The organism is Pseudomonas shirazensis (assembly GCF_014268785.2).
GTDB classification, from domain to species: Bacteria; Pseudomonadota; Gammaproteobacteria; order Pseudomonadales; family Pseudomonadaceae; genus Aquipseudomonas; species Aquipseudomonas shirazensis.
This window is the reverse complement of sequence record NZ_JABWRD020000005.1, coordinates 1-115,343: the sequence shown is the minus strand read 5'-3', so window position 1 is coordinate 115,343 and position 115,343 is coordinate 1. Positions and strand designations below refer to the sequence as shown.

Annotated in this window: 99 protein-coding genes (1 of these 99 running past the window's edge); 39 read left to right on the top strand and 60 right to left on the bottom strand. The window is 62.0% G+C overall.

The genetic code is table 11. The annotated features are described in order from the left end of the window. The 7 genes from HU736_RS21240 to pdxJ all read left to right on the top strand — a co-directional run. Positions 1–1,199: the 3' portion of a DegQ family serine endoprotease gene (locus HU736_RS21240; protein WP_371411620.1), read on the top strand. Its footprint begins 202 nt before the window's first position; only the last 1,199 of its 1,401 coding nucleotides appear in the window; its start codon lies beyond the left edge, outside the window; it ends in the stop codon at positions 1,197–1,199. Positions 1,200–1,391: 192 nt separating this feature from the next. Next, entirely contained in the window at positions 1,392–3,191 is a 1,800-nt protein-coding gene (gene lepA, locus HU736_RS21235) for a translation elongation factor 4 (RefSeq protein WP_103438390.1), read from the top strand. Between the two features lie 5 nt (positions 3,192–3,196). Further along, complete coding sequence (gene lepB / locus HU736_RS21230; RefSeq protein ID WP_186700786.1) at positions 3,197–4,051, top strand: signal peptidase I; 855 nt, start codon at positions 3,197–3,199, stop codon at positions 4,049–4,051. Between the two features lie 176 nt (positions 4,052–4,227). Next, the gene (gene rnc / locus HU736_RS21225; protein ID WP_103438388.1) at positions 4,228–4,917 is read left to right on the top strand and encodes a ribonuclease III; all 690 of its coding nucleotides are present in this window, start codon (positions 4,228–4,230) and stop codon (positions 4,915–4,917) included. After that, positions 4,910–5,812 carry a GTPase Era gene (era, locus tag HU736_RS21220; protein ID WP_101321882.1) on the top strand — a complete coding sequence of 301 codons (903 nt, stop codon included), beginning with the start codon at positions 4,910–4,912 and terminating at the stop codon, positions 5,810–5,812. The genes rnc and era overlap by 8 nt, the downstream gene beginning before the upstream one ends. 54 nt (positions 5,813–5,866) lie before the next feature. Next, the gene (gene recO, locus HU736_RS21215) at positions 5,867–6,550 is read left to right on the top strand and encodes a DNA repair protein RecO (RefSeq protein WP_103438387.1); all 684 of its coding nucleotides are present in this window, start codon (positions 5,867–5,869) and stop codon (positions 6,548–6,550) included. A gap of 61 nt (positions 6,551–6,611) precedes the next feature. Next, positions 6,612–7,334 carry a pyridoxine 5'-phosphate synthase gene (pdxJ, locus tag HU736_RS21210; protein ID WP_189691783.1) on the top strand — a complete coding sequence of 241 codons (723 nt, stop codon included), beginning with the start codon at positions 6,612–6,614 and terminating at the stop codon, positions 7,332–7,334. Positions 7,335–7,340: 6 nt separating this feature from the next. Here the strand turns inward: pdxJ and HU736_RS21205 are convergent, their stop codons facing one another. The 9 genes from HU736_RS21205 to HU736_RS21165 all read right to left on the bottom strand — a co-directional run bounded on the left by HU736_RS21205 (position 7,341) and on the right by HU736_RS21165 (position 20,553). Beyond that, positions 7,341–8,726: a heavy metal sensor histidine kinase gene (locus HU736_RS21205; protein ID WP_103438386.1), complete on the bottom strand. Its 1,386-nt coding sequence runs from the start codon at positions 8,724–8,726 to the stop codon at positions 7,341–7,343. Further along, positions 8,723–9,397, bottom strand: a complete 675-nt coding sequence (locus HU736_RS21200) for a heavy metal response regulator transcription factor (RefSeq protein ID WP_101321878.1) — start codon at positions 9,395–9,397, stop codon at positions 8,723–8,725. The genes HU736_RS21205 and HU736_RS21200 overlap by 4 nt, the downstream gene beginning before the upstream one ends. 180 nt (positions 9,398–9,577) lie before the next feature. Next, positions 9,578–10,534 carry a tRNA 5-methoxyuridine(34)/uridine 5-oxyacetic acid(34) synthase CmoB gene (gene cmoB, locus HU736_RS21195; protein WP_103438385.1) on the bottom strand — a complete coding sequence of 319 codons (957 nt, stop codon included), beginning with the start codon at positions 10,532–10,534 and terminating at the stop codon, positions 9,578–9,580. Continuing rightward, a complete protein-coding gene (cmoA, locus tag HU736_RS21190; protein WP_103438842.1) occupies positions 10,531–11,274 on the bottom strand; it encodes a carboxy-S-adenosyl-L-methionine synthase CmoA in 744 nt (247 codons plus the stop codon). Before cmoA ends, cmoB begins: the two co-directional genes overlap by 4 nt. A 119-nt stretch (positions 11,275–11,393) precedes the next feature. Next, the gene (locus tag HU736_RS21185) at positions 11,394–11,783 is read right to left on the bottom strand and encodes a protease inhibitor I42 family protein (RefSeq protein WP_103438384.1); all 390 of its coding nucleotides are present in this window, start codon (positions 11,781–11,783) and stop codon (positions 11,394–11,396) included. Positions 11,784–11,889: 106 nt separating this feature from the next. Further along, the gene (gene lon / locus HU736_RS21180) at positions 11,890–14,310 is read right to left on the bottom strand and encodes an endopeptidase La (protein WP_103438383.1); all 2,421 of its coding nucleotides are present in this window, start codon (positions 14,308–14,310) and stop codon (positions 11,890–11,892) included. Between the two features lie 161 nt (positions 14,311–14,471). Then, positions 14,472–16,883, bottom strand: a complete 2,412-nt coding sequence (locus HU736_RS21175; protein ID WP_186700784.1) for a glucose/quinate/shikimate family membrane-bound PQQ-dependent dehydrogenase — start codon at positions 16,881–16,883, stop codon at positions 14,472–14,474. A gap of 25 nt (positions 16,884–16,908) precedes the next feature. Continuing rightward, complete coding sequence (locus HU736_RS21170) at positions 16,909–18,255, bottom strand: carbohydrate porin (RefSeq protein WP_186700783.1); 1,347 nt, start codon at positions 18,253–18,255, stop codon at positions 16,909–16,911. A 255-nt stretch (positions 18,256–18,510) separates the two neighbouring features. Next, on the bottom strand, positions 18,511–20,553 hold the full coding sequence (locus HU736_RS21165; protein ID WP_186700781.1) for a TonB-dependent receptor: 2,043 nt from the start codon (positions 20,551–20,553) through the stop codon (positions 18,511–18,513). A 128-nt stretch (positions 20,554–20,681) separates the two neighbouring features. Here HU736_RS21165 and HU736_RS21160 point away from each other — a divergent pair, with 128 nt between their 5' ends. Both HU736_RS21160 and HU736_RS21155 read left to right on the top strand, forming a co-directional pair. After that, entirely contained in the window at positions 20,682–20,903 is a 222-nt protein-coding gene (locus tag HU736_RS21160) for a VF530 family protein (RefSeq protein WP_101321868.1), read from the top strand. Beyond that, a complete protein-coding gene (locus tag HU736_RS21155) occupies positions 20,904–21,548 on the top strand; it encodes a Pr6Pr family membrane protein (protein WP_186700779.1) in 645 nt (214 codons plus the stop codon). Between the two features lie 186 nt (positions 21,549–21,734). On the opposite strand, the gene HU736_RS21150 is transcribed toward HU736_RS21155, so the two are convergent. The 5 genes from HU736_RS21150 to HU736_RS21130 all read right to left on the bottom strand — a co-directional run bounded on the left by HU736_RS21150 (position 21,735) and on the right by HU736_RS21130 (position 32,400). Then, the gene (locus HU736_RS21150; protein WP_186700778.1) at positions 21,735–22,496 is read right to left on the bottom strand and encodes a siderophore-interacting protein; all 762 of its coding nucleotides are present in this window, start codon (positions 22,494–22,496) and stop codon (positions 21,735–21,737) included. Continuing rightward, positions 22,496–23,026: a PadR family transcriptional regulator gene (locus HU736_RS21145; RefSeq protein WP_186700777.1), complete on the bottom strand. Its 531-nt coding sequence runs from the start codon at positions 23,024–23,026 to the stop codon at positions 22,496–22,498. The genes HU736_RS21150 and HU736_RS21145 overlap by 1 nt, the downstream gene beginning before the upstream one ends. Before the next feature lie 136 nt (positions 23,027–23,162). After that, on the bottom strand, positions 23,163–26,282 hold the full coding sequence (locus HU736_RS21140) for a transglycosylase domain-containing protein (protein WP_103438376.1): 3,120 nt from the start codon (positions 26,280–26,282) through the stop codon (positions 23,163–23,165). 130 nt (positions 26,283–26,412) lie between these two features. Further along, positions 26,413–28,032 carry an FMN-binding glutamate synthase family protein gene (locus HU736_RS21135; RefSeq protein ID WP_103438375.1) on the bottom strand — a complete coding sequence of 540 codons (1,620 nt, stop codon included), beginning with the start codon at positions 28,030–28,032 and terminating at the stop codon, positions 26,413–26,415. Positions 28,033–28,119: 87 nt separating this feature from the next. Then, positions 28,120–32,400: a DEAD/DEAH box helicase gene (locus HU736_RS21130; protein ID WP_186700776.1), complete on the bottom strand. Its 4,281-nt coding sequence runs from the start codon at positions 32,398–32,400 to the stop codon at positions 28,120–28,122. A 122-nt stretch (positions 32,401–32,522) separates the two neighbouring features. Between HU736_RS21130 and HU736_RS21125 the strand changes: the two genes are divergently transcribed. After that, positions 32,523–32,936: an NUDIX hydrolase gene (locus HU736_RS21125; protein WP_186700775.1), complete on the top strand. Its 414-nt coding sequence runs from the start codon at positions 32,523–32,525 to the stop codon at positions 32,934–32,936. Here HU736_RS21125 and metR read toward each other — a convergent pair. Next, on the bottom strand, positions 32,920–33,837 hold the full coding sequence (metR, locus tag HU736_RS21120) for a transcriptional regulator MetR (RefSeq protein WP_101321860.1): 918 nt from the start codon (positions 33,835–33,837) through the stop codon (positions 32,920–32,922). The two genes, HU736_RS21125 and metR, sit on opposite strands and share 17 nt — an antisense overlap. A gap of 207 nt (positions 33,838–34,044) precedes the next feature. Here metR and HU736_RS21115 point away from each other — a divergent pair, with 207 nt between their 5' ends. After that, positions 34,045–35,043: an alpha/beta fold hydrolase gene (locus HU736_RS21115; protein WP_186700773.1), complete on the top strand. Its 999-nt coding sequence runs from the start codon at positions 34,045–34,047 to the stop codon at positions 35,041–35,043. A gap of 13 nt (positions 35,044–35,056) precedes the next feature. Here the strand turns inward: HU736_RS21115 and HU736_RS21110 are convergent, their stop codons facing one another. From HU736_RS21110 to HU736_RS21080, 7 genes are all read right to left on the bottom strand, one after another. Next, complete coding sequence (locus HU736_RS21110; RefSeq protein ID WP_186700771.1) at positions 35,057–35,392, bottom strand: GlpM family protein; 336 nt, start codon at positions 35,390–35,392, stop codon at positions 35,057–35,059. A 24-nt stretch (positions 35,393–35,416) separates the two neighbouring features. Further along, positions 35,417–36,745 carry a two-component response regulator AauR gene (aauR, locus tag HU736_RS21105; protein WP_101321857.1) on the bottom strand — a complete coding sequence of 443 codons (1,329 nt, stop codon included), beginning with the start codon at positions 36,743–36,745 and terminating at the stop codon, positions 35,417–35,419. 13 nt (positions 36,746–36,758) lie between these two features. Beyond that, on the bottom strand, positions 36,759–38,663 hold the full coding sequence (gene aauS / locus HU736_RS21100) for a two-component sensor histidine kinase AauS (RefSeq protein ID WP_103438370.1): 1,905 nt from the start codon (positions 38,661–38,663) through the stop codon (positions 36,759–36,761). Between the two features lie 68 nt (positions 38,664–38,731). After that, positions 38,732–39,466 (bottom strand): amino acid ABC transporter ATP-binding protein, encoded by a 735-nt coding sequence (locus HU736_RS21095; RefSeq protein ID WP_101321855.1) that lies wholly within the window; start codon positions 39,464–39,466, stop codon positions 38,732–38,734. Then, positions 39,463–40,134 carry an amino acid ABC transporter permease gene (locus HU736_RS21090; protein WP_101321854.1) on the bottom strand — a complete coding sequence of 224 codons (672 nt, stop codon included), beginning with the start codon at positions 40,132–40,134 and terminating at the stop codon, positions 39,463–39,465. Before HU736_RS21090 ends, HU736_RS21095 begins: the two co-directional genes overlap by 4 nt. After that, positions 40,134–40,880 carry an amino acid ABC transporter permease gene (locus HU736_RS21085; protein WP_103438369.1) on the bottom strand — a complete coding sequence of 249 codons (747 nt, stop codon included), beginning with the start codon at positions 40,878–40,880 and terminating at the stop codon, positions 40,134–40,136. The genes HU736_RS21090 and HU736_RS21085 overlap by 1 nt, the downstream gene beginning before the upstream one ends. Positions 40,881–40,977: 97 nt before the next feature. Beyond that, the gene (locus HU736_RS21080) at positions 40,978–41,892 is read right to left on the bottom strand and encodes a glutamate/aspartate ABC transporter substrate-binding protein (RefSeq protein ID WP_101321852.1); all 915 of its coding nucleotides are present in this window, start codon (positions 41,890–41,892) and stop codon (positions 40,978–40,980) included. A gap of 324 nt (positions 41,893–42,216) precedes the next feature. Here HU736_RS21080 and HU736_RS21075 point away from each other — a divergent pair, with 324 nt between their 5' ends. Beyond that, complete coding sequence (locus HU736_RS21075; RefSeq protein WP_186700769.1) at positions 42,217–46,524, top strand: NEL-type E3 ubiquitin ligase domain-containing protein; 4,308 nt, start codon at positions 42,217–42,219, stop codon at positions 46,522–46,524. Positions 46,525–46,569: 45 nt separating this feature from the next. Here HU736_RS21075 and glpD read toward each other — a convergent pair whose 3' ends face one another. From glpD to HU736_RS21055, 4 genes are all read right to left on the bottom strand, one after another. Further along, the gene (gene glpD, locus HU736_RS21070) at positions 46,570–48,108 is read right to left on the bottom strand and encodes a glycerol-3-phosphate dehydrogenase (RefSeq protein ID WP_186700767.1); all 1,539 of its coding nucleotides are present in this window, start codon (positions 48,106–48,108) and stop codon (positions 46,570–46,572) included. Between the two features lie 175 nt (positions 48,109–48,283). Then, the gene (glpR, locus tag HU736_RS21065; protein ID WP_101321849.1) at positions 48,284–49,039 is read right to left on the bottom strand and encodes a DNA-binding transcriptional repressor GlpR; all 756 of its coding nucleotides are present in this window, start codon (positions 49,037–49,039) and stop codon (positions 48,284–48,286) included. Positions 49,040–49,186: 147 nt separating this feature from the next. Then, the gene (glpK, locus tag HU736_RS21060) at positions 49,187–50,686 is read right to left on the bottom strand and encodes a glycerol kinase GlpK (protein WP_101321848.1); all 1,500 of its coding nucleotides are present in this window, start codon (positions 50,684–50,686) and stop codon (positions 49,187–49,189) included. A gap of 68 nt (positions 50,687–50,754) precedes the next feature. Then, positions 50,755–51,606, bottom strand: a complete 852-nt coding sequence (locus tag HU736_RS21055; RefSeq protein WP_103438365.1) for an MIP/aquaporin family protein — start codon at positions 51,604–51,606, stop codon at positions 50,755–50,757. Between the two features lie 304 nt (positions 51,607–51,910). Here HU736_RS21055 and ybaK point away from each other — a divergent pair, with 304 nt between their 5' ends. After that, complete coding sequence (gene ybaK, locus HU736_RS21050) at positions 51,911–52,381, top strand: Cys-tRNA(Pro) deacylase (protein WP_186700765.1); 471 nt, start codon at positions 51,911–51,913, stop codon at positions 52,379–52,381. Between the two features lie 49 nt (positions 52,382–52,430). Here ybaK and HU736_RS21045 read toward each other — a convergent pair whose 3' ends face one another. Both HU736_RS21045 and argF read right to left on the bottom strand, forming a co-directional pair. Continuing rightward, complete coding sequence (locus HU736_RS21045; RefSeq protein WP_186700764.1) at positions 52,431–53,540, bottom strand: ABC transporter ATP-binding protein; 1,110 nt, start codon at positions 53,538–53,540, stop codon at positions 52,431–52,433. After that, complete coding sequence (gene argF, locus HU736_RS21040; RefSeq protein ID WP_103438362.1) at positions 53,537–54,457, bottom strand: ornithine carbamoyltransferase; 921 nt, start codon at positions 54,455–54,457, stop codon at positions 53,537–53,539. Before argF ends, HU736_RS21045 begins: the two co-directional genes overlap by 4 nt. 362 nt (positions 54,458–54,819) lie before the next feature. Between argF and HU736_RS21035 the strand changes: the two genes are divergently transcribed. After that, complete coding sequence (locus HU736_RS21035; RefSeq protein WP_186700763.1) at positions 54,820–56,928, top strand: molybdopterin-dependent oxidoreductase; 2,109 nt, start codon at positions 54,820–54,822, stop codon at positions 56,926–56,928. A 108-nt stretch (positions 56,929–57,036) separates the two neighbouring features. After that, complete coding sequence (grxD, locus tag HU736_RS21030; protein ID WP_101321842.1) at positions 57,037–57,375, top strand: Grx4 family monothiol glutaredoxin; 339 nt, start codon at positions 57,037–57,039, stop codon at positions 57,373–57,375. An 88-nt stretch (positions 57,376–57,463) separates the two neighbouring features. Here grxD and bfr read toward each other — a convergent pair whose 3' ends face one another. Both bfr and HU736_RS21020 read right to left on the bottom strand, forming a co-directional pair. After that, positions 57,464–57,937: a bacterioferritin gene (bfr, locus tag HU736_RS21025; protein ID WP_103438360.1), complete on the bottom strand. Its 474-nt coding sequence runs from the start codon at positions 57,935–57,937 to the stop codon at positions 57,464–57,466. Positions 57,938–58,140: 203 nt separating this feature from the next. Continuing rightward, positions 58,141–58,362: a bacterioferritin-associated ferredoxin gene (locus HU736_RS21020; protein ID WP_101321840.1), complete on the bottom strand. Its 222-nt coding sequence runs from the start codon at positions 58,360–58,362 to the stop codon at positions 58,141–58,143. A gap of 210 nt (positions 58,363–58,572) precedes the next feature. Between HU736_RS21020 and HU736_RS21015 the strand changes: the two genes are divergently transcribed. Beyond that, positions 58,573–59,175 (top strand): peroxiredoxin, encoded by a 603-nt coding sequence (locus HU736_RS21015; protein WP_101321839.1) that lies wholly within the window; start codon positions 58,573–58,575, stop codon positions 59,173–59,175. Between the two features lie 238 nt (positions 59,176–59,413). Here HU736_RS21015 and rnt read toward each other — a convergent pair whose 3' ends face one another. Together rnt and pyrC are read right to left on the bottom strand one after the other, a co-directional pair. Next, positions 59,414–60,016 (bottom strand): ribonuclease T, encoded by a 603-nt coding sequence (gene rnt, locus HU736_RS21010; protein ID WP_189691781.1) that lies wholly within the window; start codon positions 60,014–60,016, stop codon positions 59,414–59,416. A 56-nt stretch (positions 60,017–60,072) separates the two neighbouring features. Then, positions 60,073–61,119, bottom strand: a complete 1,047-nt coding sequence (gene pyrC, locus HU736_RS21005; protein ID WP_101321837.1) for a dihydroorotase — start codon at positions 61,117–61,119, stop codon at positions 60,073–60,075. Between the two features lie 130 nt (positions 61,120–61,249). Between pyrC and HU736_RS21000 the strand changes: the two genes are divergently transcribed. Continuing rightward, the gene (locus HU736_RS21000; protein WP_186700761.1) at positions 61,250–62,185 is read left to right on the top strand and encodes a flagellar protein MotY; all 936 of its coding nucleotides are present in this window, start codon (positions 61,250–61,252) and stop codon (positions 62,183–62,185) included. A gap of 137 nt (positions 62,186–62,322) precedes the next feature. Continuing rightward, positions 62,323–63,540, top strand: coding sequence for an argininosuccinate synthase (locus HU736_RS20995; RefSeq protein ID WP_101321835.1), 1,218 nt, complete (start codon positions 62,323–62,325; stop codon positions 63,538–63,540). Between the two features lie 31 nt (positions 63,541–63,571). Here the strand turns inward: HU736_RS20995 and HU736_RS20990 are convergent, their stop codons facing one another. Beyond that, complete coding sequence (locus HU736_RS20990) at positions 63,572–64,054, bottom strand: hypothetical protein (protein ID WP_186700759.1); 483 nt, start codon at positions 64,052–64,054, stop codon at positions 63,572–63,574. Between the two features lie 371 nt (positions 64,055–64,425). Here HU736_RS20990 and HU736_RS20985 point away from each other — a divergent pair, with 371 nt between their 5' ends. Then, on the top strand, positions 64,426–65,052 hold the full coding sequence (locus HU736_RS20985; RefSeq protein WP_186700757.1) for a response regulator transcription factor: 627 nt from the start codon (positions 64,426–64,428) through the stop codon (positions 65,050–65,052). Positions 65,053–65,088: 36 nt separating this feature from the next. On the opposite strand, the gene HU736_RS20980 is transcribed toward HU736_RS20985, so the two are convergent. The 3 genes from HU736_RS20980 to metG form a co-directional block, all read right to left on the bottom strand. Further along, entirely contained in the window at positions 65,089–65,268 is a 180-nt protein-coding gene (locus HU736_RS20980) for a PA3496 family putative envelope integrity protein (protein ID WP_101321832.1), read from the bottom strand. 104 nt (positions 65,269–65,372) lie between these two features. Then, positions 65,373–66,011, bottom strand: a complete 639-nt coding sequence (nth, locus tag HU736_RS20975; RefSeq protein WP_103438356.1) for an endonuclease III — start codon at positions 66,009–66,011, stop codon at positions 65,373–65,375. Positions 66,012–66,108: 97 nt separating this feature from the next. Then, complete coding sequence (gene metG, locus HU736_RS20970; RefSeq protein ID WP_186700756.1) at positions 66,109–68,151, bottom strand: methionine--tRNA ligase; 2,043 nt, start codon at positions 68,149–68,151, stop codon at positions 66,109–66,111. A gap of 158 nt (positions 68,152–68,309) precedes the next feature. On the opposite strand from metG, the gene apbC reads away from it, so the two are divergent. Further along, positions 68,310–69,404 carry an iron-sulfur cluster carrier protein ApbC gene (gene apbC / locus HU736_RS20965; RefSeq protein ID WP_186700754.1) on the top strand — a complete coding sequence of 365 codons (1,095 nt, stop codon included), beginning with the start codon at positions 68,310–68,312 and terminating at the stop codon, positions 69,402–69,404. Between the two features lie 107 nt (positions 69,405–69,511). On the opposite strand, the gene HU736_RS20960 is transcribed toward apbC, so the two are convergent. After that, positions 69,512–69,721, bottom strand: a complete 210-nt coding sequence (locus tag HU736_RS20960) for a cold-shock protein (RefSeq protein WP_101321828.1) — start codon at positions 69,719–69,721, stop codon at positions 69,512–69,514. A 325-nt stretch (positions 69,722–70,046) separates the two neighbouring features. Between HU736_RS20960 and dcd the strand changes: the two genes are divergently transcribed. Together dcd and HU736_RS20950 are read left to right on the top strand one after the other, a co-directional pair. Next, positions 70,047–70,613 carry a dCTP deaminase gene (dcd, locus tag HU736_RS20955; RefSeq protein ID WP_101321827.1) on the top strand — a complete coding sequence of 189 codons (567 nt, stop codon included), beginning with the start codon at positions 70,047–70,049 and terminating at the stop codon, positions 70,611–70,613. 97 nt (positions 70,614–70,710) lie between these two features. After that, positions 70,711–70,941 (top strand): hypothetical protein, encoded by a 231-nt coding sequence (locus HU736_RS20950; protein ID WP_103438353.1) that lies wholly within the window; start codon positions 70,711–70,713, stop codon positions 70,939–70,941. Here the strand turns inward: HU736_RS20950 and pdeM are convergent, their stop codons facing one another. From pdeM to HU736_RS20900, 10 genes are all read right to left on the bottom strand, one after another. Further along, positions 70,942–71,598, bottom strand: a complete 657-nt coding sequence (gene pdeM, locus HU736_RS20945) for a ligase-associated DNA damage response endonuclease PdeM (RefSeq protein WP_186700753.1) — start codon at positions 71,596–71,598, stop codon at positions 70,942–70,944. Positions 71,599–71,624: 26 nt separating this feature from the next. Next, a complete protein-coding gene (locus HU736_RS20940) occupies positions 71,625–74,102 on the bottom strand; it encodes a ligase-associated DNA damage response DEXH box helicase (protein ID WP_186700750.1) in 2,478 nt (825 codons plus the stop codon). 61 nt (positions 74,103–74,163) lie between these two features. Beyond that, positions 74,164–75,279, bottom strand: a complete 1,116-nt coding sequence (locus tag HU736_RS20935; protein ID WP_186700749.1) for a succinylglutamate desuccinylase/aspartoacylase family protein — start codon at positions 75,277–75,279, stop codon at positions 74,164–74,166. Positions 75,280–75,378: 99 nt separating this feature from the next. Beyond that, positions 75,379–77,037, bottom strand: coding sequence for an ATP-dependent DNA ligase (locus HU736_RS20930; RefSeq protein ID WP_186700748.1), 1,659 nt, complete (start codon positions 77,035–77,037; stop codon positions 75,379–75,381). Next, positions 77,034–78,044, bottom strand: a complete 1,011-nt coding sequence (locus tag HU736_RS20925) for a ligase-associated DNA damage response exonuclease (protein ID WP_186700747.1) — start codon at positions 78,042–78,044, stop codon at positions 77,034–77,036. Before HU736_RS20925 ends, HU736_RS20930 begins: the two co-directional genes overlap by 4 nt. A 115-nt stretch (positions 78,045–78,159) precedes the next feature. Further along, positions 78,160–80,598, bottom strand: coding sequence for a penicillin acylase family protein (locus HU736_RS20920; RefSeq protein WP_186700741.1), 2,439 nt, complete (start codon positions 80,596–80,598; stop codon positions 78,160–78,162). A gap of 118 nt (positions 80,599–80,716) precedes the next feature. Next, positions 80,717–80,920, bottom strand: a complete 204-nt coding sequence (locus tag HU736_RS20915) for an SEC-C metal-binding domain-containing protein (protein ID WP_101321819.1) — start codon at positions 80,918–80,920, stop codon at positions 80,717–80,719. A 6-nt stretch (positions 80,921–80,926) separates the two neighbouring features. Continuing rightward, positions 80,927–81,400, bottom strand: coding sequence for an LEA/WHy family protein (locus HU736_RS20910; RefSeq protein WP_103438346.1), 474 nt, complete (start codon positions 81,398–81,400; stop codon positions 80,927–80,929). A gap of 2 nt (positions 81,401–81,402) precedes the next feature. Continuing rightward, entirely contained in the window at positions 81,403–81,879 is a 477-nt protein-coding gene (locus HU736_RS20905; RefSeq protein WP_103438345.1) for a YchJ family protein, read from the bottom strand. A 4-nt stretch (positions 81,880–81,883) separates the two neighbouring features. Continuing rightward, the gene (locus tag HU736_RS20900; protein WP_186700740.1) at positions 81,884–82,378 is read right to left on the bottom strand and encodes a DUF6231 family protein; all 495 of its coding nucleotides are present in this window, start codon (positions 82,376–82,378) and stop codon (positions 81,884–81,886) included. 158 nt (positions 82,379–82,536) lie between these two features. On the opposite strand from HU736_RS20900, the gene HU736_RS20895 reads away from it, so the two are divergent. From HU736_RS20895 to HU736_RS20885, 3 genes are all read left to right on the top strand, one after another. Then, the gene (locus tag HU736_RS20895) at positions 82,537–83,229 is read left to right on the top strand and encodes a PA1041 family peptidoglycan-binding anchor lipoprotein (RefSeq protein WP_103438335.1); all 693 of its coding nucleotides are present in this window, start codon (positions 82,537–82,539) and stop codon (positions 83,227–83,229) included. A 177-nt stretch (positions 83,230–83,406) separates the two neighbouring features. Continuing rightward, entirely contained in the window at positions 83,407–83,682 is a 276-nt protein-coding gene (locus HU736_RS20890; RefSeq protein ID WP_103438334.1) for a DUF1145 domain-containing protein, read from the top strand. Continuing rightward, positions 83,675–84,433 (top strand): hypothetical protein, encoded by a 759-nt coding sequence (locus HU736_RS20885; RefSeq protein ID WP_103438333.1) that lies wholly within the window; start codon positions 83,675–83,677, stop codon positions 84,431–84,433. Before HU736_RS20890 ends, HU736_RS20885 begins: the two co-directional genes overlap by 8 nt. A 42-nt stretch (positions 84,434–84,475) precedes the next feature. Here the strand turns inward: HU736_RS20885 and HU736_RS20880 are convergent, their stop codons facing one another. After that, a complete protein-coding gene (locus HU736_RS20880) occupies positions 84,476–84,940 on the bottom strand; it encodes a CopD family protein (RefSeq protein ID WP_103438332.1) in 465 nt (154 codons plus the stop codon). Between the two features lie 97 nt (positions 84,941–85,037). On the opposite strand from HU736_RS20880, the gene dinG reads away from it, so the two are divergent. The 6 genes from dinG to HU736_RS20850 all read left to right on the top strand — a co-directional run bounded on the left by dinG (position 85,038) and on the right by HU736_RS20850 (position 93,867). Next, positions 85,038–87,182 carry an ATP-dependent DNA helicase DinG gene (gene dinG, locus HU736_RS20875; protein WP_186700738.1) on the top strand — a complete coding sequence of 715 codons (2,145 nt, stop codon included), beginning with the start codon at positions 85,038–85,040 and terminating at the stop codon, positions 87,180–87,182. A gap of 81 nt (positions 87,183–87,263) precedes the next feature. After that, positions 87,264–89,501, top strand: coding sequence for a beta-agarase (locus HU736_RS20870; RefSeq protein ID WP_186700736.1), 2,238 nt, complete (start codon positions 87,264–87,266; stop codon positions 89,499–89,501). A 133-nt stretch (positions 89,502–89,634) separates the two neighbouring features. Next, entirely contained in the window at positions 89,635–90,780 is a 1,146-nt protein-coding gene (locus tag HU736_RS20865) for a serine hydrolase domain-containing protein (protein WP_103438329.1), read from the top strand. Positions 90,781–90,878: 98 nt separating this feature from the next. Continuing rightward, the gene (locus tag HU736_RS20860; protein ID WP_186700735.1) at positions 90,879–91,868 is read left to right on the top strand and encodes an OmpA family protein; all 990 of its coding nucleotides are present in this window, start codon (positions 90,879–90,881) and stop codon (positions 91,866–91,868) included. A gap of 19 nt (positions 91,869–91,887) precedes the next feature. After that, complete coding sequence (pdxH, locus tag HU736_RS20855) at positions 91,888–92,535, top strand: pyridoxamine 5'-phosphate oxidase (protein WP_103438327.1); 648 nt, start codon at positions 91,888–91,890, stop codon at positions 92,533–92,535. 870 nt (positions 92,536–93,405) lie between these two features. Beyond that, positions 93,406–93,867, top strand: coding sequence for an outer membrane lipoprotein (locus HU736_RS20850; protein ID WP_101321806.1), 462 nt, complete (start codon positions 93,406–93,408; stop codon positions 93,865–93,867). 69 nt (positions 93,868–93,936) lie between these two features. Here the strand turns inward: HU736_RS20850 and HU736_RS20845 are convergent, their stop codons facing one another. The 7 genes from HU736_RS20845 to HU736_RS20815 all read right to left on the bottom strand — a co-directional run bounded on the left by HU736_RS20845 (position 93,937) and on the right by HU736_RS20815 (position 101,427). Continuing rightward, a complete protein-coding gene (locus tag HU736_RS20845; protein WP_186700734.1) occupies positions 93,937–95,547 on the bottom strand; it encodes an NAD(P)/FAD-dependent oxidoreductase in 1,611 nt (536 codons plus the stop codon). A gap of 104 nt (positions 95,548–95,651) precedes the next feature. Then, positions 95,652–96,326, bottom strand: coding sequence for a COG3650 family protein (locus HU736_RS20840; protein ID WP_186700733.1), 675 nt, complete (start codon positions 96,324–96,326; stop codon positions 95,652–95,654). A 119-nt stretch (positions 96,327–96,445) separates the two neighbouring features. Then, positions 96,446–97,147, bottom strand: a complete 702-nt coding sequence (locus HU736_RS20835; RefSeq protein WP_101321803.1) for an ABC transporter ATP-binding protein — start codon at positions 97,145–97,147, stop codon at positions 96,446–96,448. Continuing rightward, on the bottom strand, positions 97,147–97,914 hold the full coding sequence (gene livG, locus HU736_RS20830; protein WP_101321802.1) for a high-affinity branched-chain amino acid ABC transporter ATP-binding protein LivG: 768 nt from the start codon (positions 97,912–97,914) through the stop codon (positions 97,147–97,149). Before livG ends, HU736_RS20835 begins: the two co-directional genes overlap by 1 nt. Beyond that, complete coding sequence (locus HU736_RS20825) at positions 97,911–99,167, bottom strand: high-affinity branched-chain amino acid ABC transporter permease LivM (RefSeq protein WP_101321801.1); 1,257 nt, start codon at positions 99,165–99,167, stop codon at positions 97,911–97,913. The genes livG and HU736_RS20825 overlap by 4 nt, the downstream gene beginning before the upstream one ends. Beyond that, a complete protein-coding gene (gene livH, locus HU736_RS20820; protein WP_101321800.1) occupies positions 99,164–100,087 on the bottom strand; it encodes a high-affinity branched-chain amino acid ABC transporter permease LivH in 924 nt (307 codons plus the stop codon). Before livH ends, HU736_RS20825 begins: the two co-directional genes overlap by 4 nt. 224 nt (positions 100,088–100,311) lie before the next feature. Then, on the bottom strand, positions 100,312–101,427 hold the full coding sequence (locus HU736_RS20815; RefSeq protein ID WP_150571553.1) for a branched-chain amino acid ABC transporter substrate-binding protein: 1,116 nt from the start codon (positions 101,425–101,427) through the stop codon (positions 100,312–100,314). 356 nt (positions 101,428–101,783) lie between these two features. Here HU736_RS20815 and HU736_RS20810 point away from each other — a divergent pair, with 356 nt between their 5' ends. Continuing rightward, entirely contained in the window at positions 101,784–102,095 is a 312-nt protein-coding gene (locus HU736_RS20810) for a DUF2288 domain-containing protein (RefSeq protein WP_103438323.1), read from the top strand. A gap of 230 nt (positions 102,096–102,325) precedes the next feature. Beyond that, on the top strand, positions 102,326–103,213 hold the full coding sequence (locus tag HU736_RS20805; protein WP_186700732.1) for an NAD(P)-dependent oxidoreductase: 888 nt from the start codon (positions 102,326–102,328) through the stop codon (positions 103,211–103,213). Here HU736_RS20805 and HU736_RS20800 read toward each other — a convergent pair. Both HU736_RS20800 and rapA read right to left on the bottom strand, forming a co-directional pair. Beyond that, complete coding sequence (locus HU736_RS20800) at positions 103,113–105,377, bottom strand: putative bifunctional diguanylate cyclase/phosphodiesterase (RefSeq protein ID WP_186700731.1); 2,265 nt, start codon at positions 105,375–105,377, stop codon at positions 103,113–103,115. The two genes, HU736_RS20805 and HU736_RS20800, sit on opposite strands and share 101 nt — an antisense overlap. Before the next feature lie 198 nt (positions 105,378–105,575). Then, a complete protein-coding gene (gene rapA / locus HU736_RS20795) occupies positions 105,576–108,422 on the bottom strand; it encodes an RNA polymerase-associated protein RapA (RefSeq protein WP_186700730.1) in 2,847 nt (948 codons plus the stop codon). A gap of 122 nt (positions 108,423–108,544) precedes the next feature. Between rapA and HU736_RS20790 the strand changes: the two genes are divergently transcribed. From HU736_RS20790 to ccoM, 4 genes are all read left to right on the top strand, one after another. Further along, a complete protein-coding gene (locus HU736_RS20790) occupies positions 108,545–109,240 on the top strand; it encodes a M949_RS01915 family surface polysaccharide biosynthesis protein (protein WP_186700728.1) in 696 nt (231 codons plus the stop codon). Positions 109,241–109,329: 89 nt separating this feature from the next. Then, positions 109,330–109,656: an aspartate-semialdehyde dehydrogenase gene (locus HU736_RS20785; RefSeq protein WP_101321792.1), complete on the top strand. Its 327-nt coding sequence runs from the start codon at positions 109,330–109,332 to the stop codon at positions 109,654–109,656. A gap of 60 nt (positions 109,657–109,716) precedes the next feature. Next, positions 109,717–109,878 (top strand): hypothetical protein, encoded by a 162-nt coding sequence (locus tag HU736_RS20780; protein WP_186700726.1) that lies wholly within the window; start codon positions 109,717–109,719, stop codon positions 109,876–109,878. A gap of 135 nt (positions 109,879–110,013) precedes the next feature. Then, positions 110,014–110,130, top strand: a complete 117-nt coding sequence (gene ccoM / locus HU736_RS21985) for a cytochrome c oxidase subunit CcoM (RefSeq protein ID WP_275967712.1) — start codon at positions 110,014–110,016, stop codon at positions 110,128–110,130. A gap of 89 nt (positions 110,131–110,219) precedes the next feature. On the opposite strand, the gene HU736_RS20775 is transcribed toward ccoM, so the two are convergent. Next, complete coding sequence (locus HU736_RS20775) at positions 110,220–111,437, bottom strand: GAF domain-containing sensor histidine kinase (RefSeq protein ID WP_186700724.1); 1,218 nt, start codon at positions 111,435–111,437, stop codon at positions 110,220–110,222. A gap of 185 nt (positions 111,438–111,622) precedes the next feature. Between HU736_RS20775 and HU736_RS20770 the strand changes: the two genes are divergently transcribed. Then, a complete protein-coding gene (locus tag HU736_RS20770; RefSeq protein ID WP_103438317.1) occupies positions 111,623–111,943 on the top strand; it encodes a DUF2025 family protein in 321 nt (106 codons plus the stop codon). A gap of 12 nt (positions 111,944–111,955) precedes the next feature. Here the strand turns inward: HU736_RS20770 and HU736_RS20765 are convergent, their stop codons facing one another. After that, entirely contained in the window at positions 111,956–113,032 is a 1,077-nt protein-coding gene (locus tag HU736_RS20765) for a diguanylate cyclase (RefSeq protein WP_103438316.1), read from the bottom strand. A gap of 125 nt (positions 113,033–113,157) precedes the next feature. Between HU736_RS20765 and HU736_RS20760 the strand changes: the two genes are divergently transcribed. Next, complete coding sequence (locus HU736_RS20760; protein WP_186700722.1) at positions 113,158–114,252, top strand: MBL fold metallo-hydrolase; 1,095 nt, start codon at positions 113,158–113,160, stop codon at positions 114,250–114,252. 3 nt (positions 114,253–114,255) lie between these two features. Here HU736_RS20760 and HU736_RS20755 read toward each other — a convergent pair whose 3' ends face one another. Further along, positions 114,256–115,149 (bottom strand): formate/nitrite transporter family protein, encoded by an 894-nt coding sequence (locus HU736_RS20755; RefSeq protein ID WP_186700720.1) that lies wholly within the window; start codon positions 115,147–115,149, stop codon positions 114,256–114,258. Between the last annotated feature and the right edge of the window lie 194 nt (positions 115,150–115,343).

Here is a 115,343-nt window from a genome sequence, read left to right as displayed (position 1 = left end):
AGCGCAACATGCCGCAGCAGCCGCGTTCGCCGCGCGGCGATCGCCAGCGTGAAGCGCAATCGCTGGGTTCGGGCTTCATCATTTCCAGCGATGGTTATGTGCTGACCAACAACCATGTGGTCGCCGACGCTGACGAGATCATCGTGCGCCTGTCCGACCGCAGCGAACTGCAGGCCAAGCTGGTCGGCACCGACCCGCGCACCGACGTCGCTTTGCTCAAGGTTGAAGGCAAGGATCTGCCGATCGTCAAGCTGGGCGATTCGGAGAAGCTCAAAGTCGGCGAATGGGTACTGGCTATCGGCTCGCCGTTCGGCTTTGATCACTCGGTAACCAAAGGCATCGTCAGCGCCAAAGGCCGGACCCTGCCCAACGACACCTACGTTCCGTTCATCCAGACCGACGTGGCAATCAACCCGGGTAACTCCGGCGGCCCGCTGTTCAACATGAAAGGCGAAGTGGTCGGCATCAACTCGCAGATATTCACCCGCTCCGGCGGCTTCATGGGCCTGTCGTTCGCGATCCCGATCGACGTGGCCCTGGATGTCTCCAATCAGCTCAAGAAAGACGGCAAGGTCAATCGCGGTTGGTTGGGTGTGGTAATCCAGGAGGTCAACAAGGACCTGGCCGAGTCGTTCGGTCTGGACAAGCCTGCCGGCGCCCTGGTAGCTCAGGTGCTGGAAGACGGTCCAGCGGCCAAAGGCGGTTTGCAGGTCGGTGATGTCATCCTCAGCATGAATGGCCAGCCGATCATCATGTCAGCCGACCTGCCGCACCTGGTCGGCAGCCTCAAGGATGGCGCCAAGGCCAAGCTTGAGATCATCCGCAACGGCAAGCGGCAGAACCTCGACGTTACTGTCGGCGCTTTGCCTGATGAAGATGCCGGTATCACCACAGCTGGCCAGGGCAGTGCCGAGCGCAGCAGCAACCGCCTCGGTGTAGCGGTTTCGGACCTGACCGCCGAGCAGAAAAAAGCCCTCGAACTCAAGGGTGGCGTGGTCATCAAGGAAGTGCTGGATGGTCCGGCGGCGTTGATCGGTCTGCGTCCGGGTGACGTCATCAGCCACCTCAACAACCAGGCCATTGGCTCGGCCAAAGAGTTCACCGAGATTGCCAAGGACCTGCCGAAGAATCGCTCGGTGTCGATGCGGGTGCTGCGCCAAGGGCGCGCCAGCTTCATCACCTTCAAACTGGCTGAATAAGCATAGCGGCAGCGCAATACAGGGCAGCTTCGGCTGCCCTTTTTTGTAAACGGATGAAAATTTCATGGCGGCCTGCCAAGCCACGCGGGATTGCAGCCGATCAGGAATCTCCCACAAGGCTGCGGCTTAAGGTACAATTCCCGGCTATTTTTCGGCGGGCGTCCGGCTCGCAGCCATTTCGAGTAGTGACCCGTGAGTGATTTGAGTCATATCCGCAATTTCTCCATCATCGCCCACATCGACCACGGCAAGTCGACGCTGGCCGACCGTTTCATTCAGATGTGCGGTGGCCTCTCGGCGCGCGAAATGGAAGCCCAGGTGCTCGATTCGATGGATCTGGAGCGCGAGCGCGGCATCACCATCAAAGCCCATAGCGTCACGCTGCATTACAAGGCGCAGGACGGCAAGACCTACCAGCTGAACTTCATCGACACTCCCGGCCACGTAGACTTCACCTATGAAGTCAGCCGGTCGCTGGCCGCCTGTGAAGGCGCGTTGTTGGTGGTCGATGCTGGCCAGGGCGTCGAAGCCCAGTCCGTGGCCAACTGCTACACCGCTATCGAGCAGGGCCTTGAGGTCATGCCGGTACTGAACAAGATGGACCTGCCCCAGGCCGATCCGGACCGCGTCAAGGACGAAATCGAGAAGATCATCGGTATCGACGCGGCCGACGCCGTAGCCTGCAGCGCCAAGAGCGGCATGGGCGTGGACGAGGTGCTTGAGCGCCTTGTGCAGCAGATCCCGGCGCCAACCGGTGACATCGATGCACCGCTGCAAGCGCTGATCATCGACTCCTGGTTCGACAACTACCTGGGCGTCGTGTCCCTGGTTCGCGTGCGCCACGGCCGCGTGAAAAAGGGCGACAAGATCCTGGTCAAGTCGACCGGCAAGGTCCATCTGGTCGACAGCGTCGGCGTGTTCACGCCAAAGCACACTCAGACTGCCGATCTCAAGGCCGGCGAAGTGGGCTTCATCATTGCCAGCATCAAGGAAATTCTCGGCGCGCCGGTCGGCGACACCCTGACCTTGAGCTCCACCCCCGAGGTGGAAGTGCTGCCAGGCTTCAAACGTATTCAGCCACAGGTCTACGCTGGCCTGTTCCCCGTGTCTTCAGATGACTTCGAAGACTTCCGCGATGCGCTGCAGAAGCTGACGCTGAACGACTCGTCGCTGCAGTACGCGCCTGAAAGCTCGGATGCACTGGGCTTTGGCTTCCGTTGCGGCTTCCTCGGCATGTTGCACATGGAGATCATCCAGGAGCGCCTCGAGCGCGAATATGACCTGGACCTGATCACCACGGCGCCGAGCGTGATCTTCGAGATCAAGCTCAAGACCGGTGAAACCATTCACGTCGACAACCCGTCGAAACTGCCGGATGTATCAGCAGTCGAAGACTTCCGTGAGCCAATCGTGCGCGCCAATATCCTGGTGCCGCAAGAACACCTGGGTAACGTCATTACGCTGTGCATCGAGAAGCGCGGTGTGCAGCGTGACATGCAGTTCCTAGGTACTCAGGTGCAGGTGAGCTACGATTTGCCAATGAATGAGGTGGTACTGGACTTCTTCGACCGTTTGAAGTCGACCAGCCGCGGTTACGCGTCGCTGGACTACCATTTCGATCGTTACCAGTCGGCCAACCTGGTCAAGCTGGACGTGTTGATCAACGGCGACAAGGTTGATGCGCTGGCGCTGATCGTGCACCGCGACAACGCCCACTACAAAGGGCGCGCGCTGACCGAGAAAATGAAAGAACTGATTCCTCGGCAGATGTTCGACGTCGCGATCCAGGCCGCCATCGGCGGGCAGATCGTCGCCCGGACCACTGTCAAGGCGCTCAGAAAGAACGTACTGGCCAAGTGTTATGGCGGCGACGTCAGCCGTAAACGCAAACTGCTCGAAAAGCAGAAAGCCGGTAAGAAACGCATGAAACAGGTCGGTAACGTGGAAATTCCACAAGAAGCCTTCCTCGCCGTGCTCAGGTTGGATAGCTAGGTCCTATGTCGCTAAATTTCCCGCTGTTGCTCGTCATCGCCGTTGCCGTCTGTGGCTTGTTGGCTCTGATCGATCTGCTGTTCCTGGCTCCGCGCCGGCGGGCGGCGATTGCCACCTATCAGGGCAGCGTCAGCCAGCCAGAAATGGCCGTGGTCGAGAAGCTGAACAAGGAGCCGTTGCTGGTTGAGTACGGCAAGTCGTTCTTCCCTGTGCTGTTCATCGTGCTGGTGCTGCGGTCGTTCCTGGTAGAGCCGTTCCAGATTCCTTCCGGGTCGATGAAACCGACGCTGGAAGTGGGCGACTTCATCCTGGTGAACAAGTTCTCCTACGGCATTCGCCTGCCGGTGATCGACAAGAAGGTCATCGAGATCGGCCAGCCGCAGCGGGGCGACGTGATGGTGTTCCGCTATCCGAGCGACCCCAACGTCAACTACATCAAGCGTGTGGTTGGCCTGCCGGGCGACCAGATCGGCTACACCAGCGACAAGCGCTTGTTCGTCAATGGCAAGCAGGTTGCCGAGCAGTTGGTCGGTACCGAGCCAGGCACCTTGGGCAGCGCTGAGCTGTACAAGGAGCAATTGGGCGCGGCCGAGCACATGATCCGCAAGGAAATGAGCCGCTACCGCATGCCGCCTGACCAGCAATGGACGGTACCCGCCGGCCATTACTTCATGATGGGCGACAACCGCGACAACTCCAACGACAGCCGTTTCTGGGATGATCCAAATATTCCCAAGGAACTGCATGGCATGGTTCCGGACCGCAATATCGTCGGCAAGGCGTTTGCAGTCTGGATGAGCTGGCCAGAGCCCAAGCTCAGCCACCTGCCCAACCTGTCGCGGGTCGGCCTGATCCATTGATACCCATCGGCGCTGTCTGCAGACAGCGCCGAATGCTTTTCTGACATAGGCTGTGTACTCAAGGTCGAGAGCGTCTTGAAACACGGGGGCGCTACCAACTGGCAGCGATTCACAGCCACACCGTCTTTTCAGGATGTTGATTTGAACAACGCGTTGAACAACAAACGGGTGGCCGCATGAGTGCTTCCCTTGCACGCCTGGAGCGCAAGCTCGGCTATACCTTCAAGGATCAGGATCAGATGTTGCTGGCCCTGACCCATCGCAGTTATGCCGGGCGCAATAACGAGCGCCTGGAGTTTCTTGGCGACGCCATCCTCAATTTCGTCGCCGGGGAGGCGCTGTTCGAGCGCTTCCCGCAGGCCCGCGAAGGCCAGCTGTCGCGCCTGCGCGCACGCCTGGTCAAGGGTGAAACTCTGGCGCGGCTGGCGCGTGGATTCGACCTGGGCGAATTCCTCCGACTGGGTTCGGGTGAGCTGAAAAGCGGTGGTTTTCGCCGCGAATCGATCCTCGCCGATGCCCTCGAGGCGCTGATTGGCGCCATCTATCTGGATGCCGACATGCAGACCGCGCGCGAGCGCATTCTGGCCTGGCTGACCGATGAGTTCGAGAGCCTGACACTGGTCGACACCAATAAAGACCCGAAAACCCGCCTGCAGGAATTTCTGCAGTCGCGTGGTTGCGATTTGCCGCGTTATGAAGTGGTCGATATCCAGGGCGAACCTCATTGCCGGACCTTCTTCGTCGAATGCGAAGTGGTCCTGCTGAACAACAAGAGCCGTGGCCAGGGCGTAAGCCGGCGTATTGCCGAGCAAGTCGCCGCCGCCGCTGCACTGATCGCCCTGGGCGTGGAGAATGGTAATGACTGAGAACAACCCAACCCGTTGCGGCTACGTAGCCATTGTCGGTCGCCCCAACGTTGGCAAGTCGACCTTGCTCAACCATATCCTCGGGCAAAAGCTGGCGATCACCTCGCGCAAGCCGCAGACCACCCGCCACAACATGCTCGGGATCAAGACCGAGGGTGACGTGCAGGCGATCTACGTCGATACGCCAGGCATGCACAAGGCCAACGACAAGGCGCTCAACCGTTACATGAACCGCACCGCTTCGGCCGCCCTCAAGGACGTCGACGTGGTGATCTTCGTGGTTGACCGTACCCGCTGGACCGACGAGGACCAACTGGTGCTCGAGCGTGTCCAGTACGTTACCGGCCCGCTGATCATCGCGGTCAACAAGACCGACCGGATGGACGAGAAGGCCGAATTGATCCCGCACCTGAAATGGCTGCAGGAGCAACTGCCGAACGCCGAAGTCGTGCCGATCTCTGCCCAACAGGGGCACAACCTCGAAGCGCTGGAAGCACTGATCGCCAAGCAGCTGCCGGAGAACGATCACTTCTTCCCGGAAGACCAGATCACCGACCGCAGCAGCCGCTTCCTCGCCGCCGAACTGGTCCGCGAGAAGATCATGCGCCAACTGGGTGCCGAGCTGCCGTACCAGATCACTGTCGAGATTGAAGAGTTCAAGCAGCAAGGCCATGTGCTGCACATCCATGCCCTGATCCTGGTTGAGCGTGATGGTCAGAAGAAGATCATCATTGGTGACAAAGGCGAGCGTATCAAGCGCATCGGCTCCGATGCGCGCAAGGACATGGAAACGCTGTTCGACGCCAAGGTCATGCTCAACCTTTGGGTCAAGGTCAAAGGCGGTTGGTCCGATGATGAGCGCGCCCTGCGTTCGCTGGGCTACGGCGACCTGTAACACTCCCTCAACGGCCCGGATTGTTCCGGGCCGTTCTGCATCCGGGCCTTCCCCATGGAACAACCTCAAGGTCAGCCGGCGTACGTGCTGCACAGCCGTGCGTACCGCGAGACCAGCGCGCTGGTGGACTTTTTCACGCCGCAAGGTCGCGTGCGGGCGGTGCTGCGCCGGGCGCGGGGCAAGGGTGGCAGCCTGGTGCGCTCGTTCGTGCCATTGGAAGTCGAGCTGCGTGGGCGCGGCGAGCTGAAGAACGTCAACCGCCTCGACAGCGCCGGCATTGCCGCCTGGCTCAATGGTGATGCACTGTTCAGCGGCTTGTACCTGAATGAACTGCTGATGCGCCTGCTGCCGGCCGAGGCGCCATACCCAGCGCTGTTCGAGCACTATGCCCTGACCCTGCAGGCGTTGGGCCAGGGCCGGCCATTGGAGCCGTTGCTGCGGGCCTTTGAATGGCGCCTGCTGGAGCAGCTCGGTTACGCCTTTGCCCTGGATCGCGACGTCAACGCCGAGCCTATCGCTGCCAGTGGTCTGTACCGCCTGCAGGTCGACGCCGGGCTTGAGCGGGTGGAGCTGTTCCAGCCCGGGTTGTTCAAGGGCGATGAACTGCTCGCACTGGCCCACGCCGAGTGGGAAGCGCCTGGCGCATTGCTGGCAGCCAAGCGACTGATGCGCCAGGCCCTGGCCGTCCACCTGGGGCCAAAGCCGCTGGTGAGTCGGGAGTTGTTTCGCAAGCGCTGAGCACGTCGTATGCTGTGCGGCTACATCTTCAGGAGAGCCTTTCGTGACTCATAGCAACCGCATGCTTCTTGGCGTCAACATCGACCACGTGGCGACCTTGCGCCAGGCCCGCGGCACCCGCTATCCAGATCCGGTCAAGGCCGCGCTGGACGCCGAAGAAGCGGGCGCCGACGGCATTACCGTACACCTGCGTGAAGACCGCCGGCATATCCAGGAGCGCGATGTGCTGTTGCTCAAGGACGTGCTGCAGACGCGGATGAACTTCGAGATGGGCGTTACCGAAGAGATGATGCTGTTCGCTGAGCAGATTCGCCCGGCGCACATCTGTCTGGTTCCGGAAACCCGTCAGGAACTGACCACCGAAGGCGGCCTCGATGTGGCCGGTCAGGAAGCGCGGATCAAGGCGGCCGTCGAGCGCCTGGCCCGCACCGGCGCTGAAGTGTCGTTGTTCATCGATGCCGACGAGCGCCAGATCGAAGCTTCGCAACGGGTCGGCGCGCCGGCCATCGAGCTGCACACCGGTCGCTATGCTGATGCGCTGACCCCAACCGAGGTGGCCGATGAGCTCAAGCGCATCGCCGACGGCGTCGCGTTTGGCGTCGGCCAGGGCCTGATCGTCAACGCGGGCCACGGCCTGCATTACCACAACGTCGAGGCGGTCGCAGCGATCAAGGGCATCAACGAGCTGAACATCGGTCACGCGCTGGTGGCGCATGCGCTGTTTGTCGGCTTCAAGGCCGCCGTGGCTGAAATGAAAGCGTTGATCCTGCAGGCCTCGCGCTGATCGGCGTCACTCGGCACGAAAAAACAAGGTAAACCGGGTTGGCCCCTGCGCCTGGCTGCTGACTTCGACCTGGCTGCCGTGCAGTTGCATGATCGACTGCACGATCGCCAAGCCCAGGCCAGTACCGCCATCCAGGCGCGAGCGACCGCTGTCGGCTCGATAGAACCGCTCGAACAGGTGCGGCAGGTGCTCGTCGCTGATCCCCGGCCCGTGGTTCTCAACCCATACCCAGGCCTGCTGCGCGTACCGGCCGATGCCAATGCTCACCACGCTGCCCTCGGGGCTGTGCCGTAGCGCATTGCTGAGCAGGTTGGACAAGGCCCGCTGGCACATCAACCGATCGCCAAGCGCGGTGGCCCAGCCGTGACGCCTGATCTCGATATCCTTCACTTCAGCGCTGATGGCAAACAGCTCGCTGACCCGCGCGACTTCGTCGGCCAGGGCCAGCGGCTTGAGTTCGACCTGGGCCTGGGGCTGGCTTACCTGCGCGAGAAACAACATGTCGTTGATGATGCGGTTGAGCCGAGTCAGTTCTTCGATGCTGTCTGCCAGCACCTCGCGATAATCGCCGCTGTCGCGTGGGCGGGCGAGGGTCACCTGGGCCTTGCCCATCAGGTTGCTCAGCGGCGTGCGTAGCTCATGCGCGAGGTCGTCGGAAAACTGCGACAACTGGCGCACACCCTGATCGAGCCGATCCAGCATCACATTGATCGAGCGGGCGAGGTCGGCCAGTTCCTGCGGCAGGCCGCTGGAGGGCAGTCGATGGTCGAGCGCCTGCGCCGATACCTGGCCGGCGATCCGGCGAAAGCGCCGCAGTGGCTTCAGGCTGCGCTGCACCAGCTTCCAGGCACAGGCGCCGATCAGCAGCAACAACAACGGCAGGGCCAGCAGGGTCGAGCGCAGGTAGGCGTGCAACAGGTCGTGATCGTCGGCGCGATCAAGGGTCATCATTACCCGCACCGGGGTGTCATCGCGCAGCCGCATCGCCTGCGTCACGCTGAGAAATTGCGCTCCGCTGCTGTCCTTCCATTCCTGAAAGGTCTGGCCGTCGCTCCACTGCAGCTCGCGCAGGCGCTGTGACTCCAGCGCCGGGCCCAGGCTGAGCAGGGGTGCATGGCGGCCATTCAGAGCAATCACGCTGAGGCTTAGGTTGTCATGGCCCATGACCAGGTCGAGCAGTGGGTGGGCGCGGCTGGCCAGGTCAGCGCTACGCAGGTCGACCCGCAGGTTGTGTTCTACCTGCAGCATCTTGCGCGCGAGGTCCTTGCGCGCGCGGCTGTCCAGTTCGTGATCAAGGGCAAACACCGCCAGGCATGCCAGCAGCAGCACCAGCGCGGCGCCCATTAGAGTGACGCTCAGACCAAGCCGCAGAGACAGGCTGGCGGGTTTCAACGGCGCGCCTCGAGCACGTAGCCAACACCGCGCAGGGTGTGGATCAGTTTGTCTTCGAAGGGGTCGTCGATCTTGGCCCGCAAGCGCCGGATCGACACCTCGACAACGTTGGTGTCGCAATCGAAGTTCATGTCCCACACCAGCGAGATGATCTGCGTGCGTGACAGCACCTCGCCGCTCTGGCGCATCAGCAGGTGCAGCAGCGAGAACTCCTTGGCAGTGAGGTCGATACGTGTGCTGCCACGCCAGGCCCGGTGGCGGCCAGGGTCCAGCTCCAGGTCGGCGACGCGCAGTGTGCTCGGCTGCACCTGCTGATCGTTGCGCCGCAACAGGCTGCGGATCCGCGCCAGCAATTCGGGAAATTCGAATGGCTTGAGCAGGTAGTCATCCGCGCCCAGATCCAGGCCCTTGACCCGGTCAGACAGGCGACCGTGAGCGGTGAGCATCATGATTCGCGTGGCCGACTCGGCGCGTAGCCGTTGCAGTACGGCCCAGCCGTCCAGTTCCGGCAGGTTGACGTCCAGAATGACCAGGTCATAGGCCTGCTGGCGGGCCATGTGCAGGCCGTCGATGCCAGTGTGTGCGCAATCCACGACATAGCCGTTTTCGCGCAGCCCCTGCTGAAGGTAATCGGCAGTCCGCAGTTCGTCCTCAATGATCAGTAGGCGCATGCTTGGGCTCAGGCAGAATTCGGGAGAGGGATTGTCGACCCTGAAGCTGGATCAAGGTCAAGCGCGCGATAGTACGCCAAGCCTGGGGTGGATCGGCGTGGATAACGGATTTGTAATCAGCGCGTCATCTGGCGGTTAGCCAGACGACGCGCTGAGCAGACAGGATGGGTGCGGCCGGGTTTACTTGCGCGCCAGGATCGTCGCCCGACGCGGGGCGGGCAGGCCTTCGATGGTGCGGCTGTGGTCCTGCGGGTCGAGAAAGTCGCTCAGAGACTGGTAGCGCATCCACTCGGTGCTGCGCTGCTCCTCGACACTGGTGACACTGACGTCGACGCAGCGCACGTCACTGAAGCCGGCGCGCCGCAGCAGGCGCTCCAGTGCCGGTACCGAAGGCAAGAACCAGACATTGCGCATCTGCGCATAGCGGTCTTCGGGAACCAACACTTGATTCTCGTCGCCTTCGATGACCAGAGTTTCCAGCACCAGCTCACCGCCTTTTACCAGGCAGTCCTTGAGCGCCAGCAAGTGCTCAATGGGCGAACGACGGTGGTAGAACACACCCATCGAAAACACCGTGTCGAAGCCTTCGAGGTTGGCCGGTAGTTCCTCAAGGGCGAATGGCAGGTGCCAAGCCGGCAGCTCGGGCAGGTACTTGTTCACCGCCTGGAACTGGCAGAAGAACAGCCAGTTGGGGTCGACTCCGATCACCATGTCAGCGCCGGCGCCGAGCATGCGCCATTGGTAGTAGCCATTGCCACAGCCGACATCCAGCACACGCTTGCCGGTCAGGTCCAGATGCGGGCTGACCCGCGCCCATTTCCAGTCCGAATGCCATTCGGTGTCGACATGCACGCCAAACAGATCGAACGGACCTTTGCGCCAGGGCGACAGGCCCATCAAGGCCTGCTGCAGCTGAGTGCGAGTCGTCTCATCGCAGGGGCTGTCCAGGCGCAAGCCATCGACCAGATCGACTTCACTGGGCTGCAGCTCAGGCAACGCCTCGAGAGCGCCACGCCAGCGCTCGAGGTCGCCGTGGCCTTTTTCCATCTTGCTTTCCAGTTGCGCTTGCAGGCCTTGCGACCAGGTGGCCAACGGAGTACCCGCCAGACGGCGGACCAGGGGAGACAAATCGATCATGGCAGGGCTATCAACGAGGCGAAGTTAAGGCATTGGAACCACGGCACTACCTTGGAGAACCCGGCGGCACGCAGGCGGGCCTGGTGGGTTTCGAGCGTGTCGGGTTTCATCACATGTTCAATGGCGCTGCGCTTCTGGGCAATTTCCAGCTCGCTGTAGCCGTTGGCGCGTTTGAAATCCAGGTGCAGATCGTTGAGCAGCGCCTGCTCCTGATCATCGGCGAAGTGCAGTTTTTCCGAGAGGATCAGCGCGCCTCCTGGCAGCAGGGCCTGGCGGATCCGCGTCAGCAGCTCCAGGCGCTGGCCGGGGGCGACGAATTGCAGGGTGAAGTTCAGCGCCACCACCGAGGCTGGCTCGAACTGCAGGCTGAGGATATCGGCTTCCATGACTTGCACCGGCAACAGCTCCTGGAACATCGAGTCCTGGGCGTTGAGGTACTGACGGCAGCGCTCGACCATCGCCGCCGAGTTGTCCACCGCGATCACCCGGCAGCCATCACTGCGCACATGGCGGCGCAGTGCCTGGGTCACTGCACCCAGCGATGCGCCGAGGTCGTACAGCGCCGTATCGGGCTGAGCAAAGCGTGCGGCGAGCACGCCGAGGTTCTCGACGATGGTCGGGTAGCCCGGCACCGAGCGCTTGATCATGTCCGGGAACACCCGCACTACGTCCTCGTTGAAGGCGAAGTCAGGCACCTGGTCCAGGGGCCGGGCGAAAAGGCGGTCAGGGTCTGTGCTCACGGTGTGCTCGGGCGAAAAAAACAGGGGCGACATTCTAGCCAAGCCAGGCCTTGCTGGATACGGGCCTGGCGCGAACGGTCAGCCCTGCAGCGGGAATTACCCTGCGCTGGAGGGCCGGCTCAGTGCACGATGACCTTGCACTCGAAGGTCTGCACCGGAACCACCTCTGGCGCCCAAGGCTGTTGATACACAAGCAACAGCGTACCTTCACCGCTGGCAGCAGCCTGGAAGCGCCAGGTGGACGACCCCGCAGTGCCAACCATGCCATTCTGCTCAGGTGTGCTGTAGACCTCCGGGCCGCGTGCCTGGAGAACAGCAGCGGCAGAGTCCTTGAGTTTCCAGCGATAGCCGGTGGTGGGATTGCTGGGCAGGGTCACGGTCAAACTCTGGCCAAGCTGCAGGCGCTGCGGACATTCACCTTCGGAATTGAGCTCGACGACACTCGGTCGATGGCTACACGCGGCAAGCATTGCCAGGCTCAGAGGAAGCAGCAGACGAAGGACGGTCATGGATACTCCAGCGCAATTCAGTGCGCTGAGAATACCCCATGCGATTCAAACTGTAAGCCCGTTTGCAGCGGAGCCAGAACGGCTCCGCTGTTTTCTCGGTGTCGATTCAAAACAGCACTTTGGCCACGTCGGCAAAGCGCTTGGCAAAGTGCACGGTCAGGCCCTCCCGCAGATACTCCGGCAGCTCTTCAAAGTCGCCTCGGTTGGCTTCAGGCAGAATCAGCTCGAGAATCTTCTGGCGCTTGGCCGCTATGACTTTTTCGCGCACACCACCAATCGGTAGCACTTGCCCGGTCAGGGTCAGCTCGCCGGTCATGGCTACGCCTTTTTTCGGCACCTGATCGCGGGCCAGCGACAGCAGCGCACTGGCCATGGTTACCCCGGCGCTTGGGCCGTCCTTGGGCGTTGCTCCCTCAGGCACGTGCAGGTGGATGAACGCCTCGTTGAAGTAGGTCGGGTCGCCGCCAAATTGCTTGAGGTTGGCGCTGACGTAGCTATAGGCGATCTCCGCAGACTCCTTCATCACGTCGCCAAGCTTGCCGGTCAGCTTGAAACCTCGATTGAGGGCATGAATGCGGGTGGCTTCGATCGGCAGCGTGGCGCCGCCCATACTGGTCCAGGCCAGGCCGGTTATTACACCTTTGCCAGCCAGCACCTGTTCGCTGCGGAACACCGGCATACCCAGTGCCGCTTCAAGATCCTTGGGGCCTATCTTGAGTTTGGCCTGCGGGTCTTCAAGCAGCTTCATGACCGCCTTGCGCACCAGCTTGCCCAATTGCTTTTCCAATTGGCGCACACCCGCTTCGCGGGCATAGCCATCGATTACCAGGCGCAGCGCGGAGTCGCTGATACTCAGGCTGGTCTTGGCCACCCCGGCTTTTTCCAGCTGCTTGGGCCACAGATGGCGCTTGGCGATGGCCAGTTTTTCTTCGGTGATGTAGCCAGACAGGCGGATCACTTCCATGCGGTCGAGCAGAGGTCCGGGGATCGAGTCCAGGGTATTGGCGGTACATACGAACAGCACCTTGGACAGGTCCAGGCGCAGGTCAAGGTAGTGGTCGAGAAAGTCGACGTTCTGCTCAGGGTCGAGGGTTTCCAGCAAGGCCGAAGCCGGGTCGCCCTGGTAGCTCTGGCCCATCTTGTCGATCTCGTCGAGCATGATCACCGGGTTCATCACCTCAACGTCTTTCAGCGCCTGCACCAGTTTGCCCGGCTGGGCGCCGATGTAGGTACGGCGGTGGCCCTTGATCTCGGCTTCGTCGCGCATGCCGCCGACACTGAAGCGGTAGAACGGCCGGCCGAGCGACTCGGCGATAGACTTGCCGATGCTGGTCTTGCCCACCCCGGGTGGGCCAACCAGCAACACGATCGAGCCACTGATCTCGCCTTTCCAGGCACCGACGGCGAGGAACTCGAGAATCCGGTCTTTGATGTCATCCAGCCCGGCGTGATGCTGATCGAGCACCTTGCGTGCATGCTTGAGGTCGAGCTTGTCCTTGCCGTACACGCCCCAGGGCAGGGCGCTGGCCCACTCCAGGTAATTGCGCGTCACGGCGTATTCCGGCGAGCCGGTTTCCAGAATAGCCAGTTTGCCCAGCTCTTCATCAAGGCGTTTTTTCGCGGCGGCGGGCAGGGTCTTGCCCTCCAGACGCTGCTTGAACTGTTCAAGGTCGGCGCTGCGGTCGTCCTTGGTCAGGCCAAGTTCCTGCTGGATGACCTTGAGTTGCTCCTTGAGGAAGAACTCGCGCTGGTGCTCGCCGATCTGCCGATTGACCTCTGCCGAGATCTCGTTCTGCAAGTGGGCGACCTCGACTTCCTTGCGCAGCATCGGCAAGACTTTTTCCATGCGCTTGAGCATGGGCACACAATCGAGCACTTCCTGCAGTTGCTTGCCGGTGGCCGAGGTCAGCGCGGCGGCAAAGTCTGTCAGCGGCGACGGGTCGTTGGGGCTGAAGCGGTTGAGATAGTTCTTTAGCTCTTCGCTGTACAACGGGTTGAGCGGCAGCAACTCCTTGATCGCGTTGATCAAGGCCATGCCGTACGCCTTGACCTCATCGGTCGGCTCGGTCGACTGACGCGGGTACTCGACTTCGACCAGATACGGTGGGCGATGGTGTTTGAGCCAGGTACGGATGCGCACCCGGGTCAGGCCCTGGGCAACGAACTGCAGCTTGCCGTTCTCGCGGCTGGCGTGGTGGACCTTGACCAGGGTGCCGTACTCGGGCAACGCCGAAGTGTCGAAGTGACGGTGATCTTCGGGCGGCGTATCCATGAAGAACAGCGCCAGCGAGTGGTGATCGGTCTTGGCCACCAGGTCGAGGGTTTCTGCCCACGGCTCTTCGTTGACGATCACCGGCAGCACCTGGGCCGGGAAGAATGGGCGGTTGTGAATCGGGATGACGTAGACCTTGTCTGGCAGCTGTTGGCCGGGCAGGGCAAGGGCATGGCCAGGGATTGCGGCGCCTTCGAGGTGTTCGATTTCGCTGTGTTCGTCGGGCTGTTCCGAATGATCCTGCTGGTCGCTCATGAGGCACCTGAGTTAATGACTATGGTGCTTAGATGGGGTAAAGGCCAATGGGTTTCAAGCCAGCGTAGATGAAGACGTTAGTGCGCTATTTATAAGGGGCCAAAAAAAAGCGGAACCGTACAGGTTCCGCTTCTTATGCAGGTGATGCACTGGCGCGAGGATTAGTCGGCCAGTTTGTAAGCGATGATGTAATCGCCCATCTTGGTGCCCAGCGAGCCGTGGCCGCCGGCGGTGACCAGCACATACTGCTTGCCGTCCTTGCCGGTGTAGGTCATCGGTGTGGCCTGGCCACCTGCGGGCAGGCGCGCCTTCCACAGTTCGGCGCCGTTGTGCACGTCATAGGCACGCAGGTACTGGTCGAGGGTGCCGCTGAGGAAGCCGACACCGCCCGCAGTGACCATCGAACCGCCCATGCTCGGCACACCGACCGGCATACCGATCGGGATCGGCGTGCTGTCACGGGTGGTGCCGTTCTTGTGCTTCCACACCACCTTGTTGGTGAACAGGTCGATGGCGGCTACATACCCCCAGGCCGGCGCCTGGCACGGCACGCCCAGTGGCGACATGAAGGGGTGCATGATTACAGCGTACGGAGCACCGCTGTTAGGCTGCACGCCGCTGGTTTCACTCTCGCGCTTGCTATCGGCAGCGACTTGCTCGCGCGGCACCATCTTCGACACGAAGGCCATGTAGTTGGGCGAGGTGAACATCAATTGGCGCACCGGGTCGATCGACACGCTGCCCCAGTTGAACACACCGACGTTGCCGGGGTAGATCAGGCTGCCCTGTTCCGACGGCGGGGTGTATTGGCCTTCGTAGCGTAGTTCACGGAACTGGATACGGCAGAGCATCTGGTCAAACGGGGTGGCGCCCCACATGGCCTGTTCGGTCAGGTCCGGGCCCAGCAGGTTGAGGTCGGAGCGGGCCTGGGTCGGGGCGGTGTGGTCACCCTTGACCGCGCCCTGCGGCACCGGGATCTCGCGGATCGGCACAATCGGCGTGCCGTCGCGACGGTCAAGTACATACAGGCTGCCCTGCTTGGTTGGCACGATCACTGCTGGCTTGATGCCGTCATCGGTCTTCAGGTGCATCAGGGTCGGCTGGCTGCCGACGTCCATGTCCCACAGGTCGTGGTGAGTGAACTGGTAGTTCCAGCGGGCCTTGCCGGTGGCCAGGTCCAGGGCAACGATACCGGCGCTGTACTTCTCGGCGCCTGGGGTGCGATCCGCGCCCCACTGGTCAGGGGTCTGGTTGCCCAGTGGCAGGTAGATCATGCCCAGGTCTTCATCGACGCTGGCGATCGACCACATGTTGGCCGAGTTGCGGCTGTAGGTCTTGCCAGGTGCCAGTGGCTTGGTGTCATCCGGGTTGTTGCTGTCCCAGTTCCATACCAGATGACCATCGTGCACGTCATAGGCGCGAATCACTCCGGACGGTTCGTTGGTCGACTCGTTATCGGTGACATGGCCGCCGATGATCACCAGATCGCGGGTAATCGCTGCAGGCGACGTCGAGTAGTAACCACCTGCGGTGAACGGGCCAATGCCGGTAGTCAGATCGATGACGCCCTGGTTGGCGAAGCCTTCGCAGACCTTGCCGGTGTCGGCGTTGATGGCGATCAGGCGCGCATCGGCGGTCGGCAGGTACAGGCGGCGGGGGCATGCCTGGGCAACGACCTGGCCAGCATCGGAAATTTTCGGCGCCGGGCTGCCGTCACGGCTGACGTAGCGGTTCTCGTCATAGTAGGACGCACCCCGGCAGGTCATGTGGGCGAAGCCCTTGAAGGTGCCCACCGGGCTCTTTACTTGCGGGTCGAAGCGCCAGATTTCGGCACCGGTGTCCGGGTCCAGCGCCAGCAGCTTGCTGTGCGCAGTACAGGCGTAGAGCATGCCGTTGACCTTCAGCGGCGTGTTCTGGTTGGTCAGCTCGACCGGGTCGTTTTCAGTGGGCAGGTCGCCGGTGCGGATGCGCCAGGCTTCTTCCAGTCGGTAGGCATTCTGCGCGGTGATCTGGCGCAGCGGCGAGTAGCGGTCGCCGTGCTCGGTACGGCCATACGCCTGCCAGTCGCCGTCAGGCATGGCCGGGGCGGTGCTGGCCATTTCGCTGCTGTCGCGGTTGAACTCGCCGCGGATCTCGCCCGGGTGAGTGAACTGGCTGGCCAGAGCGGTGGCGCCGGCGGCAACTACTGCAACGCTGAGCAGCGCGGTGTTGACTCGGGAGGCCGGGCCAAGCAGCGGGCGGCGTGCCCACGGCAACAGCAGGACTACGCCAAGGGCGAACCAGATGGCCAGGCGCGGCACCAGTTGCCACCAGTCCAGGCCAACTTCCCACAGCGCCCAGGCGGTGCTTGCCAGCAGCACCACGCCGTAGACACCAAGGGCGATCTGCCGTTTGGCCAACAGCAGGATGCCGCTGACGGCAAAGCCGATGCCGGCCAGCAGGTAGTAAAGCGATCCGCCCAGCTGGCTGAGCTTGATACCGCCGGCCAGCAGGGCCAGGCCCATCAGCAACAGCAGCACGCCTAGCAGGCGCGGTAGCCAGCGGGTTCCGGTTTTGGCACCGTCAGTGCTCATCAAAGGTACTCCGTGAAAGTTGAGGTCAGAAACTGCTTTGAATCTTCAGGCCGGCGATCAGTGCGTCGTCGACTGCCGATACCCCGCCTGGATGGCGAATGTACTGCAGGTTGGGACGCACGGTGAGCCAGTCGGCCAGGTGCACGCCGTAGTAGAGCTCGGCGCTGTATTCGGTGTCTTGCACAGGCAGGTAGCCTGGGTTGTCGTAATCACTGGTCCCGGCCGCCTGATTGGCCAGGCGGGCGTTCTTGCGGTAGCCGGGGTTGACGTGCACGCGGGCGAGGGCGAAACCGATGTCGTCCTTGGCCCGGGCATCGAATGGCCCCTTGTACAGCACACCTGCCTGAACGTAGTTGTCGATGGCATTGGTCTCCTTGTCGTGCAATGTGGCATTGGCAAACAAGCTCAGGCCGCGTGACTGGTCGGACGCCTGCGAGGTCACCTGCTGCTGCGCGCCGAGCCAGAAACCGTGTTTGCTCGAGCGGCTGCGGTAGGCAGCGCCGCTGATGGCGGCGGGTTGGCCACTGCTGTCGCGCAGTACGTCCTGAGCCTTGGCATTACTGTAGTAGTAGCCGGCGCGATATTCCCCTGCAAGTCCATTGACCTGTGGGCTCCAGACCAGTTCGATCGGCATTACCGCGCCCTGGGTACCGCTGCCGCTGAGCTTGAAGCCATTGCCCGACTCGAGGTTGGAAGGGTTCTGCTCGAACACGCCGACCTGGGCGTACAGCGTAGCGCTCAGGTTGTAACGCACGCGCAGGGCCCATTGGCTGACCGGCCAGTTGTACCAGATGCCGCCAACCCAGTTGCCGACCTGCGAGCCGCAGAACGCCAGGTTCTGGAAGTCGCAGGGGAAGCTGTTGAAGTCTTCGCCTTCGCCGAAGCGGCCAAATTTCACGTCGAGGACGCCATCGAAGTACTTCTGCTTGATCCACAGCTGAGTCAGGCGCCAGGTCTGGCCGCGACCCCAGACTTCCTGGGCGGAGGTAAAACCACCTACGCGCGGGTCGTTGATGCGGTCATTGCTGATGTTCTGGCCGTGGCGCTCGGTCACGGTCAACTGCACCTCGGTGGCGTTCCAGCCGAGGATCTTCTGCAGGTCAAGGTGGCTGCCAAAGGTGAACTGGTCGCTGTAGCGCGCGCTGCGGTCATGGTCGTAGCCGCCATGCAGGTTGCTGCCCATTTCACCCGTGTAGCCGAGGGTGAAGTCGTAGCCGCGCTCGCGCAGGTCACTGCGGCTGCCGTTCCAGTCGCCAAGCATCCACGGCGAGTCACTGGCGAACATTTCACCGGCAAGCGTGGCGGGCGTAACGCCAAAGAGGAGTGTGGACAGGCCTAAGGCGGCATAACGACTACGGGGTAGCTGGAACATGAGATAGCGCTATCTTTGGATTGACGAAAAATACCCAAGTGCATCGAAAAGCACGCTCTTCGATGGCGTATGGCTGTGGGAATATGGGCTGAAGCGATTCAGTGCGGCGGCAGGATATAGCGGAAGGGGTAATAAAAAAAGACAAAATGTCGCACTTGATTGTTACTCCTGCAGCAACAATGGGCGTAGCGCTATGGCTGTGGTCACCATGGCCAGCTCAATCGAGCCAGCCATAACGGCCCCCAGTGCGGTTACTCAGAAGCTTGTACGCAGGCCAACCTCGACACTACGCCCAGGCGCTGGGGCAATGTCGCGCAAGATTGAACTGGCGTAGCGCACCGTCTGATTGGTCAGGTTCTCACCGCGAACAAACGCCAGCCACTCGCTCTGGCCGATATCGAAACGGTAGCCGACGCTTGCGCCCAAGGTTGTGTAACCGTCAGTGCTGGTCTCGTTGGACGGCTTACGCTGCTGCGAGGCTGCATGTTGCACATCAACCCGCGCCTGCCAGCGGTCCAGTGACCAGAGCAGGCCGCTGTTGAGGCGTAGCGGCGCAATCCGTGGCAGCGGCTCACCCGTGTCGAGGTTGTTGGCGCGGGTGTAATCGCCTGACAGTTCCAGGGCAAAGCTGCCGTAGCGGTTTTCCAGCAACTGCCAGCGATCCTGCGCCTCGATGCCATAGAAGCGCGCACGCACACCTTGGTACAGGTATTCGGGAATATCACCGTGGTCATGGTCATGGTCATGATCATCATCGCCATCATGATGATGCCCCTCACGCAGATTGCCGCTGCCGATAAGGCCAATGTAATTGCGGAAGTGGCTATAGAACACGCCGACACTGCCCTTGTGCGTGCCATTGTCAAAGCGCAGGGCCAGGTCGGCGGCGATCGCCTTTTCCTTGTTCAGGCTGGCATCACCCACTTCATAGGCGCCGGTCGCCACGTGCGCACCATTGGCATACAGCTCATAGAAGGTCGGCGCGCGCTCGGTGTAGCCGAGGTTGGCCGCCAGGGACCAGATCGGATCAAGCTGATACACCGCGCCTGAAGACAGGCTCACTGCATTGAAGGTGCTGGTGCTGTCAGCTGCCGCGAAGTCTTCGTTGCCCTTGGCATCCGGGTCTACCCGGGTGTGTTCCAGGCGGGCACCGAAGCTCAGGTTCAGGCGCCCGCTGGCCTGCCACTGCTCTAACAGAAACAGCGCCAGGCTGTCGGTGTCGGTGTAGGGCACAAAGGCTTCTTCACCCAACGCGGAGAACTGATTGCGGCTGACCTGCGCGCCGATCACCCCTTCCACTGGCCCCAGCGGTTGATGCCTGGCCTCGATGCGCGCCTCGTAGCCTTTGTTCTTGAAGGTGGTGTGCACTTCGCCGCTTTCGATCTCGCGGTGCTGGTAATCGGTGTAGCCAGCGTCGACCTTGACCGAGCTGAACGGGCCGTCCAGATCGCGCAGTTCAGAGGCGAAACCGTAGTGGTCCTGCTGCATGTCCAGGCGCACGCCGGGCTCGGCAACCGAGCCGTAGTTGCTGTCGTAACGGCTATAGGAGAACCCGCTGTAACCGTGCTCCCAGTGATAGGCGCCGCCAAGAGCGCCGCCGTCCTGGCGACCGTCGCTGTTCTCCAGGCGGTGTTTGCTGCCCGGCTCGGCACTGTCGCGGACCTTGCCGCTGCGCGCATAGCCAGGAATGCGCAGGTCATTGAACTGGCGGCTGTTGGCATCCAGGTGCAAGGCGAAGTTGCCGTCACCGGCTTCGAGCTTGCCGGCGCTGCTGCGGGTGGTGTCGGCGCCGCCGTAGCGCAGCTCACCCGCACCGTGAATGCCGTCGATGGGAGCATCGGGGATGCGGTTGTCGAAGGTGTTGACCACGCCGCCGATGGCATTGCCGCCATACAGCAGCGCCGCTGGGCCGCGGACGATTTCAACCCGCTCGACGATGACCGGGTCCAGTGGCACCGCATGGTCATACGACAGCGACGAAGCATCCAGCGCGCCGACGCCATTGCGCAGGATACGAATGCGATCACCGTCCAGCCCGCGGATCACCGGGCGGCTGGCGCCCGGGCCAAACCAGGTTGAGGCGACCCCGGGCTGCTTGTTGAGGGTTTCACCGAGGCTGGCGTGCTGCTGGTGCAGCAACGCGTCGCCTTCGAGCACTGTACTTGGCGCGGCAAGTTGAGCGTTGCCCAGCGGATTGGCAGTAATAACCTGTGGCTGCAGTTCAACGGCGTGGCTGGCGGGGGAGGCCAGCCAAAGGGCAGCGGCAAGCGGGGAAAGGCGCAGCGGTAGCGGCAACATGAGATCAAGCGTTCCTTGGCAAGGTATTAGTGTTGTTACACTATAACATTGCCTGATTGAGCGCTGGCCAGAGGTTTTTGCTTCTACACTCGTGTAATCTGCGCCTCTTTTCACCGCAGGAGCCCCGCATGAGCACGGCCAACCACAACGCATTGCACGGCAAGACGCTCGAGCAGATCCTCACCGAGCTGGTCGCTCACTACCAGTGGCAAGGCCTGGCCGAACGCATCGACGTGCGCTGCTTCAAGAGCGATCCGTCGATCAAGTCGAGCCTGGCCTTTTTGCGCAAGACGCCGTGGGCACGAGAGAAGGTCGAGTACCTGTACATCAAGCTGCAGCGCAAAGGCTGAATGGCTCGTCATCCATGGCTGAGCCTGGCAGCGCTGCTGGGCTGGTTCGGCTTGAGTGTGCAGCTGTACCTGGTGTTGCTGGCGCGCTGGCAGGAGCAGGCCAGCCTGATTGGCGGGCTGATCAATCTGTTCGGCTTTTTCACCGTCTCAAGCAATACGCTGGTGGCGACCGTGCTGAGCTACGCGGCGTTTGGCCACGCCACGGCGGCACGGCGTTGGTTTCTGTCTCCGCGGGTCAGCTCAGGCATTGCTGCCAGCATTGTGCTGGTGTCGATTGCCTACAGCTTGCTGCTGCGCCACTTGTGGCATCCCCAGGGCTGGCAATGGCTTGCGGACGAGTTGCTGCACGACGTGATGCCGCTGCTGTTTGTAGTGTATTGGTGGCGAGTGGTGCCCAAGGGGGAGCTGCGCCTGTCTGACCTGGGCTGGTGGAGCCTGTATCCGGCGGTGTATTTCGCCTATACGTTGTGGCGTGGGCAGCAGATCGGGGTTTATCCGTATCCGTTCATTGATGTCGCCAGCCTTGGTTATGGGCAGGTGATGATCAATGCGCTGGTGGTGTTGGTCGCGTTCTGGGCGATCGGGCTGCTATTGCTGGCGCTGGATCGCTGGCAGGGGCGGCGAAGGACGCAGCCGCTACCCTGACCACGTCATTCCTGGGTCATGCGCGGTTCCTGTAGGAGCGGCCTTGCCGGGGCGCCGGACCGGTCAGAAAGGGCTGCGAAGCGGCCCCACATTTTTAGCTTCGCCGCTGATATCGCCGGGCCAGCTTCGCTGGCCTATCGCGACACAAGGCCGCTACAGGGCCGCAGCCCCGTATCTCGACTGAGACTACTCGTCGTCAGTACTCCCATCGGCGCGCCAGTAGGCGGCGGCTTTCAAGGCATCCTCGTGAACGCCTTTTTCCAGCAGCAAGGTCTTGGCCTGTCGAGTCAAAGACTTTTCCAGCGCGACCCAGCTATACAGCTCGCCCTCCGGCAAAGGCAACTCGCTGATCACTGCCAGCAGGTCCTGCTTGTCACGTTGCACCCAGATCACCTCGACCTCAGCCTGGCTCGGCAACGGCTGGCGTTCCTGGTCGTCGGCAATCTGAATCAGCGCGAGCACCCGGCGACCTGCCGGCAACTCGTGCAAGCGCCGGGCAATGGCCGGGATCGCCGTCTCGTCGCCAATCAGCAGGTAGCTGTCAAAAATGTCCGGCACCACCAGCGAAGCCCTTGGCCCGGCTATGTTCAACACTTGGCCCGGCTCAGCCTGAGCAGCCCAGGTCGAAGCAGGGCCGTCGCCATGCAGGACGAAGTCGATATCCAGCTCGCCGCTGGAAAGGTCATAGCGGCGCGGGGTGTACTCGCGCATGGTCGGCCGAGCGCCACCGTCGCGGCCCGACTGGCGCGCGTCGATGGCCGCCTGTTCGGCAGCAGTCACGCCGAACAACAGCTTGATATGGTCGTCGCTGCCGAGGCTGACAAAGCCTGTCAGCTCCGGCCCGCCAAGAGTGATGCGGCGCATGCGCGGAGTCAGATCGGTCACCCGCAGTACCTGCAACCGACGCTGTTTGATTTCGTGATTGACGCGGTGAATGCTGTTGTTCATCAAGTGTTCTCCGTGACGGAATCGGCCGGGCCGGCGGCAATGGCCTTGGCGGTGTCGTTGAGCAGGTTGCTGACCCGCTCGATCTCGGCGCTGCTCCAGCGGCCGCTGTTCATATGCAGGGCATGGCGCAGGTTGCCCACGGCCTCATGAATTTCCGGCGGGCGATCATGGCTACGCAGTGCCCGCTTGCTGACTTCGATGCGTATGCGCACACCATCGACGGCGACGGCTTGCTCGGTCAGGGCAGTGCGCCCGGCATCGGTAATGGCGTAAAGGCGTTTGCTGCCCTGGACCTGGCCGCTGATCAGTTCGGCTTCTTCAAGGAAATTCAGGGTTGGATAGATCACGCCGGGGCTCGGGCTGTAGCTGCCATCGAACAACGCCTCGATCTGGCGAATCAGGTCGTAGCCATGGCCGGCCTGTTCGGCAAGCATGGCCAGCAGCAGCAATTTCAGGTCGCCGGGGGCAAATACCCGCGGGCCGCGTTCGCCGCGGGCGGGGCGGCGGTCGAAGGGATCGTGATCACGCATGGTCTAAAGGCTCTGTCTGCGATATATCGTTAGATATTACTCAAGATATATCTTAAGGCAAGCCAAGGATAGTGATGATTCTCATTTGGTTATTCGATCAGTCACCATCCGGGCTGTCCAGGCGGTGACTGTGCTGTCAGTGATTGGCCGCTAACTGAGGTGGTTTGCACTCGGTGCTACTGCCTGGTTCGAGATACGGCATCAGGATCGGTGCCATCCCTTTCAGCGCCTGCACTGGCAATGCCGAAGTGAAGGTGAAGGCCTCCGCCGTGCGCCCAGGCACAAAGGCGGTGAGGGTGCCGAAGTGGTTGTCGCCCAGGAAGAACACGAAGGTTGCGGTGCGGTTCAGCGAGCGCGAACCGATCAGCCGACCGCCAGCGCCAAAGCTCTCGATGCGGTTGTCGCCGGTACCGGTCTTGCCGCCCATCACCAGTGGCGTGCCATCGTGCAGCTTGAAGCTGCCGGAGATACGCCTTGCCGTACCGGCGTCTACCACTTGCGACATCGCGCCTTTAAGCGCGCGTGCGACTTCAACCGGCAGAATCCGCTTGCCGCGGTCCGGATCGCTGATCAGCTTGGTCTCATACGGCGTATTGGCGGCAAAGTGCAGGGTGTCGAGGCGCAGTGTCGGCAAGCGCACACCGTCGTTCTGGATGATCCCGACCAGCTCGGACAGCGCTGCCGGACGATCGCCCGAGCTGCCGATGGCGGTGGCCAGGGATGGCACCAGATGATCGAACGGGTAGCCGACCTGCTTCCAGCGTTGATGTATATCGAGAAACGCCTCGATCTCGACCATGGTCCGGATACGACTGTCACGGGCACCTTGGTGGCGGCTCTTGAACAACCAGCCATAGACTTCCTGACGCTCGAACCGACCGGCATTGAGCATCTCGCTCAGGCTCGCGCCGGGGTTTTTCAGCAGGTAACCGAGCAGCCACAGGTCAAGCGGGTGCACCTTGGCGATAAAGCCCTGGTCGGGCAGGTCGTATTTGCCGGGGCCGTAACTGTCGTACATCTGCGACAGGCGACCGTCGTCGAGCTTGGCCAAGGCTTTTTTGTCGCCCTTGCTGTGCGCGCGGACGAAGGCGTTGAAGGTTTCCTGGGAGGCTTCCGGGAACAGATAGCGGTGCACCGCTGCCAGCCGCTGGGGGGTGACCCGCATGCTGTCGAGGAAGGTATCCAGGCGCTGTTGCGAGGTCTTGCGCTGGTACTTTTTCCAGAACCGCATGAGGTAGTTGCTGCCTTCGCGATCAGCAAAGCGTGCCAGGTATTCCTGCCGACGCGGGTCGCCATCGTCCTTGAGCAGCATCGCCCGGTTGAACGGTTGCTGGTAGGTGACATAGCGGACGATGTCGCGCATCAGGCGAATGAACGGTAGGTTGATCGACTCGCGCAGTGCGTCCTTGAGGGTCGGGTTGCGACCGTTGTCTTCCTTGCGAAAGTTGTTGAACACATGCATGCCACCGCCGGTAAAGAATGCCTCACCGGTATTGGCCGAGTATTTGCGCTCAAGCGCTGCGTCGAGCATCGCATCGAGGTTTTGATTCTTGCTGTTGAGGGTCAGCCATTCCAGCGACCATTGGGTCAACCGGTCCAGCTCGGCGACATCCACCTTCTTCAGCTCGCTGACTGGCTTGCCGGCATATTTGTCGTGCAGCTCGGCGATGATCTGCAGGTAGGTGGTGAGCACTCGCAGCTTGGCAGTGGAGCCCAGCTCGAGCTTGCTGCCCTCGTTGATATCGAAGGCCTGGTCGGTGCTGTCGGTTTGCACACGAACCCGCGAGCCATCGGCGGTACGTTCGAACAGAGTGAAGCTGTAGCGCACCTGATCGGTAGTCTTGCTGGTCAGCAGGCGCTCGCCGATCAGGCCCATCTCCCCGGCAAAAGCTGGGTCGGAGAGTTTTTTCAGGTAGTCGCTGACCTGGTTCTGCAGATCACCCTGCAGGGTGCTGGTGGCCGACAGGTCGAGGCGGTCGAGGTCATACAGAGGCCGGTTGAGCATCCCGGCCAGGCGGTTGCGGGCCAGGCTGATGCCCTTGTTGGTGATGATCGGGACGATGGTCGGCTGCGCTACCCAATCGCGATAGCGCGCTTTGCTGGTCAACGCGGCATCCGCCAGTGGCCGCTCGATGATATTCGCCGCAGCCAGCACGCGAATATGCGAGTCGGTCAGTTCGGCCAGCTCGATGCGGCCTTTGGACAGGTAATGCGAAGGGCGGCGCTGGGCGATCATCAACGACAGCACCTGGCGCAAGGCCAGGCCCCGCTCGGCAAGGCTGTCGGCATCAGTGGCAGTCGAGGCGAGGGCGCGGTTGACCTGATCGAAGTCCGCGCCATACCAGACGCGCAAACCTTCGGCCATGCCGTGCACTTCGCCGTGGCCAGGTACTGCCGACAGCGGCACGCTGTTGAGGTAATCACGCACGATGCGCTGGCGCGACTCGGTGGTATCAGGGCCGCCCTTGTACGCGCGCACGCTGGCCGAGAGCATCTGGCGCAGTTTTTCGCTCCCCGAAACAGTCAGGCCGTCCGGTGAGTGGCGGTATTTCTCCAGCTGGGTGGCCAGCGTGCTGCCGCCGGCCGACTGGCCGGGCAGGGCGAAGTACTTGGCAATCTGGCTGTAGGCGGCTTTGGCGAAGCGTGGCCAATCCACTGCCGGGTTGTTGCGCGGGTCGGCCGGGTCGAGCAGGTCGCGGTTCTCGATAAACAGCAGGCTCTTGACCATCACCGGCGGGATCGCGGCAAAGTCCGGGTACAGGTGCTGCGGGTAGTTGTACTGGTAGAGCATGTCGCCGCGACAATCGGTGATGGTCAAACCCGCCTGGATCTTCTCGACAAAAGGCACGAACAGGCCATGGTCGACATAGTCCATCAATGCCGGAGAAAACCGGACCTGCTCGCTGATCAGGTAATCGCGCTTGAGTAGACGCGGCAGAAACTCACCCAGCGCGCTGTAGCCCAGGCGCTTGTCGAAAGGCCCTTCACCGGGGTAGACGATGGCATCGCTGGGGCCTGGCTCCAAGCTGTAGGTCAAGGTCGCGGCCAGGCGGCTGAACTCGCGCGATTGCAGGTTCGAGGTCTGCATTTCGTCATAGGCCGCAAAGCCGATGGCAATCATCGCCAGCAGCACGACGAGAATGATCAACCGCCACCACAACCTGCGCTGACGAGGTGGTTTTGGCTGCGGAGCATTATCCAGACCTGCTTCAGGTGCTTGGGTGCTGGAGGGTTCCGATTGCCACTGTGCGCCCATAGTCATCTATCCGGCCAAGTAATTTCGTCTTGCGTGTCTGAAGCTTAGACGCTGACCGCAGCAGGTGAAAATTTTGTGAGCGGCATCGGCGGCATGCCGCACTGACACTGCCGACACCTGCTGCAAACGCTTAGGCGGCCTGCTCGCTGTGCGGCTCGAAGCTGTCGGCCCGAGCCAGTTGCCACATCCGCGAATAGAACTGCCCATCGACCTCGCCGGTGAGCAGCTCGCCCGGCTTGAGGAACACGTGCATCTGCGAGAACAGCTTGATTTCGGTTGCCGAAATCCGCCGTACCAAGTGCTTGGCCTCCAACTGCGCCGGGTGCTCCAGGCCAGCCGCCGCGAGCATTTCGGCCAGCGCGCGCAGGGTGTTGTGGTGGAAGTTGAGGACGCGGTTGGCTTTGTCCGGGACCACTAGCGCCCGCTGGCGCAGTGGGTCCTGGGTGGCGACCCCGGTCGGGCACTTGTTGGTGTGGCAGCTTTGCGACTGAATGCAGCCGATGGCAAACATGAAGCCACGCGCCGAGTTGGCCCAGTCGGCACCGATGGCCAGCACGCTGGCGATGTCGAAGGCGCTGACGATCTTGCCGCTGGCGCCGAGCTTGATCTTGTCACGCAGGTTCAGCCCGACCAGGGTGTTGTGCACGAACAGCAGCCCCTCACGCAGGGGCACGCCGATATGGTCGGTGAATTCCACCGGCGCGGCGCCGGTGCCGCCTTCCTTGCCGTCGACGACGATGAAGTCGGGCAGGATGCCGGTCTCGAGCATGGCCTTGGCGATGCCCATGAATTCCCACGGGTGCCCCAGGCAGAACTTGAAACCAACCGGCTTGCCGCCGGACAGCTCGCGCAGCCGGGCAATGAACTGCATCAACTCGATAGGCGTCGAGAAGGCGCTGTGACGGGACGGTGAAATGCAGTCTTCACCCATCAGAATGCCGCGGGTTTCGGCAATTTCGGCGGTGACCTTGTGCTTAGGCAGGATCCCGCCATGGCCCGGCTTGGCGCCTTGGCTCATCTTGATCTCGATCATCCGCACCTGCGGGTTGCGTGCCTGTTCGGCGAAGCGCTCGGGGTCAAAGCGACCGTCGGCGGTGCGGCAGCCAAAGTAGCCGCTACCCAGCTCCCAGGTCAGGTCGCCGCCGTGTTCGCGGTGATACGGGCTGATGCTGCCCTCGCCGGTGTCGTGGGCGAAGTTGCCCAGCTTGGCGCCTTGGTTGAGTGCGCGAATGGCGTTGGCGCTAAGCGAGCCAAAGCTCATCGCCGAGATGTTGAAGATCGATGCCGAATACGGCTGAGTGCACTGCGGGCCGCCGATGATGATCCGAAAGCTGGCTGGGTCTGCCAGCGGCGCCGGGCGCATCGAATGGCCGATGAACTCGAAGCCCGACTGGTAAACGTCGATCAGGGTGCCGAAGGGCTTGTCCGACGCCTCGTTCTTGGCCCGCGCATAAACCAGCGAGCGCTGAGCGCGGGAGAACGGCAGGGCGTCGCTGTCGGATTCCAGCAGGTACTGACGGATTTCTGGGCGAATGGCCTCGACCAGGTAGCGAATATTGCCCAGGATCGGGTAGTTGCGGCGCACCGCGTGGCGCTTTTGCAGCAGGTCGAACACGCCGATCAGGCTCAGTACGGCGCTGGTCAGGGTGAGCGGCCAGAGCCATTCATGATGGATGAACGGCAGGCTGGCGAGGGTGAACAGGACGCATGCGGCGAAAAATGCATAGCGGCTGAGAAGTGACAGGCTCATACGAAATCCTTGCGATGGCTCGGTCAGGCTCAGGGCCTGGGGCAAACCACGACCATAGCGCTAACGCCCGGCACATGGCCAGCGCAGTCAACCGCGCAGCAGCTTTTGCCGCCAGCCATCCTGCTCCTCGGCAGCTGCCTCGAGCAGAAACACATAGCGCCCGCCGACCCGCGTTGCCACGGGCACACCGTCCTTGTACAGCAGCCGATTACCGGCCACTGCCGGCAGTTTGCCGCCTGGCAGCAGGGTGCCAAGCAGATTCAGTGGATCGCTGCCGCTGATCAGCACTAGCTCGCCATCCAGCGGCCTGCGCCTGACCTGGCGCAGCAGCCCGACTGCGTCCGGCAGGGCGAATTGTTCGCCGGCCAGCCCGGCGATAAACCGCCCGCCGCGGATTTCGCCGCGGGCTTCCAGGCGCTGGTAGCAGCGCAGCAGCTCACGCCAGCTTGGCAGCGCGTCCGACTCACGCGCCAGCAGACGCCAGCAGATCACCCCGTAGCGGCGCAGCAGCGCCAGCGCTATGTATTCGAGGCGCAGGTCGTGATCGGGTTCGTCGCTGGTGCGCCGGAGCAGTGCCCAGCGCCCGGCGTGGGCCATGTCGCTGAACAACGGTGGCCGACCCCGCCGGCTGATACACGGTTTGCGCTTGGCGGCGGGGGTGATCAGGCAGCGCAAGCCGATGAAACTGTCGGCGCCGACCAGGCCGGCCCCGACCAATTCCTGCAATGCGGTTTCCAGCTCGCTGGGCAGCAGATGCGCCTCCTGTGAGAGCTCCTCGAAAAACAACGCCCCATGTGCCTGCAGTGCGGCATGCACACGCTGCGCCCGCGGCCCGAGGCTGGCTACCTCAGGTGTGCTGGTCAGGCTGCGCCATAGGCTCAGCTGCCCGCGTGGCAACAGTGCCAGTGGCGTACTCGCCAAGGTGCTGCTGGCCGCAGTTGACGCCAGCCTGCTCCAGGTCCATTGGCCGCTGCGGCAGGCGTCATCCAGCCACAGCGGGCTGTAATCGCTGATGCGCGCCGGCAGTAGGTCGGCCTCCCAGGCACCGGCGCCGCCGGGGAACCCTTGCAGTTGGCCGAGTACTTCGCCGAGCGCCTCGCGGCCGCGCATACGCTGGTCCTGCGCCAGATGCTGCCAGTCGAACAGGAAGCGCATGTAGTCCTGCAGGCTGACCGGTTCGATCTCCCGGCGCAGCCGCTTGACCGTGTAGCGATGGATGCGCGCCAGTAGATGCCGTTCACACCACTGCAGTGCCTGCGCGCCTGGGCTGAAATAGCCGCGCAACAGCACACCTTGTTGTTCAAGGGCGGCCAGGGCCTGCTCGATCTGCGCCGGCGGCAGGCCCAGTGGTGCGGCTATCTGCTCACGGCTTTGCGGGCCGCATCCGCTCAGGCGAGAGCGCAGCAGCTCGGGTAGGGCGCTGTCGGCATCGACCGGTGTATCGAAGCCCGGTAACAAGGTCACGGCCGGCTCGAACAGTGCCTGCGGGTACAGCGCGTTGAACAGGTTCAAGCGCTCACGGGCCACCCACAGCGGCTGCTCGGGGCCGTCCAGACGGCTGCTGCGACCGCTCTTGGCCAGCCGCTGCAGCAGCGCCAGCCAGCCCGGATTGGCCGCTGCCTCGGCCTGGGTGATGCAACCCAGGCTCATCAGCGCTTCGTGCATCTCGTCGCTGTTGCTCGGTTGCGGCCAGGCTTGCGCTGCGACCGCGCCGATAGCGTCGGCATCCAGCGCACCGAGTTCATCGGCGCTGTCGACCTCGCTCCAGCGCCGGTTGAGCACCGCCTGGGTGCGCCGCTCTTCCAGCGGTGCATCGTCCAGAAACGCATAGGGCCGGGCATTGAGAATGGCCGCTGCCAACGGCGAAGGTGCCGGCAGGTCGCGGCTGATCAGGCGTAACTGACCGCCTTCCATGCGTTTGAGCAGGGCCAGCCAGGCGTCGCTGTCCAAGGCTTCGTGCAGGCAGTCGTGCAAGGTCTGGGCAACCAGCGGATGCTCAGGAATCTGCCGCTCGCCGGCGATGTTTTCCAGGCAGGCCAGTTGGTCGGGGAATACTGCTGCGACCAGGTCTTCGCTCTTCATCCGCTGGATCTGCGGGGCCACCTTGCGCCCGCCGACAAAGCGCGGCAAGGCCAGCGCGACCGAGGCAATCCAGCGCCAGCGCACGCCAAACAGGGGCGCATCGAGCACCGCCTGGATCAGGATCGCCTCGGCGCTGTTGCTCGAGAGATAGCGCCACACTTCATCCAGCTCGAAGCTGTGGCCAGCAGACAGCGACAGCACGATCGCGTCTTCACTGGCCGCCGCCTGCAGCTCGAAGTTGAAAGTGCGGCAAAAGCGTTTGCGCAGGGCCAGCCCCCAGGCGCGATTGATGCGGCTGCCGTAGGGCGAGTGGATGATCAGCTGAGTACCGCCGGACTCATCGAAAAAGCGCTCCATGATCAGCGTCTGCTGGGACGGTAAAGCGCCCAGCACCTGCCAGGTGCGCCCCAGATAATCGACCAGTTGGCTGACGCAGGCGTCATCTAGCTGGTACGTAGTTGCCAGCCACTGGCTGACCGGTTCAAACGCACCCTGGCTGGCTTGCAACTGCTGATCGAGTTGGCTTTGCAGGCGTGCGACTGCCGCCGACAGTTCATCGCTGCGCCCGGGCGCCTCACCAAGCCAGAACGGAATGGTCGGCGGTAGCCCGCGCGCATCCTCGACCCGTACCTTGCCGGCCTCGACCCGTAGGATGCGGTAGGAGGCATTGCCGAGCTGGAAGATATCGCCGGTGATGCTCTCTACTGCGAAGTCTTCGTTGACGCTGCCGATGTTCAGCGCCTGGGGCTCGAGCAGCACGCTGTAGTCGGCGTTCTCGGGGATGGTGCCGCCGCTGGTCAAGGCCGTCAGCTGGCTGCCGCGGCGGCCTCGCAACATGCCGCTGACCGCATCACGGTGAACATACGCACCGCGCACGCCGAGGCGGCCGTTGTAGCCTTCGGCAAGCAAGCGCAGCAGTGCCTGATAGTGCTCATACTCCAGCGCGGCAAATGGTGCGGCCTGGCGCAGACAATCGAACAAGTCCTGCTCCGACCAGGGCTGGTTGCTGACTTCGGCAACGATCTGCTGGGCCAGCACATCCAGCGGCGCCTTGGGTAAGTGCAGCTCATCCAGTTCGCCGCGGCGCACGCATTCCAGGAGCGCCACGCATTCGATCAAGTCGTCGCGGGAGGTGGCGAACAGGCGCCCCTTGGGCGTGCCGTCGACCTGGTGGCCCGAGCGGCCAACACGCTGGATGAACGCCGCGATCGACCCCGGCGACGCGATCTGGCAGACCAGCTCGACCTCGCCGATATCAATGCCCAGTTCCAGCGATGCGGTGGCGACCAGCACCTGCAGCTCGCCAGCCTTCAGGCGCTGCTCGGCCAGCAGGCGGTGCTCCTTGGCCAGGCTGCCATGGTGCGCGGCAACCACCTGCTGGCCAAGCCGCTCGCCAAGGTGGCGAGTCAGACGCTCGGCCAGTCGGCGAGTATTGACGAACACCAGAGTCGTTCGGTGGGCGCGGGCCAGCTCGGCCAGGCGGTCGTAGACCAGGTTCCAGGCATCACTGGCCATCACCGCGCCGAGCGGCACCGGCGGCACCTCTATGGCCAGATCGCGCTGGCGCGCGTGGCCGACATCGACGATGGCGCAGGGCCGCTGCTGGCCGACCAGAAACTGCGCCACGCGTTCGACCGGGCGCTGTGTAGCTGATAAGCCGATGCGGCGTAATGGCTTGCCGGTCAGGGCTTGCAGGCGCTCCAGCGTCAGCGCCAGATGGCAGCCGCGCTTGTTGCCGGCCACGGCGTGGATCTCGTCGACGATGACCGTGTGCACGCTGCCCAAACCTGCGCGGCCGGACGCCGAGCCGAGCAGCACATAAAGCGATTCAGGCGTGGTCACCAGAATATGCGGCGCGCGCCGGCGCATCGCCGCACGCTCTTTTTGCGGGGTGTCGCCGGTGCGTACCGCGGTGGTGATCTGCGGCGCCTGTAGCCCCTGCGCCTGAATCACCTGGCTGATGCCTTCGAGCGGCGCCTGCAGATTAAGACGGATGTCGTTGGACAGTGCCTTGAGTGGCGACACGTAGATGACCTGAGTCTGCTCGGCCAATTGACCGTCATTGGCCAGACCCTCGCGGAACAGCTCGTCGAGTACTGCCAAAAAAGCGCTGAGGGTCTTGCCCGAGCCGGTCGGCGCCGTCAGCAGCACCGATTGGCCAGCATGGATCAGCGGCCAGGCACGGGCCTGAGCATCGGTAACCGTGGCGAAGCGCTGGCGGAACCAGCTGCTGACGGCGGGATGAAACAGCGCGAGGGCAGGGTGCTGCGAGGTAGGCAGGTTCATGTTCTGGTTATGGCGCTCGAACGCGCACTTGGCAAGGGGCCGTTCGTCTAGCTGCGTGTGCTTGATACGCGGGGAGGTTGGATCGGCTATCCTCGCCGGCTTAATCCCGCCCCGAGTTATCCATGTCGAACATCATCCGCATCGCCGCCGCTCTGCTCATCGACCCGCAAGGGCGCACCCTGCTGGTGCGCAAGCGTGGCACCCAGGCGTTCATGCAGCCTGGCGGCAAGATCGATGCCGGGGAGACGCCGCTGGCAGCATTGGGGCGTGAGCTGGAAGAAGAGCTCGGCCTGCGCATCGATGCCGCTGCGGCCGAGTACCTTGGCCAGTTCAGCGCGCCGGCAGCGAACGAACCTGGCTTCGAGGTACAGTGCGAGCTCTACCGGGTCGACTGCGCTGATGCCGTGGCACCGGCCGCCGAGATCGAAGAAGTTCTCTGGCTGGGCACCGAGCAACAGCAGGCGCCCCTGCTGGCGCCGCTGACCCGCGACCTGATTCTGCCGCTGTATCGCCGGTTGCTCAACGCACCGCGCTGACCCCATCAAGGGTGGCGAACGAGGTGTCCTTGGCGGTCAGCAGGAAGTCGCGCATGTACGGTGCGTCGAGCATGTCTGTGCGCACCCCGGCGTAGAGCGTGGCAAACAGGCCTTTTTCGCCCAGCCGCTTGCCCTTCACATAACCGCGCGAACTGTACTCATGCAAGGCCCAGTGCGGCATGCCGCAGACGCCACGACCGCTGGCCACCAGCTGCATCATCATCACCGTCAGCTCCGAGGTGCGAATGGCGGCGGGCTCGATGTCGGCGGGTTCGAGAAAGCGGGTAAAGATGTCGAGACGGTCACGTTCCACCGGGTAGGTGATCAGGGTCTGGTCGACCAGATCCTGCGGGACGATGTAAGGCTTGCTCGCCAGCGCATGCTGGTTGGCTACCGCCAGCATTGCCTCGTAGGTGAACAGCGGCACGTAAGTGATCCCGGCCAGGTCGAGGGGGTCGGAGGTCACCACCAGGTCGAGATCGCCGCGGGCCAACGCCGGCAGCGGGGCAAAGGCAAAACCAGAGGCCAGGTCCAGTTCGACTTCCGGCCAGGCATCGCGGAACTGGTCGATGGTCGGCATCAACCATTGGAAGCAGCTATGGCATTCGATCGCCATGTGCAGGCGCCCTGCAGTGCCACCGGCCAGCCGCGCGATGTCGCGTTCGGCGCCGCGCAGCAAGGGCAGGGTGGCGTCCGCCAGTTGCAGCAGGCGCAGGCCAGCGCTGGTAAAGCGAATCGGCTTGGTCTTGCGCGCGAACAGCGGCATGCCCAGGCGCTCTTCAAGTTCCTTGAACTGATGCGAAAGTGCCGACTGGGTCAGGTGCAAGCGCTCGGCGGCCTCGACAAGGCTGTCTGATTCGCGCAGTGCATGAAGGGTTTTCAGGTGACGAATTTCAAGCACGACCAACTCCGGAGCTAAACGCGATAGTGCGTGAGTTTGGCTCATGTTGGCGCGGTTTGTCGATCTGCGGGTGTGGCCCGGGCGGTCTTAATGTTGCCTGAGTGGCCGCCTGGCAGGGTTCATCAAATTGTCACGCAAGTGTGGCAGCGCTTTTCAATCAAGTTGATCAGACTGGCGGACTAATGGGGCTTTGCGTGCTGGTGTTGCTTGATGCGTTTTTTATTGTTTGTGTTGATGCTGTGGGGCGCTGCGCCGAGCACCATTGCCATGGCGCGCTGCGATGTCAGTGTGGCACTGCAGCGCGCTGACCTGGGGGCGCTGAGCATGGTCTATCAAAGCGTCGGCGCGCCGTCAGATCCTGCGCTGTTGCTCGTGATGGGGCTGGGTGGTCAACTGATCCACTGGCCCGACGATGTCGTGGAAGCCCTGTGCCGACAGGGCTTTCGGGTGATCCGCTACGATAATCGCGACGTTGGTCTGACCCGCTGGAATACAGCGCCGGCCTCGGCCAACCTGACGTTCGAGGCGCTGCGCTACAAACTTGGTCTGAGCGTATCAGCGCCTTACAGCTTGACCGATATGGCCGAGGATGGCGTGCAGCTGATGGACGCACTGCACATCGAGCAGTTTCATGTACTGGGGGTGAGCATGGGCGGCATGATTGCCCAGCATATGGCCGCCATGCAGCCGCAGCGGGTGCGCAGCCTGACCCTGGTGATGTCCAGCTCCGGCGCCGCCGGCTTACCGCAACCCAGCGCGGCGTTGCTGCAGTTGCTGGCGCGGCGCAGTGCTCCGAGCCGTGCTGTGGCCATTGAGCAGCAGGCTGACATGCTCGCCGCATTGGGCAGCCCGCAGGTGCAGGATGAGCGCCAGGAGCTGATTCAACAGGCGGCGCAGGCCTATGATCGGGCATTCAATCCGGAGGGCGTTAAGCGCCAGATTCTGGCAATTCTGGCTGAGCCGAGCCGAGTCGAGCTGCTCAATCAGCTGCGCGTGCCGACGTTGGTGGTGCACGGTACCGCAGACCCGCTGCTACCGGTGATGCACGGAGTGCACCTGGCGGCGCATATCCAGGGCAGCCAGTTGCGCTTGATTCCGGGGCTTGCGCATCGTTTTCAAGCGCCGTTCAAGGCGCCTCTGCTGGGCGCGGTCTTGCCGTACCTGAAAGCCCAGCGTGAGAAACCCACTCACCTCGCCACACTGTAATAGCGGGTAGTGCTCAGTGCAGGCGCACCCATACGGTCACCAGCAAGGTCGCGGCGATCAGCCAGGCCAGCGTGGCCAGCGCCAGCGATGCTTCCAGGCGCATGCGCTCGACGAGCACATACAGCGTCAGCAGATAGACGAAGTAGGGGATGATCGACCACATGCCGAACAGGATGGTGGTCTTCAGGTCCTCGATCGAGCGGCCCTTGCCGACAATGTAGTGAGCGATCAGGGCGAAGGTCGGAAACAACGGCACCAGACCGGCAATGTAGTAATTACGGGTCTTCGACAGGAGCGCCAGCAGAATCACCACACCGGCGCCGAGGGCAGCTTTGAATACCAGGTCCACAGAATTTTCCCGTAGCAGTTGAGGTCAGCCGAGGCCGTATTTTTTCACCTTGTCGAACAGCGTGGTCTTGGCCATGCCCAGCTCCAGGCTGGCCTGGCTCAAGTTGCCGCCGCTGCGTTGCAGCGCATCACTGAGCAGGTTGCGCTCGAATGCCTCGACCGCTTCGGCAAAACCCAGGCCCTGGCTGGCGCCGCCGCTGGCGGTTTTCTTGAATGCCGGCAAGCCAAGCGCATAGCGTTCGGCGACGTTGCGCAGCTCGCGAACGTTGCCTGGCCAGTCGTGGGACATCAACCGCGACAGGGTGTGGCTGTCCAGCTCAGGTGTTTCGCGGTCAAAGCGCAGCGCCGACTGCTGCAGGAAATGCTCGAACAACTGCAGGATATCCTCACGTCGTTCGCGCAGCGGCGGCAGCTCAAGGGTAACCACATTGAGCCGGTAATACAGGTCGCTGCGGAACTGGCCGCTCTGGCCTAACGCATTCAGATCAGACTTGGTCGCGGCAATCAGGCGGCAATCCACTGCAATGCTCTGGTTCGAGCCCAGCCGCTCCAGAGTCCGCTCCTGCAGCACGCGCAGCAGCTTGATCTGCAGGTTGATCGGCATGCTCTCGACTTCGTCGAGGAACAACGTACCGCCGTTGGCATGCTCGATCTTGCCGATGCGGCGCTTGCCAGCACCGGTGAAGGCATTGGCCTCGTGGCCGAAAATTTCACTTTCGAAGAGGTTCTCCGGCAACCCGCCGCAGTTGAGCGCGACGAACGGTTGCGCCTGGCGCCGGCTGAAGTCGTGCAGGCAGCGGGCGACCAGTTCCTTGCCGGTGCCGGTCTCACCTTCGATCAATACATTGGCCGAGGTGTCGGCGACATTGGCGATGAGTTCGCGCAGCTCCTGCATGGCCGGTGAGCGGCCGATGATGCGGCCCTCCAGCGTACTCTGGCTGGCCAACTGGCGGCGCAATGACACCACCTCGCGGGCCAGGCCGCGTTGTTCCAGGGCCCTGCGTACCACTTCGACCAGACGCTCGGGCGAAAACGGTTTTTCCATGAAGTCGTAGGCGCCGTTGCGCATTGCGCCGACAGCCATGTCGATGTCGCCGTGGCCGGTGATCAGCACCACCGGCAGGCCGCGGTCACGGGCCTTGAGTCGGCTCAGCAGCTCCAGGCCATCGATGCCGGGCAGACGGATGTCGCTGACCACGATGCCGGCGAAGTCGTCGCCGATGCGCTCCAGGGCAAGCTCGGCGCTACCCACGCCTTCGCAGGCGATGTCCTCCAGAGCCAGCGCCTGCTGGCAGCCGAGCAGTACATGCGGGTCATCTTCGACGATCAGGACGGTCAAGGGTGCTTGGTTCATGGGGACCCTTCGCTCATGGCTGCTGTGGCGGTTCTGTGGGGGCGTTGACCAGCGGCAGGGCGAGGACGAACGCCGTTCCGCCGCTGGCGGGGTGCTCGACGCTGAGTGAACCTTTGGCGGCAGCTGCGAGGCTTGCAGACAAGGTCAGACCCAGGCCCAGGCCGTGTTCGCCCGGTTTGGTCGTGAAAAACGGCTCGAACAGGTGCTTGCGCGTATCGTCATCGATACCGTGACCATTGTCGCGCACCAGCAACCGGTATTTGTCGGCCTGGAGTTCACCTTCCAGCCACAGCTGCGGCTGCGGCTGGCTGGCCATGGCGTCCAGCGCGTTGCCGATGAGGTTGACCAGAATCTGCTCGAGGCGGGTCTGATCGATGGCCAGCAATTGATCCTCGTACAGATTGTGCAGCTGCACATGGCTGCCGGCAATCCGGTTGGCCAAGACCTGCAGGCTGGCCTCCACGGCCTGTGCCAGCGAAGCCTGGCCACCGTCATCGGCGCGGCGGGCGAACGAGCGCAGGCTGGCGGTGATCCGCCCCATGCGGTCGATCAGGCCGTTGATGGTCTGCAGGTTGGCACTGGCAGTTTCCAGTGCGCCGCGTTCAAGGAAACGCACGGTATTGCCCGACAGCGTGCGCAGCGCTGCCAGCGGTTGGTTGAGCTCGTGGGCGATGCTGGTCGACATCTGCCCGATGGCCGCCAGCTTGCCGGCCTGGACCAGCTCGTCCTGCGCCTGGCGCAGGGTCTGTTCGGCATGCCGGCGCTCGCGAATCTGGCCCTTGAGGCGTTCGTTGCTGGCGCGCAGGTCCGCCGTGCGCTCGGCAATCTTGCGTTCAAGGTGGCTGTTGGCTTCTTCCAGCGCCTCACGTGCGGCCAGGCGCGTGGCGATGACCTTGCGCCGTTCGTTCCAGGCAATGCCAAGGATAGTCAGCAAGGCGAAGGCCACCGCGACCAGCACGCCCTGGATCATCGACTCGCGGCGCAGGTCCTGCAGTGGCGTGAGCAGGGTGAAGTGCCACGGCGTATCAGCCAGGCGACGGGTCTGCGCCAGGTAGGTGACCTCGTGCAGTTTGCCCTGGGCGGTTTCGCTATTGGCCGGGAAGGTCAGTTTCTCGACGCCATCGGCGAGGGTTTCGCGGGCCAGCGGCTCCAGCTCGTTCAGTGGCCACCAGTAGTATTGAAGGCTGCGCGCCAGGCGTTCCTTGGTCTGCGGACTCAGTGCACGGACTGCCTTGAGCCGCCTCGCTGGGTCGCTGGAAAGGATGATGATGCCGTTTTCATCACTGACAAAAGCCTCGAGGCGGGCACGCTGCCAGCGCTCTTCGAGGGTGTCCAGGCGGACCTTGATCACGGCCACGCCGATGATCTTGCCGTGCTCTTCCAGGCCGTGAGCCAGGTAGTAGCCGGCTTCGCCGGTGGTGCTGCCGATGCCGTAGAAGCGCCCAGGCTCGCCCCGCACCGCGTCCTGGAAATAGGCACGGAAAGACAGGTCTTCACCCAGAAATGAATCAGCGTCGCGCCAGTTGCTGGTCGCCTGGACTCGGCCACTGGTATCGAGGACGAAGATGGCCCGGCTGCGGCTACGACGGTTGAGCCCTTCAAGGTATTCGTTGACGCTCTGCCGCGCACCGCCCTCAGGCTCGCTGAGCAGTTGCGATACGCTGTCTTCCAGCTCAAGCAGGCTCGGCAGATAGGTGTACTTGCTGATTTCACTCTCGACTGTGCGCGCGTGCAGCTCGAGTTGCCGTTCGCCGTTTTCGCTGAGGATACGAATACCGCTGTTGTCACTGAGCACATAGCCGATCAGGCCCAGGCCGACCATCAGCAGGATGATCAGAGGTGGTAACAGCAGTTGGCGGATCAGACGGGATTTCACGGCAGGCAGGGCAGGGCGCAGGAGCGAGGGGTCGCATTTCATCACAGTAGCCTTGTCACGACCAGCACCCCCAGCCCGGATCGGACCGAACCAGGGGCGCTGCGGCCGGCTTAGTGTTGCAGGATTTTGCTGAGGAAGTGCTGAGTGCGCTGGTCGCGGGCAGTCTGATCACCGAAGAATTCATCTTTGGTGCAGTCTTCGACGATGTTGCCCTTGTCCATGAAGATCACCCGATCAGCCACTTTGCGAGCAAAGCCCATCTCGTGGGTCACGCACATCATGGTCATGCCTTCGTGGGCAAGCTGGACCATTACGTCGAGCACTTCGCTGACCATTTCCGGGTCAAGTGCCGAGGTTGGTTCGTCGAACAGCATGACGATCGGGTCCATCGACAGGGCGCGGGCAATCGCCACACGTTGCTGCTGACCGCCGGATAGCTGGCCAGGGTGCTTGTGGGCGTGGGCTGACAGGCCAACGCGCTCAAGCAGGGCCAGGCCTTTCTTGGTTGCTTCTTCCTTGCTCCGGCCAAGCACCTTGATCTGCGCGATGGTCAGGTTCTCGGTAATGGTCAGGTGCGGGAACAGCTCGAAGTGCTGGAACACCATGCCGACCCGCGAGCGCAGCTTGGGCAGGTTGGTCTTCGGGTCAGAGATCGAGGTGCCATCAACGACGATGTCGCCCTTCTGGAAAGGCTCCAGCGCATTGACGCACTTGATCAGGGTCGACTTGCCCGAACCGGAAGGCCCGCAGACCACGACCACTTCACCCTTTTTGACATCGGTGGTGCAGTCGGTGAGCACCTGGAAGTCGCCGTACCACTTGTTGACGTTCTTGATGGAAATCATACGGTGATCCTTTTTTGCAGGCGCTTGACCAGCCATGAAGCGGAGAAGCTGATAATGAAGTAGACGAGACCGGCGAAGAGCAGGAATTCATTCGCGCGGCCGACAATGTCGCCACTGGCACGGGCCGAGTTGAGGAAGTCGACCAGGCCCACGGTGTACACCAGCGAAGTGTCCTGGAACAGGATGATGCTCTGCTGCAGCAGCAGTGGGGTCATCTTGCGAAACGCCTGCGGCAGGATGATCAGGCGCATGGTCTGGCCATAGGTCATGCCCAGCGCCTGGGCAGCACCCATCTGGCCTTTGGCAATCGACTGCACACCGGCGCGGACGATTTCGCAGAAGTACGCCGCTTCGAACATCATGAAGGCCACGACGCACGAGGTGAACGCACCGATTGGTGTGTCTTCGCCGGTGATCCAGCGCAGCACGAACGGCACTGCCAGGTAGAACCAGGTGATCACCAGCAGCAGCGGGATCGAGCGGAAGTAGTTGACGTAGGCGCCGGCAATGTTTGCCATCAGCTTGCTCGAAGACAACCGCATCAGCGCCAGCACGGTGCCCAGGGCAATACCGCCGACCACACCCATGACCATCAATTGCAGGGTCATCAGCATGCCGTTCCACAGGCCCGGCAGCGCGGGGATGATGTCCGAGAAGTCCAGTTCCATCACTTGCCTCCTACGGAAATCAGGCCAGGTACGGCCACTTTCTTCTCGACCATGCGCATCAGCAGCATCAGGCCCATGTTCAGGGTGAAGTAGATCAAGGTGGCCAGGGTGAAGGCCTCAAACAGGTTGGCCGAGAATTCAGCGGTCTGTTTGGTTTGCGCCAACAGCTCCATCAGGCCGATCAACGAGGCGACCGAGGAGTTCTTGAAGACGTTGAGAAATTCCGAGGTAAGCGGCGGAATGATGATCCGGTACGCTTGCGGCAGCAGTACGTTGCGATAGATCTGGGCCAGGCTGAAGCCCATTGCCCGAGCGGCAGATTCCTGCCCGCGTGGCAATGCCTGGATACCGGTTCGCACCTGTTCGCAGACTCGCGCTGCGGTGAACAGGCCCAGGCAGATGACCACACTGATCAATGCCGAGGTAGTCGGGTTGAGGTCCTGCTTGAACCATTCCTGCAAGCCTTCGGGCAACAGGTCGGGGATCAGGAAGTACCAGATGAACAGCTGCACCAGCAGCGGCACGTTGCGGAACAATTCGACGTAGGCGGTAGCGATCCCTGATACCAGCCTGTTCGGTACGGTGCGCATGACGCCGAGCAGCGAGCCCAGCAGCAAGGCAATGATCCAGGCGCAGATGGCAATGGCGATGGTCCAGCCCAGGCCGGTGATGTACCAGTCCAGGTAAGTTTCGCTGCCGACGCCAGTGGACTTGAAGAACACGCCCCAGTCCCAGTTGTAATTCATCGGGATTTCCCCTCGGATCGTTGTTTCACGGGCACCTTCGAACATCCAAGGGCGCGAGCGCCCTCGGATGAAAGGTTAGACACTAACTAGCTGCGGGTCAGGACTTCTTTTCGTCTGCCGCTTTATCGGTAGGATTGGCAATCAGCTCTTTCAGCTCATCGCTCATCGGGAAGTTCAGGTTCAGGCCTTTTGGTGGGACTGGCTGGGTGAACCATTTGTCGTAGATCTTGTTGATCTCGCCCGACTTGTACAGCGCAACGATCGCGTCATCGACGGCTTTCTTGAACGGTGCATCACCCTTGCGCACCATGCAGCCGTAGATTTCATAGGATTGCGGGGTGCCGGTCACGGCCCAGAGGTTTGGATTCTTGGCCTTGGCCATTTCACCGGCGAGCAGGGCGTCATCCATCATGAAGGCGACTGCACGGCCGGATTCGAGCATCTGGAAGGCTTCGCCGTGGTCCTTGGCGGAAATCACGTTCATGCCCATCTGCTTGTCGGCGTTCATGGCCTTGAGGATGCGCTCGGACGTGGTACCGGCGGTGGTCACCACGTTCTTGCCTTTCAGGTCAGCGAAATCCTTGTAGGAAGAATCCTTTTTCGACAGCAGGCGAGTACCCACTTCGAAGATGCCTACCGAGAAATCGACCTGCTGCTGGCGCTCGACGTTGTTGGTGGTGGAACCACACTCGACGTCAACGGTGCCGTTCTGCACCAGCGGGATACGGGTCTGGGAAGTAACCAGGTTGTACCTGGCTTTCAGATCCGGCTTGTTGAGCTCTTTTTTCAGGTGCTCGACGATGGCCAGTTGAATGTCGTGGGAGTAGCCGACCGGTTTGCCCGAGGCATCGGCAATGTAGGAAAACGGAATGGAACCGTCGCGGTGGCCCAGGGTGATGGTGCCCGAGTCATTGATCTTCTTCAGGGTGCCGGTCAGCTCTGCAGCCATGGCCGGCGAAGCGATAACAGCAGCCGCGATGGCGGCGCCCAGCAATTGACGAACGATACGCATCAAATTTTCCTCGACATGTTTGTTTTTTTTATGGAGCCGTTGGCGGACTCTTCGTTCAACGAATACAGCATGAAGCGGTGCATTCGGCTTCCAAGTGTAGAGCATGACTCGTGCCAAGCCATGCTGTCGACCTTAACGACTTATCATTGCGTGAGTTTGACTGTTTGAAAGTTCCGCAGATGTTCGACCTGCCGAACGATGCACGGTTTTGTGTTCGGTTATCCGAACGCGAGGCGCTGGCATACAGCCGATGCGATAACTATGTAATGCACGACAGGGGCGTTCACTTGGTGTGCTGTGCGCTTTGCCAGCCGAGGCTCGCCCATGCCCACTGATCAGCCCCAGAGCGACTCCATTGATACCCTCATCGCCCAATGCCTGCCTAGATGGCTGGTGGACCACACGCAACCGGAAAGGCTCGATGCCCTTCGCCATGCCTTGAGCCGCCAGGCCTTGTGCCATTCACGGCTTGATCCGGTCCTGAAAGCCATCCCCTCCTTGCATACCTTTGCGAAAGACTTGCTCAAGCCGAAACTGCGCGCGAGCGGTATCAGCAACCCGGACGTGACTGGTAGCAAGGTGCGCGTCTCGCAGCGGCTGGTGGTGCCTACCTTATCCCCGGCACTGCCGCATTCCACCTACATTCGTCGTTCCAAGCGGTCATTGCTGGAAGCGGCGCTGCATAACTATCACCGGGTGGAAACGCGCCCTAGGCTGCAGTTCAAGGGAGAACTGGTCGACTGCAAGGGCGCTCGCTTGCCGATGAGCTTTCCGGCCTTCGCCTCCGCGTGTCGCGAGATTGATGTAGGTGGCAAGTACCAGGCGTTGCTGGCGCGCCATCTACAGCCTGAAGACGGCCCGGAGGATGAGCCGGGCCAGGCGACCTCCCGTTTGCACGGGCTGTTCGAAGCCAATTTCAGGGCCAATTTCGAAGTGGCTATGCGGATCGCTGCGTTCAAAGGCGATATTGACGAGCGCACCTATTTCTTGTTGTTGCCGCAGGTGAGCGAAAAGCCGGTGGTTCCGTCGGTGGTGGGCACGGTTGTGCCTCGTCAGTTGTACCTGCTGGGTCGACCGGTGCAAGGGGTGCTGGCGCTGGAAGTGCGCCCTTCCCTCAACGAGGCAGTGGAGTCGGTGGTTCTCTGGATACCTGACGACCCTCAGGTGCCTGTTTCCCGTCATGCCAGTTGGGCAGCGCTGAACCGGCATCTTGGCGAGCGTTTCCGTGAACCGGCGTACCGACGTTTTTTTGCACGCTTTGTAAGCGAGCGTGAGCGCATCAATTTCTATCGGGTACTGAACGAGCGGGTTTCAGAGGCGCGCGCAGCCTCAGTGGAGCTCGATGCCCGTTCGGCCCCGATCACCGACTCGCCGTTTGAACACCTGCGCAGGCAATATCTCGCCAAGATCATGGACGACGCTCAGGTACTCGCCGTGCCCACCAATGTCGAAGACGACGAGGACCGGGAGGCGCGCATGCAGGGCTACATGGAGCTGGGTTTGAATGTGCTCAATTTGGCCGGCTTCTTCGTGCCGGTGCTTGGCGCAGTGCTGATGGTGGCGAACGCGGTACAGATTGTAGGCGAAGTGTACGAAGGATACGAAGACTGGCGCATGGGTGACCGCGAAGGGGCCTTGAACCACCTGTTCAACGTTGCCGAGAACGTCGTAGTCGGCGTGCTGATCGCTGGCGGCAGCAAACTTGCCGTACGCGCCGTTGAACGCTTGGCTTTCGTGGATGACCTGGCTCCGGCGTACACCTCCACTGGCAAGGTCAAACTCATGGCCACAGACCTGCCGGGTTACGATGCCCAGCCTGTACGTCGTGTAGGCGCACAGGAATGGCTCTGGCATGTCGACGAGGGGCGTTACCGGGTTGTTGACAATCCTCAGGACGGCCGCTCGAGGATCATGCACCCACGTCGCAGGAGTGCTTACCGGCCGGTTATCGAAGAGAACGGCGGCGGGGGCTGGCGCCACGAACTGGAAGCTCCCCAGCACTGGGCAGGAAGGGCCAATCTGGTCCGTCGCCTGAGTACTCCACTGGCAGAGCTGCCGGAGGCAACCTGCGACTATCTCCTACAGGTGACCGGGCTCACCGAAGCACAGATTCGTCGTTTGCATGTGGAACACATGGGCCCACCTGCACGCTTGCTTGATGCCCTAGAGCTTCATCAGGCGCATGAACAACATCCAGACTTCGGCGCGCCGCGCCTGGCCCAGCACGTTGCCGCGCGGCAGGTGCGGCCCAAGGGCATTGAGCGACTACTGCAGCGAACATTCCCGAGCCTGTCGATTCGCTGCACGCGCGAGGTCCTGCAGCAATGCAGCGGGGCCCAACTCGATACACTCAGCGACGCACAGCGTATTCCCTTGGCGGTGGCCGAGCGCGCCCGATGGTCACTGCGCGAAAGCCGCCTGGATCGGGCGTGCGCCGGTTTGCGCCTGCCGCGGTGCGTCAATCCCGACACTGAACGCTTGGCCCTTGGCTTGTTGAGGCGTCAGGTAGCCTGGCCGGAAACTCTGCGGATCGAAGTGCGTGAAGGCAGCCAGAGCGGCCGGCACCTGGCCAGTATTGGCACAGAGGAGGCCCCGGACGTGCGGTGTATCGTGCGCCGCAGCGACGGCTACCGCTATGCGGGGCACTCCACCTCTGGCTCCTATCTGGCTGCAGTGCTGGCTGCGCTTGACGAGACGCAAACAGTCGATCTTGGCGATGCCGGGGTCAGTCCTGACGCCTTGGGCACGCTGCTGATCGAAGCAGCCGCCACTGATCGCCGCCAGGCGGCCGAGCTCTGTGGCATGGCGCGCCTGGGCGCCGGCCTGCGGCCGCCGACCCGGTTGGGTGACGGGCGTGTCGGTTACCCATTGAGTGGCCGAGGCGAGAGCAGCCGGCGGACGATGAGGCGTGGTATTAACCAGGTTTTTCCGACATTGACGGACGACCAACTACAAGCCTATCTGTTAGACCTCACGGAGCGGCGGGTAGGGCTGTGGGAACATTACGGCCAGCTGATGGACCAGTTGTCGAGCCTGCGTCGAGGGTTGCGCCATTGGCGCAGGGACGCCAGTAATCCGCTGGATGCGCTGCGCCGGCGCCGGGTCGCTGCGGCGATACGGCGCAGCTGGCGGCGAAAGATTACGGATGAGCGCGGCGACTACGCGTTGCTTATCGACGGCGAGCGAATCGGTAGCCTGCCCGATTTACCGCAGGGGGTGAGCTTTGACCATGTCCGGCGTCTGATCCTGACCGACATGGGCCTGACTGAAATCGATGGGGAATTTCTCAGGCGTTTTCCAAATTTGGTGGAGCTCGACCTATCCGGCAATCGCCTGGCTGCGATCCCCCACGGCATTGAACAGATGCCCCACCTGCGGTATCTGAATCTGCGGCGCAACAGGGTGGTGATGGACGAGGGCGGGGAACTGCGGCTTGCTGGGGCAAGCGCACTGCGACGTATCGACCTCAGCCACAACCCGTTGGGGAGGGCACCGGTATTGACCCGTCTGGGCCATTTGCGGGAGGTCAACCTGCGCTCTGTCGGCCTGGAGGCGTTACCTGAGCGGGTTTCGTTTCGTGCTTTTGTGGACTTGCGCAACAACAACATTCGCGAACTACGTCGAGAGGTGCAACAGTTGCGCCTGCAGGTAGAACAGTTGTCCTTGCACGACAACCCGCTGAACGCAACTGACGAAGCGCTGCTCGATGAAGCCCGCGGGCTTAGCCCGGGGCAATGGGGGGCAGCGTCCGCACGGCATCGTGCGGTTGACAGCAATCTGTTCAACAGGTGGGCCGGCAGTGCCGCGGATTCCGCCGAGCGTGACCGCCAGCAGGCGACCTGGACAGCACTGCTTGAAGAACCGCAGTCGCAAGGGCTATTTCGCTTCCTGGCAGACTTCGCCCACACCGAGGACTTCGAGCAGCACTCCGGGCATTACCGCAGCCGTATCTGGCGCATTCTGGAAACCTGCGAACAGCATGAGCAGTTGCGACAGCAGATCTTTCTCGAGGCATCTGGCCCACGCAGCTGTGAAGACCGGCTGCTCCTGCTGCTGGAGCAGATGGAGCTCGGCGTGCTGGTGCAGCGTGCTGTTGAAGATGCCCATGGTTACCGGATCGAAGCCCGCTTGCTGGGCTTGGGCCGTGGCCTGTCCAGGCTCGACGAGGTCGACCGCCTGGCTACGCTGCACGTGCAACGCATGCGGGCCGAGCATGCTCCACATGTCGATGAAATCGAGGTCAGGCTGTTCTACCGGCAGCGGCTTACGCATCCCCTGGGCCTGCCGATCGAGATCGACGAAATGCACTACCCGGGTTTCGCGAACATCACCACCAGTGATCTGCTGCGGGCGCAGGACATCGTGCTGAGCAACGAATCGGTCGAAACCCTGATTCAATCGTTGGCTCAGCGACCGTTTTGGGAACAGTATGCGCGGGAGTTTCATGCGCAGCGATTTGAAGAGCTTGTGCAGCCGCTGCACCAGCGCATGGAGGCGTTGCAGGCTCAGGTTGATGAGCAAGTGATCGACGAAAGCGAATTTCTGCAACGCTGTAAAGCACTGAGGACTGATTACGACCGCAGCGAGCGTGCACTGCTGGTGCGCCTTGCTCGGGAAGCCTATGAACGCTGAGCGTGCACGCCCCCTTGAAGAATCAAGAGAGCTGGGCCGGCATGATCAGGCTGCGCGGCGGTCGGCGCGAATCTTACGAGCCTGCTTCAGGTATTGCTCCAGGTCGGTGTTTTCTTGTGCGGTCAGCGACAGGCCCAGCTTGCCACGACGCCAGAGGATGTCATCGGCTGTCTGGGCCCATTCCGCCTCCAGCAGGTAATCCACCTCGCGGGTGAACAGCCCGGCGCCAATCGCCTGGCCCAGGTCCTCGGGGCCGTTGGCGCCATCAAGCAGCCGCCATACGCGGCTGCCATAGGCCAGTACCCAGCGCTTGGCCATGTCCACGGGCAACCAGCTGAAACGTGCCGTAACGGCATCGACCAACGCCGGTACCGTTGTCATATTCTCGCCGCCCGGCAGTGGTGCAGTGGCCGTCCAGCTGCCGCGCATCTGGGTGAAGAATGGCTTGAGTTCAGCCATGGCCGATTCGGCCAACTTGCGGTAGGTCGTAAGCTTGCCGCCGAATACCGACAACAGCGGCGCCTGGCCGGCTTGCGCGGAGAGGGCAAGAGTGTAGTCGCGTGTCACTGCCGAGGGGTTGTCCGACTCATCGTTGCACAGCGGCCGCACACCCGAATAGGTATGCAGGATGTCGGCCTCACTCAGCTGATGGTTGAAATGCTCGTTGACGACCTTCAGCAGGTAGCTGGTTTCCTGTTCGGTAATCGCAACCTGGGCCGGGTCGCCGGTGTACTCGCGGTCCGTAGTGCCGATCAGGGTAAAACGCTCAAGATACGGGATGCAGAATACGATGCGCTGGTCTTCATTTTGCAGGATATAGGCATGTTCGCCCTCGTAGAGGCGCGGCACGATCAGGTGGCTGCCCTGGATCAGACGGATGCCGTAAGGGGCCTGTAGCTTGAGGTCGTCCTTGATGAAGCTGGCCACCCACGGGCCTGCCGCGTTGACCAGCGCACGGGCACGAATGGTGCGCAGTGTGCCGTTGGTCTCCTGCAGCTCGACCTGCCACATGCCGTCAAGGCGTACGGCACTGAGGCAGCGCGTACGAGTATGGATATGTGCGCCGTGTTCGCGGGCAGCCATGGCATTGAGTACCACCAGACGGGCATCGTCGACAGCACAGTCGGCGTACTCGAAACCCCGGCTGATCGATGGTTTGAGCGGATTGCCAGCGCCAAAACGCAGGCTGCGCGACGCGCCGAGGCGCTTGCGTTTGCCCAAATGATCATAGAGGAACAGCCCCGCCCGGATCATCCACGCAGGGCGCAGGTGCGGCCTGTGTGGCAGTACGAAGCGCATTGGCTTGACGATGTGCGGAGCCTTGGCCAGGAGCACCTCTCGTTCAGCCAGGGCCTCACGAACCAGACGGAATTCGTAATGTTCCAGATAGCGCAGACCACCATGGATCAGCTTGCTGCTGGCCGAGGAGGTGTGTTGCGCCAGGTCGTCCTTTTCGCAAAGGAACACTTTCAGGCCGCGCCCGGCAGCGTCAGCGGCAATGCCCACACCGTTGATACCGCCGCCAATCACGGCAACATCGTAGCAATCGGCAGGGACGGGCTGGGAGGAAACGGGCTGGGACACGGGCAAGGCCTCCTGAGGCTGATACCATCGAAAATGAACATCGATGTTCGTTTGCGAAAATACTAGCGCAACATGCAAGCATTCGCCAGCGAGTCTTCATGGAAAACTTCAATAGGCGGGGCGAAATGAACAATAGCGAACATGACGCGGCGCTCAGTGCGACGCCGCGCACAGGTCACACCACTTCCAGGCGGACCTTGTTGTCGTTGAGCAGTTGGTTCAAGGCGGGCGAGGGCGGCTGATCGGTCACCAGGCAATCAACCAGATTGATCGAGCCGAGCCGGACCATTGCGTTGCGCCCGTACTTGCTCGAGTCGGCGGCTAGGATGACCTGCCGCGCATTGGCAATGATCGCCTGGGAAACACGCACTTCCTGATAATCGAAATCCAGCAGGCTGCCGTCTTCATCGATGCCGCTGATGCCGACCAAGGCGAAATCGACCTTGAACTGGCTGATAAAGTCGACACTCGCCTGGCCGACCACGCCGCCGTCACGGCGCACCGTGCCGCCAGCGACCAGCACTTCGAAGTCATCCTTGGCACTGAGGATCGACGCCACGTGCAGGTTGTTGGTAATGACCTTGAGGTGATTGTGATTGAGCAGAGCGCGGGCAATCGACTCGGTGGTGGTGCCGATGTTGATGAATACCGAGGCATGGTCCGGGATCTGCCGGGCCACGGCTTCGGCGATGCGCTGTTTCTCGTCGCGCATCTGGTCGGCGCGCATGGCATAGGCGGTGTTTTCGATGCTCGAGTCATACGCCGCGCCACCATGGTAGCGCCGCAGCAGGTTGCTCTCGGCAAGCTGGTTGATATCGCGGCGAATGGTTTGCGGGGTAACGACGAACAGCTGGGCCATTTCTTCGATACTGACGTAGCCGCGTTCGCGCACCAGTTCGAGGATTTGTTGTTGGCGCGGGGGCAGATTCATGGGCGGTCCTTGGGGGCTGCCGGACAAATGCTGCAATGATGCCGTAGGAAAGGGATGACAGCCAGTGCGCGCAGTACAAACAAGTCGGTCGCCATGTGCTGAACATGGCGACCGAAGTGGGCAGGGCATGAAACGCTACAGTTTCAATCAGGCGTCGTGATCTTCCCAGTCACGGGTACGCTCGACCGCTTTCTGCCAGCCGGCATAGAGCTTCTCTTTCTGCGCTTCATCCAGCTGCGGGCTGAACTCGCGCTCGATGATAGCCTTGTCGCGCAGCTCATCCAGGCTGCTCCAGAAGCCGCTGGCCAGCCCGGCCAGGTAGGCAGCGCCGAGGGCGGTGGTTTCGCGCATCTTCGGCCGCTCGACACAGCTGCCGAGGATGTCAGCCTGGAACTGCATGAGGAAGTTGTTGGCCACCGCGCCGCCATCCACGCGCAGTTCGCTCAGGCGCTGGCCGCAGTCCTGCTGCATGGCATCGAGGACGTCGCGGGTCTGGTAGGCGATCGACTCCAGTGCGGCGCGGATGATGTGATCGACCTTGACCCCGCGGGTCAGGCCGAACAGTGCGCCGCGTGCGTACGGGTCCCAGTAGGGTGCGCCCAGCCCGGTGAAGGCCGGCACCAGATAGACTCCGTTGCTGTCCTTGACCTTGCTGGCGAAGTACTCGGTGTCGAGCGCATCGTTGACGATCTTCAGTTCATCGCGCAGCCACTGCACGGTCGAGCCGCCGTTGAACACTGCGCCTTCCAGCGCGTAAGCGACTTCGCCACGGGGGCCGCAAGCGATGGTGGTAAGCAGGCCGTGGGAGGAGCTGACCGCCTTGTCGCCGGTGTTCATCAGCAGGAAGCAGCCGGTGCCATAGGTGTTCTTGGCCTGGCCTGGCTCGACGCACATCTGGCCGAACAGCGCCGATTGCTGGTCGCCGGCGATACCGGCGATGTCGATGCCGCTCTTGGTCTGGCCATACACCTCGGAGGAGCCGCGCACCTCTGGCAGCATCTGGCGTGGCACACCGAGCAGCTCGAGCATCTTTTCATCCCACTGCAACGTGTGGATGTTGAACATCAATGTACGCGAGGCGTTGGTGTAGTCGGTGACATGTACCTTGCCGCCGGTGAATTTCCAGATCAGCCAGGTATCGATGGTGCCGAACAGCAGTTCGCCGCGCTCGGCGCGCTCGCGGACACCTTCGACGTTGTCCAGGATCCACTTCAGCTTGGTCCCGGAGAAGTACGGGTCGGTGACCAGACCGGTGGTTTCGCGGATGTAGTCTTCATGGCCATCGCGCTTGAGCTGGGCGCAGATCTCGGTGCTGCGCCGGCACTGCCAGACGATGGCGTTGTACACCGGGCGGCCGCTTTCCTTGTCCCACACCACCGTGGTTTCACGCTGGTTGGTGATGCCGATGGCGGCGACCTGGGCGTGGCTGATGCTGGCCTGGGCCAGGGCCTCGACCATGGTCGCGCTCTGGGTGGCGAAGATTTCCATCGGGTCATGCTCGACCCAGCCAGCCTGCGGATAATGCTGGACGAACTCACGCTGGGAGGTGCCCACCACGTTTGCGTCACGGTCGAAGATGATCGCTCGCGAACTGGTGGTGCCCTGGTCCAGGGCGATGATGTAGTTCTTGTCCTGGGTGTCTGTCATGTCAATGGCCTTGCACAAAATAGGGGGAGGCCAGGCGCTGTGCCTGGCTGTCGGCAGCGGCTCTCCGGTCAGGAGGCCCGCGCATCGCTCTGGGAATTATCGTCTGTTTGCCCGAGTGCAACCTGCGCGGTGGGCAAGTTGCGGGCGATCAGGCCACGGTAGGCGGCAGCGCCCAGGCATGCACCCACAATGGGCGCGAATATCGGAATCAGGAAATACGGAATGTCACGCCCGCCAGTGAAGGCGATATCACCCCAGCCTGCCAGGAACGTCATCAGCTTTGGACCGAAATCTCGGGCAGGGTTCATCGCAAAGCCGGTCAGCGGGCCCATGGCGCTGCCAATTACCGCGATCAGCAAGCCGATCAGCAGCGGTGCCATGGCCCCGCGCGGCAGGCCATTGTTGTCGTCGGTCAAGGCCATGATCACTGCCATCAGGATCGCGGTGATGATCATTTCAACCAGAAACGCCTGGCCGATCGACAGCGCCGGGTGCGCATAGGTGGAAAACACCGACGCCAGCTCCAGGCTGGCCTGGCTGCCGCGGACCATGGCGTGGGATTGTTCGTAATCGAAGAACAGCGTGCTGTACAGGCTGTACACCAGCGCGGCGGCACAGAAGGCGCCAGCTACCTGGGCGAGGATGTAGAACGGCAGTTTGCGCTTTTCGAAACCGGCGAACAGGCTCAGGGCGATGCTCACTGCCGGGTTCAGATGGGCGCCGGATACACCGGCTGTGAGGTAGATCGCCATGCTCACGCCGACCCCCCAGATAATGCTGATTTCCCACAGGCCGAAGCTGGCGCCCGCGACCTTGAGCGCGGCGACGCAACCGGTGCCGAAAAATATCAGTAGCGCAGTGCCGAAAAACTCGGCCATGCATTGGCCCCGAAGGGTGGGTTCGCGTAGTGCAGTCGTCATGTATGACCTCGGTTCTTGTTGTTGTGAGGCGCGGAGCGCTCGACAGCAAGGCCCAGAGTCGATCCCCATTGACCCCGGGCGGATAAGCGAAAGCGCACTTTAAGAGTGCACCATTTATTCAGAAACGAAAAAATATAGGCAAGAAACGCTCATGTCAAAGGTCGAAAGTGAACGCTCAGCCACAATTTGACCCGCAGCGAGGTCTCTGACTATTCCGACAGCATCTGGCGATTTGCCGACAAGCTGGCTGGCTCGCGGCTTTTCACCTAAAGTAGCCGCCGAACTTCTCTGCTCGGAGCCCCGCATGACCCCCGCTCTCGACCTGCTGAAAAAAGCCCGCGCCGAACACCGCGTGCACACTTACGAACATGATCCGAAGTCGGCCTCGTATGGCCTGGAAGCCGCTGAAAAGCTCGGCATCGATCCTGTGCAGGTGTTCAAGACGCTGCTCGCCAGCAGTGAAAAGGGCGAGTTGTTGGTGGCCGTTGTGCCGGTGGTGGGCACGCTCGACCTGAAGGCTCTGGCCCACGCGGCGGGGGTCAAGAAGTGTGAAATGGCTGACCCGGCGGCGGCGCAGCGGGCCACGGGGTATCTGGTCGGCGGGATCAGCCCACTGGGGCAGAAGAAGCGCCTGCGCACCTTTATCGATCAATCAGCGCAGCAGTTCGCAACCATTCACGTAAGTGCTGGCCGGCGCGGACTTGAGGTCGAATTGGCTGCTGCGGTACTGGCCGAGCATACCCAAGGGAAATTTGCCGAGATCGGCCGGGGCTGAGAAGCCGGGTGATGCTGCCGTCACCCGTCATCGTGTCCCAAGCCGTGTCTCAGCTCGCCGAGCTGTAACGGCGAACGCCGTTTTCCTGACGAGCGTGCTGGGTGGCGACGCTGCCCGGCACCGGGAACAGCACGAGGTGATCGGCCTTCACTGCAATGCCGACGTCCTGGCCGACCTGATGATCGATGTGGCTGGCGAAGATCGCTTCCAGCTGGCTGCCGGTCGCCAGCTGCAAGCGATACAAGGTTGAGGCACCGAGGAAGCTCTTGCCAACCACGCTGGCGCGCAGGGGGCTGTCTGGCGCATGGACGATGTCGTCCGGGCGCAGCAACACGTCAACCGAACTGCCAACGGCCATGGTGTAGGCGCGATTGCCACGCAGCTCGCCGAGCTCGGTGGTCACCGCTTCATGGCTGCTCATCTGCCCACGAATGAAATAGCCCTGGCCGATGAAGCTGGCCACAAACGGCGTCTGCGGTTCGTGATACAGGTTGTAGGGGGTATCCCACTGCTCCAGCCGACCTTCCTTGAACACGCCGACATGATCGCTGACGGCAAACGCCTCTTCCTGATCATGCGTGACCAGAATGGCGCTGGTGCCACGGCTTTTGAGGATGTCGCGGACCTCATGGCTGAGGCGCCTGCGCAGTTCCACGTCAAGGTTGGAGAACGGCTCGTCGAGCAACAGCAGTTGCGGCTCCGGCGCCAGTGCTCGGGCCAGGGCAACGCGCTGCTGCTGGCCGCCGGACAGCTCGTGCGGGTAACGCCCACCGAGCCCGACGAGCTTGACCAGCTCGAGCATCTCTTCAACTACAGCGGCCTGGCGCGGATGCTTGCTGATGCCAAAGGCAATGTTTTGCGCGACGGTCAGGTGCGGGAACAGCGCGTAGTCCTGGAACACCATGCCGATCCGGCGTTTCTCTGGTGACAGAGTAAAACCCGCCCGCGAAATGACTTCGCCAGCGAGCTGGATTTCACCGTCGTGCACCGGCTCGAAGCCGGCAATCGCCCGCAGCGTGGTGGTCTTGCCGCAACCCGATGACCCGAGCAGGCAACCGATGTCGCCTGCGTTGAGGTGCAGATTGAGGTTCTGGACGATGCGCTGCTCGCCATAGCCGCAGGCGAGGTTGCGCAGGTTGAGCAATAACGGATGACTCATGCGTGGTGGTAAGCCGGTTCGACAAGAAATTCGAGAAGGGCCTTTTGTGCATGCAGGCGGTTTTCAGCTTGGTCCCAGGCGACCGAACGTGGGTCGTCGAGCAGGTCCAGGCTGATTTCCTCGCCACGGTGGGCGGGCAGGCAGTGCATGAACAAGGCGTCGGGTGCAGCCAGGTCGAGCAGTTCGCGGGTGACCTGATACGGTGCGAAATGCGCCAGGCGCCGTGCAGTTTCCTCTTCCTGGCCCATGGAAGTCCAGACATCGGTGGTAACCAGGTGGGCGCCGGCAATCGCTTGCTTGGGGTCGCGCACGATCTGCACCCGCTCACCGGCAAGGGCGAGGAAGCGCGGATCAGGCTCGTAGCCTTCCGGGCAGGCGATGCGCAGCTGGAAGTCGAACTGCTGGGCGGCTTCGATGTACGAGTTGCACATGTTGTAGCCGTCGCCGATCCAGGCCACGGTCTTGCCCTGGATCGAGCCACGGTGTTCGAGGAAGGTCTGCATGTCGGCCAGCAGCTGGCACGGGTGCGACTCATCGGACAGGGCGTTGATCACCGGCACCCGCGAGTTGGCCGCAAATTCGGTGAGGATGCGGTGGTGGTGGGTACGGATCATCACCGCATCGAGCATGCGCGACATGACGATGGCGCTGTCGGCGATCGGTTCACCACGGCCCAGCTGAGTGTCGCGCGGCGACAGGAAGATCGCCTGGCCGCCAAGCTGGATCATGCCGGCTTCAAACGACAGGCGGGTCCGGGTCGAGGCTTTCTCGAAGATCATCCCCAGCACCCGGTTCTTCAGTGGCTCGAACAGCACGCCGCGGTTACGCAGGTCCTTCAGCTCGATGCCGCGACGGATCACGCCGAGCAATTCGTCAGCAGTGAAATCCATCAGGGAGAGAAAGTGCCTAGCGCTCATGATTGACTACCTTAATTGCAACGGTTCGCAGGCCAGTCGTTGGCTTTAATTGACAACGGGAGAGACCTGCGGCGTAAGCCGCACGGAGCGGACGAAATAGGGAAAGGCGCAATACTATAATTAAATGTCGCGTGAAACAAAGGGGGTTCATCGTGCGCCTGTATCAACGGATGTCCTAAGGCTATGGCCCGGCGCCGTTTTTTATTCATTACGGAGTTTTTACACGGCGGGTGAGGGGCTTGGCAAACCCGCTGTCGTTAATCGCCTGCCTGATGGCGCAAGATTCAGCCGGCGAAGTGCGCTGGCGAGCGCTTTCAGCGCGGCCCATAGTGGCTGCTCCCCTTGAGCGGAGCGAGTCGACCATGGCCACCACTGTGCATCATCGTGCGTGTCATCTGTGCGAGGCCATCTGTGGCCTGAACATCGAGATCGACCAGCCTATCGGCGCGGCTGCACGCATCGTCTCGATCAAAGGCGATCCGCTCGATACGTTCAGTCGCGGCCATATCTGTCCCAAGGCGGTAGCATTGGAGGATATACAGGACGATCCGGATCGCCTCCGACAACCGCTGCAACGGGTTGGCGAGCGCTGGCAGCCGATCGACTGGGAGGCTGCATTCGAGCTGGCTGCAGAGAAACTCTGGAGCATTCAGCAGGCGCACGGGCGCAACGCGGTGGCGGTGTATCAGGGCAACCCCAGCGTGCACAACTACGGGCTGATGACCCACAGCAACTACTTCCTTGGCCTGCTAAAGACCCGCAACCGCTTTTCGGCAACCTCGGTGGACCAACTGCCGCAGCACCTGACCAGCCATCTGATGTATGGCCACGGCCTGTTGCTGCCGATCCCTGACATCGATCACACCGACTTCATGCTGATTCTGGGCGGCAATCCGCTGGTCTCCAATGGCAGTATCATGACCGTACCGGACGTGCACAAGCGCCTCAAAGCACTGCACGCCCGCGGCGGGCAACTGGTGGTGATCGATCCGCGCCGCAGCGAAACGGCCGCCATTGCCGATCAGCACCTGTTCATCCGCCCGGGCACTGACGCTGCATTGCTGTGTGGCTTGCTCAATACCCTGTTTGCAGAGGATCTGGCCAAGAGCTCGCACTTGCCGGTCAATGGCCTGGAGCAGGTCCGCGCAGCGATTGCGCCGTTCGATGTTGAGCGCATGAGCGCAGTGTGCGGGGTGCCTGCCGAGCAGATTCGGCAACTGGCGCGGGATTTCGCTGCAGCCGAACGGGCGGTCTGTTATGGCCGCATGGGCGTCTCGACCCAGGCCTTCGGCAGCCTTTGCCATTGGCTGATCCAGCTGATCAATCTGGTGACCGGCAATCTTGATCGGGTCGGTGGGGCGTTGTGCACAGAGCCTGCGGTGGATCTGGTCGCTACAAGCTCAGGCGGCCATTTCAATGCCTGGCAGAGCCGCGTCTCCGGGTTGCCGGAATACGCCGGCGAGCTACCCGTGGCAGCTTTGGCCGAGGAGATGCTCGTGCCCGGTGCTGACCAGGTGCGGGCGCTGATCACCGTGGCGGGCAATCCGGTGTTGTCGACGCCCAATGGCCGTCAACTGGACCAGGCCTTGGGCGGCCTTGAGTTCATGCTCAGCATCGACCTGTACCTCAACGAAACCACGCGCCACGCTGACCTGATCTTGCCGTCGACCACGGCACTGGAAAACGACCACTACGACACCACCTTCAACCTGCTGGCGGTGCGCAATGTCACCCGTTTCAATCGGGCAGTGCTGGCCAAGCCTGCCGGTGCGTTGCACGACTGGGAGATCTTCGTTGGTCTGGCCAAGGCGTTCGCCAGGCGTGCGCAGAAGGAACTGAAGCCGACCATGCCCCCGGCGCAGATGATCGACCTGGCGTTGCGCCACGGCCGCTATGGCCAGGCGTCGCCGTGGGCGTTGTCACTGGACGCCCTGGATCAGCATCCACACGGCCTGGACCTGGGGCCCTTGCGCGCCAACCTGGCCGCGCGCCTGGCTACCCCCGGCAAAGCGGTCGAGGCAGCGCCGACGCAACTGCTTGAAGACTTGCAGCGCCTTGCCAGACAGGCCCCGGCAGCGCCGGACGAGCTGCTGTTGATCGGTCGCCGGCACGTGCGCAGCAACAATTCGTGGATGCATAACTTTCATCGGCTGGTAAAAGGCAAGCCGCGCCATCAGTTGCTGATGCATCCCGATGATATGCAGCAGCGTCAGTTGAGGGATGGCCAGCGCGTGAGCATTCAATCGCGCACGGGTGTGGTCGAGGTGGACGTGCAGGCCAGCAGCGAGATCATGCCCGGCGTGGTCAGCCTGCCCCATGGCTTCGGCCATCGCCGCCAGGGCGCGCGATTGCAGATCGCCGCTGAGCAGCCAGGGGTCAGTGCCAATGATCTTACCGACGAGCTGCAGCGTGACGCCGTGTCGGGCAATGCTGCGTTGAATGGTGTGCCGGTGCGGGTCACGGCCGTTTGAACGCGCACTGCTGATCCGACCGCGTGCAGGTCGACCCACGGCCGGGCTTTCCGATACAATGGCTGACCGTGCCGACCATCGAGTCGGAAAGTTCAGACGAGGTGCTTCATGGATATCATCGAAACAATCAAAGAGCAGATTGCCAACAACACCATTCTGCTTTACATGAAAGGCTCGCCGAACGCGCCTCAGTGCGGCTTTTCGTCCAAGGCGGCCCAGGCTGTTATGGGCTGTGGCGAGAAATTCGCCTATGTCGACATCCTGCAGAACCCGGAAATCCGCGCCAACCTGCCCAAGTACGCCAACTGGCCGACCTTCCCACAGCTGTGGGTTGCCGGTGAACTGGTCGGCGGCAGCGACATCATGATCGAGATGTTCGAGAACGGTGAGCTGCAAAAGCTGGTCAAGGAAGCGGCTGCCAATGCTGCCAAGGCTTCCGAAGCCTGATTGACCTTACTGGGCAAGCAGCCAAAGTTGTTTGCCCAGGCATGAAAAAGCCCCGCACTTGGCGGGGCTTTTTCATATGGGCTGAGAGTTACTCTTCGCCCATCTGCGACTGCAGGTAGTTCTCGATGCTGATCTTGTCGATCAGGCTCAGCTGGGTTTCCAGCCAGTCGATGTGCTCTTCCTTGGATTCAAGGATGTCTTCCAGCATTTCCCGCGAGCCGAAGTCGCCAGAAGTTTCGCAGTGCGCAATAGCTGCCTTGAGATCGATCAGGCCGCTTTGCTCGATCTTCAGGTCGCATTCCAGCATCTCTTTGGAGTGCTCGCCGATCAGCAGCTTACCCAGGTCCTGCACGTTAGGCAGGCCTTCGAGGAACAGGATGCGCTTGATCAGCTTGTCTGCGTCCTTCATCGCCTCGATGGACTCTTTGTACTCGCGCTTGCCCAGGGCGTTGAGGCCCCAGTCTTCATACATACGCGCGTGCAGGAAGTACTGGTTGATAGCGACCAGCTCGTTCCCGAGGATCTTGTTGAGATGCTGGATGACGCTGACGTCGCCTTTCATGTCCGTATTCCTGCCGTGTTGAGTGTGTCAATACCCGAAGTCTGAGCCTGACAACTTCCAGTGTCAAACCTAAGTTGTTGAATAATAAATGAAATTTAATCGGAATAAGAATGTTTGTGAACCGCGTTGGCACGCTAACTTATTGAATTAAAGGCATAAAAAAACCGGACGCAAGGTCCGGTTCTTAAAAATACGGGGGGAAATCAGACTGCATTAAATTCGACGGGATAGGGCAGGGCGGGCTGCTGGCTGACCTGGAGGTCGGTCAACGTCTCACGCACCACCTGCTTGGCAAGGCACGCGCACTTGCCGCATTGGCTCGCCACGTTGGTGGCCGCCCGGACTTCCTTGTAGCTACAGCATCCCTCGTAGATCGCATCGCGAATCTGTCCGTCGGTGACGCCGACACAAAGACACACATACATAGAGGCTGACCATCGTCGTTGAGTCGATGCGATGGAGAGTAATAGTAATGAGAATGCTTGTCAAAGCGGTTTCTGAAACTAAATGTGCAAGGGCGACCGGCGGTTGGACCTGGCCTGTCATCTTAACCTGTGTATGATGGTCAGCCTTTGCTGGATGCTTGGCGGGTTTGCCGCCGGGCAACGTTTTTTCACCTTCATCAGGAGATAACGATGAGCGTACTCGTTGGTAAACAAGCCCCCGACTTCACCGTTCCAGCTGTGCTGGGCAACGGCGAAATCGTCGACAGCTTCAACCTCGCTTCGGCGATCAAGGGCAAGTACGGCCTGGTATTCTTCTACCCGCTGGACTTCACCTTCGTCTGCCCGTCCGAGCTGATCGCGCTGGACAACCGCATTCCAGACTTCGCTGCGCGCAACGTCGAAGTGATCGGCGTGTCGATCGACTCGCACTTCACTCACAACGCCTGGCGTAACACCCCGGTCAACAACGGTGGCATCGGCCAGGTCAAGTACACCCTGGCGGCTGACATCACCCACGAAATTTGCAAGGCCTACGACGTTGAGTCCGAAGGCGGCGTAGCCTTCCGTGGCGCCTTCCTGATCGACCTGAACGGCGTTGTCCGCTCGCAGATCATCAACGACCTGCCGCTGGGCCGTAACATGGACGAGCTGCTGCGTCTGGTTGACGCTCTGCAATTCCACGAAGAGCACGGCGAAGTCTGCCCTGCCAACTGGAAAAAAGGCGACAAGGGCATGAACGCTTCGCCAGAAGGCGTTGCTGCTTACCTGAGCGAGAATGCCGGCAAGCTGTAATCGCCACGCATAAAAAAACCGGCCCAAGTGGCCGGTTTTTTTGTGTCCGCCGCGCGCCCCACAGACACCGCACCCTGTGTAGGAGCGGGCTTGCCGGGGCGCCGGACCGGTCGGAAAGGGCTGCGTAGCGGCCCCAGGATGTGTACAGCGCCGCAAAACTGCCGGGCCCGCTACGCGGCCTTTCGCGACACAAGGCCGCTCCTAGAGACAGGATGCAAGGCCGCTTCTCTGGCTGCAATCAATCGCGCCAGCCGCCCAGATCCTTCCAGCGGTTGACGATGCCGCAGAACAGCTCGGCAGTCTTCTCGGTGTCATAACGCGCCGAATGCGCCTCACGGCCGTCGAAATCGATGTCGGCGCTCTGGCATGCTCGCGCCAGTACGGTCTGCCCGTAGGCGAGGCCGGCCAGGGTAGCAGTGTCGAAGCTGGAGAATGGGTGGAACGGATTGCGCTTGAGGTCATTGCGCGCAACCGCAGCATTGAGGAAGCCCAGGTCAAAGCTGCTGTTGTGGCCGACCAGGATCGCCCGCTTGCAGCCGTTGGACTTGAGCGACTTGCGAACGCTGCGGAAGATTTCGGTCAGCGCGCTCTCTTCACTCACTGCCATGCGCAGTGGGTGGTCAAGCTTGATCCCGGTGAATTCCAGTGCCGCCGCCTCGATGTTGGCGCCTTCAAACGGCTCGACGCGGAAGAAGTGCGTGTGTTCAGGGAACAGGAAACCCTTCTCGTCCATGCCGATGGTGACCGCAGCGATCTCCAGCAGGGCATCGGTAGCGCTGTTGAAGCCACCGGTCTCGACATCGATAACAACCGGCAGGTAACCGCGGAAGCGCTCGGCCATCGGGTGGCGTGGGCCACCGCTGGAAACTTCCTGGTCGTCTTCGTACAGATCTTCGCTCACGCGTTTTCCTCCAGCAGGCGCCAGCGCAGTTTTTCACCGGCGCGCAGCGGAATCACAAGGTTGTCGCCAAACGGCAGGCTGCTTGGCGCAGTCCATTCTTCACGGACCAGAGTAATCCGGTCGGTGTTTGCTGGCAGGCCATAGAACGCTGGGCCATGCAGGCTGGCAAAACCTTCCAGCTTGTCCAGCGCGTTGCGCTGTTCAAACGCTTCGGCGTACATCTCGATCGCCGCATACGCGGTGTAGCAACCGGCGCAGCCGCAGGCGGCTTCCTTGGCGTGCTGGGCGTGGGGCGCCGAGTCGGTGCCAAGGAAGAACTTGCGATTGCCGCTGGTAGCAGCGTCCAGCAGCGCCACCTGGTGGGTGTTGCGCTTGAGGATCGGCAGGCAATAGAAGTGCGGGCGAATACCGCCGACCAGCATGTGGTTGCGGTTGTACAGCAAGTGCTGAGCGGTAATGGTCGCACCGACATTGGCCGGTGCTTCACTGACAAACTGCGCGGCATCGGCCGTGGTGATGTGTTCGAACACCACCTTGAGCGTCGGGAAGCGGTCGACCAGACGGCGCATGTGCTCGTCGATAAAGCGTTTTTCGCGGTCGAATACGTCGACATCGGCATGCGTCACTTCACCGTGCACCAGCAGCGGCATGCCGGTTTCGGCAAGGGCTTCGATGGCCGGGAAGATCTTGTCGATGCTGGTCACGCCGGAATCGGAGTTGGTCGTGGCGCCAGCCGGGTACAGCTTGGCGGCGTAGACAAAACCACTGGCCTTGGCCGCGCGGATGTCATCGGCACTGGTACGGTCGGTAAGGTACAGCACCATCAGCGGCTCGAAGCGGCTGCCAACTGGGCGCGCGGCAAGGATCCGCTCGCGGTAGGCACCCGCTTCGGCGGCATCGCGCACCGGCGGAACCGTGTTGGGCATGACAATGGCGCGGGCGAAGGTACGCGCTACGTCGCCAACGGTGTGGGGCAGGACAGCACCATCGCGCAGATGGATATGCCAGTCATCGGGACGCAGGAGGGTCAGGCGGTCGGACATTGGGGATTCCAGGCGGGTCGAACTCAAGTGCGAATGCTACCGGAAAACCCTTGGTCGAGCACGGCTATCAAGTTTTCCGGCGCTCGACCGATAGCCTGCAGGTAAGCCGTCAGAATTTGTGGAGCCGCCCGTGCGCCAGCGTTACCTAGCCCTGTTCACCTTGTTTGCCAGCCTGCCGGCAGGCGCATTGACCTTCCAGACCCGGATGGAGAACATCGCCTGGACGGTCGAAGGCGATCAATTCGAATGCCGCCTGGTCCAGCCGATAGACGGCTTTGGCAGTGGCGAGTTCGTGCGTCGCGCAGGCGAGCAACCAACCTTCCGCCTGCGCTCGGACACCAACCTGCTCGGCGCCGGCTCTGCCACCTTGCTCGCCGCCGCTGCGCCATGGCAGCCGGGGCGCAGTGATGTCAGTCTCGGTGCCGTACGCCTGGCCCGCAGTGGGGTGTTGTTCACGTCCTCGCAAGGCCAGGCCAGTCGCTTGATCAACGGCCTGATGGATGGGCGTAGCACGGTCGTGCGCAACCATGCCGGCGAGGGTGGTCGAGCAATGGAAGTGCGAGTGCTGCCCGTCAGCTTTGCGAAGGCGTTCAACGACTATCAGCTGTGCGCGAGCAAGCTGTTGCCGATGAACTACGACCAGATTCGCCAGACGCAGGTCGCCTTCCCGCGTGGGGTCGAACTGGACAGCAATGGCCGGGCTCGGCTGGACGTGATTCTCGATTACCTGAAGGCCGATCCGACGGTCAATCACATCGAGCTCAACGGTCATTCCGACAACGGTGGCAATCGTCTGGCCAATCGCGAGGACTCGCGGCGCCGGGCGCTGGCGGTTGCCGAGTATCTGGTCGCACATGGTGTGCCTGAAACGCAGATCATCGTGCGCTTCCATGGCGAGCGCTACCCGCTGGCGAAGAACAACAGCGCGGCCAATCGGGCGCGTAACCGTCGCGTCAACATCGAACTGGATCGCGTCACGCCAGTGGCCAAACCGGCGGAAAAAGCGGTCGAGCCTTCCCCAGCTGGCGCTCCTGCGGCCCCTGCGCCTGCGGCCAAGCAACTGTAAACAGCCAGATCCGCGACCGTTGGTCGCTGTATCGAAAGTTCTTGTCGCTTTGTCGTCAGAAGCTGTCGCCCCACTGTAAATTTGCCCGCGAGGCCGGTAGAATCGACGGCTTTCCGTAAACCCCGTGGAGTGATGGCATGGCGGACGTAAATAAGGTCGTACTGGCGTATTCCGGCGGCCTTGATACTTCGGTGATTCTCAAGTGGCTGCAGGACACCTACAACTGCGAAGTGGTGACCTTCACCGCTGACCTAGGCCAGGGCGAAGAGGTCGAACCGGCCCGCGCCAAGGCTCAGGCGATGGGCGTGAAAGAAATCTACATCGATGACCTGCGCGAAGAATTCGTGCGTGACTTCGTGTTCCCGATGTTCCGCGCCAACACCGTCTACGAAGGCGAGTACCTGCTGGGTACTTCCATCGCGCGTCCGCTGATCGCCAAACGTCTGATCGAGATCGCCAACGAAACTGGCGCTGACGCCATTTCCCACGGTGCGACCGGCAAGGGCAACGACCAGGTTCGTTTCGAGCTCGGCGCCTACGCGCTCAAGCCAGGCGTCAAGGTCATTGCACCATGGCGCGAGTGGGACCTGCTGTCCCGCGAGAAGCTGATGGATTACGCCGAGAAGCACGGCATCCCGATCGAGCGCCACGGCAAGAAGAAGTCGCCGTACTCGATGGACGCCAACCTGCTGCACATCTCCTATGAAGGCGGCGTGCTGGAAGACACCTGGACCGAGCACGAAGAAGACATGTGGAAGTGGAGCGTCTCCCCGGAGAACGCCCCTGACCAGGCGACCTACCTCGAGCTGACCTTCCGCAATGGCGACATCGTTGCCATCGACGGCGTCGACAAGTCGCCAGCTACCGTGCTGGCCGACCTCAACCGCATCGGCGGCGCCAACGGCATTGGCCGTCTGGACATCGTCGAGAACCGTTACGTCGGCATGAAGTCGCGTGGCTGCTACGAGACCCCTGGCGGCACCATCATGCTGCGCGCTCACCGCGCCATCGAGTCGATCACCCTCGACCGTGAAGTGGCTCACCTGAAAGACGAGCTGATGCCCAAGTACGCCAGCCTGATCTACACCGGCTACTGGTGGAGCCCGGAGCGGATCATGCTGCAGCAGATGATCGACGCTTCGCAGGTCAACGTGAACGGCGTAGTTCGCTTGAAGCTGTACAAAGGCAACGTCACCGTGGTCGGCCGCAAATCCGACGATTCGTTGTTCGATGCCAACATCGCTACCTTCGAGGAAGATGGCGGCGCATACAATCAGGCTGACGCGGCTGGCTTCATCAAGCTCAACGCACTGCGTATGAGGATCGCCGCAAACAAAGGTCGTTCCCTGCTGTGATCGACTGCCAGATGGCGTGATCAACCCCGGCCTAGCGCCGGGGTTTTTTTTGCCCGCCAGCGACCTCGAACAGCACTGACTGAGGGGTGTCGGCGAGCGCCTCGACGGCCAGATGGATCTGCTTGTGCGCGTCCAGGTTGTACAGCGTCCAGCTGCGCGCGCTCGGCTCTGGGTCGGCCAGCGTGCGGTGGATATGCTGTTCTATCAGTTCACCAGCGTCCGGACCGGAAAACGCAATGGTCGCCGAGGCCTGCCCATGCATTCGCTCCGCTTCGATTGTTGGCTGCCGCTGCGCCGCTTCATGTGCAGCGGGCTGGTAGAGGGTCTGGTGATTGAAGTTCAGGGTCAGAAAGAACAGTACCGTAAGAAAAAATGGAAAGCCGACCAGAAACCATGTGTAGATCATCTGGCTGGCTTCGCTCAGGAACGGCAGCGAGGCCAACGCCGATGCCTCGACGATGCCTGCAAAGATCGCTATGAGCGTCAAAGGACTCAGACTTTTTTCATTTTTCATGTTTGCAGCCCCCGTCGATTTAGCTCTTGTTTACCCGTTGCAGCGTGCGCCGAAAAGGTAGCCGAGTTCCTCGCTTGGTTAGAGTGCCGCCGCGTCATCAGAGCATTGATGTTGAGTCCTGCCTTGTGGGCTGATTGATCCTGCATGCGTCAGCGATGATGCTGGCTTGAATAGCGCTCGTGTTGCTCGGCTGCCGTCTGGTGAATAGAGGGCAGGGGGCATGATTTCCTAAGATGCCTGTTTGTAGGAAATTTCCTTGATTAACGTAGGTTCCATCTCTGCGTGTCCTACGGGCCCCACCCCCCGCGCTATTTGCCGTTGCGCTCGGTTATGGTGGCGGCTGGATAAAAAAATAAATCAATGGATATCGCATGAATAAAGTGCTTATCGTGGATGATCACCCAGTCATTCGCCTTGCTGTGCGCATGCTGATGGAGCGGCATGGTTATGACGTTGTGGCAGAAACCGACAACGGCGTAGATGCGCTGCAGCTGACCCGGGACTACCTGCCAGATATCGTGGTCCTGGACATCGGTATACCCAAGCTCGATGGGCTTGAGGTGATTGGCCGCATCGGCCTCGCCAGCCCCAGCAGCAAGGTACTGGTGTTGACGTCGCAGGCGCCAGGGCATTTCTCCATGCGCTGCATGCAGGCCGGCGCTGCCGGCTATGTCTGCAAGCAGCAGGAACTGACCGAATTGCTCAGTGCAATCAAGGCGGTGCTCTCGGGCTACAGCTATTTCCCCAATCAAGCCCTGCACAAGGCTCGTAGCACCATCAGTCGTGGGACCGAGACCGAAATGGTCGAGCGCCTTTCTGCGCGTGAGATGATGGTGCTGCAGCAGTTGGCCAGGGGCAAGAGCAACAAGGATATCGCCGAAAGCATGTTCCTCAGCAACAAGACCGTCAGCACCTATAAAACCCGGCTGCTGCTCAAGCTCAATGCTCGCTCACTGGTCGATCTGATCGAGCTTGCCCAGCGTCATGGGCTGGCCTGAGCAGGCTTAGTGCCGACCTGTTAACAGATCGTGGTTTTACAGGTCGTAGTCGTAATCGGCGAGTTGCCGCTGCAGACGTCGCTCCTCCAGCAAGTTGTCAATGGTGCGACGTTTGTCCAGGTTGGTCTTGGCAACTTCTACCCGCGGCTCCGGCTCGTCATCGGTGCTCAGTACCAGATCGTCATCGATCACCAGGTCTTCTTTGTCAGTGCTCATGAGTTACTCCAAGCCAATGGGCCATTGGCCGACCTTATAACGAGAATCTCTGGTCTGGTAAAAAAGATTTTTTCAATCAGGCAGGGGGTGTTCTAGCTATTGGCTCAATCGTCCGAGGTTTTTAGTCGGTATTCGCACAAATCCTCGATGCGGCAGCTGCCGCAGCGCGGCTTGCGCGCCTGGCATACGTAGCGGCCGTGGAGGATCAGCCAGTGATGAGCATCGAGCAGGTAATCCTTGGGAACGAAGCGCATCAGCTTTTTTTCCACTTCCAGCACGGTCTTGCCAGGGGCGATCCCGGTGCGGTTGCTGACGCGGAAAATATGCGTGTCGACGGCCATGGCAGGTTGCCTGAACGCCGTATTGAGCACCACGTTGGCGGTCTTGCGGCCCACGCCTGGCAGCGCCTCGAGTGCTTCGCGGTTGTCGGGGACCACGCTGCCATGCAGCTCAATCAGCAGCCTGCAGGTTTCGATGACGTTTTTCGCCTTGCTGTTGTACAGGCCGATGGTGCGGATGTAGGCGCTTAGCCCGTCGACGCCCAGGGCGTAGATCGCCTCGGGTGTATTGGCAACCGGATACAGGCGCGCCGTGGCCTTGTTGACGCCGACATCGGTGGCCTGGGCTGACAGGATCACCGCAATCAGCAATTCAAACGGTGTGGTGTAGGCGAGTTCGGTCTTGGGCTCTGGGTTGTCTTCGTGCAGCCGACGAAAGATCTCCAGGCGTTTGGCGGCATTCATGAAAGGCTAGGCTCTCGTTTGAGGCGGGGAGGCGATGGTCGCTGGCCACATTGGCCAAAACAACGCCCCGGCACTTGGCCGGGGCGTTGTTGCTCGGTTACTTGATGCGCTGGCCTGGCTTGGCGCCGCTGTCAGGGCTGAGCAGGTAGATCTCTTCGCCGCCAGGGCCGGCTGCCATGACCATGCCCTCGGAGATGCCGAAGCGCATCTTGCGGGGCTTGAGGTTGGCCACCATCATGGTCAGGCGGCCTTCCAGCAACGACGGGTCAGGGTAGGCCGACTTGATCCCGGAGAACACGTTGCGACGCTCATCGCCGATGTCCAGGGTCAGTTGCAGCAGCTTGTCGGCGCCCGGTACTGCTTCGGCTTTGACGATCAGGGCTACGCGCAGGTCGACGGCGGCGAAGGTGTCGAATTCGATTTCCGCAGCCAGCGGATCCTTGCTCAGCTCGCCATTGCCAGCAGGGGCGCTGGGAGCCTGGGAGGCGAGCAGGTCTTCCTTGCTGGCGGCGATCATGGCTTCGACCTTGGCCGGTTCGATGCGGCTCATCAGCGGCTTGAACGCATTCAGCTGATGATTTTCCAGGCGTGACTGGTGATCGTCCCAGCGCAGCGGCGCGACGTTGAGGAAGGCCTCGGCGTCTGCTGCCAGCACTGGCAATACCGGTTTGAGGAAGATCACCAGCTGGCGGAACAGGTTGACGCCCTGGGCGCAGATGGCCTGCACTTCGTCCTGCTTGCCTTCCTGCTTGGCCAGCGACCACGGCGCCTTGTCGGCAATCCAGGCGTTGGCGCGGTCGGCCAGGGCCATGATTTCGCGCATGGCGCGGGCAAAGTCGCGTGCCTCGTAAGCTTCGGCGATCGATGGCGCAGCGGCGGCAAAGGCTTCGGTCAGTTCAGGCGCAGCGTCACCGCCGACCATCACACCGGCATTGCCTTTGTGGATGAAGCCTGCGCAACGGCTGGCAATGTTCACCACTTTGCCGACCAGGTCGGAGTTGACCTTCTGGATGAAGTCTTCCAGGTTCAGGTCGAGGTCATCGACGCCGCGGCCAAGTTTGGCGGCGTAGTAATAACGCAGGTATTCCGGCGCCAGGTGGTCGAGGTAAGTACGCGCCTTGATGAAGGTGCCACGCGACTTCGACATCTTCGCGCCGTTGACCGTCAGGTAGCCGTGCACGTTGATTGCGGTCGGCTTGCGCAGGCCTGCGCCTTCGAGCATGGCCGGCCAGAACAGGGCGTGGAAGTTGACGATGTCCTTGCCGATGAAGTGATACAGCTCAGTGGTCGAGTCGGCCTTCCAGTACGCATCGAAGTCCAGCTCCGGGCGGCGTGCGCAGAGGTTCTTGAAGCTGGCCATGTAGCCGATGGGCGCGTCCAGCCAGACATAGAAGTACTTGCCTGGCTCATCCGGGATTTCGAAACCGAAATACGGAGCGTCGCGGGAGATGTCCCACTCCTGCAAACCGGAGTCGAGCCACTCGGCGAGTTTGTTGGCAACGGCGTCCTGCAGGGTGCCACTGCGGGTCCACTGCTGCAGCATGGCCTGGAAGTCAGGCAGCTTGAAGAAGAAGTGCTTGGAGTCCTTCAGTACTGGCGTGGCGCCAGAGATCGCTGACTTGGGGTTCTTCAGTTCGGTCGGGGCGTAGGTTGCGCCGCACTTCTCGCAGTTGTCGCCGTACTGATCTTCAGCGGCGCACTTGGGGCAGGTGCCCTTGATGAAGCGGTCGGCCAGGAACATGCCTTTTTCCGGGTCGAAGTACTGCGTGACCGAGCGGTTGGCGATGTGCCCGGCGTCGCGCAGGCGGGTGTAGATCATGCTCGACAGTTCGCGGTTTTCATCGCTGTGGGTCGAATGGAAGTTGTCGAAGTCGACCAGGAACTCGGCAAAGTCACTGCTGTGCTCGGCCTGCACGTCGGCGATCAACTGCTCGGGGGTGATGCCTTCTTTTTCGGCACGCAGCATGATCGCCGAGCCGTGGGCGTCGTCGGCGCAGACATAGGTGCACTGGTTGCCGCGCAGCTTCTGGAAGCGAACCCACATGTCCGTCTGGATGTACTCGAGCATATGGCCAAGGTGGATGGAACCGTTGGCATAGGGCAGGGCGCTGGTGACGAGAATCTGACGTGGCTCGGACATGGTGGCTCGGCTATTACTCTGGCTAGACGGGATACAAAGTTGATCGGCCACTATAAAGCGACAGCGAATTTATTTCACCCCATCGACGTACCTGCTGACGATTGACGGGTTAGCATAGGTGCCTGTCTCACCTTCAGATCTTGCCTATGGGAGCCTCCATGAGTGCCGTCACACGTGCCGATGTCGAAGCCGCGCTTCGCCAGTACACCGATCCCTACCTGAACCAGGACCCGGTCAGCGCCGGTTGCGTAAGCGCGATCAACATCCAGGGTAGCCAGGTCAGCGTGCAGCTGCAGTTGGGCTATGCCGCCGGGCTGTTCAAGAATGGTTGGGCGCAGGTATTGCAGACCGCTGTCGAGAACATAGAGGGCGTGACTGCGGCCAACGTCTCGATCGATTGTGTGATCAGCGCACACAAGGCCCAGGCGCAAGTGCCCGGCATGGCCAACGTGAAGAACATCATCGCCGTTGCCTCGGGCAAAGGTGGCGTAGGCAAGTCGACCACCTCGGCCAACCTGGCCTTGGCGCTGGCGCGCGAAGGGGCGCGGGTGGGTATTCTCGATGCCGATATCTATGGCCCAAGCCAGGGCGTGATGTTCGGTATCGCCGAAGGCACTCGACCGCAGATTCGTGAGCAGAAGTGGTTTGTGCCGATCGAGGCGCACGGCGTCGAAGTGATGTCGATGGCATTTCTGACCGACGACAACACGCCGATGGTCTGGCGCGGGCCGATGGTCTCCGGCGCCCTGCTGCAACTGGTGACCCAGACGGCCTGGGATGATCTGGACTACCTGGTGATCGACATGCCGCCCGGCACTGGCGATATCCAGCTGACCCTGGCGCAGAAAGTCCCGGTGGCCGGTTCGGTGATCGTGACCACGCCGCAGGACCTGGCCCTGCTTGACGCGCGCAAGGGTGTAGAGATGTTCCGCAAGGTCAACATCCCGGTACTTGGCGTGGTGGAGAACATGGCCGTGCATATCTGCTCCAACTGTGGCCATGCCGAGCACCTGTTCGGTGAGGGCGGCGGTGCCAAGCTGGCCTCGCAATACGGTGTCGACTTGCTGGCGTCGCTGCCGCTGTCGATGCTGATTCGCGAGCAGGCCGACAGCGGCAAGCCGACTGCGATTGCCGAGCCTGAAAGTCAAATTGCCATGGTCTACCAGGAACTGGCGCGGCAGGTCGGTGCGCGTATCGTGCTGCAGGAAGCAGTCGCTCCGGCCATGCCGAGCATCACCATCAGCGAAGACTGATATCTCGGCATCCCTGCGTAAGTGGGGATGCCGTCCGCGCTGGTCTGATAGCTAAATTGCAGGCATAAAAAAACCCGCCGAAGCGGGTTTTTTGAAGCCAGCTGGAATTAACCCAGTTGAACTTCTTCAGCCTGCATACCTTTCTGGCCGCGGGTAGCGACGAAAGTTACGGCTTGGCCTTCTTTCAGAGTTTTGAAGCCGTCAGCTTGGATGGCTTTGAAGTGCACGAACAGGTCGTCACCCGATTGAGGGGTGATGAAGCCGTAGCCTTTTTCATCGTTGAACCACTTGACGGTACCGTTTTGACGGTTGGACATGTGTCTGTCTCCTTGGACAAAGTAATTATCGGCGCAGGAAATGCCCTGGCCGGACTGAGTGCAAAGAGTCGGAAAATTCAGCGATGGGCAGATTGGGATCGTGCATCTAACTAGAGTTCTCGGTGTCACGTGCAGCACAGTGACGTCACCATACCCCACTTTCTTCAGCCTGCCAATGGCCAAACGCGGCTTTGCTCAAAATCGGATCGGCGGCGGCTGCAAGCCCCGTCCGGCGTGGGATACGGTCGGGGAACTTTAACCCGGAGGCCGGGACCGGTAAGATGCGCTTCTCGTTTTTTACCTTGCAGCCTTCAGGACACCCGCCATGAGCATCAAATCAGACAAGTGGATTCGCCGCATGGCGCAGGAACACGGCATGATCGAACCCTTCGTCGAGCGCCAGGTGCGCGGTGACGAAGCCAGCCGGGTGATTTCCTTCGGCGTTTCCAGCTACGGCTACGACGTACGCTGCGCAGACGAATTCAAGGTCTTCACCAACATCAATTCGGCCACGGTCGACCCGAAAAACTTCGACGCCGGCAGCTTTGTCGACGTCAAAAGCGACGTCTGCATCATCCCGCCGAACTCGTTCGCCCTGGCGCGCACCGTCGAGTACTTCCGCATCCCGCGCAACGTCCTGACCATCTGTCTGGGCAAAAGCACCTACGCTCGCTGCGGCATCATCGTCAACGTCACGCCGCTCGAGCCAGAGTGGGAAGGCCATGTGACGCTGGAGTTCTCCAACACCACCACCTTGCCGGCAAAGATCTACGCCAACGAAGGCGTGGCGCAGATGCTGTTCCTCGAGTCCGATGAAGAGTGCGAAGTCTCTTATAAAGACCGTGGCGGCAAGTACCAGGGCCAGCGTGGCGTCACCCTGCCGCGGACCTGAGCCGACGAGCGCGGGGAATTAGTTGCCCGCAAGGCACTCCAACGGGGTAACAGTTGCGGCGTGCATGACGTACGCCGGCCCCCGTGAGGAGCTGCCCATGAAACTCCATACCACTGTCAGTGCCCAGCTGGCTCATCTCCAGCCCAACCAGATCGGCCTGCTGGCCTGGTCGCTGTTGGCGCAGCCACCACTGCCTGTGCAGGCAGGAGGGGTGCCGGGCCAGCCAGACCCGGACAGCCCGCAGCCGCCTCAGCCGGGTGAGGATCAACCGACCGAGCCGGGTGTACCGACCTTGCCGGACGATATACCGCCTACTCCTGTTGCGTAATTAACGCTGCACTGCCCAGACCCGCTCAGCCCCTGCCAGAAACACGCGGGTGGCTGCGTCGGGTTCGACCGTCCAGCCCCCGGTGAATTCGCCGAATGCGGGCAACAGGCAGACCTCCTTGTTGATCAGAAAGCACGGCAAGCGCAACCGCTGCCGGGCTCTGCCGCGCAGTACGTAAACCGGATGCACGTGTCCTGCCAGCACCGTGTGCGCAGGGTTTGCCGTGGGCTCGTGCTGCAGGGCAAACGGGCCGTATAGCCACGGTTCTTCCTTGATCTCGATGTTCAGCTCCGCCGGTGGGTCGCCGGCGTGGCGGTCATGGTTGCCGCGCACCAGAATCATCTGCACCTGAGCATGCCGCTCGCGCCAGGCCTTGAGCTTAGCGATGATCGCCGGCGCCTGAGCGTGGCGGGCGTGCAAGAAATCGCCGAGTACAATCAATTGCTCGCAAGCGTGCTCGGTAAGCAACGCATCAAGGCGGGCGAGGGTGGCATCGGTGGTGCCGCGCGGCACTGGCTGATTCAATGCGCGATAGCTTGCCGCCTTGCCGATGTGCACATCAGCGACCAACAAGGCCCGCCGCGCTGGCCAGTATAGGGCCTTGTCCGGCAGCAGCCAGAGCGTTTCGCCGCAGTGTTCAATTTCTAGATGCTGCATAGAAGTCCTTGTATTCAGGGCAAGGCTCAGCTCCCGCGTCGGGTTCGCCCGTTGGGTGCGTCGGCGACTTTTTCCAGATCAGCCACCATCCGTGCAATGCGGTCGGCCAGTTTTTCTGTGCTCAGGGTCTCGCGCATGCCTTCTACCAACAGCGCGAAAGCCAATGGTCCGGGGCGACGCAGGTCGTGCAGATCCAGACGCAGCGTGCTCAATTTGAGCAGCTGCCGATGCAGTCGCTCGATTTCCAGTTCTTCGCGCAGCACCTCATCCCGCGCTTGGCCGAGCAACAGATTGTCGGCGTCGTGCTTGCGAAATACCTCGTAGAACAATCCGCTGGAGGCCTGAATCTGTCGAGTGCTCTTCTGCGCGGCGGGGTAGCCGCCGAACACCAGACCGGAAATCTGCGCGATTTCGCGAAAGCGCCGCAGCGCCATTTCGCCCGCATTCAAGCTGGCCAGTGCATCTTCGAGCAGATCATCCGTGCTCAACGCCCGCGGCAGATACGTGGCCCAATCGACCGTGCTGGGGCTGACCAGCTCGAAGCCGTAATCATTGACCGCAATGGACACCGACAATGGCTGCACCCGGCTCACGCGCCACGCTATCAGATTGGCCAGGCCCAGGTTGGCCATGCGTCCGGCGAATGGGTACAGAAACAGATGCGAGCCTTGTCTTGAAGTGAATGTCTCGGCCAGCAGGGTGTGCTGGGTGGGCAGCGCCGACCAAGTTGCCTGCAACTCCAGCAGAGGTCGCACGGCGCGCATTTCGGGGCCGTCGAAATGGTCATGGGCTGCGGCATCCAGGCGCTCCACCAAGGCGTCCGCCAGTTCGCTCGACAGCGGCATACGGCCGCCATTCCAACGGGCAATCGCCGCCTTGCGAGCGGTACTGCGGCGTACATAGGCGGTCATATTCTCGACCCGCACCAGCTCCAGCACGCGGCCGGCAAACACCAGCGTATCGCCGGGTTTGAGGCGCGCGATAAATGATTCCTCGACGCTGCCCAGCTGTTTGCCGCCGCCGCCCTTGCTCCAGTATTTGAGCTGGATACTGGCATCGCTGACGATGGTGCCGATGCCCATCCGATGGCGCCGCGCCAGGCGCTCGTTGGCTACACGCCAGATGCCGTCGGCGTGGGCTTCGACGCGCTGGTAGTCAGGGTAGGCCGTCAGCGAACTGCCACCATGGCAGACAAAATCCAGCGCCCATTGCCACTGGCTGTCGCGCAGTTCGCGAAAGGCCCAGGTGCTGCGCACTTCCTCGAGCAGTTCTGCCGGGCGAAAGCCGCTGCCCAGCGCCATGCTGACCAGATGCTGCACCAGCACATCCATGCTCAGCCGCGGCGACTGGCGTGCCTCGATCTGGCCGGCGGCCAGGGCATGGCGAGCAGCGGCGGCCTCGACCAGCTCGAGGCTGTGGGTCGGCACCAGGGTAATCCGCGAGGCGCGCCCGGGCGCATGCCCGGATCGACCCGCACGCTGCATCAAACGCGCGATACCCTTGGCCGAACCAATCTGCAGTACCCGCTCTACTGGCAGAAAATCCACCCCAAGGTCCAGGCTTGACGTGCAGATCACCGCCTTGAGCGAGCCTTGTTTGAGACTGCGCTCTACCCAGTCGCGGGTCTGCCGAGCCAACGAGGCATGGTGCAGGGCGATCAAGCCGGCCCAGTCAGGGCGGTGCGCGAGAAGTGCCTGATACCACAGCTCGGCTTGCGCGCGGGTATTGGTGAAGACCAGGCAGCTTTCGCTGGCGTCGATTTCGGTACTGACCTGCTTGAGCATTTTCAGGCCCATGTGACCGGCCCAAGGGAAGCGCTCGATTGCCTCCGGCAATAACGTGTCGACGACAAAACGTTTGTCCTGACGCCCTTTGACCAGTGAGCCACCGGCGGGCAACAGCACATCGCGGGCGTGCTCAAGATTGCCCAAGGTCGCCGACAGCCCCCACACCACCAGCCCGGGATGCCAGCGGCGCAAGCGCGCCAACGCCAACTGGAGCTGCACGCCACGCTTGTTGCCAAGCAGCTCGTGCCATTCGTCGACCACCACCATGCGCAGCTGCGCAAAGTCTTCATTGGCCTGGGTGCGGGTCAGCAATAGGGTCAGGCTTTCTGGAGTGGTCACCAGCGTACTGGGCAGTCGCCGGGCTTGCCGGGCGCGCTCGGCAGAGCTGGTATCACCACTGCGCACGCCGACGTTCCAGTTCAGTTCCAGGTCATCCAGCGGCGCCTGCAGGGCACGTGCGGTATCCGCTGCCAGCGCACGCATCGGCGTAATCCACAGCACCTGCAGCGGCGCCGGCTTAGCGGTCGAGTTGACCGTGCGCGCATAGGCGCGCAGGGCGGCCAGCCATACCGCGTAGGTTTTGCCAGAGCCGGTACTGGCATGCACCAGCCCCGACTCGCCACGCTCGACGGCGGCCCAGACCTGGCGCTGAAAGGCGAAGGGTTTGAATCCACGCGTGGCAAACCAGGCGTTGGCAAGGTCGGTCGTGGCGGGCATGCGTGGATCCGTCAAAGGCTGTGCTTCTACAGACCGCTGTGCGTGTCCATTGGTTTACCTGTTAATTGCCCAACAGGTAACCACTGCGGCAAATCTGCTCGCCCGCGACATGGGCGACGACCATGCCGCTGGTTGCCATGCGCCGAACGCTACGGGCATACAGCAGCCCGGCCTGTTGATTGCGCAGCGAACTGACCTGATCGGTGAGCGGGTCGATCACCTCGGCAATCAGTTGCCCGGCTTGCAGGTATTGGCCGGGTTTTGCGTAAAATACCACCAGCCCGCCCTGGGCGGTGCTGACGGGTTCCACTGCGGCCAGTGGTGTGGCCGGATGGAGCAGCGCCGGTAATTCGGCCGGTTGCCCTTCGATAACCCCCGCGTGGGTCAGAAAGTCGATGATCGCCTGGCAGTCCTTGGTCGCCAGCGCGTGGCAGACGTCGGCTTGCCCGCGCAGCTCCAGCGTGACCGAAATGCCACCCTCGGGGATCGGGTAGCGCTTACCGAAGCGCTGCTGCAATTGCCACCAGACCAGACTGAAGCTCTCATCGAACGACTGCCCGCCCGAGTCGGTCGCGAGCAGGCTGGCCTGCGCCCCGAGGTAGCGCGCCAGTGGCTCTACCCGCGGCCAGGCCTGCGGCGTGGTGTACAGGTGCTCGACCGCTTCGAAGTCGCAGTGCAGGTCGAGGACCATGTCGGCATCGCACGCCAGTCGTTGCAGGCACAAGCGCTGGGACTGCAGCGCGGTACGTGCCGGGTGCGCGTCCAGGCCCCGGCGCAGGTGCTCGCGGATCAGCTCAAGGTTGTGTTGCGGGTCCTGGGTCAATTGGCCTTCGAGCTGGTCGCCGATGGTGTCCGAAAGGTCGACGAAGTTGCGGTTGAAGTTTTCCCCGCTGTGCAGCTCGAAGCGGCCCATGGGCGCATCCAGCAGCACTTGCTCGATGCCCAATGGGTTGGCCACTGGCACCAGCAGGACCTGCTGACGCAACAGGCCTTGCTGTTCCAGTTCGAGCAGGCGCTGCTTGAGGTGCCAGGCGACCAGCATGCCCGGCAGTTCGTCGGCGTGCAGCGAGGCCTGGATATAGACTTTGCCGGCGCCGGCTGGGCCGAACTGGAAGCTGTGCAGGTGCCGGCTGATGCCGGGCGCGGGGCTGAGCAAGCTGTGGGTCGAGTGGTGCATGGGGGTCCTGGGCGCTGGTTGATGATCGGGCTGCGACTGAAGATAGAAGCACAAACTTCGGCGTTGCGCATGCGCGCAGGCAGATCCCGATCACGGTTTTCAGCTCAGCAGGGCCTGCAAGGTAGCCAGGTCGTCGGCTTCCTCGACCGGCTTGTCCAGGCGCCAGCGCAGCATCCGCGGGAAGCGCACGGCGATGCCGCTCTTGTGCCGCTTGGACAGCGCGATGCCTTCAAAGCCCAGTTCGAACACCAGCGTCGGGGTGACGCTGCGCACCGGGCCGAAGGTTTCCACGGTGGTTTTGCGCACGATTGCATCGACCTTGCGCATTTCTTCATCGCTGAGGCCTGAGTAGGCCTTGGCGAATGGCACCAGCGCACGTCCAGGCGTGCCTGCCGGTGCGTCCCACACGGCAAAGGTGTAATCGCTGTACAGGCTCGCGCGCCGGCCATGGCCGCGCTGGGCATAGATCAGCACGGCATCGACGCTGAACGGGTCAATCTTCCACTTCCACCACTGGCCCATGTCCTTGGTCCGGCCAACCCCGTAGAGCGCATCGCGCTGCTTGAGCATCAGCCCCTCGACACCGAGGTTGCGCGACTGTTCGCGCTGCTCGGCCAGGTCGGCCCAGCTGTCGCCGGTCAGTAATGGAGACAGCAGCAGTGGCGCCTGCGGGTACTCGGCGACTACTCGCTCCAGCTGCGCGCGCCGTTCGTGCTGCGGGCGGCTGCGCCAGTCGTGGTCCTGCCATTCGAGCAGGTCGTAGGCCTGCAGCACCACCGGGGCATCGCCGAGCAGCTTCTTGCCCAGGGTCTTGCGGCCGAGCCGTTGTTGCAGCAGGGCGAATGGCTGCACGGCGACATCCTCGCTGCTGGCGCCCGGCTTCCACACCAGGATCTCGCCGTCGAGCACAGTGCCGTCCGGCAGGCTGCTGGCCAGGCTGTGCAGCTCGGGGAAGCGATCGGTCACCAGCTCCTCGCCTCGTGACCAGATCCACAACTGGCCCTCGCGTTTGACCACCTGCGCGCGGATGCCGTCCCACTTCCACTCCGCCTGCCAGTCGCTGACCGGGCCGAGCAGGGCGTCGAATTGTTCGGTCGGCGCTTGCAACGCATGGGCCAGAAAGAACGGATACGGCTGGCCGCCGCGCTGGCTGTGCTCGTCGGCCGACTCGGCGGCGATCAGCTTGAGGTAGCTGGCGGGACTCGGTTTATGGCTGAGGTCGGTATAGCCGACCATGCGCTGGGCCACGCGCTTGGCGTCGAGATCGGCCAACTGCGCCAGTGCGCGGGTGACCAGCAGTTTCGACACGCCCACACGGAAACTGCCGGTGATCAGTTTCAGGCAGAGCATCAGGCTCTGCCGGTCAAGCTGCGCCCACAGCACTGGCAGGCGCGCGCGTACCTCTTCCTGAGGCTGGCCGCGCAATGGCAGCAGATGCTGCTCGATCCACTCAGCCAGACCCTGATCACTGGCATGGGCGCTGTCGGGGAGCAGTAACGAAATGGTTTCGGCCAGGTCGCCCACTGACTGATAGCTCTCTTCGAACAGCCAGTCGGGCAGGCCTGACAATTCAATGGCCAGCTCACGCAACAAGCGGGTCGGCACCAGTTGCCGCGGCCGGCCGCCGGCAAGAAAGTACACCGCCCAGGCAGCGTCCTGCGCAGGTGCCTGGCTGAAATATTCGCGCAAGGCCAGCAACTTGGCGTTGCTCGAGGTGGTGCCGTCCAGGCGCAGGTACAGCTCGGCAAAAGCCTTCATGGCTGAACCTCGCGGGTGTCGTCTTCTTCGCCGTATTCGGTAACGAAGGCCCGCGCGTCCAGGCCTTGCTCGGACAAATAGCGCACCAGCACATTGACCGAACCATGAGTGACCATGACCCGCTCGGCGCCGGTCTGGGCGATGGCCCACAACAGCCCCGGCCAATCAGCGTGATCAGACAGCACAAAACCGCGATCGACCCCGCGCCGCCGTCGGGTGCCGCGCAGGCGCATCCAGCCGCTGGCGAAGGCATCACTGTACTCGCCGAAGCGCTTCATCCAGCTGCTGCCGCCGGCCGACGGCGGCGCCATGATCAATGCCTCGCGCAGTAGCGGGTCGTTGCGGGCGAAGTCGCCGGCGTAATGGGTCTCCGGCAGGGCCACGCCAGCTTCGCGATAGACCCGATTCAACGGCTCGACCGCGCCATGCACCAGGATCGGCCCGATGCTGGCGTCAAGGCCATAGAGGATGCGCTGGGCCTTGCCGAAGGCATAGCAGACCAACACGCTTGCCTTGCCTTGTTCGCGATTGGCCCGCCACCACTGGTTGATCTCGGCGAAAATCACCGCTTGCGGCGGCCAGCGGTAGATCGGCAGGCCGAATGTCGATTCGGTGATGAAGGTGTGGCAACGCACCGGCTCGAACGGCGCGCAGGTGCCGTCGGGCTCGACTTTGTAGTCACCAGAGGCGACCCATACCTCGCCCTGGTACTCCAGGCGCACCTGCGCCGAGCCGAGCACATGCCCGGCCGGGTGGAAGCTCAAGCTCACGCCGTGGTGTTCCAGGCGTCCACCGTAGGGCAGGGTCTGCAGATTGATGTGCTGGCCGAGCCGGCTGCGCAGGATGCCGGCACCAGGCGCCGCGGTCAGGTAGTGATTGTTGCCCGAACGTGAGTGATCACCGTGACCGTGGGTGATCACCGCGCGATCAACCGGGCGCCACGGGTCGATGTAGAAATCACCGGGTGGGCAGTACAGGCCTTCGGGGCGAGCAATCACAAGGTCCATGGCAGGCCGCTGGCTAGGGAGTTATAGCTAGGAGCGTTGCTGGCGCGATGAAGTTCGGATTGTCTGGCGGAGGTTGCCCGCACAGCCAGGGCTGTGCGGGCAGTCGGGCGTTGGCTTACTTGCCCGGTACCAGGTCCAGGCGCTGGCTACCGTAGGCACGGGCGAAGTTCTGCGGTTGCAGCGGCAGGCTCATGAAGCGGCCTTTGAACCAGGCGTCCACGCCATCGCTGTGGTGACGACTGGCCGGGTTGCCGGACTGACCACTGCTGGTCAGCAGTTGCAGCGGTTCGGCCTGGCCAAAGTCGACGATCATCCGCGCCGAGGCTGGCAGTTGCGTGTCGAAGTTGCTGCCCCAGGCATACGGCGTCAGGGCCAGGGTGCTGAAGTCGCCGCCAGCCGCCATTGGCGCGCGGCTGATAGCGTCACCCAGGCCGTGATAGGCCGGTGCTGGCCAGCGGTACTGGTGCAGCTTGCCCCACTGCCAGGCCTTGCGGTCGGCGCCGAGCAGCGCCGTGCCAGTGTCGATCGCGCCGGCCAGGCTGCGGGCCAGGATCGCCGGTTTGTCTTCCTTTTGCGCGGTGGTGCGGTCATCCCAGAACGGGCTGTCCTCGCGGCCCAGCAGGTGATCAGCCTGCGCCGAGTAGGACAACTGCGCGTTGCTGACAAAGGCTTGCCAGGCAGGACCGGATTCAGGCCCAAGATCGTCGAGGAAGGTCTGTCGGGCCACTTCCTGGAGGAACAGCTGATACAGCGCGGCATCTGCCGACACTGGGCTCAGGTGACCATCGAAAGCTTGCAGCCGAGCCAGCGCGGCATTGGCCTTGTCGCGCTGGGCCGGTGGCAGTGCCGCGATCGCCTGCTTGAGCGGCTGGGCCATGCCGGGTGCGCTGAACATCTGCTTGAGCTTGGCGGCAAACAAGCTGACCTGATCGTTTTGCAGGGCCATCACGCTGCGGCTGTCGTGGCGGCCATTGGCAGCCAGCTGAGCGAGACGTTCGGCGCGCTCGGGGTAGTACCAGGTGTTGGACAACTGCATGCCGTAACCTTTGGCCAGGCTGCGCTCGTTGGCATGGCCGAGCCAGCCGGACGGTGGGTCCTGGTCGTACGGGTGGAGCATGGCGTCGGCATAGCCGTCCCAGTCATAGCGCCCATCCCAGCCTGGCGAGGGCAGCAAGCCCTGGCCTTCGCGGCGGTTCGGGTAGCGCCCACTGACCTGCCAACCGATGTGCTGCGGCTCAGCAAAGACGAAGTTGAGCGCCGCTGCGCCGACCTCGCGGGTGCTGTCGAAGGCGCGCTCCACCGAGGTGGCGCGCGTCAGGTCGAACAAGGCGTCGAGGCTGCGATCACCCTTCAGCTGCGGCAGGCTCAGGGCCAGGCCGAGGCCGTTGCCAGCAGGCTGGCCGAGCAGGGTGCCGTGGCGAGTGTCGTAAAGCACTTCGCGCAGTGGCTGCTGGCCGCGGGCGAAGAAGGTCTCGCTGCGGGCACGCGTTGGCAGCCATTTGCCGTCGGCGAGGTAAGTGACCTGGCTGCCTTGGCGGCGCAGTTGCTCAAGATATAAATCCTGGTTGTCGGCCATGACCGCGCTGCTGCTCCAGGCCAGTTTGCCGTTGTAGCCGGCCAGCACGATTGGCAGGCCCGGCAGCGACAGGCCGGCAACCTGATACTTGCCGGTGTGGATTTGCACCGGGCTCAAGGCCCAGGCGGCGCGGTTGTCACTGGCCAGCAAGCTTTTGCCGCTGCGGCTGCGCTGTGGGCCGAGGGCCAGGTTGGCCGAGCCCGGGCTGCCGAGCAGGCCCAGGTCGGCGAGCTTCTGGCTGGCACTGGCTAGGGCAGGCAGGGCAGGCAGTTGGCTGGCCAGGTTGATGCCCTTGAGTTTGTCGACTTCGCCTTCGGCCAGCGGCTCGTCAGGCGCACCCGGCAGCAGCCAGGCGAGCTTGTCGCTGCCGACTTTTTGCGCGAGGGTCAGGGCGCTGAGTTCTTCCTGCAGATTGACTGACTGGCTGAAGGCATACAGGCTGAAGATCAGCGCGCTGTCTTCGGCCTTCCAGTATTCAGGGCGATAACCGCTACGGGCGAGCTCACCCGGCAGCTTGTCGCGGTAGCGGTACAGGTAGGCGTTGACCCCGCGCGCGTACACTTCAAAGAAGCGCTTGAGCCGCGGCGAAGCGTCGGCGTACAGGGCGTTGGCGCTCTGCTTGAGATTGGCCACCCGCATCAAACGGTCGATATCCAGCGCTTCTGGCCCGGCCAGTTCAGCCAGGCGGCCCTGAGCCAGCAGGCGCATGCCGAGCATCTGCTCGATGCGGTCGCCGGCGTGCACGTAACCCAGCGTGAACAGCGCATCGTGGAAGCTGCTGCTTTCGATCAGCGGTGCGCCCATGGCATTGCGCCGCAGCGAAACGTTCTGCGCGAGGCCTTTGAGCGGTTGCACGCCGGTGGTCGGCGGCACGCTGTCTTGCACGGCGCTCATCTGGCAGCCGCCAAGACCAAGCAGACCTAGCAGCGCCAGGCTGGCGAAGCGGGGACGCAAAGGAGGAAAAGCGGGGGCGGCCATTGAAGAGGCTCCTGCAAGGTGTGACAAAAAAGGGATTTGGCTGGATCGGAAAGCATCAACCGCAAGCAATTACGGCCAAAGGCTGCAGTTGCTTGCGGCAGGGGTCAGCGAGCGAAAATCAGGCGCCGTGGCACTTTTTGAACTTCTTGTCGCTGCCGCACGGGCACGGGTCGTTGCGGCCAACGTCTTTCAAAGCGTTGCGCACCGGCTCCTGGTGGCCGTGGTTGCAGTGTGGACCGTGCACATGGCCGTGGTCATGATCATGCTGATGATCGTGATCGTGGTTGCAGTCAGGGCCATGAACATGCGGTTGCTGAGTCATTGCAGGTTACTCCGGTAAGAAATCGCCGGGCATTATCTCATCACTGCGCGACAAGTGCAGGCCCCGCCAGATGATCAGCCCGGTATTCAGCTCGGCCTGCAGTGAATAGCGCAGCGGTTGCCTGCTCTTGAGCAACTTGGCCAGCGGTTTGAGCTGCTTCCACAGGTTGGTGCGGGCGGTGATCTTGAAGGTCCGCCCCTCGTGGGCGGCGACGCTGCGCCAGATGCTCGCCTCATCGTCGACCAGCAGCAACTGGTTGAGCCGCACCGAATAATTCAGGTTGCGGATGAACAGGCGGCTGTCATTGGGGTTGTCGACTCGCAGGTGAATGACGAACTCCTGTTGCAGCAGGCGCGCCTTGACTGTTTCGACCTTGACCAGATGCACCTGTGGTTCGCGCCATTGCTCGCCGCTCCAGCCCGCGCAGCCGGCCAGCAGCAGGACGCAGCTGGTCAGGAGCAGGCGGGCGAGGACGTTCACGATCAAGTACCGACGTAACTGGAACAGCACTTCTTGAACTTCTGCCCGCTGGCACAGGGGCAGGGGTCGTTGCGCGTGGCCTTGAGGCCGACCGTTGGGTCAATGAAGTACCAAAGGCCATCGCGCTGGACGAAAGCCGAACGCTCACGGTGGGCGTGTTCGCCTTGAGCGTCGTGCCAGCGCGCGATGAAGGTGACAAACGCATGCTCAGGCTGACCGCCAAGCACCTCGGCGCTTTCCACCTCAAGCCCCAGCCAGGTGCTTTGCGCGCTCCAGGCAGCAATTGCAGCGCGGTCCAGGCCATCTTGCTGAGCCGGCAGGGTGGTTGCGACCAGGTAATCGATCAGGCCCAGCACGTATGCGCTGTAGCGCGAGCGCATCAATGCCTGGGCGTCTGGCGCCGGGGTGCCGGAATGATAATGCCCGCAGCAGGCGTCGAGCAGGTTGCCACTGCCGCAAGGGCAAACGGAGACACTCATCACATCACCACCAGTACTTGCCGAAGTTTTCAGGGTTGGCCCAGAACCTGGCGTTGAGCCAGTCAGGGACCTGCTTGTAGTCATGTAGATCATAGGTGAACAGGCTCAACACCTGCTCCTCGCGGCCGAATTTCTCGCTGGCCGACATCGCCAGCGAGAAAAACTCGGTGTCCTGCCAGCCGCAGGCGCTCAAGTCGGCCAGCACCGCCAGGCGACTGGCATTCAGATTGCGGATGCCTGCCAGCAGTTCCAGGCCGGTGCGCTTGGGCAAGTGCTCGAGGCAGTCGACCAGCACCGCCAGGTCGAAACGCTGGGCGGCGAGTGGATCCGGCAGTACGCCTGGTGCTGCCACCTCGATGACCACCTGTGGGTGCGCCTGGGCAAAGGCATCCAGCGCCGGGAAGCGCGTGCCCACCAGCAGCAGGCGCTGCGGTTGCACGCGCTCGAGCAAGGCGGCGAGGGCTTGTTGCGGCGTGCGTTGGGAAAAACCTTCGGTCATTGCCTATCTCCGTTCAGGGTCGCCAAGCCTAGCTGGCTAGAGCTTGCCGGCAAAGGGCTGTGGCACACCAGCATGGCTCATTGCTGGCAGATCGGGAATGCGCGGTCTTTACTGGCACAGATCGGCCTTATGCCGATTCCCCCTAGGAGATGCAACAGATGAGCATAGTTCGCACGGCGATACCCTTGGTGCTGCTGACCAGTGTGTTGACTGGTTGTGCAGGTTTGCAGAAAACCGACTGGCCGACATGTGCTGCCGTCGGGGGTGTGGGCGGCGCCGCCCTTGGCGCTATCGAAAGCTCGAGTTGGGCCGGCTGGGGCGCGCTGCTTGGCGGTGGTCTGGCCGCCGGCTACTGCTGGGCCAATGGCGACGGTGACGAAGACGGCGATGGCGTGCCGGACAGCCGCGACAAGTGCCCGGGCACCCCGCGTGGGGTACAGGTCGATGCCAATGGCTGCCCACCTGAACCGGTAGCAGTGGTAGAAGAGGTGGTCGTGGTCAAGGAAGAAGTCATAGTCATCCGTGACGTGCACTTCGAGTTCGACTCTGCGCGGCTGACTGCGGCCGACAAAGAACGCCTCAATACCATCGCCACCCGCCTTAAGCAGGAAGCGGCGAGCACCCGACTGAGTGTCACCGGGCACACCGACAGCGTTGGCTCCGACACGTACAACCAGAAGTTGTCCGAGCGCCGCGCGCATTCGGTGACTGACTATCTCGTCGAAAGCGGCGTGCCGCGCAGCAGCGTGGTGTCGGTAGTCGGTGCCGGCGAAACCCAGCCAGTGGCCGACAATGCTACTGCTGAGGGGCGTGCCATGAACCGCCGGACCGAGATCAAGATCGAGCGTTGACCGTGGGCCGCAGCTGGAGGACGCCTGGCAGGCTGTCCTCCAGCTGCACCATCAACTCTACTGCGGCCCCGCCAGCGCTGGTACAAGCTCTGGCGGGTGCCCCTCGATAACGTTACTGTGGACGCAGCGGCCCGTTTGCATGGGCCGCCGCGACAAAAACAAGATGGGGGGCGGGGTATGAGATTTATCCTGGGGCTGGGCAAGGCCCTGACGGTTGTGTTCTGGTGGGTGGTGCTGGTCAATCTGCTGATGCCGCAGCCGCTGCCGTTCAACCTCCTGATCAATGCAGCGGGCATCCTTTTGCTTGGCCTGCATATGCTCGAAGTACTGTTTTTCAACGCCAGCCTGCGCAACCGTAGCCACCGCTGGTTCGATCGTCTGCAGATTTTGCTGACAGGAATTTTTCACGTGATGTCGATTCCCAAGCCTCAGGAGGCGCCCCGCCGTGCGTAAATTGATGTTGTTGGTGGCCTTGGCCAGCCCATGGGCCCAGGCAGACAGCCTGGATGTTGCTACCAACTCGGTGATGCGCCTGGCCAACAAGGCCGGCAGTGTTCATCTGCAACGCCTGCGGGTGGCGGATTCGGCAACCTTGCTGTTGCCGGCGTCACTGACCTCGCTCAAGGTCGAGCAACTGGAACTTGGCCAAGATGCGCGCATTGCCGTCGCTCCGGCCGACACGGAATTGACCATCGAAGCAGCCTCGGCGCGCTTCGCCAGCGGCAGCGAGATCAGCGCCAACGGCGCGCCGGGTACCTATGAACGCGCCGCGCGCAGTGGTCGCAGTCTTGACCTGCAGTTGCATGCACTGGACGCCGAGCAGTTGTCGATCGACGCCCGTGGTGGTGCCGGTGCGCCGGGTTACGTCGGCCTGGATGGCGCCAATGGCAAGGCCGGTGGCTGCACCTGGGGCCAGGCCAGCCGCGGCGCTGATGGCGACAATGGTGGCAACGGCCATGACGGTGCAGCGGGCGGGAGGATTCGTCTGGCGGTGCCGGCTGACTATCCCGAGCAGCGCATTGTCGTACGCCTGGATGGGGGGCTGCCAGGCAAACCTGGCGCAGCGGGCAAACCTGGCGCAGGCGGCGCCAGCAAGGGTTGCCTGGTGTATAGCACCGACGCTGGGGCCAAGGGCCGGCCGGGCGTTGAAGGCCAGGCCGGACTGGCTGGCGCAGAGGGGGAGTTGATTCTGCGACGCCTGTAACCGGGCTTGCCGCCGCGCAGTTTGCCTGCGCGGCGGCACCGTTCAGAGCGGCAGACGCAGGCTGGCAACCGCCACAACGGCCAGCCCCAGCAGCAGGTTGATACCCACCAGCCGGCGAATACGCCCCAGCGCAGCAGCACCTGCCGGCCAATCCTCGGCCTGCACCGCGGCACGCAAGTCAGGCAGCAGCAAGGCCTGCACGCGCAGGAACAAGGCAAACATCACAATCGCCCCGCCCATCATCAGTTGCACGTACTTGGGCGCAGTTTCGAAACCGCTGAAGCGCATGTGCAACATGCCGATACCACTGATCGCCAAAATCGCCACAGCGACCCAGACCCAGACAAAGAAGCGTCGGAAAACTTCCAGCCACAAGCGCAACCGTGCCGGCCCCTCCAGGGCTGCAGCCGTTGCCGGGCGCAGGATCAGCCACGCAAAAAACATCCCGCCGACCCAGACCAGGGCGGCTAGCACATGCAGGGTGTAGGGTAGGGTAAAGCTCAGCATCGGGATCTCCATGCGGCATAAAGGGCGCGAGCGGGGTATGATAGCCGCCCATGCAAAACACTGAAAATATATCCAGCCCTTCGGGCGCCTGCAGACCATGATCAGCAACGAACTCAAAGCCACCATCCAAGGCGCCTATTCGCGTTTTCTCGAAGCCAAGAGCCTCAAGCCACGTTACGGCCAGCGCCTGATGATTGCCGAAGTAGCGAAAGTGCTTGGCGATATTGCCTGCGACGACGAAGGTCGACGCTCGGGTGACCCCGCCGTGGTTGCCGTCGAGGCGGGCACTGGTACCGGCAAGACGGTCGCCTACGCCCTGGCGGCCATCCCCGCCGCCAAGGTCGCCGGCAAGCGCCTGGTGATTGCCACCGCCACCGTGGCGCTGCAGGAGCAGATCGTCTTCAAGGATCTGCCTGACCTGATGCGCAACAGTGGTCTGAACTTCAGCTTTGCCCTGGCCAAGGGCCGTGGTCGCTATCTGTGCCTGTCCAAGCTCGACGTACTGTTGCAGGAAGGCCACGCCCAGTCGGCCACTGCGCAGCTGTTCGAGGAAGAAGGCTTCCATATCGAAGTCGACGAGCGCAGCCAGAAGCTGTTCAACAGCATGATCGAGAAGCTCGCCGGCAACCGCTGGGATGGTGACCGTGACAGCTGGTCGGAAACCATCGAAGACCTGGACTGGGCACGCCTGACCACCGACCACAGCCAATGTACCGGCCGTCACTGCCCGAACTTCCAGCAGTGTGTGTTCTACAAGGCTCGAGAAGGCATGGGCAAGGTCGATGTGATCGTCACCAACCACGACATGGTCCTGGCTGACCTGGCCCTGGGCGGCGGCGCGGTGCTGCCTGACCCACGCGACACCATTTATGTGTTCGACGAAGGCCATCACCTGCCGGACAAGGCGATTGGTCATTTTGCCCATTATTCGCGGCTGCGCTCGACCGCCGACTGGCTTGAGCAGACGGCCAAGAACCTGACCAAGCTGCTCGCCCAGCACCCGCTGCCGGGCGATCTGGGCAAGTACATCGAACAGGTGCCGGAGCTGGCGCGTGAAATCCGTACCCAGCAGCAGTTCATGTTTACCCTTTGTGAGCAGATTGCAGACTTCAAGCCCGGTGAAGACACCGAAGGCCGCGAGCGGCCACGCTACCGCTTCGAGGGCGGGGTGGTGCCGGAGCATATCCGCGAAGTCGGCATCGAGCTGAAAAAGGGTTTTTCCCAGCTCAATGACCTGTTTACGCGCCTGGCAGACCTGCTCAAGGAAGGCATGGATGGCGAGAAGAACATCGGTATCGCCAGCCACCAGGCCGAAGAGTGGTACCCGCTGTTCGGCAGCCTGGTGACTCGGGCTCAGGGCAACTGGGAACTGTGGACGGCGTTCACCGCCGAGGACCCGGAAGACAGCCCGCCGATGGCGCGTTGGCTGACCCTGGCCGAGACCGGGGCGCTGTTCGACATCGAGGTAAACGCCAGCCCGATCCTCGCAGCAGAGATGCTCCGGCGCAGCCTGTGGAGCGTTGCCCACGGCGCCTTGGTGACGTCGGCAACGCTGACTGCGCTGGGCAAGTTCGACCGCTTCCGCATGCGCTCCGGCCTGCCAAGGGACGCAGTAACCTGTGTGGTGCCGAGCCCGTTCGTGCACGGCGATGCCGGGTTGCTGCGGGTGCCTGATCTGGGCGCCGATCCGCGTGATGCTGCCGGGCACACCGCCGCGATCATCCGCGAACTGCCGGCGATGCTCGAAGAGGCGCGGGGTGCGCTGGTGCTGTTCTCGTCGCGCAAGCAGATGCAGGACGTATTCGATGGCCTTGATCGTGACTGGCGCAAGCTGGTTCTGATTCAGGGCAACCTGTCCAAGCAAGAAACGCTGAACAAGCACAAGGCGCGGGTCGACGACGGCCAGCACAGCGTGCTGTTCGGTCTGGCCAGTTTCTCCGAAGGGGTCGACCTGCCTGGCGCATACTGCGAGCACGTGGTGATCGCCAAGATCCCGTTCTCGGTGCCGGATGACCCGGTCGAAGCCGCTCTGGCCGAGTGGATCGAAGCGCGCGGGGGTAATCCATTCATGGAAATTTCCGTACCCGACGCCTCGCTTAAGCTGATCCAGGCTTGTGGTCGCCTGCTGCGCACCGAACAGGACCGCGGCGTGATCACCTTGCTCGATCGGCGCCTGGTCACTCAGCGCTACGGCAAGGCTATCCTCAACGCGCTACCGCCGTTCCGGCGGGAAATTTCCTGACGGCTGGAGCGTGCAGCTCCGGCCTGTTGTCCATTACTCAGTCACGGGCTCCCCGCGGCCCTGAAGGAGAGCTCCAGTTCTATGATTCGACGCACCTTGCCCGCAGTCTTCACGCTGCTGTTCTGCTCACCCTTGCTGGCTGGGCAGCAGACGCTGTTCAGCTTCGTGCGGCCGGCCTCGGTGGTCAATGTCATCACCGTCGACGCCGGCATGCCGCAATACAACGCCGAACAGACCGCCGAGGGCGAGGTGTTGCGCCGCGTCGTGTTCAATCCGGTCGAACGCCCAAGCCTGGGCCTGAGCCCGCAAGGTGGGGCGTGGGACTGGTCGGCCGGCAAGGCCCTCACCTTGCGCCTGCAAAGTGCGATGGATTGGGCGCTGACGGTCGACGTCACAGTGCAGAGCAGCGATGGCCGCACCCTCACCAGCCGCATCGACCTGCCGGCCGGGCCTGCGCAAACGGTAATGGTGCCGCTTACCGCCAGCTCGCCGCTGAGCCAAGGCATGCGTGCCGGCCCCCCGATGCCATGGACCTACGACGGCCAGCGCTTGCTGCTGACCAGCAGCGTCGGTGAGGTGGACCTGAAGCAGATAAGCTCGGTGACTCTGAGCATCCCCAAGCCCAACGTGGCGCAAAGCCTGCTGATCGAGAGGGTCGGCCTGCAAGATGACGATCTCGCCTTCAAGGCAGCCTATGCCGGCCTGATCGACGCTTATGGCCAGTCGACGCGGGGCCGCTGGCCGGAGCGAATCGTCAGCGATGACCAGCTCAAAGCTGCCGATAGCCGCGAGCAGGCGCAGCTCAAGGCCTGGCTGGCAGAGCGCGGCAAGCAAGCGCTTGACCCGTACGGTGGGCTGCTGGCCGGGCCTGCGTTTGAGGCTCAGGGCTTCTTCCGTACAGAGAAACGCGATGGCCGCTGGTTCCTGGTGACGCCTGACGGCCATCCGTTCTTCTCGTTGGGTGTCAACGCTGTGGCTGCTGACGGCGGGCGTACTTATGTCGCTGGCCGCGAGGGCATGTTCACTGCCTTGCCCGGCGTCGACGAGCCGCTCGCGGCCTTCTACGGCGAAGGCAACAACGACGATGGCAACGCCTCTTCGCAGGGGCGCGCATTCAAGCAGGGCCGCTGGTTCGACTTCTACGCAGCCAATCTGCAACGCAGCCATGGCCACAGCTGTGCCCCGGCCGCCGCCGAACCGACCAGCCAGGCGTGCCCGCCGATGGCGATCGATGCCGCCCGCTGGCAGGCGCATGCTCTGGATCGCTTGCAGGCGTGGGGCTTCAATACCCTCGGCAACTGGAGCGATCCTGAACTGGGCCTGGCCAAACGGGTGCCTTACACCCTGCCGTTGTCGATCGTCGGCGACTACGCCAGCATCAGCACGGGCATGGACTGGTGGGGGCGCATGCCCGATCCGTTCGACCCACGCTTTGCCATGGCCACCGAACGTGCTGTAGCGATTGCTGCCCGTGATCATCGCGATGACCCGTGGCTGATCGGTTACTTTGCCGACAACGAGCTTGCCTGGGCCGCACCCGGTGATGATCCGCGGGCCCGCTATGGCCTCGCTTTCGGCACCCTGCGCCTGACCACCGACGTGCCAGCCAAGCGCGCGTTCCTCAAGCAGCTGCGCGACAAGTACCGCAATCAGGAAGGGCTGTCCAAGGCCTGGGGCATCGAGCTGCAGGCCTGGGAGCTAATGGAAGACCCAGGCTTCGAAGCACCGCTGCCCAACCCCGAACACCCGGAAATAGAGCGCGATTACCAGTACTTCCAACAGGTGTTCGCCGACACCTATTTCAAGACCATCGCCGATTCACTCAACTGGCATGCGCCCAACCACCTGTTGCTCGGAGGCCGCTTTGCCCTGAGCAGCCCACAGGCGGTCAAGGCCTGCGCCGAGTTCTGCGATGTGCTCAGTTTCAACTTCTATACCCTCAAGCCTGACGACGGTTACGACTTTGCTCGCCTGGCCGAGCTGGATAAGCCGGTGCTGGTGTCCGAATTCCAGTTCGGTTCGCGCGACCGTGGGCCGTTCTGGCCGGGGCCGGTGGAACTGGCGCGCGAGGAGGACCGTGGCCCGGCCTATGCCAACTTCCTCAAGGCCGCCATGGCCCAGCCGATGATCGTCGGTGCGCATTGGTTCCAGTATCTGGATCAGCCTGCCAGTGGCCGCCTGCTCGATGGCGAAAACGGCCATCTTGGGTTGGTGGCGATTACTGATGTGGCCTATCCGGGCTTTGTCGAGGCGGTGCGGCGGAGTAATCAGCAGGTAATCGACGAGCTGCGCACGGTGGTCAGCAAGCCGGCGCCATGAGGCGCTTGGGGCTGGTTGCAGAGCTGTTTGGCGACGTTTTCTGACAACCATCCGGCCACATTCAGTAGGCAAAATGGTCAACTACTGAAACAATGCACGCCTTTGCAAACTCGAGTCGTACGGAGAGCTGGCGGTGCAGATTCAGGGTCACTATGAGCTGAAGTTCGAGGCGGTGCGTGAAGCATTCGCCGCCTTGTTCGAGGATTCCCAGGAGCGCGGTGCGGCGTTGTGCATCCAGGTCGGTGGCGACACCGTGATCGACCTGTGGGCCGGCAGTGCCGACAAGGATGGGCAGCAGGCCTGGCATAGCGACACCATCGCCAATCTGTTCTCCTGCACCAAGACGTTCACCGCCGTGACTGCCCTGCAACTGGTGGGCGAGGGCAAGCTGGCGCTGGATGCCCCGGTAGCACGCTACTGGCCGGAGTTCGCTCAGGCCGGCAAAGAAGCCGTGACCCTGCGTCAGTTACTGAGCCACCGCGCTGGCCTGCCAGCCATCCGCGAGCTGCTCCCCGCCGAGGCGTTGTACGACTGGGAAGCGATGACTGCCGCGCTGGCCGCCGAAACGCCGTGGTGGACCCCAGGCACCGAGCATGGCTACGCGGCAATCACCTATGGCTGGCTGATCGGCGAGCTTATTCGCCGAGCTGACGGCCGCGGCCCGGGTGAGTCGATCGTCGCCCGCACGGCCAAGCCGTTGGGGCTGGATTTTCACATTGGCCTGGCGGATGAAGAATTCCACCGTGTGGCACATATCGCCCGCGGCAAGGGCAATTCGGGCGATGCGGCTGCGCAGCGCCTGCTGCAGGTCACCATGCGCGAGCCAGAGGCGCTTTCAACCCGAGCGTTCACCAACCCGCCAGCAATCCTGACCAGCACCAACAAGCCCGAATGGCGACGCATGCAGCAGCCCGCGGCCAACGGCCACGGCAACGCGCGCAGCCTCGCCGGTTTTTATGCCGGCCTGCTCGACGGCAGCTTGCTCGAATCGGAGCTGCTGGATGAACTGACCCGCGAGCACAGTCTCGGTGAAGACCGCACCTTGCTGACCCAGACCCGCTTCGGCCTGGGTTGCATGCTGGACCAGCCAACCGTAGCCAACGCCACCTTCGGCCTCGGCGCACGTGCCTTTGGTCACCCTGGCGCGGGTGGTTCGGTCGGTTTCGCCGACCCCGAGCACGATGTTGCCTTTGGCTTCGTCACCAATACCCTCGGCCCTTACGTGCTGATGGACCCAAGAGCGCAGAAGCTGGTGCGCGTGCTCGCCAGTTGCCTTTGATCGGCTAGTGCGGGTAATGCCCGTACGGTTTGACTATGCTCAATGCCAATGCCTGCAGTTGCAGGCAAAATCTCCTTCAATTTCATGGTGTATCGCTGATGTCTTCACAAAAAACCTTAGCACTCGCCCTGTGCCTGGCCATGACCGGCTGTGCCAGCCAATCGCAGGATGCCTCCTCGACTAGCGGTCACAGCTGGTGGCCGTTTGGCTCGGACAAGGTTGCCGATCAGGAAGTGAAGCAGGCGGTGACCGAAAAAGTTGCCAAGGCCGATGCCAAGTCCGAAAGCAGCAGCCGCTGGTGGTGGCCGTTCGGCTCTGAAGAGACTCAGGCCAAGGGGCCGGTCGTTCCCAAGATCGATCACAAGGCCACCCAGGCCTGGCTTGACCAGTACGAGCCAAAGCTGCGTGAAGCGGTCAAGGACAGCAAGTTTGAAGTGGAGCGCCGCGAAGACCTGTTGGCCGTGACCATTCCAGTCGACAGCTCGTACAACCCGGACCGCCCGAACATGCTGTTGCCGGCGAGCCTGGGGCCGATCACCCGTCTGGCCAAGGCCATTGAAGTCGACCCGAAAACTGCCGTGCTGATTCTCGGTCACGCCGACAGCAGCGGTGCCGCTGCCGTCAACCAGAAGCTCAGCCTTGAGCGCGCTGCCTCGGTCTCGGCGATCTTCCGCCTGAGTGGTCTGCAGCGCGACCGTTTGAGCCTCAAAGGTATGGGCTCGGTGATGCCACGCGCCGCCAACGACAGCCTCGAAGGCCGCGCCTTGAACCGCCGCGTCGAATTGCTGATGACGCCGCAGAACACCATGCTGGCCCTGTTGGCCAAATACCAGCAGCCGAACCTCGCGCCGGCCCCGGCCGCTGTGGTCGCCACTCAAGACAGCAAGGCCCCGGTGGCCAAGCCTGCAGCCAGCAAGCCTGCAGCCAAGGCCGCTGCCAAGCCAGCGGCGAAGAAAGCCGTGGCCAAAGCCCCGGTCAAGAAGGCCGCAGCCAAGACTGCTACCAAGAAGCCGGCCGCCAAGCCGGCTGCGAAAAAAACCACGGCCGACAAGAAAGTCGCTGCCAACAGCCCTGCGAAGACCAACTGATCGTCAAGGAAGTGCTGTCATGACTCAATCTCTGGCCGATATGCGCCGCGACTACACCCGTGATGGCCTGGCCGAAAGCCGGGCGCCGGATGAGCCGTTTGCGCTGTTCCACCAGTGGTTTGCCGATGCTGTAAAAACCGAACAGGCGCCGGTCGAGGCCAATGCCATGACGCTGGCTACGGTCGATGCCGATGGACGTCCGCATTGCCGGGTGTTGCTGTTGAAGGGCCTGGATGCTCAGGGATTCACCTTTTTCAGCAACTATGACAGCGCGAAGGGGCAGCATTTGCAGGCTAACCCGTTTGCGGCGATGACCTTCTTCTGGCCGGCGCTGGAGCGTCAGGTGCGGATTGAAGGGCGGGTTGAGAAGGTTACTGCGCAGGAGTCCGATGATTATTACCAGGTGCGGCCTCTGGGGAGTCGCCTGGGGGCTTGGGCTTCGCCGCAGAGTCGGGTGATTGCTGGGCGTGAAGAGCTGGAGGCTTTGGTCAAGGCTACTGAAGCGCGGTTTTCGCAGGTTCAGCCGCATTGTCCTGAGCATTGGGGGGGGTATCGTTTGCTGCCGGAGCGGGTTGAGTTCTGGCAGGGTAGGGCTAGCCGGTTGCATGATCGGCTGAATTATCGTCTGGTGGCGGGGCAGTGGGCTCGGGAGCGGTTGGCTCCCTGAGGTTGGTAGCCGGCGGCCTGGGCTGCTTTGGCAGTTCTGGGTTGTTCGCGGTTACTGTGGGCTTATACGTTTTTTGTGGTGGCTGATCGGGCCCCTTTCGCCTTTACGGCGAGTCACTTTTTTGGCAAACGCCCCAAAAAAAGTAACCAAAAAAGGGCTTGGCTCCACATCCGGCCCCTTCGCTGCGCTGCGGGGTTCCCTCGCTCCGGTCTTGCTCCCGGGAGGACCGCGCTGTACGGGCCATCCTGGCCCGCAGCGCTTGCCGGCCATCCATGGCCGTCACCTCCCTTCGCAAGACCTGCGCTCGGCCTCCTGAGTCGCCGGTGGATCAAGATCAAAAGCAGATCAAGATCAAGGGCACGCCTCGCTGCGCTGGCGCAGATCAAGAGCTAGAGTCAAAGTCAAAAGCTTGTGTCGTGCCGTGCCGCAGCAATCTCATTCCGTACCCAATCCAGCAGTCGCCCTGATCCCGCTCTGCGCCAGCGCAGCGAGGCGTGCTCTTGATCTTGATCTACCTGCGACTTCAAGAGGCCGGAGCGAGGGAACCCCGTAGCGCAGCGAAGGGGCTGTATGTAGGAGCGAGCCCTTTTTGGATTACTTTTGGGGCGTTTGCCAAAAAAGTGACTCGCCGTAAGGGCGAAAGGGGCCATCACTTCCACCACACAAAATGGATAAGCCCCCAATCCCCCCAAATCGCCCCAACCAATCCCAAACCCAATGCAGTAATCCAAGCCGATCCAAGGTCTGACAATCAAGCGTCAGCACACACCCTGTACCGACGCTGAATGAATGCATTTTTGTTACGTATGCACCGTGACAGCCGTCAACCTGCAGCGTCTAATGGTCACCTGTCTTATGGAGATACAACCCATGCGTAAATCTGTTCTGGTGGTGGCGTTCACCACCATGTCGCTGCTGCTCGGCGGTTGTGCCTCGAGCCTGACCGGTGACAGCTACTCCCGTGATGAAGCCCGCCGCGTGCAGACCGTACGCATGGGTACCATCGAAGCCCTGCGTCCGGTGAAAATCGAAGGTACCAAGACCCCAATCGGCGGCGGCGCCGGTGCTGTGGTCGGCGGCGTGGCCGGTAGCGCCATTGGCGGTGGTCGCGGCAGCATCGTTGCCGCTGTGATCGGTGCTGTAGCCGGTGGCCTGGCAGGTTCGGCTGCTGAAGAAGGCATCACCCGCACCCAGGGCGTCGAAATCACTGTGCGTGAAGATGACGGCAGCACCCGTGCTTACGTACAGGCCGTGCAGGAGAATGAAATCTTCCGCGTGGGCGAGCGTGTCCGTATCATGACTGTAGATGGCACCAGCCGCGTCACTCACTGAAAGCCGCGCTGAAAGCAAAAACCCCGATTGGCAGTGCCGATCGGGGTTTTTTTACGCCTGGGTTTCAGCTCACTGCAGCCCGAGGATATCCCGCGCTACGGCTTCAGCGATGCGAATGCCGTCGACACCTGCCGACAGAATACCACCCGCGTAACCTGCACCTTCACCGGCCGGGAACAGGCCCTTGACGTTGATGCTCTGGAAGCTGGCATCACGGGTGATGCGCAGCGGCGAGGAGGTCCGCGTCTCGAGCCCGGTCAGTACTGCGTCGTGCAGGTTGTAGCCCTTGATCTGCCGATCGAACGCCGGCAGCGCCTCGCGGATGGCCTCGATAGCGAAATCGGGCAGGCTCAGCGCCAGGTCACCCAAGGTCACGCCTGGCTTGTACGAAGGCTCGACACTGCCCAGCGCGGTCGAAGGCCGACCGGCGACAAAGTCGCCAACCAGTTGCGCCGGCGCCTGGTAATTGCTGCCGCCCAGCTCATAGGCGAGTGTCTCAAGCCGCTCCTGCAACTCGATGCCGGCAAGCGGTCCGCCCGGGTAATCCCGTTCTGGGTCGATGCCGACGACGATGCCCGAGTTGGCATTGCGCTCGTTACGCGAGTACTGGCTCATGCCGTTGGTCACAACTCGGCCAGGCTCGCTGGTTGCCGCAACCACAGTGCCGCCCGGGCACATGCAGAAGCTGTACACCGAGCGACCGTTCTTGGCGTGATAGACCAACTTGTAGTCAGCGGCGCCGAGTTTCGGGTGGCCGGCGTATTTGCCCAGGCGCGCCTTGTCGATCAAGGTCTGTGGGTGCTCGATGCGGAAACCGACCGAGAACGGCTTGGCTTCCATGAACACACCCTTCGCGTGCAGCATGCGGAAGGTGTCACGCGCGCTGTGGCCCAGAGCCAGCACCACGTGCCGCGAGTGCAGCTGTTCGCCGCTGTCGAGGACCACACCGGTGAGCTGTTCGCCATCGAGGAGCAAGTCGCTGACTTTTTGCTCGAAGCGCACTTCGCCACCGAGGGCGATGATCTGCTCGCGCATGTTCTCGACCATGCCGGTCAGGCGGAAGGTCCCGATGTGCGGCTTGTTGATGAACAGGATCTCGTCTGGCGCACCGGCCTTGACGAACTCTTCCAGCACTTTGCGGCCGTGGTGCAGCGGGTCCTTGATCTGGCTGTACAGCTTGCCGTCGGAGAAGGTCCCGGCGCCGCCTTCGCCAAACTGTACGTTGGACTCGGGGTTGAGCACGCTTTTGCGCCACAGGCCCCAGGTGTCCTTGGTTCGCTGGCGGACTTCCTTGCCACGCTCAAGCACGATCGGCTTGAAGCCCATCTGCGCCAGCAACAGCCCGGCAAAGATCCCGCACGGGCCGAAGCCGACTACCAGAGGCCGCTCCTGCAGCTCTGCAGGAGCCTGGCCGACGTACTTGTAGCTGACGTCGGGGGCAACGCTGATGTTGTGATCGTCGGCGAACTTGTGCAGCAGTTCGGCTTCGTTGCTGGCGTGCAGGTCGATGGTGTAGATGAACAGTAGTTCGCTGTTCTTCTTGCGAGCATCGTAGCTGCGCTTGAACAGGGTGAAGCTCAGCAACTGGCCATCGGCAATACCCAGGCGCTGGAGGATGGCCTCGCGCAGGGCTTCGTCAGGATGGTCCAGGGGCAGCTTCAGTTCGGTGATTCGTAGCATGGCAGGGTCCAGTATCCCGGCCTCTGGCGGCCGGCGGCTTTACACAAACCGCCAAGTATAAGCTGTTCGCCGGGCTCAAAGGCAGGATAAAAACCACTAGGCGATCAGTTGTCGCGGGCGCCGCCGTAGTAAGCGCAGCCGTGCACGGTCTGGCCATCGAGGCGCAGCTCGGCACGCAGGTGGCGCACGGCGCCGGTGACGCTGTCGACGCAGCGCTGCGGAGCGAGCCACAGTTCGATGCGCTGGCCATTGGCTTCGCTGGACAGGTTGAGGCCACCGCCGGGCATCTGCTCTTCAAGGAACGGCAGTGGCAGCGGCGGCTGGCCGGCGCGGTTGAGGACCATGCCCTTGCCGCTGGCCTTGATGTCCCATTCCGGCGCATGGCCGCCGGCGCGCAGGGTCAGTTGCTTGAAGTTGGGGTCTTCGCAGGCACTGGCCGAAGGCTCCAGGCGATACAGCCGGCGCACATCCAGCTGGCCGTCGCTGTTGGCCTGCTTGCTGCCGGCAAGGCGCCCGCGGACATCGGCGAACAGCTTGTCGCCAGCGCCGTGGGCCAGGTTCGAGGCTTCCTGCAGGATGCCCGTTGCGCCGGCATCATTGACCACGAACGAACGGCTTTCGCTGCAAGGTTTGAACAGCAGATGACCGCCGCTGGCGCTCAGTTCGCCCTGCATGCGCGTGGTGCCAAGCTCAGGGTCGACCGGTTTGTCGGCAAGCATCTGGCAGCCGGCGAACAGTGGCAGCAGGGTGGCGAGCAGCAGAGGAGGGGTGCAACGCATGGGTGAGGCTCCGGGGACGCGGCGGGTGAAGTGCGCACGTTACCGAGCAGTACCCGGGATCACAAGGGGTGGTGAAACGATTGGGGCCGCAAAGCGGCCCCAATGAATTACACGAAGAATCAACCGCCGAGATATGCGTCTCGCACCTTCGGGTCACTCAACAACGCTTCGCCAGTGCCCTGCATGACCACGTGACCGTTCTCCAATACATAGGCACGGTCAGCGATCTTCAGTGCCTGGTTGGCGTTTTGCTCGACCAGGAATACCGTTACACCATCACGGCGCAGTTGTTCGATGATGTCGAAGATCTGCTGAATGATGATTGGCGCCAGCCCCAGCGACGGTTCGTCGAGCAGCAGCAACTTGGGCTTGCTCATCAGCGCACGACCAATCGCCAGCATCTGCTGTTCGCCACCAGACATGGTGCCGCCACGCTGTGAGTAGCGCTCTTTCAAGCGCGGAAACAGCTGCAGGACCTTGTCCAGCTGCTCCTGGTAATCGCCCTTGTCGGTGAAGAAACCGCCCATGGCCAGGTTCTCTTCGACAGTCAGACGGGCAAACACGCGGCGGCCTTCGGGGACCACGGCGATGCTCTTGCGCATGATGTGCGAAGACGGCTGGCCGACCAGCTCTTCCCCCAGGTATTTGATGCTGCCACTGTGCGCCTGCGGCGAGCCGCACAGGGTCATCAGCAAGGTCGACTTGCCGGCACCGTTGGCGCCGATCAGGGTGACGATCTCGCCCTGATTGATTTCGACGTTGACGCCATGCAGCGCCTGGATCTTGCCGTAGAAGGTGGAAACGTTTTCGAATTTGAGCATTACGCTTCCCCCAGATAGGCCTTGATCACATCAGGATTGTCACGGATCTGCTCCGGGGTACCATCGGCCAGGGGCGTGCCCTGGTTGATCACGACGATATGGTCGGAGATGCTCATCACCAGTTTCATGTCGTGCTCGATCAGCAGCACAGTCACGTTGTGGGATTCGCGCAGGTAGCCGATCAATGCCTTGAGGTCTTCGGTTTCCTTGGGGTTCAAGCCGGCGGCAGGTTCGTCGAGCATGATGATCCGCGGTTGGGTCATCATGCAGCGGGCGATCTCCAGGCGACGCTGCTGGCCGTAGGCGAGGGTACCAGCAGTGCGGTTGGCGAACTCGGTCAGGTTGACCTTGTCCAGCCAGTATTGCGCGCGCTCCATGGCTTCGTGTTCGCTGCGGCGAAAGCTCGGGGTCTTGAACAGGCCGGCAAAGAAGTTGGTGTTCAAGTGCCGGTGCTGGGCGATCAAGAGGTTTTCCAGGGCGGTCATCTCTTTGAACAGACGCACGTTCTGGAAGGTCCGCACCACACCCTTGCGGGCGATCTGATGGCCGGCCAGGCCCTGAATCGGCTGGCCGTCGAGCAGAATGGTACCGCCACTTGGCTTGTAGAAGCCGGTCAGGCAGTTGAACACCGTGGTCTTGCCGGCGCCGTTCGGGCCGATCAGCGCCACCACTTGTTTTTCCTTGACGGTCAGGGCCACGCCGTTGACCGCCAACAAGCCGCCGAAGCGCATGCTCAGGCCGCTGACTTGCAGAATTTCGCGGCTCATCGGCGCAGCTCCATATGTGGTCGTTGCATAGGCAGCAAGCCCTGCGGACGCCAGATCATCATCAACACCATCAGCGCACCGAACATCAACATGCGGTATTCGCTGAATTCACGCATCAGCTCCGGCAGCAGGATCATCACGATGGCCGCGAGAATCACGCCCAACTGCGAACCCATACCGCCCAGCACAACGATGGCGAGGATGATTGCCGACTCGATGAAGGTGAACGACTCCGGTGTCACCAGCCCTTGCCGTGCGGCGAAGAAGCTGCCGGCAAAACCGGCGAAGCAGGCGCCCAGGGTGAATGCCGAGAGCTTGATCACGGTGGGGTTGAGGCCCAACGCGCGGCAGGCGATCTCGTCTTCACGCAGTGCTTCCCACGCCCGCCCGATTGGCATGCGCAGCAGCCGGTTGATCACGAACAAGGCCAGCAAGGCGAGCAACAACGCTACCAGGTAGAGGAAGATGACCTTGTTGATCGAGTTGTACTCGATGCCGAAGTACTCGTGGAAGGTTTGCATGCCTTCAGCCGCGCGACGCTCGAACGACAGCCCGAAGAAGGTTGGCTTGGGGATGTTGCTGATGCCGTTGGGGCCGCCGGTGAGGTCGGTCAGGTTACGCAGGAACAGCCGGATGATCTCACCGAAACCGAGGGTCACGATCGCCAGATAGTCACCGCGCAAGCGCAATACCGGGAAGCCCAGCAAGAAGCCGAAGGTGGCTGCCATCAGGCCGGCAATCGGCAGGCAGATCCAGAAGCTCAGCCCGTAGTAGTGCGACAGCATGGCGTAACTGTAGGCACCCACTGCGTAAAAGCCGACATAACCCAAATCGAGCAGGCCGGCCAGGCCGACGACGATGTTCAGCCCCAGACCGAGCATCACGTAGATCAGGATCAACGTAGCAATGTCGACCGCGCCGCGCGAGCCGAAGAACGGCCAGACCAATGCCACCACGATCAGGCCGAGGATGATCCAGCGCTGGGTCTTGGGCAAGGTCAGGAAGTTGCTCACCGCTGGCGAGATCAACTTGCGGTCCGAGCCACGGGCAGTCACTGCGCTCCACTGCTTGTCGAACAACACCCGCAGGAACATCAACACCGAACACACCGCAATCACGGTGATGGTGAACGGCCCCTGGCTATGCACGATCAGGTTGATGCCGTCGATGCTCAGCTTCAGGCCAAGTACCGGGAAGGCCACGGCCCAGACCAGCAGGGCGCTGAAAAACGCTTGTTTGATATTCTTGTTCATACTTTCTCAACCTCCGGACGGCCCAGAATGCCGGTCGGCCGGAACAACAGCACCAGAACCAACAGCCCGAACGCCACGACGTCCTTGTACTGGTCACCGAAGATATCGGCGCCAAAGGCTTCGGCCACACCCAGCACCAGGCCACCGAGCATGGCGCCCGGAATACTGCCGATGCCGCCCAGGACTGCCGCGGTGAAGGCTTTCAAGCCCACCAGGAAGCCGGCGTTGGGGTTGATCACCCCGTATTGCATGCTCAGCAACACGGCTGCCACTGCCGCCAGTGCGGCGCCAATGACGAAGGTCAGGGCAATGATGTTGTTGGTGTTGATACCGAGCAGGTTGGCCATCTTGATGTCCTCGGCACAGGCGCGGCAGGCGCGGCCCAGGCGGGAACGGGAGATGAACAGGGTCAACAGGGTCATGGCCACCAGGGTGACGACGAACACCAGTACCTGCATGTAGGAAATCAGCACTTCCTCTGCGCCGCCCGGGCCGAAGGAGAAGCTCCCAGGGATCAGGTTGGGGATCGACTTGTCCTTGGAATCCTGTGACAGCAGCACAGTGTTCTGCAGGAAGATCGACATGCCGATGGCAGAGATCAGCGGGATCAGACGGTTACTGTTGCGTAACGGGCGGTAGGCAACGCGCTCGATGCTATAGCCATAGGCACTGGTAACGCAGATTGTGGCAATGAACGCCACGGTCATCAGTATCGGCAGGGAATGGATGCCCATCATGGCCAGCCCGGCAAGTGCAATGAATGCCACGTAGGACCCGATCATGTACACCTCGCCGTGGGCGAAGTTGATCATGCCAATGATGCCGTACACCATCGTGTAACCGATGGCGATCAAGGCATAGGTGCTGCCGATGGTCAATCCATTAACCAGTTGTTGGAAGAAATGGTAGATCTCAGGCATTACAGCGCTCCTAAAAACCTGATTGCATTCGCTGGCGGGGGGTAACCCGGCGCGCCTCGTGGTCTGTGCGACGATGGCAGGGCTCGGCCAGTGAACCGCGGGTGACGGTTTTAAGATTTTCAGGTGAGGCGGCTGCCGGATCACGGCAATCGTTCTCATGAACCTCGTAAAACAAAGCCCACTGCTCGCACAGTGGGCTTTTCGGTCAGCTATTGATCACGCAGTTACTGCGGGGAGACTTCGGTCTTCGGCTTGCCGAAGTGCCATTCGTAAACCACGAACTTGAAGTCTTTCAGGTCGCCCTTGGCGTCATACGACAGGTCGCCGGTCGGGGTCTTGAAGGTGCCAGCGTGGATGGCTGCAGCCACTTTGTCGGCGTCTTCGGACTTGGCCGCAACGATACCGTCAGCGATCAACTGCACAGCGGAGTAGGCCGGGAACACGAACGGGCCGCTTGGGTCCTTGCCGTCAGCCTTGATGGCATCGGCAATGGCCTTGTTCGCAGGGTCAGCGTCGAACGACTTCGGCAGGGTCACCAGCAGGCCTTCCGAAGCGCCTTGGGCGATCTGCGAGATGGAGTCGTTGCCGACACCTTCCGGGCCCATGAACTTGGCTTTCAGGCCTTTTTCTTGCGCCTGGCGCAGGATCAGGCCCAGTTCTGGGTGGTAGCCGCCGTAGTAAACGAAGTCGACGTTGTTCTGCTTGAGCTTCTGGATGATCGAGGAGAAGTCCTTGTCACCCGCGTTCAGGCCTTCGAACACGGCAACTTTGGTGCCTTTGCTTTCCAGGGTCTGTTTGACCGCGGTAGCGATGCCTTCACCGTATTGCTGCTTGTCGTGCAGTACTGCAACGACCTTAGGCTTGACGTGGTCGGCGATGTAGTTGCCAGCAGCAGGGCCTTGCGCGCTGTCCAGGCCGATGGTGCGGAAGATCATCTTGTAGCCACGGGCCGTGATTTCCGGGCTGGTGGCAGCCGGGGTGATCATGATCACGCCTTCGTCTTCGTAGATGTCGGATGCAGGCTGGGTGGAGCTGGAGCACAGGTGACCGATTACGTACTTGACGCCATCGTTGACCACTTTGTTGGCTACGGCCACTGCTTGTTTAGGGTCGCAAGCGTCGTCATATTCCTTGGCCTCAAGCATCTTGCCATCGACGCCGCCCTTGGCGTTGATGTCCTTGATGGCTTGCTTGGCGCCGATGAACTGCATGTCGCCGTACTGGGTGACAGGACCGGTTTTCGGGCCGGCGATACCGATCTTGATGGTATCGGCAGCAAACGAATGGCTGGCTACGCCGGCCAGTACCATTGCAGCGAACAGCTTGGAAATCTTGATCATAGTGCTCCACTCATTCTGTTGTAATTCTTATAGTCCTGGCGGTCAGGGCTACAGACCGGGCGGGATGTGCAATGGCCACGCCATATGCACGCCCACCTTCCCCCGGAACATGTCCCGGAACTGTACCGGTACAGTGTAGAGCGCTGGCTCGACGCTTGAAAAGCCATCAAAAAGCGTCTGTTTCGCGGGGTGTCGCGTGATCGACATAAACATACAGAATAGCGCCATCAAATAGCCTCTATTCAGCGATGAATCCCCCATACTCGGGAGCTGTCGAGCAAATTACATATTTGCAACCGGGTTTTTCTGCAAAAATGGCGGCCTTTAAGTTGGCCGATTCTTGCTGGTAGGAACCCATGACTGATCAAACAAGCACCCTCTATGCCAAATTGCTTGGTGAGACTGCAATCATTGAGTGGAAGGCGCTGGAGCGTTTCTGGGCAAAGGGTGACCTGATTTGGGTCGACCCCGATCTGGACCTGATTACCGTTGCTGCGGCGATGGCCGAAAACCAAGGTGAAATGTTCGCCAAATGGCGGGCGGATGGCACTGTCGTACCGGTATCGGCAGAGCAGGCGCTAGACATGCAGGCCCGTGATCCGCAAATCTGGGCTGTGGTGGTTTCGCCATTCGTGCTCATGCAGACAAAGCCCGCTACAAATCAGTGAGCTTTTTTGGTGCGTAGAAACAGGCAGGCGGCTGCTTATGGTGCGCGTTGACGTGCACGTAAGGTAGAAGTAAGTAACACCGCAAGCATCGTTCGGCACAGCGGTAACAGTTTACGGAATGCGTAATAAAGGTGCAGGGCGCTCGCCACTGCGCTCAAGTCGAGGCCAGGGTGGCACCGTCACTTGCTGGTTGCTGTTGCACACACACACACACCGTTGATGGAGTTGCTATGAGTACTGCATTGCCTGCGTTGGGTTTCGCTGGGATTGGCTTGATGGGCCTGCCGATGTGCCGTCGCCTGTTGGCTGCCGGTTATCCATTGACGGTATGGAACCGCAGCCCGCACAAGTGCGCCGAGTTGGTCGCTGCCGGCGCCCGGCTGGCGGCGAGCCCTGCAGAGCTGAGCCAGTACAGCGATATGGTGCTGTTGTGCCTGGCGGACGCCAGCGTGGTCCGCGAGGTGGTGTTTGGTGAACAGGGGGTGGCCGCAGGCGGTCGGCACGGGCAGTTGTTGGTCGACCTGTCCAGCCTTGAGCCCAGTGCGACGCGGGCAATGGCAGCCGAGCTGGCAGCGCGTTGTGGCATGGCCTGGCTGGATGCGCCAGTGTCTGGCGGCACAGCCGGGGCCACCGCCGGTAGCCTGGCGATCATGGTTGGCGGCGCAGCGCAAGATCTGGCCCGGGCCCGGCCGGTGCTGATGCAGCTCGGTCAGCGCGTGACTCACATGGGCGCGGTAGGCACGGGCCAGGTCACCAAAGCCTGCAACCAGATGATCGTTGCCTGCAATGCCTTGGTGATTGCCGAAGTGGTCGCCCTCGCCGAGCGCTCCGGCGTCGATGCCAGTTTGATCGCCGAAGCGCTGGCCGGTGGCTTTGCCGATTCCAAGCCGCTGCAGATACTTGCGCCGCAGATGGCAGCGAGCGAGTTCGAACCGGTCAAGTGGCATGTACGCACGCTGCTCAAGGACCTCGATGGCGCCGTCAAACTGTCCCACGAGCAGGGCTCGGCCGCACCGATCAGTGGCCTCGCCGCGCAACTGATGCGCTTGCACGGTAGCCAGGGCTGCCTGGAAAAAGATCCGGCAACTCTGGTTGAGCTGTATCGGCATCTGCCCTGAGCGCCGGTTGCTGGCGGTCGAGGCGCTCCAGTACCGGGTACAGCTCGGTCAACGGCACCGGTCGGCTGAGCAGGTAGCCTTGCAGGTAATCACAGCTATGGCTGACCAGAAACTGCTGTTGCTCCACGGTTTCGACGCCTTCGGTGACTACCTGCAGGTGCAGGGTGTGGGCCATCATGATGATTGCCTGGACGATCTCACGGTCTTTCTGGCTGACCGGGACTTCCTGGATAAATGAACGATCGATCTTCAGCACGTCCAGCGGCAGGCGTTTGAGGTAAGCCAGCGACGAATAGCCAGTGCCGAAGTCATCGATCGACAGCGCCACGCCTTGCGCGCGAATCCGCTTGAGCAGGTTGATGACCTGCTGAATGTCGCCCATCAGGGCATTTTCGGTGACCTCCAGTTCCAGTTGTCGCGGCGCCAGGCCAGCCTGGAACAAGGCCTGTTCGACGTCATCTGGGAGCTCTTCGCGGGCCAGGGTCAGCGCCGAGCAATTGACCGTGACCTTGAGGCTGGCGTAACCATGCTGATTGAGCCGGGCGAGGTCGGCGCAGGCGCGGCGCAGCACCCACAGATCCAGCTCGGCGATCAGCCCGTTGGCTTCGGCGATGCCGATGAAGCGCTCGGGCCCGAGCAGACCGTGCTGCGGGTGTTGCCAGCGCACCAGCGCTTCCAGCTTGGCCACTTGACCGCTGCGTACGTCGAAAATCGGTTGGTAGTGCACGCACAGGCCGCGTTCTTCGAGCAAGGCAACCCGCAGTTCTTCCTCCAACTGCAGTTCCAGGGTCGCGCGAACACGCAGACTGCTATTGAAGAAGTTGAGGTTGTTGCGTCCGCAGCCTTTGGACTGATAAAGCGCCAGGTCGGCGTTTTTCAGCAATTCTTCGGCATTGCGGCCGTCGTCCGGATAGATGCTGATGCCGATACTGGTGGTCATGACCATACGCCGTCCGCCCAGGTCGATCGGCTCTTTCATCCGCTGCATGATCCGCTGCGCCAGGTGACGGGCCTCGTCCCGGCTGTGCAGGCTGGTGACGATGCAGAATTCGTCGCCGCCAAACCGCGCCACCAGATCCTGGCTGCGGGTTGCGGCTTTGATGTGGTCGGCGATGACCTTGAGCAGATCATCGCCGGCGGCGTGGCCGAGGCTGTCGTTGATCCGCTTGAAGTGGTCGATGTCGAGGAACATCACCGCCAGCATGCCTTCATTTGCGGCGTGCTCGGCAAGACGTTCGGCAAACACCTGGTTGAAACCGCGGCGGTTGATCAGGTTGGTCAGTGCATCGTAGTGCGCGGCCTGCTGCAGCGACACCCGGGCCTGGTCAAGCTGGCTGAGCAGCACACTGACCCGGCGCAGGTCGTGCTCCTTGCTTTGCAGTTTTTTGTCGGCCAGCGCCGCACTGATGCTGCTGGCGCTGATCAGCAGGGTGATGCAGGCAACGGTCAGGCCCAACTGCAGGCTGTTGTCAGTGGACGGCAGGCTCAGCGCGGCGTCTGCCGGGATCACCAGGGTCATGGCCGCCATGCCGGTAAAATGGGTAGCCACGATACCCCCGGCCATCAGCAGGCTGGCGCCGTACTTCATGGCCAGATGCAGGGTGCCGCTGCCGTTGCGAAAGTAACGCGCCATGACCAGCGCCAGCAGGCTGGCGACAATGGCAATCAGCAACGAGGCCAGCAGCAGGCTGGTCTGGTAGTACTGCACGGCGCTGGTCTTCATTGCCGCCATGCCGACGTAGTGCATCAAGGTCACACCGAGGCCGATGAACGTGGCCGCTTGCAGGTAATGACGCGGGCTCATCACATGGCGCTCAAGGCTGTGCATGGCGAACCACGAGGCGAGTAGGGCAAGCAGTAACGACAACCCTGTCAGCGCGGCGTCATAGTGGGTTTCCAGCGGCGCGTGCAAGGCCAGCATGCTGATGAAGTGCAAGGCCCAGATACCGCCTGCCAGGCAGCATGCGCCGAGGATCCGCCATTGCCGGCGAGCGTTGTCGTTCTCGCTGTGGCATTGGCGCTCAGCCATATCCAGGGTGGCAAACGCCGCAGCGCTGACGACGATATAGGCCAGAATGATCAGCAATGGCTCGTGACGGCAGTCGATAACGATCTGTCCGGTTGCCGGTAGCTCGGCGAACAATTGCAGTCCCAGCCACTCCATCGCGCCTCTCCGTGGTGCCCTGCATCCGCCCCCGAAGGAGACTCATGAACACGCAGTATAGGAAAAGGTAGTTAAGCCTTCCTGATTAATGGCAATTTGGTTGCTACGATTTGGTTATCAGGCTGATAGCGGGCGGAAATAAAAAAGGGCGCCGTAAGGCGCCCTGGTTTTTACTGCTGGGAGTCGTGCTCAGACTAATCAGCCCGCGACCAGCACCCGAATCGCTTCCAGACGCAAAGCCGCCTTGTCGAGCATGGCCAAGCCCTGCTCACGCTGTGCACGCAGCGCATCGATTTCGCTGTCACGTACCGTCGGGTTGACGGCCTTGAGTGCGGTCAGGCGTGCCAACTCCTCATCCGCTTCGGCAGCCAGGCGACGCTGCGCCTCGGCCACACGCTCGACGTGCACCGGCTCGATCTTGGCTTCGGCACCACTGATGCGCTGGGCCAATACATCGCGTTGCGCCTGGATGAACTTGTTGGCGCTGGCCCGCGGCACACTTTCGAGCTGCTCGTTGAGCGTCTCGAAGGCCACCCGTGCGGCCAGGTCGTTGCCGTTGGCATCAAGCAAACAGCGCAGGGCAGCGGTCGGCAGGTAACGGCCAAGTTGCAGGCTGCGAGGCGCGACCACTTCACTGACGTAGAGCAGTTCGAGCAGGACGGTGCCTGGCTTGAGCGCCTTGTTCTTGATCAACGCTACGGCGGTGTTGCCCATCGACCCAGACAGCACCAGGTCCATGCCACCCTGTACCATTGGGTGTTCCCAGGTCAGGAATTGCATGTCTTCGCGCGACAATGCCTGGGCCCGGTCGTAGGTGATGGTCACGCCTTCGTCGTCACCCAGTGGGAAGCTGGCGTCGAGCATCTTTTCGCTCGGTTTGAGGATCAGGGCGTTTTCTGAATGGTCCTCGCTGTCGATACCAAAGGCATCGAACAGGGTTTCCATATAAATAGGCAGGGCGAACTGGTCGTCCTGCTCCAGGATCGCCTCGACCAGTGCCTGACCTTCGCCAGCACCGCCGGAGTTGAGCTCGAGCAAGCGGTCGCGGCCGCTGTGCAGTTCGGACTCGAGGCGCTCGCGGTCAGCGCGGGCTTCGTCCACCAGGATGTTCCAGGCGCTGGCTTCGCCATCGCCGAGCAGCGAAAGCAAGCGCGAACCGTGGCGATGTTGCAGGGCGTTGCCGGTCGGGCAAGTGGCGAGGAACGCATTCAGTGCCAGGTGGTACCACTGGAACAAGCGCTCTTGCGGGCTGTCCTGCAGGTACGGGATATGCAGCTCGATGGTGTGCTTCTGGCCGATCCGGTCGAGACGGCCAATGCGCTGCTCGAGCAGGTCGGGGTGGGCAGGCAGGTCGAACATCACCAGGTGATGAGCGAACTGGAAGTTGCGGCCCTCACTACCGATTTCCGAGCAGATCAGTACTTGAGCGCCGAACTCTTCATCGGCGAAGTAGGCTGCCGCGCGATCCCGCTCGAGGATGCTCATTCCCTCATGGAATACCGTGGTCGGGATGCCGGAGCGCACGCGCAGGGCGTCTTCCAGGTCCATCGCGGTTTCGGCGTGGGCGCAGATCACCAGGACCTTGGTGCGCTTGAGCATTTTCAGCGTGTCGATCAGCCAGTCGACCCGTGGGTCGAAGCGCCACCAGCGTTGCTCGTCATCGCCTGGGCCCTGGGCCTGGAAGGCCACTTCCGGATACAGCTCGGCGCGCTCGCCAGCCGGCAGTGCGCTGTACTGCTCAGGGTTAGGCAGCGGGTAGGGATGCAGATGACGCTCGGGGAAGCCTTGCACGGCAGCACGGGTGTTACGGAACAGCACGCGGCCGGTACCGTGGCGATCGAGCAGCTCGCGGATCAAGCGCGCGCTGGCTTCGCTGTCGCCATCGTTGACCGCAGTCAACAAGGCTTCGCCTTCGGCACCGAGGAAACCGTGGATAGTGGCGTGGGCCTTGGGCGACAGGCGGCCTTGTTCGAGCAGCTCCTGCACTGCTTCGGCGACCGGGCGGTAGTTCTCGCTCTCGGCGCGGAAGGCTGCCAGGTCGTGGAAGCGATGCGGGTCGAGCAGACGCAGGCGCGCGAAGTGGCTGTCCTGGCCAAGTTGCTCGGGGGTCGCGGTCAGCAGCAGCACGCCAGGGATGACCTCGGCCAGTTGCTCGACCAGGGAATATTCCGCGCTGGCGTTTTCTTCGTGCCAGACCAGGTGGTGCGCTTCATCGACCACCATCAGGTCCCAGCCGGCGGCGAACAGCGCGTCCTGAGCCTTCTCGTCTTCGACCAGCCACTCCAGCGCGACCAACGCCAGCTGGGCGTCTTCGAATGGGTTGCTGGCATCGCTTTCAATGAAACGTTCGGCGTCGAACAGCGCTACCTGCAGGTTGAAGCGCCGGCGCATCTCTACCAGCCACTGGTGCTGGAGATTTTCTGGAACGAGGATCAGCACCCGGTTGGCGCGGCCGGTAAGCAGTTGGCGGTGAATCACCAGGCCTGCTTCGATGGTCTTGCCCAGGCCTACTTCATCGGCCAGCAGAACGCGCGGGGCGATCCGGTCAGCGACCTCACGGGCGATGTGCAGCTGGTGCGCGATCGGTTGCGCGCGGCAGCCGCCCAGCCCCCACAGGCTCGACAGCATCTGTTTGCTGTTGTGCTGCAGGGTGTTGTAACGCAGCGAGAACCACGCCAGCTGGTCGATCTGCCCGGCGAACAGGCGGTCGCTGGCCAGGCGGAACTGGATGAAGTTGGACAGCTGGGTTTCCGGCAGGGTGCGCGGCTGGTTCTGTGCGTCGAGGCCGTGGTAGACCATCAAGCCGTCGACGTCATCGACCTCGCGCACGGTCAGCTTCCAGCCTTCGAAATGAGTGATCTGGTCGCCCGGCGAGAAGCGCACGCGGGTCAGCGGCGCATTGCGCAGGGAATATTGACGGGTGTCGCCAGTGGCCGGGTACAGCACGGTCAGCAAGCGGCCATCCTGTGCCAGGATGGTACCCAGGCCGAGCTCGGCTTCGCTGTCGCTGATCCAGCGTTGCCCCGGTTGATACTGCTGCGCCATACTGCCTGAACTCCCGCCGATGAAAAGCCGGCTATGTTAACGGATAGACCGGGCAGACCAAAGAGTTAACAGACTAGCCGTTTCATCGACGCCCACCCGCAGCGACGAGGATACCCAGCCCAATGCCTGCCAAGTACCGTTGGTTGACCGCTTCCGTGGGCCTGGGCAGCTTGCTGCTGATGGGCGGTTGCGAGCAGAACAATTTCCAGTCCTTGGCGCCGATCGCCGCCGAGCAGCTTGAGGTGCTGGGTGTGCGTACACCGATCAAGAGCGTGCATTTTCGCGACCGCGACGGCGAGGGGCTGTTGGTGTTGAGCCGTACCGATGGCCAGGCCAGTGACCCCGAGAGCGAGCAGGAAGTCGACAAGGTGGTGCTCAAAGCCACCCTGTACGGGCGCACTGCCGGCAGCGAAGCGTTCAAGCCGCGCTGGCAGATCGAGCAAGAGACCACCTGCCCGGGGCTGGACCTGGATATCGACTTCTATACCGATGTCAGTGACGTCAGCGATCTGAATGGCGACGGTGTCGCCGAAGTGACGGTGGCCAGCCACGCATTCTGCGGTGGTGGTATTGACCCGCATGACATTGCAATCGAACTGCGTGAAGGTGCTTCGGTCTACAGCATCACCGGTCAGTCCTTGATCAGCCCGGCAGGTGAACAACCTATCGGCGGTGAGCGGGTTGATAGCGCTTCACTGAAGAATGCCGCGCAGGTCCTGCGTGATCATCTGGATGCGGTGTGGCAGAAGGTCTACAAACGGCCGTGGAGCGAAGTCAGCCCTGAGCCGGATGATGCAGATGACGATCTACCCGATTAAGCAAGCCTGGCTGGCGGCGCTCGTTTCCCGTAGTGAGGCACTCAAGGCCGGTTCACACCGGCCGATACAGTAGTGACAGGAGAACCTCAATGCTGCCGCCGATCATTCCACTCAGTGCCATGCCCGTGACCACCCAGCACGACCCGGTCAAACAGACACCGGACATCCGCCCGGTTGTCCCTGCGCAGCCAGCTCCCGACGACAGCTCGATCAACCTCAAGCAGCAGCGCGACCCCAACGAGCAGGCCTTGCTCCTGCGTGAAGAGCAGCGCCGCCAGCATCAGCGCCGCCACGATGAGGATGACGAGCGTTACGAGGCACTCGCCGGTGAGGAACTCAATGCCGACAACACCGTGCCTGTAGCGCCTCTGGGCGAACGCCCGCGCCAGGGTCTGCTGGTCGATATCGAAGTCTGACTGGCCAACATCGACGCCTGGCGGCATCATGCACTTATCTGCTGACAGCCGGGCCCGTCCATGAGTGAAGACAACCTGATCGACTTCGGTGCCGAGCGCGCCAAACGTATCCATGACATCAAGGACAAGCGTCTTGATGAAATGCGCCAGGCCTTCGAGCAAGCCATGCCGCTGACCGCTGGCAAAAAGAAAAAGCCCAAGAACAAACCCAAGAAGCGCTGAACTTGACGCAGGTCAACCCTGCGCCCACCTCCAGTGCCCGGTCCCGGGCACTATTGACCCCGGTCAATTTTCTCCCTGCTCCTATTCGCTACCTTACATCCATCGGACGACGGCAGATAAACAGGGAGCGCCGACATGTTCTTCGACAATGTGGTTATCGCAGGTGTTGTGACGGTCGGTTTGATGCTGGTCTTCTTCGCCGGTCTGGGCATTTTCATCTGGAAGGATTCGCACAAGCGCAAACAGCGCTGATCCTTCCCGATTCATGAGCACGCAAGGCATTTAGGGCGACTTCGGTCGCCCATTTTTTTGTCTGGATTTTCTTGCTGGCGCAGCGCGGCTTACTGTTCCGGCAACAGTGCTTGAATAGCCGTCTCAGGCCGATCAACGGCCAGGTGAAAGCTGAATACAGTTCCGCCCGCAAGGCTTGATGCCACTTGCATGTGCCCGCCGTGGGCGAGGGCGATTTGCTTGGCAATGTACAGGCCTAGGCCCAGGCCTTGTTGATGGGCTGTGGCGCGTATTCGGGTAAAGGGCTGAAACAGCTGAGCGAGGGTCTGCGCGGGGATCGGCTCGCCCAGGTTATGTACGCTGAGCAGGAAGTGGCCGTCATGAATGTTTGCACCGACCGTCACCGTACCCTGCGGGTCACCATGAACCAGGGCGTTGGCGATCAGGTTGGATAACAACTGGGCAATCCGCTCAGGGTCACAATACAAACCGCCGATCTCACCCAGTTGCAGCTGCAATTGGCGCTGTGGGTGGACGCGTTGCAGTTCCGAGGCTACGTGCCGCAGTACCTCAGCCAGGTCATGGCACGGCTGCTGCGCAAGGGCGATACCGCTGCCCAGGCGGCCGCGGGCGAAGTCCAGCACATCACGCACAAGATTGCTCGCCCGTTGACCGCAAGTGAGGATGTGCTTTGCCAGAGCCTGGTGTTTTTGCTCGGTCAGGCGCTGCACCAGCAGCTCTGCGCCGGCAGTGATTGCAAACAGCGGGTTGCGCAGGTCGTGGCCCAGCACGGCAATGAACTGCTCGCGCACCTCTGCCATCGCTCGCTCCTGCTGCAACGCGAACTCGGTGCGCTGGGCGTGTTCTTCATGTTCCATCTGCACTGAAAGTAGCTTGGCAAAGCCTTCTATCATCGGCTGTATTGCGCTGTTCTTCAGGGCAAAAGGCTCGGGGTCGAGAGCGCAGATCGTGCCGAAGAAACTGCCATCCTGGAGATATACGGGCACCGAGATGTAGCTTTCGAACTTGTACTGTATCGGAGTGGGGTGGTTGCAGTAGAGCGGGTCTTCACTGGCCTTATCGATGACGATGGCTTGATGTGAACTGCGAATTACATCGCACAACGTCGTGGTGACATCCAGTTCCCCGCCTACGTCCAGGCCAAATCCAAGGCCATCCAGCACTGCGCAGGCGGTCCAGCTGTGCTCTGTTACGCGCGCGACAGCAGCGAAGCGCATGCCGGTGCTCTGGCAAATAACCTGAAGAATCGCCGGCACCGCACTGATGCGACCAATGGTGGCGATGTCGGAACTTACCGCGTTGTTCATGCAGGGTTCCACGGCCCCTTGGGCCACATCAATGATTTGCCGGGTATTCTAGCGGGCTTGTCAGGAGCAGATCAAAAAGCTTGGCGAAGCGCTGGCCAGTTGCGCTAGGCTGGCAGCTGCGCGTGGCCCGCCAGAGGTCGCCGCAGGCTTTGCGTGCGTCACTCACTTAATTAGCGAGGTACGCCATGGCCATCACTTCTCAAGACATCTGCAGCGCCGCCGACCAGCTCAATGGCTTTGTCGGTTATCACGCCAAGCGCGGCAGTCATATCGTGCGCTTTTCCGAAGATGCGTTTGGCATGGATGTGGCGGACGACAGCATTACACCGTGTAGCGAATTCGTCTGGCGGGCCGAGTCCGGGCAGCGCATGGCTTTGTGCCGTGAGCGCCTGGCCCTGCTGCTCAGCCAGCATGTGGACGACCGCCTGAATATCGCCGAGCCGTTGCGCATTTATCTGCAGCGCAGCGACCTGCCGGAGATAGTCGCTGAGCGCCGTCTGCGTTGAACGTGGCCCCGCTCAGTCTGGGTATGCCAGCCTGAGCGGGGCAGCAGGCCCATGATTGAAGCTGACCTGGTCGCGGCCCTGATGTTTGGCGGCATAGAGTGCTTTGTCGGCGTGTTCCAGCCAGTGCTCCGGCGACTTCAAAAGCTCATCATAGGCTGCCAGACCAATGCTCAGACTGATCCGTAACATGGGTAGTTGCGGGTTGCGGTAGGCATTTACCCGCTCACGCAGCGCTTCCATCGCCAGCCCAGCCCGGGCTTGGTCAGCCCCTGGGAATATCACGCAGAACTCGTCGCCACCGTAGCGCCCAGCCTGATCATCCGGGCCAAGGCTGCGCTGCAGCTCCTGGCTCAAATGGCGCAGCACACAGTCACCGACGACGTGACCATAGGTGTCGTTGATGGCCTTGAAATGGTCAATGTCGATCAGGGCGATCATTGCCGGCAGGCGCTGTTGGCGGCTGATCTGGAACTTGAGCAAGAGCAGGTCCTTCCATGAGCCGTGATTGAGCAAACCAGTCAGGCTGTCGGTACGGCTCAGTGCGCTGAGCTGACGTTTATGGTCGGCCAGGTTGATCGCCAGGTGATAACACACCCATCCCAGCGCCATGGGATACAGGGCGAGCATTGGCAGGCACGCCCAGACCTGCAGGGCGCTGGTCTGCAACTGCAGGCCGCTGCCTAGGATCGCGCTGGCGAGCAGCATCCCGGCCAATTGCCCGAGCAGCCCGCGCGCCAGCAGGGCTTTGCCGCCGGCGGCAACATTGTTCATGGTCATCATCGACAGGATGGTCACGGTGGGCAAAGGATTGAAATGCATGGCCGCCACCCAGAAGCCGCCCATCAGTGAGTCCAGCAGCAGGTTGCGTTGTTCGGCGCGGTAGGGCGCAGTGGAATGCTTGGCCCATAGATAAGCAACGTGTGGCCAGAGCAAACCATTGGCCAGCATCAATGCCCAGATCCAGCCGGGAGGGTGCAGCGGCGCCATGGCGGCCATCACGCTGAACAGGCCGATGGCCATGCCGAGAATCCTGGGCAGGTAGATGCGCCTGACGAATGAGAGTCCCTTGCCGCTTCTGTTGTCGATCATGGTCGTGGTTCTTCCGTGGGACGCCGTTTATCGCATAAATCGCGTGAATATTGTTCAACAGACTCACCGCAGCGAAAAATGACCTTACAAGCCAATTCACGGTTGATCCAACGCTGTGGGGTAATATGAAGGCCTTGTTTCTCTGCGGAGTGCTCCTGTTCATGCTGCCCACGGACTCCCCCGCCGGTGAACCGGCGCGTTATCAGGATGGGCGCTTTCACAACCATGCGGCCCTGCCACAGGACGGCATGCTGAAAAAACTGCGCATTGGTCTCAAATACCTGTTCTTGCGCAAACCATCGCAAACGCGGCCAGCGACGGCTATTACCTTGCAGCCGATGAGCCGGCAGCAGTTGCTTGATTCACCAGACCACAGTCTGTGGCGGCTGGGGCACTCGACGATACTGCTCAAGCTGCGTGGGCGCTTTTTCCTCACCGACCCGGTGTTTGCCGAGCGCGCCTCGCCGGTGCAGTGGGCCGGGCCGCAGCGCTTTCACCCTTCGCCGTTGGCGCCCAACGAAATTCCGCCGTTGGCAGCCGTGATCCTGTCCCATGATCACTTCGATCACCTCGACGAGCATGCCATTCGCCAATTGGCGCCGCGCACGGATGTTTTCCTGGTGCCGCTAGGAGTTGGTGACCGCCTGATCGGGTGGGGTGTGCCAGCTGGCAAGGTGCGCCAACTCGATTGGTGGCAGGAGGCGGAGGTGGCGGGCGTGCGCTTTGCCGCCACACCTGCGCAGCACTTCTCCGGGCGCGGTCTGTTTGACAGCAATCAGACGTTGTGGGCCTCCTGGGTGATCATCGATGACGGGCTGCGGCTGTTTTTCAGTGGCGATACCGGTTACTTCGATGGCTTTCGTCAGATAGGCGAGCGCTACGGTCCGTTCGACCTCACGCTGATTGAAACCGGCGCCTACAACCTGGCCTGGCCCAGCGTGCACATGCAGCCCGAGCAAAGCTTGCAAGCGCACCTGGATCTGCGTGGGCGTTGGATGCTGCCTATCCACAATGGCACCTTTGATTTGTCTACCCATACCTGGCAGGAACCGTTCGAACGTATTCTCGCGCTGGCCGGCGCTGCTCACGTCAAACTGAGTACGCCGCAGATGGGCGAGCGTGTCAGCCTCGACTCACCCCACGCCGGGCAGAACTGGTGGCAACCGCGCCCCCTGCGTCAGCAGGGCAGGGCGCAACCCAGTTCAGTTGTCTCGCGTTAGCTATTAAAGATGCGGCTCTTGGCGATCGTTATTTTGGTTGGCTTCCTTTAATAGCTTGGACGGTGGCTTGCCGCTGTCGCTGCGTACCTGGGCGTGGCTGATCAAGGCAAAGATGAAGCTGCCACCGATGATGTTGCCGGCCAAGGTAGGCAGGGCAAACTCGAACAGAAAAGCCTGCCAGGTTTCATCGCCAGCCCAGACCAGGTAGGAAACCTCAACCGAGCCCACCACGATATGGGTGAAGTCGCCGAGGGCCATCATGTAGGTGATCAGCAGGATGATCCAGATCTTGGCGTTCTCCATTGCCGGGATCATCCAGACCATGGTTGCGATCATCCAGCCCGATATGATGCCTTTGGCAAACATCTGGCTGATGTCGTTGTGCATGACCTTGCGGCCTATCTCCAGGAATGCCACGTCTGCCTTGCTGTCGAAAATCGGCAGCTCGAGCATGACCCAGGACACCAGCAGCGTGCCGGCCATATTGCCCAGCAGCACCACGCTCCACAAACGCAGCAAGCGGCCGAGGTTGCCCAGGGTCGGGGTAGTCATCACTGGCAGCACGGCAGTGAGCGTGTTTTCGGTAAACAGCTGCTGGCGCGCCAGGATCACGGCGAGAAACCCGGCGCAGTAGCCAAGGCTGGCGATGACCTGTGCACTGTCACCTTCTGGCAGGCGGGCATAGAACAAGCCCATAGCCATCAACGACAGGCCCATGCTGAGGCCGGCGGCAAGTGCCGACCACCACAGCGCGGCGAGGGTTCGCTCCAGCTCCTGGTCGCCTTGGGCGCGGATGATCTCGTGCAGCACCGCTGCCCGGGGCGGTTGGTTATGGCTGATTTCCTGTTCTTCATCCGCCGACAGGCCAGGGGTTTTGTCGCTGTGCGCATCGCTCATTACCGCTGTGCTCCTCTGGGTGTTTCTCTACAGATCAATTGCGCCGCTGTTTAGTTGCCGGGAAGGGTGTTATCAGTGCGAAAGTTTTTTCAGATCAAGGTGTTGACTCCAAATTCAGATCGCGTATTATTCGCCACCTCGCAGCGATGCAGTCGCAGCGAGGCAAGTGTTAAACGCTTGAGGTTGGTAGTAGC

Bases quoted from the DNA above. Each gene is read 5' to 3' on its own strand.
- lepB (WP_186700786.1), top strand. From the start codon at position 3,197: ATGTCGCTAAATTTCCCGCTGTTGCTCGTCATCGCCGTTGCCGTCTGT.
- rnc (WP_103438388.1), top strand. From the start codon at position 4,228: ATGAGTGCTTCCCTTGCACGCCTGGAGCGCAAGCTCGGCTATACCTTC.
- era (WP_101321882.1), top strand. From the start codon at position 4,910: ATGACTGAGAACAACCCAACCCGTTGCGGCTACGTAGCCATTGTCGGT.
- recO (WP_103438387.1), top strand. From the start codon at position 5,867: ATGGAACAACCTCAAGGTCAGCCGGCGTACGTGCTGCACAGCCGTGCG.
- pdxJ (WP_189691783.1), top strand. From the start codon at position 6,612: ATGCTTCTTGGCGTCAACATCGACCACGTGGCGACCTTGCGCCAGGCC.
- HU736_RS21200 (WP_101321878.1), bottom strand. From the start codon at position 9,397: ATGCGCCTACTGATCATTGAGGACGAACTGCGGACTGCCGATTACCTT.
- cmoB (WP_103438385.1), bottom strand. From the start codon at position 10,534: ATGATCGATTTGTCTCCCCTGGTCCGCCGTCTGGCGGGTACTCCGTTG.
- HU736_RS21185 (WP_103438384.1), bottom strand. From the start codon at position 11,783: ATGACCGTCCTTCGTCTGCTGCTTCCTCTGAGCCTGGCAATGCTTGCC.
- lon (WP_103438383.1), bottom strand. From the start codon at position 14,310: ATGAGCGACCAGCAGGATCATTCGGAACAGCCCGACGAACACAGCGAA.
- HU736_RS21175 (WP_186700784.1), bottom strand. From the start codon at position 16,883: ATGAGCACTGACGGTGCCAAAACCGGAACCCGCTGGCTACCGCGCCTG.
- HU736_RS21170 (WP_186700783.1), bottom strand. From the start codon at position 18,255: ATGTTCCAGCTACCCCGTAGTCGTTATGCCGCCTTAGGCCTGTCCACA.
- HU736_RS21165 (WP_186700781.1), bottom strand. From the start codon at position 20,553: ATGTTGCCGCTACCGCTGCGCCTTTCCCCGCTTGCCGCTGCCCTTTGG.
- HU736_RS21160 (WP_101321868.1), top strand. From the start codon at position 20,682: ATGAGCACGGCCAACCACAACGCATTGCACGGCAAGACGCTCGAGCAG.
- HU736_RS21155 (WP_186700779.1), top strand. From the start codon at position 20,904: ATGGCTCGTCATCCATGGCTGAGCCTGGCAGCGCTGCTGGGCTGGTTC.
- HU736_RS21150 (WP_186700778.1), bottom strand. From the start codon at position 22,496: ATGAACAACAGCATTCACCGCGTCAATCACGAAATCAAACAGCGTCGG.
- HU736_RS21145 (WP_186700777.1), bottom strand. From the start codon at position 23,026: ATGCGTGATCACGATCCCTTCGACCGCCGCCCCGCCCGCGGCGAACGC.
- HU736_RS21140 (WP_103438376.1), bottom strand. From the start codon at position 26,282: ATGGGCGCACAGTGGCAATCGGAACCCTCCAGCACCCAAGCACCTGAA.
- HU736_RS21135 (WP_103438375.1), bottom strand. From the start codon at position 28,032: ATGAGCCTGTCACTTCTCAGCCGCTATGCATTTTTCGCCGCATGCGTC.
- HU736_RS21130 (WP_186700776.1), bottom strand. From the start codon at position 32,400: ATGAACCTGCCTACCTCGCAGCACCCTGCCCTCGCGCTGTTTCATCCC.
- HU736_RS21125 (WP_186700775.1), top strand. From the start codon at position 32,523: ATGTCGAACATCATCCGCATCGCCGCCGCTCTGCTCATCGACCCGCAA.
- aauR (WP_101321857.1), bottom strand. From the start codon at position 36,745: ATGAACCAAGCACCCTTGACCGTCCTGATCGTCGAAGATGACCCGCAT.
- aauS (WP_103438370.1), bottom strand. From the start codon at position 38,663: ATGAAATGCGACCCCTCGCTCCTGCGCCCTGCCCTGCCTGCCGTGAAA.
- HU736_RS21095 (WP_101321855.1), bottom strand. From the start codon at position 39,466: ATGATTTCCATCAAGAACGTCAACAAGTGGTACGGCGACTTCCAGGTG.
- HU736_RS21090 (WP_101321854.1), bottom strand. From the start codon at position 40,134: ATGGAACTGGACTTCTCGGACATCATCCCCGCGCTGCCGGGCCTGTGG.
- HU736_RS21085 (WP_103438369.1), bottom strand. From the start codon at position 40,880: ATGAATTACAACTGGGACTGGGGCGTGTTCTTCAAGTCCACTGGCGTC.
- HU736_RS21080 (WP_101321852.1), bottom strand. From the start codon at position 41,892: ATGCGTATCGTTCGTCAATTGCTGGGCGCCGCCATCGCGGCTGCTGTT.
- HU736_RS21075 (WP_186700769.1), top strand. From the start codon at position 42,217: ATGCCCACTGATCAGCCCCAGAGCGACTCCATTGATACCCTCATCGCC.
- glpR (WP_101321849.1), bottom strand. From the start codon at position 49,039: ATGAATCTGCCCCCGCGCCAACAACAAATCCTCGAACTGGTGCGCGAA.
- glpK (WP_101321848.1), bottom strand. From the start codon at position 50,686: ATGACAGACACCCAGGACAAGAACTACATCATCGCCCTGGACCAGGGC.
- HU736_RS21055 (WP_103438365.1), bottom strand. From the start codon at position 51,606: ATGACGACTGCACTACGCGAACCCACCCTTCGGGGCCAATGCATGGCC.
- ybaK (WP_186700765.1), top strand. From the start codon at position 51,911: ATGACCCCCGCTCTCGACCTGCTGAAAAAAGCCCGCGCCGAACACCGC.
- HU736_RS21045 (WP_186700764.1), bottom strand. From the start codon at position 53,540: ATGAGTCATCCGTTATTGCTCAACCTGCGCAACCTCGCCTGCGGCTAT.
- argF (WP_103438362.1), bottom strand. From the start codon at position 54,457: ATGAGCGCTAGGCACTTTCTCTCCCTGATGGATTTCACTGCTGACGAA.
- HU736_RS21035 (WP_186700763.1), top strand. From the start codon at position 54,820: ATGGCCACCACTGTGCATCATCGTGCGTGTCATCTGTGCGAGGCCATC.
- grxD (WP_101321842.1), top strand. From the start codon at position 57,037: ATGGATATCATCGAAACAATCAAAGAGCAGATTGCCAACAACACCATT.
- bfr (WP_103438360.1), bottom strand. From the start codon at position 57,937: ATGAAAGGCGACGTCAGCGTCATCCAGCATCTCAACAAGATCCTCGGG.
- HU736_RS21020 (WP_101321840.1), bottom strand. From the start codon at position 58,362: ATGTATGTGTGTCTTTGTGTCGGCGTCACCGACGGACAGATTCGCGAT.
- HU736_RS21015 (WP_101321839.1), top strand. From the start codon at position 58,573: ATGAGCGTACTCGTTGGTAAACAAGCCCCCGACTTCACCGTTCCAGCT.
- rnt (WP_189691781.1), bottom strand. From the start codon at position 60,016: ATGGCCGAGCGCTTCCGCGGTTACCTGCCGGTTGTTATCGATGTCGAG.
- pyrC (WP_101321837.1), bottom strand. From the start codon at position 61,119: ATGTCCGACCGCCTGACCCTCCTGCGTCCCGATGACTGGCATATCCAT.
- HU736_RS20995 (WP_101321835.1), top strand. From the start codon at position 62,323: ATGGCGGACGTAAATAAGGTCGTACTGGCGTATTCCGGCGGCCTTGAT.
- HU736_RS20990 (WP_186700759.1), bottom strand. From the start codon at position 64,054: ATGAAAAATGAAAAAAGTCTGAGTCCTTTGACGCTCATAGCGATCTTT.
- HU736_RS20985 (WP_186700757.1), top strand. From the start codon at position 64,426: ATGAATAAAGTGCTTATCGTGGATGATCACCCAGTCATTCGCCTTGCT.
- HU736_RS20980 (WP_101321832.1), bottom strand. From the start codon at position 65,268: ATGAGCACTGACAAAGAAGACCTGGTGATCGATGACGATCTGGTACTG.
- nth (WP_103438356.1), bottom strand. From the start codon at position 66,011: ATGAATGCCGCCAAACGCCTGGAGATCTTTCGTCGGCTGCACGAAGAC.
- metG (WP_186700756.1), bottom strand. From the start codon at position 68,151: ATGTCCGAGCCACGTCAGATTCTCGTCACCAGCGCCCTGCCCTATGCC.
- apbC (WP_186700754.1), top strand. From the start codon at position 68,310: ATGAGTGCCGTCACACGTGCCGATGTCGAAGCCGCGCTTCGCCAGTAC.
- HU736_RS20960 (WP_101321828.1), bottom strand. From the start codon at position 69,721: ATGTCCAACCGTCAAAACGGTACCGTCAAGTGGTTCAACGATGAAAAA.
- dcd (WP_101321827.1), top strand. From the start codon at position 70,047: ATGAGCATCAAATCAGACAAGTGGATTCGCCGCATGGCGCAGGAACAC.
- HU736_RS20950 (WP_103438353.1), top strand. From the start codon at position 70,711: ATGAAACTCCATACCACTGTCAGTGCCCAGCTGGCTCATCTCCAGCCC.
- pdeM (WP_186700753.1), bottom strand. From the start codon at position 71,598: ATGCAGCATCTAGAAATTGAACACTGCGGCGAAACGCTCTGGCTGCTG.
- HU736_RS20940 (WP_186700750.1), bottom strand. From the start codon at position 74,102: ATGCCCGCCACGACCGACCTTGCCAACGCCTGGTTTGCCACGCGTGGA.
- HU736_RS20935 (WP_186700749.1), bottom strand. From the start codon at position 75,279: ATGCACCACTCGACCCACAGCTTGCTCAGCCCCGCGCCCGGCATCAGC.
- HU736_RS20930 (WP_186700748.1), bottom strand. From the start codon at position 77,037: ATGAAGGCTTTTGCCGAGCTGTACCTGCGCCTGGACGGCACCACCTCG.
- HU736_RS20925 (WP_186700747.1), bottom strand. From the start codon at position 78,044: ATGGACCTTGTGATTGCTCGCCCCGAAGGCCTGTACTGCCCACCCGGT.
- HU736_RS20920 (WP_186700741.1), bottom strand. From the start codon at position 80,598: ATGGCCGCCCCCGCTTTTCCTCCTTTGCGTCCCCGCTTCGCCAGCCTG.
- HU736_RS20915 (WP_101321819.1), bottom strand. From the start codon at position 80,920: ATGACTCAGCAACCGCATGTTCATGGCCCTGACTGCAACCACGATCAC.
- HU736_RS20905 (WP_103438345.1), bottom strand. From the start codon at position 81,879: ATGAGTGTCTCCGTTTGCCCTTGCGGCAGTGGCAACCTGCTCGACGCC.
- HU736_RS20900 (WP_186700740.1), bottom strand. From the start codon at position 82,378: ATGACCGAAGGTTTTTCCCAACGCACGCCGCAACAAGCCCTCGCCGCC.
- HU736_RS20895 (WP_103438335.1), top strand. From the start codon at position 82,537: ATGAGCATAGTTCGCACGGCGATACCCTTGGTGCTGCTGACCAGTGTG.
- HU736_RS20890 (WP_103438334.1), top strand. From the start codon at position 83,407: ATGAGATTTATCCTGGGGCTGGGCAAGGCCCTGACGGTTGTGTTCTGG.
- HU736_RS20880 (WP_103438332.1), bottom strand. From the start codon at position 84,940: ATGCTGAGCTTTACCCTACCCTACACCCTGCATGTGCTAGCCGCCCTG.
- dinG (WP_186700738.1), top strand. From the start codon at position 85,038: ATGATCAGCAACGAACTCAAAGCCACCATCCAAGGCGCCTATTCGCGT.
- HU736_RS20870 (WP_186700736.1), top strand. From the start codon at position 87,264: ATGATTCGACGCACCTTGCCCGCAGTCTTCACGCTGCTGTTCTGCTCA.
- HU736_RS20860 (WP_186700735.1), top strand. From the start codon at position 90,879: ATGTCTTCACAAAAAACCTTAGCACTCGCCCTGTGCCTGGCCATGACC.
- pdxH (WP_103438327.1), top strand. From the start codon at position 91,888: ATGACTCAATCTCTGGCCGATATGCGCCGCGACTACACCCGTGATGGC.
- HU736_RS20850 (WP_101321806.1), top strand. From the start codon at position 93,406: ATGCGTAAATCTGTTCTGGTGGTGGCGTTCACCACCATGTCGCTGCTG.
- HU736_RS20845 (WP_186700734.1), bottom strand. From the start codon at position 95,547: ATGCTACGAATCACCGAACTGAAGCTGCCCCTGGACCATCCTGACGAA.
- HU736_RS20840 (WP_186700733.1), bottom strand. From the start codon at position 96,326: ATGCGTTGCACCCCTCCTCTGCTGCTCGCCACCCTGCTGCCACTGTTC.
- HU736_RS20835 (WP_101321803.1), bottom strand. From the start codon at position 97,147: ATGCTCAAATTCGAAAACGTTTCCACCTTCTACGGCAAGATCCAGGCG.
- livG (WP_101321802.1), bottom strand. From the start codon at position 97,914: ATGAGCCGCGAAATTCTGCAAGTCAGCGGCCTGAGCATGCGCTTCGGC.
- HU736_RS20825 (WP_101321801.1), bottom strand. From the start codon at position 99,167: ATGAACAAGAATATCAAACAAGCGTTTTTCAGCGCCCTGCTGGTCTGG.
- livH (WP_101321800.1), bottom strand. From the start codon at position 100,087: ATGCCTGAGATCTACCATTTCTTCCAACAACTGGTTAATGGATTGACC.
- HU736_RS20815 (WP_150571553.1), bottom strand. From the start codon at position 101,427: ATGATCAAGATTTCCAAGCTGTTCGCTGCAATGGTACTGGCCGGCGTA.
- HU736_RS20810 (WP_103438323.1), top strand. From the start codon at position 101,784: ATGACTGATCAAACAAGCACCCTCTATGCCAAATTGCTTGGTGAGACT.
- HU736_RS20805 (WP_186700732.1), top strand. From the start codon at position 102,326: ATGAGTACTGCATTGCCTGCGTTGGGTTTCGCTGGGATTGGCTTGATG.
- HU736_RS20800 (WP_186700731.1), bottom strand. From the start codon at position 105,377: ATGGAGTGGCTGGGACTGCAATTGTTCGCCGAGCTACCGGCAACCGGA.
- rapA (WP_186700730.1), bottom strand. From the start codon at position 108,422: ATGGCGCAGCAGTATCAACCGGGGCAACGCTGGATCAGCGACAGCGAA.
- HU736_RS20790 (WP_186700728.1), top strand. From the start codon at position 108,545: ATGCCTGCCAAGTACCGTTGGTTGACCGCTTCCGTGGGCCTGGGCAGC.
- HU736_RS20785 (WP_101321792.1), top strand. From the start codon at position 109,330: ATGCTGCCGCCGATCATTCCACTCAGTGCCATGCCCGTGACCACCCAG.
- HU736_RS20780 (WP_186700726.1), top strand. From the start codon at position 109,717: ATGAGTGAAGACAACCTGATCGACTTCGGTGCCGAGCGCGCCAAACGT.
- ccoM (WP_275967712.1), top strand. From the start codon at position 110,014: ATGTTCTTCGACAATGTGGTTATCGCAGGTGTTGTGACGGTCGGTTTG.
- HU736_RS20775 (WP_186700724.1), bottom strand. From the start codon at position 111,437: ATGAACAACGCGGTAAGTTCCGACATCGCCACCATTGGTCGCATCAGT.
- HU736_RS20770 (WP_103438317.1), top strand. From the start codon at position 111,623: ATGGCCATCACTTCTCAAGACATCTGCAGCGCCGCCGACCAGCTCAAT.
- HU736_RS20765 (WP_103438316.1), bottom strand. From the start codon at position 113,032: ATGATCGACAACAGAAGCGGCAAGGGACTCTCATTCGTCAGGCGCATC.
- HU736_RS20760 (WP_186700722.1), top strand. From the start codon at position 113,158: ATGAAGGCCTTGTTTCTCTGCGGAGTGCTCCTGTTCATGCTGCCCACG.
- HU736_RS20755 (WP_186700720.1), bottom strand. From the start codon at position 115,149: ATGAGCGATGCGCACAGCGACAAAACCCCTGGCCTGTCGGCGGATGAA.